Raw genomic sequence first — 114,653 nt, forward strand, 5'->3', positions numbered from 1 at the left:
CCCACGCCACCGAGGTGAAGCCGAGGCCCGCGTCGATGGTGAGCCCGCCCAGCATCGGGGTGAGCGTGATCCCGACGTTGAACGCGGAGGTGTTCAGAGCGCCTGCCATCGTCGGCGCATCGGGAGCGAGGCGGAACACCCGTGACTGCACGACCGGGTTGACGACGAATGCGGTGAATCCGAGGACGAAGACCAGGGCGATGGCCGTGCCGAGGCTCCCCGCCGTGAGGGCGAGCGCCGCGGAGACCACGGTGAGCGCTCCGACGCCTATGACCAGCGTCCGCAGCGGCCGCGCGTCGGCGGTCCGTCCCCCGAGCGACAGCCCGGCGAGCCCGCCGACCCCGTACAGGGCGAGGACCGCGGGCACCCACTGCGCGGGCAGCCCGCTCACCTCCGTCAGCAGCGGGGCGAGGTAGCTGAAGGTGACGATCGCCGCGCCGAAGGTCAGTGCGGTGACGAGGTAGGAGACCCACAGTGCCGGCCGGACCAGGCCCCTCATCTCACGCCGTACGGACAGGGGTTCGCCGCCGGTGCCGTGACCCGCGGGCAGCGCGGCCCGCAGCGAGAGCGCGCTGAGCACGGTGAGACCGGCCACGCCCCAGAACGCCGCGCGCCAGCCCGCGTGCTGGCTGAGGACCGTACCGGCCGGCACGCCCACGACGGTGGCGAGGGTGAGCCCCATGGTGACCACGGACAGCGCCTTCCCCTTGGCGCCCGGCGGGACCAGGCTCACCGCCGTCGCCGCGGCCACCGCCCAGAAACCGGCGTAGGCGAGGGCGCTCACCACACGGGTCGCGAACAGCAACCCGTATTGCGGTGCGAGCGCACCGGCCACATGCCCGGCGGCGAAGACGAGTTGGAAGGCGACCAGTGCGGTGCGGCGCGGCACCCGCAGCGTGGCCACGGCGAGTACGGGTGCGCCGAGGACCATGCCGAGGGCGAAGGCGGAAACCAGCAGGCCGGCGTCGGGGATGGAGACGCCGAGGTCGGCGGCAAGGCCGGGGAGGAGTCCGGAGAGCATGAATTCGGAGGTGCCCTGGGCAAAGATGCCCAGGCCGAGAAGGTAGATCGCACATGGCATGACAGAGGGCTCCGTTACGCGGGGCAGGAAGGTCCGGTGGTGTGGTGGATCGGTTTTGGAACGATCGGTTCAAAATGAGCCCGCAGTGCGGCCGGGCCGAAGGCGCGCTTCGGAGACGTCAGAGGGGCGGAGCGGGCGGAGCGGGCGGAGCGGGCGGAGCGGGCGGAGCGGGCGGACGGATCAAAGCGCGCAGAACAGGGGCGTGCGGAACAGGTCCGCGCGGATCAGAACGCGCTCAGCGTCGCCTCCATGACACCCTCCAGGGCGGTGCGGTCGACGCCGGACCGCGCCGAGACGCGCAGCCCCCCGATCGCGGCGATCACGAGATGGGCGAGGGTGCGGGCGTCCCTGCCGGCCGCGATATCGCCGTCGCGCTGACCGGACTCGATCACGGCACGGAGGGCTTCCAGCCGCAGGCCGTAGTCCCGCTCCAGCGAAGTGGCGACCGACGGGTCGTGGGCCGACACCTCGATGCAGGTATTGACGACCAGACAGCCGCGGCCGTCCGCGCCCTCGGCGAACTCCTCGTCGAGCACCCGCCGCAGCAGTGCGCGGACCTTCTGCAGCGCGGGCAGGTCGCCCTCCAGCAGCACGAACAACTCGTTGTTCTTGTAGTCCATATAGCGGGCCAGTGCCCGCTCGAAGAGATCGTGCTTGCTCTTGAAGGTGTTGTAGATGCTGCTGCGCCCCAGGCCCGTGGCGTCACACAGGTCCTGGGTGGAGGTCGCTTCATAACCGGAGGCCCAGAACGCCTCCATCGCGGCATCCAGCGCCCGCCCCTCGTCGAACTTTCTGGGTCGCGCCATGACCGTGACGCTAGCAGGTATTGAATCGACTGGTCCAATACTGTGCCGTCCGTATCCACTGCGCGATGGAGAGCGGTGCGGCCGTATGCCGACAGAGACGGCGGGGTAGCCGCGGCCGGCCGCCTCCGCTCCCGGTGGCGCCCGCTCCGGCACCGGTCACGAGGCGCGCGGGAAGCTGACCTCGACCCGGCGGTTCTTCTTACGGCCTGCCTCGGTGCCGTTGTCGGCGATCGGGTACTGCTCGCCGTAGCCGCGGATCTGGAAACCGACGGACGAGCCGAGGTCCTTGGCCAGCTCCTGCTGGACGGCGTTGGCCCGCTGCTTGGACAGGACCAGGCCGTGGCTCGCCGAGCCGAGATTGTCGGTGAAACCGAAGACCCGCAGGCGGGTGGCGTTCTGCTTCTTGATCTCCGCCGCGATGGTGCCGATGCGCGACAGTGCGTCCGACGACAGCTTGGCGCTGTCCTTGTCGAACAGAACCTCCGCCTGGAGCGAGAAGGTCACATTGTCGTTGGTGTCCTGGCGGCGCTCGGAGCCGTCGTCGGTCTCGACGATGGACTTGATGTTGAGGACCTTGGACGGGGCGAGCTTGGCGCCCTGGACCATCCGCAGGTCGGGGTCGTTGGGGTCGATGTGGACCGGGGGGCTGGAGTCCTCGGTCAGGCCCGGCGGATCGGCGTGGGCGGCGGGGACCGTCAGCGCCGCGGTCAGCAACAGGGCGACGGCGGCGGTGACGGCCGTACGGGGCGCTCGGCGCGCGCGGCATCCTCGGGGCAGCTGGGTCGCGGTCATCGGTGCCCGCTCAATCCGTGATCTGCACGCTGGCCGGGGGCATGGTCGGCAATTGGAAGTCGACCTGGGTCACCTTGGCCGGCGGCGCCGGGAACTGCGCGAAGATCGGACGGCTGCCCCCCGGCATCAGACCGCTGAGACCGGTCGTGCACAGGCATTCGCCGTTGGTGTCCCGCAGCACCAAATACCGTTTCTTGCCCGCCTTGTCGACGAGGGTGGCTCCGGAGATGGAGGAACGGGACCGCAGCTCGGTCTCGTTGGAACGCCAGTCGATCGCGTTGAAGGCGCGGTTGCCGTGATTGGACACCGTGCCGTTGACGGTGACGAAGCCGCCGGAGTCACGGACGACGGAGTGCAGGGTGACCACCACGCCGTCCGGCCCCTTCATCTCCCCGATCACCTTGTCGGAGTCCGCCGCCGGGCTGCCGGGGCCGCTGTCCTTGGGGGCGGTGCTACGGGCCGGGGGCTTGTCGCCGTCCGTTCCCTTCGTGCCGCCGTCGCCACCACCACAGCCGGCCACGACGAGAGCCAGGCCGACAGCGCTCGCCATGGCGACCGCTCCTCTGGCGGCCTTCGTGGTGCGCCGAATGCTCATGGGATGCGATTCCTTTGATCGTCGTCTGGTCGTCTCGGAGGTGCGTGCGCGGGGCGGAGTGCGGGGCGGGGGGCGGAGTGCGATCGGATACGGGGGTGGCCGGTCAATGGGCGAGGCGTACGGCGAAGAGGTCGGAGGCGTCGGGGAGGTGCCGGAGGTTGTCGGGGTCGAGCGTCCAGCGCTTTCCGTCGCAGGTGATGTCCAGGGGCGTGGCCTTGGGGCCGCCCTTGTCCTTGCCGCCCGTGCCGTCCTTGTCCCCCTCGTCCCCCGCGTCGCTCTTGCCGCCCGGTCCGCCCGTGCCACCCGTGTCGCCCGTGCCGTCCTTGGCGGGATCGAGGGTGCAGCGGGGCTCGACGACGGACTTCGCCTCGGCCTCCCCGTGGGTGCCTTTGGTCATCGGGATGACCGAATTGCCCACGGTGTTGCGGGTTCTGACCGCTACGGCGAAGGAGGTGGGCCAGGAGTCCGCGGTACAGCCGGAGCGGGAGCGGGTCCCGGAGCCGGTCCCCGAGGCGGTCCCGGCGCCGGAGAGGTCGGCGCCGTTGCGTCCGGCGAACCAGCCCGCGCGCTCGCAGGCCGCGTCGGACTGGACGCCGCGCCCGTTCAGCAGGTCTTTCCACACGGCCCGATTGCTCTCGTAGCTCCCGTCGCGGAGGCCGTCGAGGAAGCTCTTGGTCAGCAGATCGCGGTACTTCTGGCCGGCAGCGAGCGCGGCCGCGTCGGCGGCGGTCTGCGCACCGTTGCGGGTGGCCGCGGCCTGTCCGACGGCGAAGAAAGCGAGCGCGAGAAAGAGCAGGCCCGCGACCGCAACGATGTAGAGCGGAAAGGCCTGCCCGGCGTCGCGCCGGCGGCGTGGAGTGGTGGCCGGCACGACCGTGGCGGCAGCGACGGAGCCTAAATACCGACGACGTCGGAGATCTTGTTGGCGATGGCGTTCGCGATCTGGCTGCCGAAGTCCGTGGTCGACAGGACCAGGACGATCGCCACGACCACCGCGATGATGCCGAGGTACTCGATCGAGGTCTGTCCCCGGTCGTTCCCCAAAATACGCTTCGCCATCGTCTTCCCCTCCATGGGCGGCCGTACCGCTCTGGTCCGGCTGGTCTGTCCCCGTGGTGCCGGCGCGGTCGGCCGCGCTCACGACACGAGAAAAGTACGCTGGAACAGCGTGCCCGGAACAGCGAATGCGTGCCCAATCCTCATTTGGGATCACAGACGACGGGCACAACGGCGCATTTCGGCCACTCAGTCGCACCTCACCCACCCCCGCTCCCCCTCCGGCACCATGCCCCGTTCCCCTGCCCATGTGGACCGTGCGACCCCTCCGCGCCGTAGCGCGAGCGAAACCGTCCGCCCACCCACTGTGACACAACTCGTTGCTCTTGCGAAGGAGTTGACGAGAAGCCGACGGTGAAGCACAGCCATCCGGCCGGATGCGGGCCGCCGAAGCCGAGTGCGGGCGGCGAGACCGGCACAGCGGCCGCCCGCCCGAAGATGTGCATCCGCAAGGGCGGCCCGGGGGCATGACCGCCGTGGAAGGTGCCGACGGAGGAGACGGCACGAAGGACGGAAGGGGCCGCGCAGCGGTGAGCCGGCGTGGCCGTGCCGAGCCCGGACCGGCGGCGCCAGGTGGCCTCCGGCGGGGCCGGGGCCGGGGCCTGTGGCACGATTCACTCCCCCATCAGCGAGCCGAAGCTGGTCCCCGAGCCCAGGAAGAACCCGGCGATGAGCAGGATCATCGTGGCCGGAACCATAAAAGTGGTGACGACCATGGTGGCCTTGGGGACCGCGCGGGCGGCGCGGCGCCGGGCGTTCTGCGCGTCGGTGCGGCGCATGTCGTTGGCGATCTGGATCAGGGTCTCGACGATCGGCGAGCCGAGTTCCTCGCCCTGCTGGAGGGCGGTGACGAACTGGGCGACCTGTTCGGAGTCGTTGCGTTTGCGTAGCTCTTCGAAGGCCGCGCGGCGGCTGACGCCCATATCCATCTGCCGCAGGGTGATGCGGAGTTCATCGGCCCATGGCCCCTCGTACTTCTCCGCCACCCGGTCCAGTGCCTGACGGAAGCTCAGTCCCGCGCTGACCACGACCGCCAGCACGTCCAGAAAGTCCGGAAGGGTGCGTTCGATGGTGTCCTTGCGCTGGCGGATCGCGGCCCAGATGCCGACCTCGGTCCAGAAGAGTCCGAAGAGCACCATCAGGACGCCGAGCAGCGGCTGACCGCGTAGGAACATCACCAGCGCGCCGAAGAAGCCGAGGGCCCCGTAGACGGCACGCCGGGCGGCGTACCGGTCGACGGTCAGCCCGCCGGGATTGCCGGCCAGGTCGATCCGCCGGCGGACCCGAGCGGTGCGCTTGTCGCCCATCAGCCGCAGCACCAGCGGCGCATAGCGCATCCCGGTGCGGTCCACCGCGGAGCCGACCACGGTGGTGCGCGTCGCGCCGACCTCCAGGGACAGCGCCAGGTCGGGCGGTAGCCGGGCCTCTCGGCGGTAGAGCGCGATACCGCAGCAGATGCCGGCGACCGAGAGGGCGAAGGCCGCGGCCAGCAGAATTCCGATTCCCATTTCCTGTTCCCCTGGGGATACCGATGTCGGTGTCGATGCCGGTGTCGATGCCGGTGTCGGTGGCCGGTGACGCCTGCCGATGGACGGTGACGGTGCCGATGGCCCGTGTCGGTGCCGATGGCCGGTGCCGATGGCCGGTGCCGGTGTCTAGACGTCGACCTTGGACAGCCGGCGGATGAAGAAGAACCCGAGCCCGTAGAGGGCAAAGGCCACCACGACCGCGAGTTGGCCGAGGAAGGAGGAGGTCATCCGGTCGATGGCGCCTGGGGCGATCCGGTTCATCAGCAGCAGGGTGCCGATGCCGAGCAGCGGGACGACATAGGCGGTGACGACGACCTGGGAGAGCTGGGTGCGGACCTCGCGGCGGGTCTCCTTGCGCTCCTCCAGGGTCTTGGTGAGGTTGCGCAGCGAGCCGACGACGGTGCCGCCGGCGCGGTTGGAGAGCACCAAGGTGGTCACCAGGACGACGAGTTCGCGGGAGGGGAGGCGTTCGGCCAGCTCGCCGAGCGCCTCGTCGATGGAGTGGCCGACGGAGAGCTTGTCGGAGACCTTGGCCAGTTCCTCACCGGCCGGGGCCTCCAGCTCCTCGGCCGCCATGCCCAGCGCCGTCCGCAACGCCAGCCCGGCCTGGGTGGCGTTGGCGAGGATCCGGGAGAGCTCGGGCAGTTGGTTGATGAACTTCTCGATGCGCTTCTGGCGCTGCCAGTTGAGGAAGGCGAACGCCGCCCAGACGGCGACCAGCGCGGCGATCGGGCCGAAGAACGGGGCGAGGGCGGCCTGCGCGACCAGCCACAGCGCGAGCACCGCGCCGAGCATATAGATGAAGAATTCGCCGGGGGTGACATCCAGGCCGGTGGCGGCCAGCCGCAGTTCGAGGCGACGGCCGAAGCGGGTGCCGCGCAGGGCGCGGTCGACGGACGGGAAGCGGCGCCGGCGTCCGTCGGCCGGCAGCCTGCGCTCGTCGTCGAGCCGGTCGACGACGGCCTGCCGCTGGGCGTGCCCGGCGGCGTAGGTCCGTACGCCGGCGATCGCGAGCACCCCGCACAGCAGGGTGGCCCCGATGGCGAGCAGGGCGAGGGGGTTCCCGCCGGTCATGAGAGGGCCTTCCGGGTGGCGAGTTGAGCGTCATCGGTGGCGACGCCGAAGGCGGGCGGGGTGGGCTCGCTCGCCATGAAGAGGCGTTCGGCGACCCGTCGCGGCAGCGGGAAGTAGCGGAACCGCCCGTGCACGATGCGGTCGGCGCCCATCGGCTCGGCGTCGAAGCGGCAGACCGTCGCGATGCGGTAGTCCTCGTGGCCGCGCGAGTCGAGGAGGGCGACCTCGCTGATCCGGCGGGAGCCGTCGGCGTGCCGGGTGAGCTGGACGATGCAGTCGACGGCGCTGTTGATCTGGTCCCGCAGCGCCTCGAAGGGGATCTTGACGTCCGACATGGAGGCCAGGGTCTGCAGCCGCATCAGGGCGTCCTCGGCGCTGTTGGCGTGGACGGTGGCGAGCGAACCGTCGTGGCCGGTGGACATCGCCTGGAGCATGTCGAGGGTCTCGCCGCCGCGCACCTCGCCGACGATGATGCGGTCGGGGCGCATCCGCAGGGAGTTGCGCACCAGGTCGCGAATGGTGATCCGGCCCTTGCCCTCCACGTTGGGCGGCCGGGACTCCAGCCGGATGACATGGCTCTGCTGGAGCTGGAGTTCGGCGGCGTCCTCGACGGTGATGATCCGCTCGCCGTCCGGGATCAGTCCGGAGAGCGCGTTGAGCAGGGTGGTCTTGCCGGCACCGGTGGCACCGGAGACCACCACATTGAACTTGGCCCGCACCAGCCCCGCCAGCAGCATCAGCATCTGCTCGTCGAGCGTGCCCATGCCGATGAGTTCGGCGAGGGTGTAGGCGCGCGGGAAGCGGCGGATGGTGAGGGTGGCGCCGTTCAGCGCGAGCGGCGGGATGATGACATTGACGCGTTCGCCGGACGGCAGCCGGGCGTCGACCATCGGATTCGACTCGTCGACCCGCCGGTTGACGGTGGAGACGATCCGCTCGATGGTCTGCATCAGCTGCTCGTGCGAGGCGAAGCGGACGGGCAGCAGCTCGACCCGGCCGGCCCGCTCGACATACACCTGGTCGGGGCCGTTGACCATGATCTCGGTGATCGAGGCGTCTTCGAGCAGCGGCTCCAGCACCCCGAGGCCGAGTGCCTCGTCCACCACCCGGCGGATGAGCTGGGCGCGTTCGGCGGTGGAGAGCACCGGGCCCTCACGGCTGATGATGTGGCCCAGCACGCGTTCCAGCCGCCCGCGGCGCTCGGCCGCGGCCAGCGAGGACATCTCCGCGAGGTCGATCTCTTCGAGCAGTTTGGCGCGGTAGACGGCGACCATATTGCTGTCCTGGCGTGCCTCACCGGCCGGTTCGGGTGCGACGATCCGGGCTTTCAGGCTCATCGCGGGAGTGCTCCTTCGTAGGTGTCCATGGCTTGCCCGAGGCCCGGGGTGCCGGGTGCCGTGCGGGGCATGGTGGCGCTGCGGGAGGCGGTGCCGAAGTCCTTGACGCCGGGCAGCAGGGAGGGGATGGTGACGCGCACCGTCGCGCGGACCGTGTCGCCCCCGCCGCCGTCCACCAGGACCTCCGCGTCGCGCGCGACCCAGCCGCTCATCGCGGCCCGGCCTGCGGCCTCCGGGGCGGGCGGGTGGTCGACGCTGTCCATCGAGGCGGTACGGGCCGCGGCGCGCGCTCCCGTACCGGCCTGCTGGACGGCGAACGCCGCCAGTCCGAGCTGGACCACGGCCAGCCCGATGACCAGCAGGATCGGCAGGAAGCCGAGGAATTCGATGGACACCGTGCCCCGGTCGCGGCCGTGGCCGCGGAGCCGGGCAGGCAGACGGAGCCGGGCAGGCCGACGTACGACGCTCATCGGGGGTCCTCCTTCGCGGCACCGGCCGAGCCCTTCACCGGCCACGGGAAGCTGCCCGCGCCGGGGAAGAGCACCGGGACCTCGATCCGGACCATCGCCTTCCACACGCCCGCTTCGGGGCGGCAGGAGATGCTCGCGCCGCCCCGCCAGGAACTGGGCAGTTCGTCCTCGGCGGCGGCCTGGCAGGCGCCGGAGCCGCCGCCTTCCGTCGCCGTACCGGCCCGCGCACCCCGGTCAGCGGAGTGGGCGGCGAGCGAGAACGCGTAGCCGACCAGCACCAGCTGCCACAGCAGGGCGAGGATCAGCAGGATCAGCGGGAGCAGCCCCATGAACTCCACGGCGACCTGCCCCCGGTCGTTGCCGCCCAGTGGGCGCCGCACCGCTCAGCCCTCCTCGTACGGACCGGCCGGATCGAACGGGCCCGAGCCGCCGGCCGCCGCCGCGGAGCCCCGCCGTGCGCCGAACCGGATACCGGACCCTGCCCCCGACCCTGCCCCGGACCCCGACCCCGCCCTGGACCCCGACCCGGCCCCGGAGGCCGGCCCCGGTGCCGGACCCTGACCCGTCCCGGAACCGGGAGCCGCCCCCGGCGTTATGGCCTTGCGCCGGCGCCCCGTCAGCGTCGGGCGCGCCCGGTGGCTGCCCCGGCCCTCCCGCCGCACGGACGGTGATTCGACCAGGCCGAGCTCGCCCGCCAGCGCCCACAGCGCCTGCCGGACCGTCGACCGCCCGTCGAGATCCTGCATCCGGCCCGCGTCGACACAGGGCTGAAGCTCCTTGAAGGCGGCCGGCACATGGGTCCTGGCGACCTGGGTGCCGGTGGCCTTGGCGACCAGCGGCGGCTGGATCTCGGTGTTACGGGTGAGGCGGTTGACCACCGTCGTGGTGTCCTCCGCCTGACGGATCTGCAGCCGGTCCCACAGCCGCACCTGCCGCTTGGCCGCCCGTACGGCCACCACGTCCGGGGTGGTCACCAACAGGGCCACATCGGCGAGTTCGACGGCCGCCGCGTTGGCGGACTGCATCTGGGAGCCGCAGTCGACCAGCACCAGTTCGTAGCGGGAGCGCAGCGCGCCGATGATCTGGCGGGCCGCCCGGTCGTCGACCTCCTCACCGCGCTCCCCCTCCTCGGGCGCCAGCAGCAGCCCCAGGCCCGTGTGGTGGTCGTGCACCGCGTCCTGGAGCACCCGTACGGAGATGTCCGCGATGCCCGCCAGATCGACGATCGAGCGGCGGAACTGGACGTCCAGGTAGGAGGCCACATCGCCGGACTGCAGATCCAGGTCCACCAGCGCGACGCTCCGGCCCGCGGCCCGTGCGGCCAGCGCCAGCTGCACGGCGGTGACGGTGGTGCCGACCCCGCCCTTGGCGCCGGTCACGGTCACCAGGGTGCCGGCCGGCCCGGGGGCCGCTTCGGGGCTGCCCCCCAGGTGCACCCGTACCCCCGCCGACCACTGGGCGGCGGCCTGCACCCGGGCGGCCAACTCGTCGTAGCCGAGCGGCAGTCCGACGATGCCGCGGGCACCGGCGTCCATCGCCGCGGAGAACAGCGCGGGCCCGGCATCCGTGGTGATCAGTACGACGCCGACGGCGGGGAAGCGCAGCGCCACCTCGCGGATCAGCTCCAGCGCCGGCGTCGGACCGATCCGCTCATGGACGAGCACGACCTCGGGGAGCGCCTCGACTCCGGACGACGTGCCGGCCTCGGGCGGGGCACCGGCGAAAGACCCGCCGGCCCCCTGGGCGGCGGCGTCGGCCAGCGCGTCGATCAGCGCGGCGGAGTCGGCGACGGCGGGTGCGGGCTCGGCGTCGGGCAGCTGGTTGAGCAGTGCGGACACCGCTCGCGCGGCGTCCGGGTCGCCGATTGCCGGGAGGATACGGATGGTCACCTGAGCCTCCGGGTCACTTGTCGCCGTCGAGGGTGTAGGTCCGCTGGCCGGGCGGGACGGTGGCCTCACTGCCGGGGGCGAGCAGGGCGAGCCGTACGTGCGAGGCGAAGGACTCGGCGTACGCGACCCGTTGGGCGTCCTGGGTGTTCAGCGCGAAGGTGATCGGGACGGCGTCACCGGCCTGCCGCGCCGTGGTGGTGGTGTCGCCGGGATCCTTGGCCTCCAGCGGCGTCAGCTTGCCGACGTCGATCACCTGGGCGCCGGAGACGATGACCTTGGAGACCGGCTTGTCCTCGGGGCGCTTGCCCTCGAAGGTCGCGTAGATGTTCACCCGGGCACCGGGGTTGATCTTGCCGGCCACCCCGGTGGCCGCGTCGATCATGATGGCGATCTCCTGCTGTCCGGCCTTCAGCGCGGGCCGCTCGACGATCATGTCGTCCTGCAGCAGCGACCCCTTCTTCAACGGCGTCACCGCGATCCTGCCGCTGACCTTGTCCAGATCGGTCACGGCGGTGGGCGGCAGCCACCGCTCGGGCATCTTCACCCTCTCGAACTGCCCAGGATCCAGCGCTTTATAGGCCGCGACATCCGTCTTCAGCCGGTACGCCGTCTTTTCGGGACCGACCTTGGACTCGACGTTCTTGATCACCGACAGTACGCCGACGAACGCGCCGACCGCACAGAGAACCGACAGGAGCAGCAGGATCACTCCGCGGCGCTGGCGTGAGTTCATGGGGGAGGGACCTCGATCGGGACGGGAAGGGGACGGGCGGGGGACAGGGGGCGGGCGGTCGCCGGACGGGGGCGGCCGGCGGCGGCCGACGGGGTCGGCCGGAAGGGCTGACGGGGTCGGCCGGAGGCGGTAGGGCACGGGTGGCCGGAGGCGGTGGGGCGCGGGCGGCCCGGGGGGGGCTCAGCGCACTCGGGCCACCGTCCGCGGGGTACCGGGGGTCTCCGGCCGACCGGACGGGTCCGGGTGCCCGGCATGCTCCGGGTGGCCGGGATGTTGCGAGTGGCCCTGATACTCCGAGTGGTGCTGCTCCGAGTGGTGCTGCTCCGAGTGGCCGGTGAAATCGGGGTGACCGGGCAGGTCCCAGTGGCCGGGGGTGCGAGGGCCGTCGGACGCGTAGGGGTTGCCCGGCACCGGGCGCCCGGAGCCGTACGGATTCCTGTTCCCTGACGCGTCCGGGCAGCCCGCCGCGAGATCCGGCCCGCGGACATCCCACTGCCCCGGTTCACCGGGCCCGCCACCACCCCGTACACCCGCCGCGCCCGGCACGCCGAACACACCGGCCATACCTGCCATACCTGCCACACCTGCCACGCCTGCCACCCCGGGAGGCGGCGTTACCGGCGAGAGGCCGCGCGCGTCCCACGGTGAGGGAGGCTGACCGGCCGCCGGCTCCGAGGGAGCGGCGGACTCACCCGGCCCTCCGGAGGCAGGAGCCGGACCAGGAGCAGGAGCCGGAGCCGGAGCAGGGGCCGGACCAGGAGCAGGAGCCGGACCCGGACCAAGGGCCGGAGCGGACGCCGACGCCGACGCCTGAGGAGACGCAGGGGGCGCGGGGGCGGAGGCGGAGGCGGAAGGCAGGGCAGCGGTCGGCGAAGGAGCGGGAACAGGAGCGGAAGCGGGAGCGGGAGCGGAAGCGGGAGCGGAAGTGGGACCGGAAGCTGGAGCGGAAGCTGGAGCGGAAGCGGGACCGGAAGTGGGTGCAGGAGCCGCAGCGGCCGAGGGAGCAGGACCAGACGCCGGGCCCGAAGCCGCCGAGGGAGCGGAAGCCGACGTAGGAGCCGCAGCCGAGGCCGAGGCCGAGGTGGAAACCGAAGCCGCCGAGGGATGCGCAGCAGTAAGGGCCTGCACAGCGGCCGCCCCCTGTCCCGCCTGTCCAGCCTGTCCCGCCTGTCCCGGCCGGTGATCCGGGCCCCCTATGGCCGCCGGCCCCTGGCCCGAGCCGCCACCCCCCGCCGCCCGTTCCCGTGCCAGCGGCGCCGCGCAGAACGCACAGCGGTCGCCGAGGAGTTCCAGGCCACACCAGCCGCACTCCTCACGCCGTACGGAGGCCACCAGCCGGCGCAGGACCGACACGTCCGGTATGGCCGCCGCGAATTCGATCAGCTTCTGGGTCCCCCACCACCGGGCGGACTCGGCGGGCAGCCGGGCCTCGTACACCCCCTGCACCTGCCAGGCCGGGGCGAGCGTCCCGGTCACCCACTCGGAGGTGAGCTGGCCGCGCGCCACCGTGAGCTGGGTGGCGAACCCGGGCGCCGGCAGCCCGGCCTCGGTGCTGTGCCGGTCCACGTGAAGCAACTGTGGCCCGGGATGGGCCAGCACCGCGAAGTGCGCGCCGGGCAGCCAGGACTTCATATGGGACCGCAGATCGACCTCGATCCGGTCCAGTCCGCTGACGCTGCTCAGCAGGGCGCCGGTGTGAAGGTAGTGACTCAGCAGCCGCGCGGCGCTGGCCAGCACGCCGGGGCTGAAATCGCACAGCGACAACTGCCGCAGCTGACGGGCCAGTAACGCCACGCCCAGCGGCGGCAGGGACAGCGGCACGATGGCGATCCGGTCGCTCTCCAGGACGGCGCGCAGGGTGTGCAGCCGGCGGATGTGTTCCGGCGGGCAGGCCGAGGAGTACAGCACGATGAGGTGGCCGTGGTGCTCCAGGACGGCGCTGGTCTCCACCAAGGCGTCGTCCAGGGACTGGTGATGAGGGGCCTGGAGGACGACGGCGGCCGGGGTCTGCCGGTCGGTCGGGGGCAGCGCGAGGTCCGGGCTGGTGACTGCAATCGCGGTCGGCACGTCGCTCCCCCACTCCCTCCGGCCGCCGGGGGCCCCGGGACCGCGGATCGGCACAGCTCTGCGCCATCGGCGCCATACGCTCAGCACTTTATCCACAGAGATACGTCCCAGAGAACACGTTCTGGGCTACTCGTCATGACCATCACCCCGGAGTGAAATGGCGGATACCGGCCCAGCGGCCCTCAGCGGAACGTCTGCTTCCGCCCCCTCCCCCCATACAAAGCCAGGTCCCGCGCACCCCGTGCACGGGACCTGGCATCCGGCGTCGCGCTTCGCCTCACGTCACCTACGGATGGCCGCCGGCTTGGGCAGCGCGCATCCGGCCGCGCTCAGGTCCAGCTTGTTGCCGGCGCCGAAGCACTTCGGTATCCCGTACGTCTCCTCGGCGTAGTTGATGCCCTGGTGCACCGTGACATTGCCGTTCTCGTCAACCTCGCACGGGTTGTTGACGGTGCACTTCTCGCCGTCCTCATTGCCCGTGTTGTTGATGGCCGCGACCTTGCCGGTTGCCGTGTCGATCACCGGCGACCCGGACGTGCCGCCGATCGTCTTGCACTGCGGGGTGTAGCGGACCGAGTCCTTCCAGGTCCAGTCACCCTCCTTGAGGGTGGGCACGAACCCGTCGACGTTGCAAGAGTAGATCTTCTTCCAGTAACCGGAAACGACGCTGATCGCCGCACCCTTGACCGGGTGGTCGGTGGCCAGCTCCAGTGGCTTGATCCCGTACTTCTGCTCGATCTGCGCGTAGGTCGACGAGGTCTGGTAGAGCGTGACATCGGTGTCGGTCATCGTGGCGTAGGCGACCTTGGTGGCCCTGATCGTGCCCGCCCGGCCGGCCGACTTGTTGAGCAGGGTGAAGCTGCGGCTGGACGGCTGGTCGACGATGACCTCGCCGGGACCGGGCATACCGCTTTCCAGACAGTGGCCGTTGGACATCACCAGGGCCGGGTCGTTCGGCTGCGAGGTGGGCATCCGGACGACCGATCCGGAGCAGTTGCTCAGCGCGACCGTGCCGGCGAAGTCCGCCGCCTTGGCCTTGTGCCGCTGGGGGAGCTGCTGCGTGAGGCTCTGCTGCTTGACGTGCTGCGCCCCGTGCTGCGGCGCCGCGTGGGCCGTTCCGACGGTGCCCGCCAGGGCTGCGGCTCCCAGCACGGCCGTGGCCAGGGTGCCGACGAGAGGTCTGTTCATGTGGGGGTCCTCTCCGCTTATGTCACCGAAGCGCCCTCAGGTGCGTTCGGCTTTGTCGTGCGCATTGTTGGCGCCACCGCGGCATGAGGCAATGAATTTCCCGAAACCGATGGGCAGTTGCCGTTTTCCCCTCGAAACGCCCCGTCCGCCGACGGCCCCACATCTGGCCGTGCGACACCTTGACCCGCTCATGCCAACGCACCAAAACTGACGTCGTCGCTTCGCCTCACACCCCACAGGAGACCGCATGCGACCACGTATCCGCGGCGGACGCAGAACCGTCCTCACCGCGCTCCTCTCCCTCGCCCTCGCCGCCCCGGTCGCCGCCGCCCAGGCGCAGGACGCCCCCTCGGCCCGGTCCGCCGCCGCATCCGTGGCGAGCACCGAACTCCCCCATCAGTACGAGGTGACGGGCCTCGCCACCCCCGCCCAGCGCACCGCCCTCACCGCGACCGGCGCCACCATCGACGAGGTCCACGCCGGGAAGGTCGTCATCACGGCGGACCGCGCCCAGGCCGCCGCCGCCCGCCAACTCGGCTACTCAATCCGCAGATTGCCGGATCCCCCGGCCACCGAGCCCGCACCCCCTGCCGGCACCCGGGTCAAGGACTTCCCCGCCGGCTACACGAAGTACCACACCTACGACGAGGCCACGAAGGAGATCGACGCCCTCGTCGCCAAGTACCCGGCCCTCCTGAGCAAGCAGGTCATCGGCACCTCCCACGAGGGCCGCGCCCTCCTCGCCCTCAAGCTCAGCAAGAACGTCGCCAAGGACGAGGCGGAGCCCGAAGTCCTCTTCACCGCCCACCAGCACGCCAGGGAACACCTCACCGTCGAGATGGCCCTGTACCTCCTGAACGAGTTCACCTCGAAGTACGAGACCGACCCCCGCATCACCAAGATGCTGGACTCCCGCGAGATCTGGATCATCCCGGACCTCAACCCGGACGGCGGCGCCTACGACATCGCCTCCGGCTCGTTCCGCAGCTGGCGCAAGAACCGCCAGCCCAACGGCGGGTCCAGCAGCGTCGGCACCGACCTCAACCGCAACTGGGACTTCAAGTGGGGCTGCTGCGGCGGCTCTTCCTCCAGCCCCTCCTCCGAGACCTACCGCGGCAAGTCCGCCGCCTCCGCCCCCGAGGTCCAGGTCGTCTCGAAATTCGTCCACAGCCGGATCGTCGGCGGAAAACAGCAGATCAAGGCCGCCATCGACTTCCACACCTACAGCGAACTGGTCCTGTGGCCCTTCGGCTTCACCGACGACGACACCGGCCCCGGCATGACCCAGGACGACCACGACACCTTCGCCACCATCGGCAAGAACATGGCCGCCACCAACGGCTACACCCCCGAGCAGTCCAGCGACCTGTACATCACCGACGGCGCGATCGACGACTGGCTGTGGGGCGACCAGAAAGTGTTCGCCTACACCTTCGAGATGTACCCGTCATCCTTCGGCTCCGGCGGCTTCTACCCGAAGGACTCGGCGATTCCGAAGGAGACGTCACGGAACAGGGAGGCGGTCCTGCGACTCCTGGAGATCGCGGACTGCCCCTACCGGGCGATCGGCAAGGAAGGGCAGTACTGCAAGGCGAAGTGACCCCGACACCGGCCCACCGAAGGGCGCCCGGCCCGGTCCCGCACCGGCGCCGGGCGCTCCTTCTTCGTTCCCCTACGGGGCTGCTAGAGCAGGTGGTCGGCCTTGCCGGCCTTTATGTCACGGATGAGTGTGCGGAGCGCTTCGCGGGTGTCGGTCACGTAGGCGTGCTCGGCGCCCGCTACGGCGATGTAGGCGTTGCCGTCTTCGTCCGTGCCGAGACGAAAACACGCCGAGCCTTCGGCGCAGAACGGCTCTTCCCAGCGGATGTCTCGCATGGCGACCTCCCTAGAGCAAGTGATCCGCCTTGCCCGCCTTTATGTCACGGATGAGCGTGCGGAGAGCTTCGCGGGTGTCACTGACGTAGGCGCCCTCGGCACCCGCCACGGCGATGTAGGCGTTGCCCTGGCCGTCGGTCCCGATACGGAAGCAGTTGTTGCCTTCGCCGCAGTAAGGCTCTTCCCAGTTGATGTTGTTCATGGTGACCTTCCTAGAGTGAGCGCTCGACGTTACGGATGAAGTCACGCGAAGCCGGAACCGTCAGCGACGCGCTGTCCATATAGTGCAGATGGGCGCGGTACTTCGCGAGCTGGGCTTCAGCGTGCGTGAATGCCGGACCGTGGGCCGAGTCGAGTTGCACCGTGTCGAGTTGAGGTACGACGCCTCCGGCATACAGGAGGGCATTTCCGGCTCCCGGAAAGGCCCCCACCTCCACCGGGAGGACCCGAACAGCGACGCCCTCACGTTCCGACGCCTGACACAAGTGCTTGAGCTGATGGCGCATGACGTCGACTCCGCCGAACCTCATGCGCAGTGCCGCTTCGTGGACGAAGGCCACATAGGTAGGCGGCTCGGGCCGTTCGAAGACCTGCTGGCGCTCCATGCGGTGGGCGACGCGCAATTCGACTTCCAGCCGTGTAGGAGGGGGCAAGACAGCGGTGAAGACGGCTCGTGCGTAGTCCTCGGTCTGGAACAGTCCCGGAACGTGAACCGTTTGCATCGTGCTGATGCGAGTGGCATGCCATTCGAGCTCCGCGATGTCCAGCATCCCAGCGGCAAGCGTGCCCCGGTACCGCTCCCACCACCCTCGCTCCCTGTTCACGGCCATGTCGACCAGGGCTGCGACGTACGACTCGTCCGGGCAGGCGTAGTTGCAGGCCAGGGTGCGCACACGTTCAGGGGAGACCGGCCTGAGACCGCCCTCCATGTTGGAGATCCGCGTCCGGTCAATGCCCAACAACCCCGCGGCGTATTCGGTGGTGGCTCCGGCAGCGAGTCGCATCTTGCGCAGCTCTGCTCCAAGTCGCTGCTGGCGCACCGTCGGTGTCGTCCTGGTCGGCATGCGGCCCCTTCTCGCGCGGTGATCGGGGTCAGTCTGCCTCTGCGCGGCCACCCCAGTCCATCACACCTAGGGGTAAATACCCCCCAGCGAGGTGGACACAGTGCCCCACCCTCCCTACATTCAGTAACGCAACGTTCACGCTCCACACAGCCGGAAGCGCATCGCGCGAGCCTGCCCGCATTTCCTCCTGCCCTGGGAGGGGCGGGCCCGCGCCAGGGAGACAGGCCACCGGCTGCTGCACATCAACCACCCGTGTTCACAAGGGAGTTGTTATGCCCACAGCCATGTCCGCCTACCCGCACCCCCTGGACGTCCGTACACCCCGCGTACCGGAGAATCTGGCCTCAGCCTCACTCTTCCCGCGGCTCTCGCCAGTCCGGCCGTCGCGCGGTCCGCCGCCCGTACGATCCTGGAAGCACATGGCCTGTACGACGTGACCGCCGCCGCGACCCAGGTGACCGGTGAACTCGCCGCCTGTGCATGTCTGTTCACGCCGTCCGACAGCGTCTATCTGTCGCTGCGCTATCGCGATGACGCGCTGCGCATCTGCCTTTACGACGGGCACCCGCGCCATACCCACCGCCGTCTCGCGGCGGCCTGTGACGGCAGGCGGCGGTCTCTGCTGCTGTTGCTGGCCCGTGTGATGCACGCCTGTGACGGTGAGTGGGGGTTCGGGGAGTCGTCCGAGCCCGGGGACGGAACGCGGTTGTGGGCGGTGCTGCCGCGCGAAGGGGCACGGGCGTACGGGTGCGCGGCGTGACGTACAGGGGGCGCCGGGTGCCGGATGCCGGATTCCGGGCGCCCCCTGTACGTGACGGGCGCCCCCGTACGTGTGTGGACGGCGCGTCACGACCGGCGTCTACACGACCAGGCTCACCAGTGCCGCCACCGCGAACCCGGCGACCGAGAGCACGGACTCCAGCACGGTCCAGGACTTGAGCGTGTCCCGCTCCGAGATCCCGAAGTACTTGCTGACCATCCAGAACCCCCCGTCATTCACATGTGAAGCGAAGATCGACCCCGCCGAGATCGCCATGATGATCAGCGCCAGATGGGCCTGGGACATGCCCTGGCCCTCGACGAGGGGGACGACGATGCCGGCCGTGGTGACGATGGCGACCGTGGCCGAGCCCTGGGCGACGCGGAGGACGAGGGAGAGGAGGTAGGCGAGGACGATGACCGGGAGACCGGCGTGGTGGAAGGTGTCGGAGAGGGCGGTGGCCACCCCGCTGCCCTTGAGGACGGCGCCGAAGATACCGCCGGCGCCGACGACCAGGATGATGTTGCCGACCGGCTTGAGCGAGGCGGTGGAGACCGTCTCCAGGGACTTGCGGGACCAGCCGCGGCGGATGCCCAGCAGGTAGTACGAGAGCAACAGGGCGATCGTCAGGGCGACGAAGGGGTGCCCGAAGAACTCGATCACCGAGCGGCCGGACGAGGGAGCCATGGCGATGGAGGAGAAGGTCGCCAGGAGGATGAGGAGCAGCGGCGTGCCGATGATGGTGAGGACGGTGGCGAGGGGGACCGGCGCCTCGTCGGGCCTGACGCCGGCCGCGGCTTTCTCCGCGGTGACCGCGGCCTTGGCCTCCTCCGCCGCCTCGACCATGTCCTGGGGGACGGGGACGAAGAGCCGCTTGCCGATCCAGGCCGCGTAGCCCCAGGCGGCGAGCACCGCCGGGATGCCGCAGAGGATGCCCATGAGGATGATCCAGCCGAGGTCGACCTTGAAGAGGCCGGCGGCGGCGACCGGGCCGGGGTGCGGCGGCAGGAAGGCGTGGGTCATGGACAGGCCCGCGAGGAGCGGCATGCAGTAGAGGAGGATCGACTTGCCGGTGGGGGTCCCCCCTGCACCAAGCTTGTCGGGTGCTTGGGTGCGCTTCGCTGCCGCGTAGACGATCGGGGCGAGGACGAAGATGCCGACGTCGAAGAAGACCGGGATGCCGAAGATCAGACCGGTCAGGCCCATGGCGAGCGGTTCGCGCTTTTCGCCGAAGAGGCGGAGCAGCCGGGAGCTCAGCACCTCGGCTCCGCCGGAGACTTCGAGGATCGCGCCGAGCATGGTGCCCAGGCCGATGATGATGGCGACGTGCCCGAGGATGCCGCCCATACCGGTCTCGATCATCGAGACGGCGTCGGATTTCTGGACCGTGCCGAAGAGTTCGGTGACGGAGAGCCCGGCGGCCAGGCCCACCGCGATGGAGACCGTCAGCAGCGCGACGAACGGCTGCAGCCGGACCTTGATGATCAGGACGAGGAGCAGGGCGATGCCCAGGGCGGCGACCGTCAGAAGCCCCGCGGTGCCCGGTATCAGGGCGATCAGTCCACCGGTGTGGGGTGGTGGTGGCGGGGTGGCCGGGGCGGCGGTCGTGGCGGCGAGGTACATGGGGGAACTCCGTTGGCAGGCAGAGGATTTCCAGGTAGGGGGGACCGCGGCAGGGCGCCCCGTCGGTGCGGGGTGCCCTGCCGTGCGGCAGATGGTGCGGATGTACTAGCGGATGCACTAAAGGCACAGCGGGTGGCTCACTAAAGGCACAGGGGGCGGCTCAGCTCAGGACGGCGAGGGCGTCGATCTCGATCAGGAGCCCCTTGGGCAGTCCGACGTAGACGGTGGTGCGGGCGGCGGGGGCCTCCTTGAGGCCCTGCTCCTCGAAGTAGGCGTTGTAGATCTCGTTCATCTCGGCGAAGTGCGCCACGTCGGTGAGGTAGACGCGGATCATCATCGCGTCGTCCCAACCGGCGCCGCCCTCTTCGAGGATGGCCTGGACGTTGGCGAGGGTCTGCAGGGTCTGCTCGCGCAGGGTGGGGCCGGCCGGGGTGGGGGCCTGGCCCTCGACGGCGGGGAGGAAGCCGACCTGGCCCGCGACCTGGAGGATGTTGCCCTTCTTGACGCCGTGGGAGAACTTCGCGGGCGGGGTGGTGTGGGTGGCCGGGGTGAGTGCGGTCTTCTCGGTCATGGGATTCAGGCTTCCTGTACGGGGCCGGTGGTTACGGGACCAGTGGTTACGGGACCAGTGGTTACGGGGCCGGTGGTTACGGGACCAGTGGTTACGGGGCCAGAGTCACGGGCCCAGCGGTTACGGGGCCAGAGTCACGGCCCAGTCGTTACTGGGGAATGGCGGTTCCGGAGTACTCCCGGCTGATGGCGTCGGCGGTGCGGCGTACCAGCGGGAGCAGCGTGAGGAGTTCCTCGGCGGTGACGACGACATTCGGTGCGGAGACCGACATGGCGGCGACCAGGCGCCCGTCCGCACCTCGGATGGGGGCCGCGACGCAGTTGATGGACTCCTCGTGGCCACCGAGGTCGGTGGCCCAGCCCTGTTCGCCGACCTTGGCCAGTTCGGCCAGGAAGGCCGTGGCGTGGGGAGTCGAACGGGACGTGTAGAGGGGGTAGTCGAGCTTCTGCGCGAGGGCGCGGCGCTCGGGTTCGGGCAGGTCGGCGAGGAGCAGTTTGGCGACCGCGGCGACGGTGATCGCGACGGGCTTGCCGATCCGGGAGTACATCCGGACCGGGTAGCGGCTCTCGACCTTGTCGATGTAGAGGACCTCGTTCTCCTCGTAGACCGCGAGGTGGACGGTGTGTCCGCATTTCTCGTTGAGTTCGACGAGGTGGGGGTGGGCGATCTCGCGTACGTCGAGGTTTTCGACGGCCTGCTGGGCGAGGGCGAAGAGCCGGGCTCCGAGGCGGTAGCGCTGGTCGGACTGGCGGTAGACGAAGCCGTGTTCGTGGAGGGTGCGCAGGAGCCGGAGGGCCGTGGACTTGTGGACACCGAGCCGGTCGGCGACCTGTCCCAGGTCGGCGGGTCCCTCGGCGAGCAGCGGCAGGATGCTCAGCGCTCGGTCGACGGTCTGGCTCATGCCGGAACCTCGCTTCGCTCGGCTTCGGATGCGCTCGGCCCGCGCCCTTCGATGATGCGCTCGCTCCGCTCACTCATGCTGGTGCCTCGTTCATGCTGGTGCCTCGCTTTGCTCGTTCACCGCGTACCTACCTCCTCGTCGGCCCTGCGGCCGGAGGCGTCGGCCCTCCGTCCGGATGCTTCGACCCTGCTGCCGGATGTTTCGGCTGCGGTCCAGCCGGGGCCGAGGTGCAGTCTCCCCCAGGCCGCGTCGTCGAGGTCCGCCAGGCGGTCGGCGTGCGCGCGGCCGGGCGGGGTCGCGAGATCGCCGGGGGCGGTGAGGGCGGCGGCGGCCCACAGGTGGCCGTGGCGGATGCGGGTGCGGACGGGAAGAGCGCGAAGGGTGGCGGAGAGGAATCCGGCGGCGAAGGCGTCTCCGGCGCCGGTGGCCGCCACGAGGTCGACGTCCAGGGAGGGGACGAAGGTGGCGGTGCCGCCGGCGTCGTCATAGAGCCCGTCGGTCGCGGTGCCGCCGGCGTCGTCGCCGCGCCCGCCGGTCGCGGTGCCGGCGGCGTCGTCGCCGCGCCCGGACGTCTTGGTGGTGCGCTGGAAGACGGTGGCTCCGCCCTTGCCCTGCTTGACGACCAGGAGGTCCGGTTCCGGCAGCGCCGCGCTGATGGCCCGTGCCCCGTGCAGGCCCCATGCGTCCCGGGCCTCGTCGTCGCCCACGAAGACCAGGTCGGCGCCCCGCGCCAGTTCGAGCAGCTCCTGCGCCGGTGACCGCTCCCGCCACAGCCCCGGCCGGTAGTTGACGTCGAACGAGAGCAGCGGCCGCCCCGGGCGGCGGGCGGTCAGCTCACGCATCAGGCCGAGGCAGTCCTCGGACAGCGCCGCCGTGATGCCGGACAGGTGCAGGATCCGGCCGGAGTGGACCGCGTCCAGGTCCAGGTGCGCGGCCGTCATGGCGGAGGCGGCGGAACCGGCACGGTAGTAGGCGACCTCGTGGGTGTCGGTTGCGCGGTCGCCCGCGGTGCGGAAGTAGATGCCGGTGGGGCGCAACGGGTCGCGCCGGACGTGGGTGACATCGACGCCGCAGCCGGCGATGGCCGCCAGGAGGTGGTCGCCGAAGCCGTCGGTACCGACCCGGGAGATCCAGCGTGCGGTGTGGCCGGTGCGGGCGAGGGTGCAGGCGACGTTGGACTCGGCACCGCCGATGGCGCGGTCGAAGGAGGGTACGTCGGCGAGCCGGCCGGGCAGCTGCGGCAGGAAGGTGACCATGGACTCGCCGAGGCAGACGACGTCGACGTCCGGGACGGGCGTGCCGTCCGGGACAAGGGTGCCGCCCAGGGCAGGTGCGCCGTCCGGGACCGGGGTGCCCTCCGGAACCGGGACGCCCTCCGGAACCGGGGCGCCCTCCGGAACGGGAGTGTCGCCGGCGTTCGCGGGCCTGGTCACGATCGGTTTCGCTCCTTCGCTGTGGTGCCTGCGCGGACCGGTTTCCGGCTGTGTGGCGCACCGGGTATCGGCCGTGTACCGCACCGGGTTCCGGCCGTGTGCGGCACGGTGTGCCGACCGTTTCCCGCCGCTTCCCGCCGCGTTTCCCACCGTTGACCGGGCGATGGCTCGGATGTTAGACAGCGGTCAGCGATATGCGCAATGAGTGTTGCAGATAGTGCAACGAGGACTTTCAAGGAGGCCCCATGGCCGGTGAACGGCTCGCGCAGGGACTCAAGGAACTCGCGGACGAGCGGGTCGATCACCGCTTCAAGGCGCTCCCCCCGGACGCCGAGGGCCGGACCGTCGGCCGGCTCGCCGCCGAGCGCCGCAACCTCTTCCGCGATGGGTTCACCACCCCTGTCCTCGCCCTCTCCGCCGAGTCGGTCGCCCACAACCTGGCCCTGATGGAGACCTACGCCGCCCGGCACGGCCTGGCCTTCGCCCCGCACGGCAAGACCTGCATGGCGCCGCAGCTCTTCGCCCGCCAGCTGGAGCACGGCGCCTGGGGCATCACCGCCGCCGTCCCCCACCAGGCCCGCGTCTACCGCCACTACGGCATCCAGCGGATCTTCCTGGCGAATGAGCTCGTGGACGCGGCCGCGCTGCGCTGGCTCGCCGGTGAGCTCGCCGCCGACCCCGGCTTCCGCTTCGTGTGCTACGTCGACTCGCTGCGCGGCATCGAGCTGATGGACACCGCATTGCGCGAGGCCGGCGCCACCCGCCCCGTGGATGTCGTCGTGGAGCTCGGCGCCGGCGAGGGCGCGCGTACCGGCGTGCGGACCGAGACCGAATGCCTCGAACTCGCCGACGCCATCGCAGGCGTGGACACCCTCCGCCTGGTCGGCGTCGCCGGCTACGAGGGCGAGGTGCCCGACGCCACCCCCGAGCGGGTGTCCGCCTGGCTGCGCCGACTGGTCGCGCTGGCCGTGGCGTTCGACACGGCGGGCCGGTTCGCCGACCTCGACCAGATCGTCATCAGCGCCGGCGGCAGCGCCTGGTTCGATGCGGTGGCCGAGGTCTTCGCCGAGATCCCCGAGCTGACCGCCCCGCCCCTCAAGCTGCTGCGCTCGGGCGCCTATGTCTCGCACGACGACGGCCACTACCGCAACGTCACCCCCTTCCAGCGCATCCCGGAGGAAGGCGCCCTGCAGCCCGCCTTCCGCCTCTGGGCGCAGGTCGTCTCCCGTCCCACGCCCGAGCAGGCGTTTCTCAACGCGGGCAAGCGCGATGCGGCGTACGACCTGCATCTGCCGCAGGCCCAGGTCGTACGGTCCGGCCGGGACGGCACCCTGCGGCCGGCGGACGGCGTCACCGTCACCGGGCTGTCCGACCAGCACGCCTGGGTCCGCACCGAGCGGGCCGGCGACCTGGAGGTCGGTGACTGGGTCGGGCTGGGCCTGTCGCACCCCTGTACCTCCTTCGACAAGTGGCAGCTGATCCCTCTGGTCGAGCAGGACGGCACGGTCACCGAGTTCATCCGCACCTTCTTCTAGGAGACCTGGGGGCCAGGGATCACCGGCCCCTCCCGACCCCGGCGGCCCCCTCCCGACCCCGGCGGTGCGCGCCGATCCCCCGCGGCGCGCGCCGCCGGCCCCCCACCCCGGCACCGAGACACGCCTCAAGCAGCGAGACACGCCTCGGGCACCCGAGGCACACCTCAGGCGCCGGGACCACGCCCAGGCACCGAGAAAGGCGGTCCCACCCATGGACACCGTGCTCCGCGACGTCCGTGTCATCGACGGGTCCGGCGGTCCGTCCTACCGCGCCGATGTCGCCCTGACCGGCGGCCGGATCGCCGTGATCCACCGCGAGACGGACGGCGGCCCGCGCCCGGGCGCCGCCCGCGTGGTGGACGGCCAGGGCCTCGCCCTCTCCCCCGGCTTCATCGATATGCACGCGCACAGCGATCTCGCGCTGCTGCGTGACCCGGCGCACGAGGCGAAGGCCGCCCAGGGCGTCACCCTCGAAGTCCTCGGCCAGGACGGCCTGTCGTACGCGCCGGTCGACGACCGGACCCTCGCCGAGGTGCGCACCCAGATCACCGGCTGGAACGGCGGAGGCCCCGGGGACACCTCCGTCGACTTCACCTGGCGTACGGTCGGCGGCTACCTCGACCGCCTCGACCACGGCTTCGACGGCAACGGCATCGCCGTCAACGCCGCCTACCTCGTCCCGCAGGGCACCGTCCGGATGCTCGCCCTCGGCTGGGACGACCGCGCCGCCACCGCCGACGAGCTGACGCGGATGAAACAGCTGGTCGCCGAGGGCCTGGAGCAGGGCGCGGTGGGCCTGTCCTCCGGCCTGACCTACACCCCCGGCATGTACGCCTCCGACGCGGAACTCACCGAACTGTGCCGGGTGGTGGCCCGCTACGACGGCTACTACTGCCCGCACCACCGCTCCTACGGGGCGGGCGCCCTCCAGGCGTACGAGGAGATGGTGGCGCTCACCCGCGAGGCCGGCTGTGCGCTGCATCTGGCGCACGCCACCATGAACTTCGGCGTCAACGAGGGCCGCGCGCCCGAGCTGCTCTCGCTCCTGGACAGGGCGCTGGACACGGGCGCGGACATCACCCTCGACACCTACCCCTACACCCCCGGCTGTACGACCCTGGTCGCGATGCTGCCGAGCTGGGCGAGCGAGGGCGGTCCCGAGGCGATCCTTTCCCGCCTCCGCGACGAGGCGACGGCCGAGCGGATCCGCCGGGTCATGGAGGTGGAAGGGGCGGACGGCTGTCACGGGGTGCCCATCGACTGGGACACCATCGAGATCTCCGGTGTCGCGGACCCCGCTCTGACCGGCTATGTCGGCAAGACCCTTGCCCGCAGCGCGGCGGAGCGCGGCGAGGAGCCGTGGGTGACCGCCCGGCGTCTCCTGACCGACGACCGCCTGGGCTCGACGATCCTGCAGCACATCGGCCACGAGGAGAACGTCCGCCGGATCATGCGCCACCGGGTGCACACCGGCGGCAGCGACGGCATCCTCCAGGGCCTCAAACCGCATCCGCGCGCCTACGGGACCTTCCCCCAGTACCTCGGCAGGTACGTCCGCGAGCTGGGAGTGCTGTCCCTGGAGGAGTGCGTCGCCCATCTGACCGGCCGCCCGGCCGCCCGCCTGCGGCTGACCGACCGCGGCCTCGTCCATGAGGGCTACCGCGCCGACCTCGTCCTCTTCGACCCCGAAACGGTCGCCGCCGGCTCCACCTTCGACGCCCCGCGCACCCTGCCCACCGGCATCCCGCAGGTGCTCATCGACGGCCGGTTCGTGATCGAGGACGGCCGGCGGACGGATGTCCTGGCGGGACGGGCGGTACGGCGCACGGCGACCGGCCGGGGCTGAGACTCGGGCCGAGACGCCGCCGGGCCGGGGCTCACGCGTCGCCGGGCCGGAACAAGGTGAACGTCCGGCATCGGCAACCGAAGCCGACTCCACGGCAGTTCGTGGTTACACGGCTGCTACGGCTTCACCCGGCAGGGGTGCCCCCGACTTGTTGCCCACGATGCTCACATCCGCGATGAACAACTGAAACAGCAGCTGGCTCGGGCCGGCTTCTCTGCCCTTCTTGCTTTTGGCTCCCTGCGCGACAGCCATGCTGAACGGCTCGTTCTCTTCCGCCTTCACGCCGATATAGCCGGGCAGCGCGCCTTCGTTCGCGTTGGCGTTCTGATAGTCGCCGCCATGTGCCTTGCGGATCAATTCGCTGTTGTAGGAGGGCCCGAGGGCCATGTGCTGCGGGTGGAAGAGAAGTTCGTGCGCACCGGGCTTCAGCGTGAACTTCAGCATGACCTGATACGCCTCGCCCCCCATGTTGTGGTACGCGTCGGCCTGGGCCCGGTCGCCGAGGTGGGCACCGATGGTCATGCCTTTGTGGTCGGTCTTGAACTCCTTGGCCGAGCCGTCGCCATCCGCCACGTACTTCAGGGCGGCCGCCTGTGCGGGGCTGCCCCAGTACTCCATGATGCCCATCGCCTCTTCGAGGCTCATTGACCTGTACAGATCGAGCTTCCCGGCCGTCTCCGGCTTGCCCTGCAGCTGACGCAAGAGGTCCGGGCCGACGGTCTTGACGATTTCGTCCATCGTGCGCCCCTTCCCCGCCTTGGCCTTCTTGTTCTTCTTGGCCGCGTTGGTGAGGCTCACTTTGGCGGTGGCCGTCTCTTTGGTGGCCTTGCCGTCGGCGCCCATGATCCCCGCTTGACGTTCCCAATGCTCGGTTGTCATCACGTTTTGAGGGTTTGCCGGGTTGTCGTGGTCGTAGGCGCGCTGCACGGCGTGGAGGGCGGCGGGCACGTGGGGAGACGCCACGCGGCGTTGCAGGTTCCGGGCGGCCTGGGGGCCGGCAGCCATGGCCCGACTGGCATTCGCCTCGGCTTCGCGTTCGAAGCGGTCGGACGGGTCGGAGACCTTCAGCCCGTTGCCGTTGTCGGCGCCGGCGACGGGGCCTTGGCGCTGCTGGATGACGTGGGTGAGCTCATGGGCCAGGGTGTGCTGGTCCGCACCGCCGTCGCCGATGACGACGTGACTGCCGCTGGTGTAGGCGTGGGCACCGACTTCGGCGGCCGAGGCCTTGGCGGCGGCGTCGCTGTGGATACGGACGTCGGAGAAGTCCGCGCCCAGACGCGCTTCCATATCGGCACGGGTGACCTCGTCCAGCGGCCGGCCGGGCGTGCGCAGCACATCGTGGACGGCGGAGCGCTGCACCGCGGGCTGCGGTGCCGGCTCGTGCCGGTGGCCGCGTCCGGCGCCGTGCCGATGCTGCTCCTGGGCCCCGGGGTGGCCGGCCTGACGGAGCATCTGAACGACCGCGGCGTTACCCGCACCGGCCTGCAGACCGAGCAGGCCACGCGGCTGTGCGGGCGGGGCGGATGCGGGCTTGTGTGCCGCGGTACGGCTGCTGCCCGCCCCGGCATGTCCGACCTGCTCGTGATGGTGCACGGGAGCCCCTCTTCCGCCGCTGGTTCGTCAACCCTCTCTGGATACGTGCCGGGGATTCACCGAGGCAAGGTACGAAAGGGCAGCAGTACTGACCGGACGGGTGCCATCCGACGCCGGGTGGGCGATCGGGCGACTGGAGGAAGCGACCTTCTCGCGGAACAGCACTCGGAACCGGAAGCGACAGTCTCGCAGAACAGCACACGGGACGGGAAGCAACCGTCACGCAGAACAGCGCGCGGAACCGGTAGCAACCGTCGCGCAGAACAGCGCGCGGAACCGGAAGTGCCCCCCGTCGCCGGTCCCTTCCGCCGCCGACGGGCGGTGGAAGGGCCGGCGGACCGGGCAGTCCCCGGATCAGACCGCCGGATCAGACCGCCGGGGCCGGGTAGCTCGGGTACTCCACCCCGGAGACGTGCTGGACGACGCGGATGACCTGGCAGGAGTAGCCGAACTCGTTGTCGTACCAGAGGTAGAGGATCGCGTTGTCGCCGTCGACCTTGGTGGCGCCGGCGTCGACGATCGAGGCGTGGCGCGAGCCCATGAAGTCGCTCGACACCGCGTCGGGCGCCGTGGTGAAGTCGATCTGGCGCTTGAGCGGCGAGGTCAGCGACACGTCGCGGAGGTAGTCGAGGACCTCCTCGCGGCTGGTCTCACGGCCGAGCCGCAGGCTGAGGATCGCGATCGAGACGTCCGGCACCGGGACCCGGATCGAGCTGCCGGTGATCGGGGCCGTGAGTTCGGGCAGCGCCTTGGCCACGGCGGAGGCGGCGCCGGTCTCGGTGATCACCATGTTGAGCGGCGCCGAGCGGCCGCGACGGTCGGCCTTGTGGTAATTGTCCAGCAGGTTCTGGTCGTTGGTGAACGAGTGGACGGTCTCCACGTGGCCGCGCAGCACGCCGTACTCGTCCGCCATCGCCTTCAGCGGCGGGACGATCGCGTTGGTGGTGCAGGACGCGCAGGACAGGATCTGCTCGTCCGGCTTGATCGTGTCGTGGTTGACGCCGTGCACGATGTTGGGGACGTCGCCCTTGCCCGGCGCGGTCAGGACGACCTTGTCGATGCCGGGGCGGAGGTGCGTCGACAGGCCCTCGCGGTCGCGCCACTTGCCGGTGTTGTCGATGAGGATGGCGCTCTTGATGCCGTACGCCGTGTAGTCGACCTCCGAGGGGTCGTTGGCGTAGATCACCTTGATCTCGTTGCCGTTGGCGATGATCGTGCTGTTCGCCTCGTCAACGGTGATCGTGCCCTGGAACTGCCCGTGGATGGAGTCGCGGCGCAGCAGCGAGGCACGCTTGACGATGTCCTGCTCACCGCCCTGGCGGACGACGATGGCGCGCAGCCGCAGACCGTTGCCGGAACCGGCCTTCTCGATGAGCAGGCGGGCGACGAGGCGGCCGATGCGGCCGAACCCGTAGAGGACGACATCGCGCGGCTCGCGGCGCTCGATCTTGTCGGCACCGGTGGCACCGGCGACGGCCTCGGCGGTGAACTCCTCCACCGACAGACCGCGGTCATCGGTCCGGTACGTCTCGGCGAGCAGGGCGATGTCGATCTGGGACGGGCCGAGATCGAGCGAGGTGAGTGCCTGCAGGAACGGCAGCGTCTCGGTGACCGAGAGTTCCGCACCGGCGATCTGCCGGGCGAACCGGTGGGTCTTGAGGATGCTGACCACCGACTTGTTCACCAAGGAGCGGCTGTGCAGCAGGACTGTGACGTCCCGCTCCCGGTGCAGCTTCCCGATGATCGGGATCATCGACTCCGCGATCTCTTCGCGGTTTTTCCAGTTGGTGAACGAGTCGTCATTGACAGTCACAGGCTTATCTTTCGAGCTAGGCGGTGCTCATATGCTACCGCCCCGCTCTTTTCATCATTCAAACGGTGCCACCCGAGCGAGCTTCCGTGATCGATCCCCACCGTTGCACCCGCCCCACCAGGGCGGACAGGGCCGGGAGGGGCGGGGAGGACCACAGGAGGGGCGAGGAGGGGAGGGGGAGCGGGAGGACCGACAGGAGCGCGGCCCAAGGATCGCGTGTCACACCCCGGGGCACCTCCCTAGCGGGCGCTGCCGAGGCCGCGATCGGCGTCGGAGCCCTGGAGCATCAGGGTGGTCTCCTCGATGCGGCTGAACCGGCCGTCGGGCGCGAGGTCGGCGAACACGTAGACCTCCATGCGCACGGTGGAGCCGTCCTTCTTCGTGATGTGGGCGGTGTGCCGATCGGCGTACTTGCTGCCGCTGTACAGCTCTTCGTGCACCTCGATATACCCCCCGGCGACGAGGGTGCGCACATGGGCGAGGTGCGCAAGGAACTCGGTGCGGTCGGCCCACTGGCCATCCGTGCGCTGGCGGTACTCCGGGGCGAAGTGACGGTCGGCAGCCTCCTGCAGGGTGATGTCACCGTTGAAGAGCAGGTCGTTCAGGGCGGCCTCGATGCCGATGCCGGTCATGGGAGTTCCTTTCAGAGGAAGAGAGGTGCGTGCGTCGCGCACGCATCTCCTTCACTGTAGCAGGGGATGCGTGCGCGACGCACGCTATTCTTGTGCCATGGAGAACGCGGAGAACGAGGCGGACGAGGCGAACGTGGAGAACGAGGCGAGCGTGGAGAACGAGGTAGGACATGAGATCGCCGACGCACTGGGCCTCCTGCTCAGGCGCACCACTCGCGCGCAGCTGCACCAGCAGCTCACCGAGGGCATGGGCGAGGCGGTGGACGAATTGACGTACCCGGTACTCAGCGCGCTGGCCCGGACCGGGCCCCGCAGCGCCGCCGACCTGGCGCCCGACGCCGGAGTCGATCGCTCCGGCGTGACCCGCCGGGCCTCTCGGCTGGAGGCCGCCGGCCTGATCCGCCGTGAGCCTGACCCCACCGACCGGCGCGCGCACCTGCTCGTCCTCACCGAGCAGGGCCGCTCCGCAGTGGCAGAGCTGCGGAGACGCCTGGCCGCCCACATCATGACGAGCCTGTCCTCATGGCCGCCCGGTGAGGCCGAGACATTCGCCCACCACCTGCGCCGCTTCACGGCCGAAGGCCCGTTCGCCCAGGCCTAGACCTGGGCCTGGGTCTGGGCCTGGGTCTGGGCCTGGGTCTGGGTCTAGGCAGACCCTGGTCCCGGCGGCCGATCCGCCTCGGCCGCGCGCACGACCAGCCGCTCGATCTCGGTCCCGCTGCTCGTCAGCTGTGCGCCCAGCTCCCGTGCCACCGCCTTGCGTTCCGGGGTGACGCGGCCCGCATAGAAGATGACCGGGCCGGCGTAGCGGCCGTCGCGGCGCAGACGTGCGAGGTACTCCAGGCCCTCCCGCGGATTTCCGCCCCGGTCGATATCGGAGACGATCATCGTCGGCGGCTCGACGGCGAGGGCCGCGTCCGCGGAGCCGGAATCCTCGGCGATCCGCACCACCGCGCCCGCCGCCCTGAACGCGCTGACCAGGGAGTCGTTGTTCCGCGGGTGGTCGTCCACCCACAGGATGTGCACGCCTCGCAACAGCGCGCCGTGCACCCGGGTCGCCCCGGTCTGCGCCGTCGGCACCGCGCCGTACGCCTGTACCGGTGACTGCGCCGGGGCCGGGAGCGGCCGGAGGTACGCGGCGGCGGGCTCCGGCTGCACCGCGGCCGGGAGCGCGACCCCCGCACGCAAGCGGAGCAGCAGTTCCTCGGACCGGGGCAGCGCCACCAGGCCGTCGATCAGCGAGGTGAACTCCTGGTCGCTCACCATGTCCGGGAAATCGCTGGGCAGTTGGCGCTCCAGCCGGCTCAGCGCCTCGCCGCGGCGGTCCATGTCCTGTTCCGGCAGGTCGTGCTCCCGCAGGAAACGGGTCACCACCGGCAGCTCCGCCACGGGGACTGGGCCGGGGGCCCGCAGCAGCCGGCGCACCTGCCGGTAGGTGCGGAACTCGGCGATCACATCGCCGGTGCCGGAGCCGGCGGCCCCGGCCACCATCCGGTAGAAGTCGGGGTAGAAGTACTGCAGAAGCAACGTCCTGACCACCGCCTCGGGCGGGAAGTCGTCCCACATGGGGTTGAGTGTCGCCTCCAGCACAAAGCCGTTCACCAGACGCTTGATGCGCCGGGGGTTACGGGCCGAGCGCTCCGCGAGGAGCGTGGTCAGCCGCTCGTCCAGCAGTTGCTCGATCCCGACGGTCCGGGCGCACCGCCGGATGTACTCCCGGACGCCCTGCTGGTCCGCCACCGGGATGCGGTAACTCGTCTGAAAGATCTTTTCCATGAAGGCCGAAGCGGCGGGGGACAGATCGCGCAACAGCCCGTTGGGCGCCAGCGCCGAACGGTCGCATCCGATGACGAACTCCAGACCCGGCACGTCCAGATAGACCTTCACCGCCTCGCAGACCGCGAGCACGCTCTCCTCCGAGCAGCGGTCGAGGTCGTCGATGAAGACGACCAGCAGCCGGCGTGGCCGGAAGCCGTCGGTCTGCGACCACTCCTGCACCAGCTCGCCGATCGCACCGCGCATCTCGTTGCGTGCCTGGGAGTTGACGGACAGGGTCTTCCACAGTTCGTCGACCAGACCGGCCGCCCCCAGCGGCCCGGCGGCGACCGTCGTCACCGCCCGTACGGCCCGGAGCAGCGCGCGCCGCTCGGAGATCCGCTGCAGTGCGCGCCGCAGCACCCGCCGGTCGAACCGCATCAGCACGGACTTGATCAGTCCTTCCAGTGCATCGGCGCCCTGCGAGGTCCAGGCGTTGTACCAGACGGTGTGCACCTCGGGGGCGTGCGCCAGCTCCGCGTCGACCAACCGCATCAGGCTGCTCTTGCCCATCCCCCAGCCGGCGTCGACGGCGAGCGTGAAGGGGGTGGAGTGGCGGGAGGCGACCAGCAGACCGGCGAGCTGGCGGGCGGCGCGGCCGGCGCCGAGCAGATCCGCGCCGGGCTCGGCCACCGGTTCGTCATTGAGCAGTGCAAAGGGAGCGTGCGACGCATGCGACGTGTGTGACGCGTGTGACGTGTGTGACGCGTGTGATGCGTGTGATGCGTGTGATGCGTGCGATGAGGTCGCGGGCGGCACGGCTGAGGAAGCCGCGAGCGGGGGTAAATCCGCCGAAGTGGCCATGCGTCCGGAGCGTACCGATCCGCGCGCCTGCCCGCCGGTCACCCGTGAAATCCGTGGTGCCCACGAGTGCGGCACCGCACCGGTCGGCCCGTCCGGCCGTCCGCCCGCGTCGGCCCGACCGGCCGCCCTCCCGACCAACCTCCGCCCCTCCAGCCCCTCCAGCCCCTCCGTCGTCCACCCCTTCGCCCACCAACCTCCAGCCCTCCGCCCTCCGCCCTCCAGCCCTCCGACCGGCCACCCAGCCGCCCCTGGCCGCCCCGCTTCGGCCGCCCAGCCGACCGGCCACAGAGCGTCACTTTGCGTGCCGCACCCCACACCGTCCGCTGACCAACGTGGGGAAAAACACCGGGCGGGGGGCGTTACGCAGCCGTAAGGTGGCGGACATGCAGGTGATCCAGTCAACGAAGCTCGCCAACGTCTGCTACGAAATTCGTGGCCCGGTGCTCGAGGAGGCCATGCGGCTGGAGGCGGCGGGTCACCGCATCCTCAAGCTCAACACCGGCAACCCGGCGGCGTTCGGCTTCGAGTGCCCGCCCGAGATCCTGGAGGACATCCTCCGCTCGGTCGGTACGGCACACGGCTACGGCGACGCGAAGGGCCTGCTCTCCGCCCGTCGTGCGGTGATGCAGCACTACCAGACCAAGGGCATCGAGCTCTCGGTCGACGACATCTACCTCGGCAACGGCGTCTCCGAGCTCATTCAGATGTCGATGCAGGCGCTGCTGGACGACGGCGACGAGGTGCTGGTCCCGGCCCCGGACTACCCGCTGTGGACGGCGTCCGTATCGCTCTCCGGCGGTACGGCCGTGCACTACCGCTGTGACGAGCAGGCCGACTGGATGCCGGACCTCGCCGATATCGAGCGCAAGGTCACCGACCGCACCAAGGCCATCGTCGTCATCAACCCCAACAACCCCACGGGTGCCGTTTACGACGACGAGCTGCTGCGGGGCATCGCGGAGATCGCCCGGCGGCACAACCTGATCGTCTGCGCCGACGAGATCTACGACAAGATCCTCTACGACGGTGTCACCCACACCCCCTTCGCCTCGCTCGCCCCGGACCTGCTGACCCTGACCTTCAACGGGCTGTCGAAGTCGTACCGGGTGGCGGGCTACCGCAGCGGCTGGATGGCGGTCTGCGGCCCGAAGGCGCACGCCGCCTCGTACATCGAGGGGCTGACGATCCTCGCCAATATGCGGCTGTGCGCCAATATGCCGGCCCAGCACGCGGTCGCCACGGCCCTCGGAGGCCGTCAGTCGATCAACGAACTGGTACTGCCCGGCGGCCGACTGCTGGAGCAGCGCGATACGGCGTACGAGCTGCTGACGCAGATCCCCGGCGTCAGCTGCGTCAAGCCGAAGGGCGCGCTGTACGCCTTCCCCCGGCTGGACCCCAAGGTCTACAAGGTCAAGGACGACCGGCAGATGGTGCTCGATCTGCTGCGCGCCGAGAAGATCATGATCGTGCACGGCACGGGCTTCAACTGGCCGGAGCCGGATCACTTCCGCCTGGTCACGCTGCCCAGCAAGGACGAACTGACGGATGCCGTCACCCGGATCGGTTCCTTCCTCGACGGTTACGGACAGTGCTGAGCCGGAGCAATTTCTATACGGATCATAACTTTAGACACTGTCTAAGCTAGGATGGTCTCCTAGCCGCTTATCAGGAGGCCGTCCCATGTACGAACCGATCCGCACCAAGTCGGTCCACACCATGGCCGCCGCCCCGGAGATCCCACACCGCTCCCGCGAGGAGGAGTTGGAGATCCGGCTCGCCGGACAGCTGACCGCCCTGCTCACCGTCACCGACGAACTGCACGCCCTGGCGACACGGGACGGCGGCGCACCGGACGGTGCCGCGCCGGACGGGGCAGCGCTGGACGGTGCCGCCCTGTCCGCCGCGGCGAAGCGCATCGCCGAGCAGGTCGCGCGGCTGAGCGGCGGCCACTATCCGCGGCGCGCCGAGCCCTCCGACAGCGGCAGCCCGTCCCGGCCCGAGGCCCTGCAGCAGCGTGCCCACACCCTCGCCGGGAACGCCCTGGCGGTCGCCACCTCCCGGGGTGACACCGCGGCGATGGCCCTGGCCGCGGAGCGGATGGAGGCACACGCCGCACCGCGTCGAGACCGGGATCTCGCCACGGCCTGAGCCGCGCGCGGGACGGACGGACCGGCGCCTCTTCGGCCGCCCCCGCCCTGCCCCTCTCTCCCCGCCTCTCTCTGCCCCGACCCTGCCCCTGGCCCCGGCCCCGGCGTCACTCCACCGGCGCATCCGGACGGCCTTTCTTCGGCGGACCCGGGGGCGGGCGACCAACGGGCCGGGGCCCCGCACGCGAGGTGCGGGGCCCCGGCCGGGCGGAGTCGCGCGACGGCTGGTGCGGCGACTAGCCGAGCCGCTGGACCAGTGCGCGGTACTCGTCCCACAGCTCCTTCGGCGTGTGGTCACCGAAGGTGTTGAGGTGCTCGGGGATCAGCGCCGCCTCCTCGCGCCACACGTCCTTGTCGACGGTGAGCAGGAAGTCGAGGTCGGCGTCGTCGAGGTCCAGGCCGTTGGTGTCCAGCGCGTCCTTCGTGGGCAGCACACCGATGGGGGTCTCGACGCCCTCGGCCTTGCCGTCCAGGCGCTCGACGATCCACTTGAGCACCCGGCCGTTCTCGCCGAAGCCGGGCCAGACGAAGCGGCCCTGGTCGTCCTTGCGGAACCAGTTGACGTAGTAGATCTTCGGCAGCTTGGACTGGTCCTTGTCAGCACCGACCTTGACCCAGTGGCCCATGTAGTCGCCCATGTTGTAGCCGCAGAACGGCAGCATGGCGAACGGGTCGCGGCGCAGCTCGCCGACCTTGCCCTCGGCCGCCGCGGTCTTCTCGCTGGCGACGTTGGCGCCGAGGAAGACGCCGTGCTGCCAGGTCAGCGACTCGGTCACCAGCGGTACGGCGCTGGCGCGGCGGCCGCCGAAGAGGATCGCCGAGATCGGCACGCCCTTGGGGTCTTCCCACTCCGGCGCGATGATCGGGCACTGGCCGGCCGGGACGGTGAAGCGGGCGTTGGGGTGGGCCGCCGGGGTTGCGGACTCCGGGGTCCAGTCGTTGCCCTTCCAGTCGGTCAGGTGAGCGGGCTTCTCCTCCGTCATGCCCTCCCACCAGACGTCGCCGTCGTCGGTGAGCGCGACGTTGGTGAAGACGGAGTTGCCCCACATCGTCTTCATGGCGTTGGCGTTGGTGTGCTCGCCGGTGCCGGGCGCGACACCGAAGAATCCGGCCTCGGGGTTGATGGCGTAGAGGCGGCCGTCCTCACCGAAGCGCATCCAGGCGATGTCGTCGCCGATGGTCTCGACGGTCCAGCCGGAGATCGTGGGCTCCAGCATCGCGAGGTTGGTCTTGCCGCAGGCGGACGGGAAGGCGGCGGCGACGTACTTGGCCTCGCCCTGCGGCGGGGTGAGCTTGAGGATCAGCATGTGCTCGGCGAGCCAGCCCTCGTCACGCGCCATGACGGAGGCGATACGCAGCGCGTAGCACTTCTTGCCGAGCAGGGCGTTGCCGCCGTAGCCCGAGCCGTAGGACCAGATCTCGCGGTCCTCGGGGAAGTGCGAGATGTACTTGGTGGAGTTGCACGGCCACGGAACGTCGGCCTCACCCTCGGCCAGCGGGGCGCCGAGGGTGTGCACCGCCTTGACGAAGAAGCCGTCCTCGCCGAGCTCGTCCAGCACCGGCTGCCCCATGCGCGTCATGGTGCGCATCGAGACCGCGACGTAGGCGGAGTCGGTGATCTCCACACCGATCGCGGAGAGCGGCGAGCCGAGCGGGCCCATGCAGAACGGGACGACGTACATCGTCCGGCCCTTCATCGAGCCGCGGAAGATGGCCTGCTCACCGGCTACGCCGCTGTCTCCACCGGTAAAGATGGCCCGCATCTCGGCGGGGGCCTTCCAGTGGTTGGTCGGGCCGGCGTCCGCCTCCTTCTCGGAGCAGATGAAGGTGCGGTCCTCGACGCGCGCCACATCCGAGGGGTCGGAGGCGGCGTAGTACGAGTTGGGGCGCTTGATCGGGTCGAGCTTCTTGAACGTGCCCTTGTCGACGAGCTCCTCGCACAGACGCTCGTACTCCGCCTCCGAGCCGTCACACCAGACGACCCGGTCGGGCTGGGTGAGCGCTGCGATCTCGTCGACCCAGGAGATGAGGTCCTGGTGACGAGTCGGATGGGCAGAGGGAGCCGCGTTGTCGCGCGCCACGATCGCTCCTAGATGAGGGTGTGGACGAATTTATGCCCGTTTTGCCGGGAAATCCGCTTCTTTTGTTTGCCTGCCCCTTGGGGGCCGCGACCCGGATGCTTCGTGACCGCTCATCCGGTGCCGACCGCACTCATTTGATCATCCGACCCGGAGGGGTTTCTGTCCAGAGGGCACCTTGGTGACCGTCACCACTCCGCCACGAATCGGTAACTTACGGTCGCGTAGGTAGCATTGAGCCATGACTTCCGCGCCCGACGCCGCCGAGAGCCAGACCCCCTCCGCGCCGCCCGCGATCGCGGCGGTCGCCGCCGCGGCCGACCCCCTCAAGCCCAAACTGCGCGGCTGGCTGCATGCCGGAATGTTCCCCGCCGTCCTCCTCTCCGGGGTCATACTGACCGCCCTCGCCGACAGCCCCCGCGGCCGGCTGGCGTGCGCCATCTACACCATGACCGCCTGCCTGCTCTTCGGGGTCAGCGCCCTTTACCACCGGGGCAATTGGGGGCCGCGGGCCGACGGCGTGCTGCGCCGGCTCGACCACGCCAATATCTTCCTGATCATCGCGGGCACCTATACGCCACTGACGATGCTGCTCATGCCCGGCTCCCGCGGCCAGGCGCTACTCTGGGCGGTCTGGGCGGCCGCACTGGCCGGGATCGCCTTCCGGGTCTTCTGGGTCGGCGCTCCACGCTGGCTCTACACCCCCTGCTACATCGCCATGGGCTGGGCCGCCGTCTTCTTCCTGCCCGACTTCCTGCGCACCGGCGGGGTCGCCGTGCTGGTACTGGTCATCGTCGGCGGGCTGCTCTACAGCGCGGGCGGCGTGATCTACGGGATCAAGCGCCCCAACCCCTCACCGCGGTGGTTCGGCTTCCACGAGGTCTTCCACTCCTTCACCCTGGCGGCGTTCGTCGTGCACTACGTCGGCATCTCCCTGGTGGCCTATTCGCACGCCTGAGGCGGCGGTCCGGCCCCGAACGGCCACCCCTCCCCCACCCTCCGCGCCACGATGGCCGCGACCCTGCCGAGGTCGCGGCCATCCGCCGTCTCGGCCCCCGCTCGGAGCCAACGGAGTCAACGGAGCCTCCGGAACGGAACCGGCGGAGCGCCTGGAGCCCGCGGGACCCACAGAGCCCACGGAGCCCACTCCTGGCAATTCCCGGGCGTAATCATTCATAGGCACAGCGTGACATGCCCCACTGACAACGGGCGTTCCCGGTCGCCCAGCGGTTGCCCAGCCCTTGCCCGCGCTTGCCCAACGCTTGCCCAGCACTTGCCCAGCACTTGCCCGGCACCGGCCCAGGCGCTTGCCCAGCACTTGCTCAGGCGCTTGCTCAGGCGCTTGCTCAGCTCACGAGCGCGACCGTGGCCTCCGGGACACCTGATGCCCGACAATGCTGCGCATGGCCGTACGCACCTCTGCCACCACACCGACCGGGACGCCGCAGCCCGGGCGGCGGGAGCGGAAGAAGATCCAGACCCGGCAGGCGATCCGGCGGGCCGCCTACCGGCTCTTCGAGGAACAGGGGTACGACGCGACCCCCGTCGACCAGATCGCCGCGGCCGCGGACGTCTCCCCGAGCACGGTCTTCCGCTACTTCCCCGCCAAGGAAGACATCGTGCTCACGGACGAGTACGACGCCGTACTGGAGAACGGGATCCGGGCCCGTCCCGCGGACGAGCCGGTGATCGAGTCGGTGCGGCAGGTCGGCATCGAGGCGCTGCGCGCGATGACCGCCGATGACCGTGGCGAACTCGTCCAGCGCGTCCGGCTGATCCGCGAGGTGCCCGCCGTCCGGGGCCGCACCGCGGAGCACACCGCACGGGACGCCGCGATGCTCACCGCCGTGCTGGCGGAGCGCTCCGGCCGCCCGGCCGACGACCTGGAGCTGCGGGTGATCAGCGCCGTGATCCTGGCCGCGCTCCAAGAGGCGCTGCTGCACTGGGGCGAGAGCGGCCGGACCACCGGTCCCGAGGCCTCGGTCCACCGCGCCATGGACGTACTGGAGCGGGGGCTCACGCTCTGAGGGCCGCGTCCGGAGGCGGCGCGGCATCCAGCCGGAAGAGCGGGCCGCTGTCCGCCCCGGCGCGGACCGCGGCGCCCGGCCCGGCCTGCTTCCCCCGCTCCCCCGGCTCCGGCACCCCGGCCACCGGTTCGCCCAGGCGTGCCGCGAGGCGCGCCCGCAGGTGCGACAGCCGCTCGATACGGGCGTCCAGGTCGGCGAGCCGGCGCCGGGCCACCGCTTCCATGGCCGGACAGTTGCCGGAGTCCGGGGCCCGGGGAATGAGGTCCGGCACGCCGTCGGCCGGCATCGTGTGCAGCAGGTGCGCGAACGCCCGCACATCACCCACCGTCAGCCCCGCGTCCCGCAGTGCGCGCACCGCCTTCAGCCGGCGGATGTCCTCCGCGTCGTACACCCGGTGCCCTGACGGTGTCCTCCGGGCCGTCACCAGCCCCTGCTGCTCGTAGTAGCGCAGCGCCCGCGGCGTCATACCGGCGGCCACCGCAGCGTCCCCGATACGCATCTCCCCTCCCTCTCCGGCGCGTTCAGCCCCCATACGCCGGGTCCGGCCGGCCGCCTTCATGCCGGGGACCCGCGGCGTTCCGTACACGCTCGATCCCCGCCGCCCCGTACAGCAGCTCTTCGTCCGCACCCAAACCGCCGACGAGTTGGAGCCCGAGCGGCAGCCCGTTGGCGGCGTGACCGGCGGGCACGCTGACGGACGGCAGCCCGGCGTTGCTCCAGGGCAGGCACATGATCGAGCTGCCCGTGGTGGTGAGGCCGGCGGGCGCGGGGCCGGTGGCAGACGGGGCGATCCACAGATCGATGCCCGCCGCGGCGCGGTCCGCCGCGAGCCGGGCACGGAAGGCCTTGCGCCGTTCCCGGGCGGCTTCGTAGGCGGCGTCCCCGATGGCGTGTCCCTGCCGGATGGCCGAGGTGGTCTCCGGCCGGTAGCGGTCGCCGAAGCGCGCGAACCAGTCGGCGTGGGCCCGGGCGACCTCGTAGCGGTTCATCGTGAACAGCTGGTCCACGATCTGCTCGAAGTCGTCCATCACCGGCACGTCGTGGACGACGTACCCGGCGGCCCGCAGCAGCTCCCGCTGCTCCGCGAAGGCCCGCAGCGCCTCGTCGTCGGCGCGCTCCAGGTAGGGGCCGGTCGGCACCCCCAGCACCGGGAGCTCCGTCCGGGCCGTACCGTGCGGTGCCCGCCAGCCGTCGACCAGCACCGATGCCGCCAGCGCGACACCGGCCACATCCGTGGCGTAGCACCCCAGGGTGTCAAAGCTCGGGGCGTTGGGGATCACCCCGTCGACCGGTATGCGCCCGTAGCTCGGCTTGAAGCCGACCACTCCGCAGTAGGCGGCGGGCCGGATCATCGAGCCGACGGTCTGCGTCCCGATGGCCAGCGACACCATCCCGGCGGCGACCGCGGCCGCGGAGCCACTGCTCGAACCGCCGGGCGTATGCGCCGGGTTGTGCGGATTGCGGGTCGGCCCCGGGGCGGTCACCGCGAACTCCGCGGTGACCGTCTTGCCCGCGATCAGCGCACCGGCGGCGCACAGCCGGCCGACGACCGTGGCCTGCGGGCCGGCGAGCACCTCGGGCGGCAGCTCCGAGCCCGCGCGGGTGGGCAGTCCGTCGGCATGCACGATGTCCTTGATACCTACGGGAACGCCGTACAGGACCGGCCGGCCGTCGGCCGCACCGGGGCCGGACGCCGCCCTCCGGCGCGCCGCCTCCAGGAGCCGCGTACGCCGCCCGGCCTCGGGCACAAAGGCCCGCACCTGCGGATCGACGCCGTCGATACGGTCACACGAACGGTTCGCCGCGTCGACGGGGTCGTCCGTGCCGGCCCGTAGCGCCGCGGCCTCCTGGACAAGGGATCGCTGCCCGAGCAAGGTCGTCACGCGTGCAGGCTACAACCGGGGACCGACAACGGCGGGGCAACCGCCCCGCCGCACGACGGCCTGCTGCCGCGACCGCGCAACGGCCTGGCGCCGCGACCTCACAACTCCACGATCACCGCGCCCAGATGACGTCCCTCGGTCAGCTCGCGCAGTGCCCGCGGCGCCTGCTCGATCCCCCGCAGCCGGGCGTGCGGGAAGGTGAGGGTGCCATCGCGCAACCCCTCGCCGAACCTCTGGTTCCACTCCGGGATCAGGTCCAGGTGGTCGTACAGGGCGACGCCGCGCAGGGTGATGCTGTGGGAGAGCAGCGAGAGGGTGTCGATCCCGATGGTGGTGGGACTGCCCTCCCCGCCGAGCTGGCGGGAAAGCGCCCCGACGATGGCGATCCGGGCGCCCCGGTTGGCGAGGGCGAGGGCGGCCTGCAGCTGTTCGCCGCCGACGTTGTCGAAGACCGCGTCGATGCCTTCCGGGGCGGCCGTGCGCAGTTGCTCCGCGATGGGGCCCGCACCGCGGATCACCACCGCGTCATAACCGAACTCCTTGATCAGCCGGTCCGCCTTCTCCTGCGATCCCGTGCTGCCGATGATCCGGGCGGCGCCGCGCAGCCGGGCAATCTGGCCCGCCAGGGAGCCCACTCCGCCCGCCGCCCCGGTGACGAAGACGGTGTCGCCGGGGCGTACTTCGGCTCCGCGCACCACGCCCATCCAGGCGGTGGGGCCCTGGGAGAGGCAGGCGGCGGGGTCGGGCAGCAGGCCGGGATCGAGCCGCTGCACCTGGTCGGCGTCCATCACGGCGTATTCCCGCCAGCCGAAGTGGTGTTCCACCAGGTCGCCGGGCTTGAGGCCGGTCCCCGGGGCGGCGACCACCTCGCCGAGGGCGGACCCGTGCAGCGGTTCGCCGATCTTGTAGGAGGGCATCGGCACCACGCTGGTCTCGTCCATCAGCGTGCGCATCACGGCCGCAACACCCATCACGGTGTTGCGGACCAGCACCTGGCCGGGTCCGGGTTCCGGAACCGGCACCTCCACGATCTCGAAGAGATCATCGGTGACGGGCCCCTGCGGGCGGGCGGCCAGGCGGACTTCACGGTGCGTGCGAGGTGTCATGCCCCGAGGCTAGAACCTGACGCGCGCGTCAAGGTCAAACCGGTCGCTGGTCCTAGGACTTCGGGCCGGGCGGGCTCGGGGAAGGCTCCTGCGGAGCGTTCGGGGATGGCTCCCGCGGCGTGCCCGGGGAAGGCCCGCGGCGGGGGCCCAGGAGGGCAGGAGGTGGTGCGGGGCGCTCCGGGGACGGCGGATGTGCCGCGCGTCCCCTATGAGCCGCGCCCTCATCGCCCCTTCTCCGAAGGCCCCGCCCTCATCGCCTCGTCCCCGGGGGGAGCGGCCCCGGGGTGCCGCTACCCCCGGGCCACTACCCCCCGAGCCGTTCCGCCAGCTCCTCCGGATCCGTCGTCGGCCGCTCACAGGTGAAGTGGCGGCAGACGTAGGCGGCCGGTTTGCCGTCGACCAGGGGGCGGTCCTGGAGGAGCGGTACCTCGTCCACCCCGGGTTCGCCGAGTGCGACGGCCGCCCCCGGGGCGGTGCCGAGCAGTGCGGCGCGGTGCAGCGCGGCGGTGGCCGGATCGCCCTGCGGGCCGACGACGGCGACCTCGCGCGGACCGTCCAGCGCGGCCTCGGCGACGGCCAGCCCCCACCCGATGAAGCGCGGGGCCCGGCCGCCGAGCGCGGTGACGATGCCCAGGGCCCGCTCCGCGGCGTTTCGGTGGAGGTCGCTGCCGGTCAGCGCCGCGTACGACAGCAGGGCACCGGCCGCCGCGGTCCACCCGGATGGCGTCGCATTGTCGGTCGGGTCCTGGGGGCGGCGGATCAGGGCCTCGGCGTCGGCCGCGGTGTCGTAGAGCGCGCCGTCCTCGGTGGTGAACTGGAGCAGCACGGTGTCCAGGAAGAAGCCCGCGAACTCCACCCAGACACCCTCCCCGGTGACCGAGGCCAGGGTGAGAAAACCCTCCGCAACATCGGCGTAGTCCTCCAGGACACCGGAGTTGGCGCCGGGCACGCCGTCGCGGGAGGTGCGGTGCAGCCGGGCCTGCCAGTCCATGTGGACGCGTACCAGCAGGTCGGCGGCGTCGGTGGCGGCCTGGATCAGGTCCGGCCGGTCGAAGTAGGCGCCGGTCTCGGCGAGCGCGGCGATGGCCAGGCCGTTCCAGGAGGCGACGACCTTGTCGTCCCGGCCGGGGCGCGGCCGCTCCTCGCGCGCCGCGAGCAGCCGCTGCTTGACCGAGGCCACCCGGTCGGCGTCCACCGGGCCTTGGGCGTCCGGGAGCTGGAGGACCGAGGCGCCCTCCTCGAAGGTGCCTTCCTCGGTGACACCGAAGTGGGCGGCGGCGAACTCCGCGTCCTCCTCGCCCAGTACGGCGCGCAGCTGCTCGGGCGTCCAGACGTAGTAGGCGCCCTCGACATGCCTGCCGGTGCCCGAGCCGTCGTCGCTGTCCGCATCCAGTGCGGAGGCGAAACCGCCCTGGTCGGTGCGGAGTTCACGGACCATGAAGTCGGCGGTCTCGACGGCGATGCGACGCGCCACGTCGGAACCGGTGGACCGCCACAGATGGGCGTAGGTCCGGCACAGCAGGGCGTTGTCGTAGAGCATCTTCTCGAAGTGCGGCACGGTCCAGGTGGCGTCCACCGCATAGCGCGCGAAACCGCCGCCGAGCTGGTCGTAGATGCCACCGCGGGCCATCGCCGCGCAGGTCGCCTGCACCATTTCCAGGGCTCCTTCGGAGCCGGTGCGGGCGTGGTGGCGGAGCAGGAATTCCAGCACCATGGACGACGGGAACTTGGGCGCACCCCCGAACCCGCCGTTCGCCGTGTCGAATTCGCGGGTCAGGCCCATCAGGGCGCTGTGCAGCTCCTCGGGGCGCGGGGGCCGCCGGTCCGCGGGCAGCGACTCGGTCAGGGACCGGCCGGCCAGGTCGGCGACGATCCGGCCGGCGACCTCGCCGACCTCACCGCGCCGGTCGGTCCAGGCGCTGCGCACCCCCTCCAGGATCTGCCCGAAGGACGGCATGCCGTGGCGGGGCTCGGGCGGGAAGTACGTACCGAAGTAGAAGGGCTCGGCGTCGGGCGTGAGGAAGACGGTCATCGGCCAGCCGCCCTGGCCGGTGGCGGCCTGCACGGCCTCCATGTAGACGGCGTCGACGTCCGGGCGCTCCTCGCGGTCCACCTTGACGGCCACGAAATGCTCGTTGAGCAGGGCCGCGGTGGCCGGGTCCTCGAAACTCTCGTGCGCCATCACATGGCACCAGTGGCACGAGCTGTAGCCGACGCTGAGCAGTACCGGCACACCGCGCCGCCGCGCTTCCTCGAACGCGTCGGCCGACCACGGCCACCAGTCGACCGGGTTGTCGGCGTGCTGGAGCAGATAGGGGGAAGTCTCATGAGCCAGGCGGTTCGGCATGGGGCCATCCTCTCCCAATGAGGCACGGGGAGCCGGGAGCGGAGGGAGTTATCCACAGGCCTGCCGGAATTCACGCGGACGCGGAACACTGTGCGTACGGCGACGATCAGCGCTGGACACTGCTGGAACTGCTGGAGGGGGATGGCATGCCGGGCTCACTGGCTGTGCTGCGCGACGGCCACCGGGCGGAAGCCGAAGCGTTGTTGACCAGGGCAGTAGAGGAAGAGGTACGGCGCTCGGGCGGACGGCTCGACGGGGACACGCTGCTCGGCCGGGCGCGGGCGTCGCTGGAGGATCTGGCCGGCAGCGCGGCCGAGGAGTACACCGCGTATGTCCGGGCGCTGGACGAGGCCGCCGCCGGCCGGCCGTCGCTGTCCCGGCGGCTGGCGCGCAAGGAGCTGGCCACCCCCGCGGTGGCGACGGCCGTGGCGGCGGTGGCGGCGTTCGGCACGGACCTCGCGTACGGCACCGGCGCGGGGCCGGCGCTGGGCGTGGGGGCCGCCGTGGTGGTGGCGGGCGCGGCCGCCACGGTCCTGAAGCTGACCGCGGGCCACTGGCCGGCGGCGCACCGGGAGGCCGGGATGCGCGGCCGGCCCGGCGGTGCGCAGCAGCTGCGACTGCAGTGGCTGACGGCGCTGGAGGTACGCGGCATCCGCCCGTACCTGGACCAGCAGCGGATGCTGACGGCGGCCGCCCGCAGCGGTACGACCTCCAAGTCCGTCGCCTCGAAGAGCGGCCGCGGGCCGCAGCTGCGCGGCGCGGACCGCAGCGCCGCGGCCCGACAGCGGTCCCTGCTGGAGCACTCCTTCGCCCAACTTCCGCACCCGGACACCCCGTTCGCCGGACGAAGGGCGGAGCTGACACAGATCGCACAGTGGGTGCACGCGGCCCGCGCGAGCACCGAGACCAAGCCGACGGTGGTGATACTCCACGGCGAGCCGGGCTCGGGGCGCACGGCGTTGGCGGTGCGGGCCACGCATCAGCTGCGCGATCAGTTCCGCGGCGCCTGTGTGGTGGACCTGCACAGCGATACCCCTGGTGAGGTGCCGCTGCCGACCCGGGACGCGCTGCTGCATCTGCTCAACCGGCTGGGCGCACCCCGCGAGCAACTGCTGTTCCGCGAGCGTCCGTCCCAGGAGCAGCACGTCAAGCGGCTCACCGATCTCTACCACCAGCATCTGACGGGCCTTCCGGTGACGGTGCTGCTGGACGACGCCGCGGATCCCGAGCAGGTGCGCACCCTGGTGCCGGAGCGGTCCGACAGCCTGGTGCTGGTCACCTCCCGTGCGCCAATGGAACTGCCCGACGACATCGATGCCTGGGTGCACCACCTGCCGGTGGGAGCGCTGGACGCCGCGGGCACCGAGGAGCTGCTGCGCACCTCCACCGCGGCCGGCGAAGCGGACCGGGACGAGACGGTCCCCTACGACGCACAGGCCATCGACGAGATCTCCGAACTGTGCGCGGGCCTCCCCCTGGCGCTGCGGGTGGCGGGCTCCTCACTGGGCTCGCGCACCGCCACCGCCCTGGCCACGGACCTGGCGGCCTACGGCCCGGTGTCCCCCGTGGAGCGTGCGCTGTGGCTGCGCTACGCCGACCAGTCGGAGACCGCCCGGCGGCTGCTGCGCCGGCTGGCGCTGGTGGGCCGGGCGAGCCTGGGGGCGGCTGCCTCGGCGGCGCTGCTCGGCGTCGAGCAGGCGGAGGCGGAGCGGGAACTGACGACGCTGGCCAGGGCCGGGCTGATCGAGCATGTGCGGGGCCGGCGCTACCGCCTGCACGCCCTGGTGCACCGCTTCGCGCACGACCGGCTGATGGACGAAGAGGAGCCGGGCGAACGCGGCACGGCCCAGGAACGGCTGATCCGCGGCTATGCGGAGCTGGCCGACTCGGTCATCCGGCTGGTCGACGGCCGGACGTCCACCCGCGCCGACCGCTTCGGGTCGCACGGCTTCACCTCCCTGGACGCGGCCCTGCAGTGGCTGGACGACGAAACCAGCTTCATCACCGCCGCGCTGCGCCACGCCGACCAGGGCGTGGACCAGGCGGCGGTCTCGCATCTGCTGGGCGCCCTGGCCGACTACTGCCTGCTGCGCGGGGACCTCTACCGTCTCGGCGAGCTGAGCGAGCTGACCCGGGCCGTCGGGCAGGGGCTGCTGGTCCGCTCGGTGCAGTGGCGTACGGGTGTGGCGGCCCGGCAGCTCGGCGAGCTGGACAAGGCGCGGACCACGCTGTCGTCGGTGGTCGATCTGTACTTCGAGGCGCAGCATCCGGCCGGCGCCGCCCGTGCGCTGCGCGATCTGGGCATCACGCTTCAGCAGCAGGGCAATCTCGTGGAGGCCGCGGTCAAGCTCCGTGAGGCGCTGGAGCTGCAGTCCGGTGCGGATATGCACGGCGACCGGGCCTGGACGCTGCACGCCCTGGCGGCGGTGGAGCGGGACCGTGCGCAGCTCGCCGAGGCCCTCGCCATGCTGCGGGAGGCACTGGAGCTGCACGAGGAGAGCGAGAGCATCCACGGCCAGGCATGGGCCCACTTCCAGCTCGGACAGGTGCATCTGCGCTGGGGCGATGTACCGGCGGCGGAGAGTGCGCTGCATGCGGCGATGGGGCTCTACGGCCGTACGCACGACGAGCGCGGCGAGGCCTGGGCGATGACGCAGCTGGCGCGCGCCCGGCTGGTGGACGGCGAGCCGGGCCCCGCGGTGGACCAGCTCCGGCAGGCACTGCCGCTGCACCACCAGCACGAGGACGCGCGTGGCGAGGCCTGGACGATGTACTACCTGGGCCAGGCGCTGGAGGAGCACGGCGAGCACGACGCGGCGCTGCGGCAGCTGGAGCGGTCGCGGACGATGTTCAGCCGGATGCAGGACGGCTACGGCCTGGCCTGCGCCCGGCACCACTCCGGGCGGGTCACCCGCGATCTGCGGGCGGAGCAGACCGGCTCGCTGCGCAACAGCGGCTTCGCCCGGCAGCTGCTGCAGGACGCCCGTAAGGACTTCCAGCGGATAGGGGTGCCGCACGGGGAGGCGTGGTCCTGCCTGGAGCTGCTGATCATCGACGCCGGCAACGGCCGGGCCGCGCAGGCGCTGGAGCTTGCCGACGAGGCGGCGGGGCTGTTCGCCGGCTACGGCGACCGGCGCGGCGAGGACTGGGCACGGTTCCTGCGCTGCACGCTGCTGCCGCTCGCCTCACCTGGCGGCTGTGTGGTGGGCACGGCCGTCGCCCAGGAGGAGCTGGCGCAGCTGATCCACGAGAAGCATGCGGCCCGCGATTCCAAGCTGGAGGACTGCGCGGAGGCGTTCGCGCTGCTGCTGGACCGCGGGGTGGAGCCGGAGACGGGGTGGCAGGCATGGCGGCTCGGCATGGTGCCCAACCGCCATGCGCGCGAGGTCATGGGGGTGCCGGTCGCACCGACCGCCGCGGAGTGAGGCCCCCACGGCAGGTACGGCCGGGCCCACCGGCAGCGGAGCCCGCTGGCAGCGGAGCCCCACGGCAGCAAGACCCGCCGGCAGCGGCGCCGCGCGGAGCGCGACACGGAGGCTGCAGGCGGCGCGTGCCGGGCTCACCGCCCCGCCCGTGCTCCGGCGTCGCTCCGGTGGCGGATCGGTGGCGGATCGGTGGCGGATCGGGCCCGGCTCGCCGGCCGCTCGGGCCGACGAGCCGCCGGGCCGGTCGGCCGGCCGTGTCCATCGGCCGACCGTCGACCGCCACCCGGTCTTCACGGACCGGCCGGCCCGCCATCGGCCGGCCCGCCATCGGCCGGTCCTCAGCTGGTCTTCGGCTTGGGTGCCGGCGCGGCGGCGGAAGCGGTGGCGCCCGCCTCACCGGCCTCCGGCTGCTCCTCGAAGTCCACCTTCTTCATCTGCTTGTTCATGGACTTCATCAGCAGCCACACGGCGCCGCCGATGACCGCGAAGACGATGAAGCCGAGGACGCCGGGGGTCACCTTGTCCTTGTCGAAGCTGTCGGCAAGGGTGACGAAGTGCGTCAGGGCGAGGGTGCTGTTCGCGCTCATCATGGACTCAATTGTTGCGGATGCCCGCGAAGAGGTCGTCCTCGGGGAGGGAAGTGTCCACGAGCGACTTCGCGAGCTCGTACTCCTCCGTCGGCCAGACCTCGCGCTGGATGTCCATCGGCACCCGGAACCAACCACCGTCGGGGTCGATCTGGGTGGCGTGGGCGATCAGCGCCTTGTCACGGATCTCGAAGTAGTCGGCGCAAGGAACATATGTGGTCAGTGTGCGCTCGCGCTGCTCGAACTGCTTCCAGCGCTCCAGCCACTCGCCGTAGGGCGAATCCATGCCGCGCTCCAGCAGCGCCTCGTGCAGCGCGATGGTGCGCGGCCTGTTGAAGCCCTGGTTGTAGTAGAGCTTCTGGGGCTGCCAGGGCTCACCGGCCTCGGGGAACTTCTCCGGGTCGCCGGCCGCCTCGAAGGCCACCATCGTGATCTTGTGGGTCATGATGTGGTCCGGGTGCGGATAGCCGCCGTTCTCGTCGTAGGTCGTGATGACCTGCGGCTTGAACTCCCGGATCAGCTTGACCAGCCGCCCGGCCGCCTCGTCGACATCCTGCAGCGCGAAGCAGTCGTCGGGCAGCGGCGGCAGCGGGTCGCCCTCGGGCAGCCCGGAGTCGACAAAGCCGAGCCACTCCTGCTTGACGCCCAGGATCTCCCGAGCCTCGTCCATTTCCTTCTTCCGTACTTCGTGGATGTGCTCCTCGATGTACGGGTCTCCCTGGAGTTTGGGGTTGAGGATGGAACCTCGCTCACCGCCTGTGCAGGTGGCGACCAGCACGTCCACCCCCTCGGACACGTACTTGGCCATCGTGGCCGCACCCTTGCTCGACTCGTCGTCGGGGTGGGCGTGGACCGCCATCAATCGCAGCTGCTCAGTCAAGACTCGATCCTCAGTAAAGGGCCGGAGAAGATGCCTCCTATAGTGACCGAAGCGAGGGGGCGCTGTATTCCCTGGGGCGGGGACCCCCCGGGGGTTCGTGGCTCAGGTCCCCCCGACCAGGAGGATGGATCATGACCGCGGTGCGCGAAGGGCTCCCCGACGGACGCTACGGCCGCTCCGCGGACGAGCGTGCGGACCGTAAGCTCAAGATCATTGGTGCGGTGCTCGGTGCCGCCCTGCTGGGTGTGATCGGCTGGTCCGGCATCTCGTACATCTCGGGGCAGGACCTCAGCGCTCGCGTGATCACCTGGGACGCGGTCTCCGATCACGCCGTCAAGGTCCATCTCGAGGTCGTCAAGGGCACGGACGACAAGGGCGTGTGCACGCTCCGCTCACAGGCCGAGGACGGCTCCGAGGTCGGCCGCAAGGATGTCACCGTCGACCAGCGCTCGGCCCAGGTGGACACCGAGGTCACGGTGCGGACGACGAAGCGGGCCACCAATGCCGTGCTCGTCGGCTGCACGGCCTCGGGCAACGGCTGACCTCCCCGCGGCCTGCCGACCTCCCCGCTGCCTCTGGGCAACGGCTGGCCTGCACGGCCTGGGGCACGGCTGACCTGCACGGCAGGCACCGTGAGCGCCCGTGACCGGCGCCGGTGACCGGCCCCGGTCGCCCCACCCGGCCCACACCGCCCCCGCCCCCGCCAACCACCCACCGCACCCCGCCCACCCCCAGGGCGTGTCGCCACCGCCTCTGATCAGCGATGATGCGTTCCTGTGCGGCCGCTGTGAATTTCCTCTTCCCCGTTTTGTGCCGGAATTGTTAGGCTCGTGGTTTCGCCCACCTGTGAAGGCGCAAACCTTCCTGGTAGGGCGTTTGATTTATCCCCAGTACCGACGAGGAGCACCTGTGACCCAGACCAGCGAAAACGTCACCTGGCTTACCCAGGAGGCGTATGACCAGCTCAAGGCAGAGCTGGAGCACCTGTCTGGTCCCGCACGCGCCGAGATCACCGAGAAGATCGCGGCGGCCCGCGAGGAAGGTGACCTGAAGGAGAACGCCGGGTACCACGCGGCCAAGGAAGAGCAGGGCAAGCAGGAACTGCGTGTCCGCCAGCTCACCCAGCTGCTGCAGACCGCCAAGGTCGGCGAAGCGCCTGCCGCCACCGGCGTCGTCGCTCCCGGCATGGTCGTCACCATCGCGTTCGACGGGGACCCGGACGACACGCTGTCGTTCCTCCTGGCCTCCCGGGAGTACGCGAGCTCGGACATCGAGACCTACTCCCCCCAGTCGCCACTGGGCACCGGCGTGAACGGCAAGAAGGTCGGCGCCGAGGCGGAGTACGAGCTCCCCAACGGCAAGAAGGCGACCGTGAAGATCCTCGACGCGAAGCCGTACACCGGCTGACTCCCGAGACACCCCGCGGACGGTGAAGCGGCCCGGAGCACGATGCTCCGGGCCGCTTCGCCATGTCCGCTTCACCATGTCCGCTTCACCACGTCCACGGCACCACGTCCACGGCACCACGTCCACGGCACCAGGCCGCTCAAGCAATGACCCTCAGGCCGTGGCCGACCGGTATTTGCGGACGGCCAGGGTCCGGAAGACCGCGATGATCAGGACGGACCAGATCACCGAGGCCAGCACCGGGTGGTCCATCGGCCAGGCCCCGGTCACCGATGTGGGCACCTTGTCGATGGTGTTGCCGAACAGCTGCCGGGCGGCGGCCACCGTCGCGCTGAACGGGTTCCACTCCGCGACGTGCTGCAGGAACGCCGGCATGCCGTTGACCGGAACGAACGCATTCGAGATGAAGGTCAGCGGGAAGAGCCAGATCAGCCCGCCCGAGGTGGCCGCCTCGGGCGTCCGCACCGTCAGCCCGATGAGCGCGCCGATCCAGGAGAAGGCGTAGCCGAGCAGGAGCAGCAGCGCAAAGCCGGCCAGTACCTTGGCGAGGTTCTCGTGGGTGCGCCAGCCGATCAGCAGCGCGACGACCGCGAGCACCACCAGCGTCAGCGCGGTCTGCACGAGGTCGGCGAGGGTACGGCCGGTGAGCACCGCACCGCGGGACATCGGCAGCGACCGGAACCGGTCGATCAGGCCCTTGTGCATGTCATCGGCGATCCCCGCGCCGGCACCCGCCGTGGCAAAGGTGACGGTCTGCGCAAAGATCCCGGCCATCAGGAACTCGTGGTAGGCCTGGGCGTCGCCCACCGGGGCGCCCGGGACGTTGATGGAACCGCCGAAGACGTACGTGAACAGCACCACGAACATGATCGGCTGAATGAGGCCGAAGATCACTACTTCGGGGATCCGGATCATCCGGATCAGATTGCGCTTGGCGACGACCAGGGAGTCGCGTACCGACCGGCTGAAGCCGCCGCGCGACTGCGGGGTACGGATACGGGCGTCGCCGGCCGCTTGGGTCACCGTGCTCACTTCACGCCCTCCTTGTCGGTCGACACGCCCGCGTCCGCATCGGCCGCCCGGGCCGCCGCCCCTGCCTCGTCCGGACCGGCCGCCCCGGCATCCTCGCCGCCCTTGTCGCCCCTATCACCCTTGTCGTCCTTGTCGCCCTTCTTCTGCCGCCCCACGGCTCCCTTGCCGCCCGCGCCGTTCTCCTCCGCCGCCTCCGCGGCGTGCCCGGTCAGCGAGATGAACACATCGTCGAGGGTCGGACGGCGCAGCCCGATGTCGTCGATCTCCACCCCGCGCAAGTCCAGTTCGCGGATGACCTCGGCGAGCAGCCTGGCACCGCCCGCCACGGGGATGGTGAGCTTGCGGGTGTGCGGTTCGACCGTGCCCTCGCCCGTGCCGAAGCCGCGCAGGACCTCGTCGGCGACGGTGAGGTGCTCGGGGGCGTGCACCACGACCTCGACGCGTTCGCCGCCGGTACGCGCCTTGAGCTGGTCGGAGGTGCCGCGCGCGATGACCTTGCCGTGGTCGACGACGCAGATGTCGTGGGCGAGGCGGTCGGCCTCCTCCAGATACTGCGTGGTGAGCAGCAGGGTCGTGCCGCCCGCGACCAGTTCCTGGATGACGTCCCACAGCGCTTGGCGGTTACGGGGGTCCAGGCCGGTGGTCGGCTCGTCCATGAACATCACGGGCGGGCTGACGACCAGCGCGGCAGCCAGGTCGAGCCGGCGGCGCATACCGCCGGAGTAGGTTTTGGCGGTGCGGTCGGCGGCGTCGCCGAGATGGAAGCGTTCCAGCAGTTCGGCGGCCCGGCGCTTGGCGTCACGTCCGCTCATCTGGTAGAGCTGGCCGACCATTATCAGGTTCTCTCGGCCGGTCAAGTACTCGTCCACGGCGGCGAATTGACCGGACAGGCCTATCGAGCGCCGCACCTCGTCGGGCTGCGCGAGGACATCGATCCCGGCGACCACCGCCTTGCCGCGGTCGGGCCGGAGCAGGGTCGTCAGGACACGTACGGCAGTGGTCTTGCCGGCACCGTTGGGGCCGAGCATTCCGAGGACGGTTCCTTCGGGAACGTCGAGGTCGACGCCGTCCAGTGCCCGCACGTCGCCGAACGTCTTCACCAGACCTTCGGCGTAAATGGCGCCTGGCATATGGGGACTCCCATGACTTAGGTCAGTTCCAGGTCGAATATTACGATTAGAGGACTATGCCCGCTCTGCGGCATTCGTCCGCAACGGAACGCCACGACTGCCCGGCGCCCCGCAACCGCGACGCTACATCCGAACGCGATACATCGCGATACAAATTTCGATTTTCCGCGCACGAATGGAAGGGGAACAGGCGTTCGTCGACGCGTGTGGGGGCGCCACGCTATACCCACGGCACCCCTGCGCCCTATCCCCTTGCGGCAATCCCTTTTGCGGTATCCCGGCACCCTGTGCGGCATCTGCGTGCTCCGCCGCACCGGGAGCCATTGCTGCCGCCGCGCGCCGCGTCTTCCGCAGCGCGAGCCCGGGCCGCCACTGCGCGCCGCGTACCCCGCAAAAACGCGACCTCACCACGCAGCAGCTGCCGCGCCCTGCTCACTCCGCGATGACGTACCCCGCCTCGTGCAGCGCCGCCCGCACCTCGTCGCAGTGCGCCGGCCCCTGCGTCTCCAGATGCAGCTCCACCTCGACCTCGGTCAGCCCGAGCCGGGGATCCGTCCGCACATGGCCGACGTCGAGCACATTCGCATCGGCCTGCGACAGCACCCCGAGCAGCGTCGCCAGCGCCCCCGGCCGGTCCGTCAGCCGCAGTCGCAGCGAGAGGTAGCGGCCGCCGGCCGCCATACCGTGCCGCAGGATGCGCTGCAGCAGCAGCGGGTCGACATTGCCGCCGGAGAGCACCGCGACCACCGGCCCCTGGAAGGACTCCGGATCGGCGAGCAGCGCCGCCACCGGACTCGCCCCGGCCGGTTCCACCACCAGCTTCGCCCGCTCCAGGCAGAGCAGCAGCGCACTGGAGAGCTGCCCCTCGGTGACCGTACGGACCTCGTCCACCAGCGTCGCGACCATCCCGAAGGTCACCTCGCCGGGCCGCCCCACCTTGATGCCGTCCGCCATCGTCGAGAGTCCCTCGATCGCCACCGGACGCCCGGCCGCCAGCGACGGCGGATAGCAGGCCGCCCCCGCCGCCTGCACCCCCACCACCTTCACATCGGGCCGCAGTGCCTTGACCGCGAGCGCGACCCCCGCGGCGAGCCCGCCGCCGCCGATCCCGACGACGATGGTCCGTACCTCGGGGCACTGTTCGAGGATCTCCAGGCCGACGGTGCCCTGGCCGGCGATGATGTCGGGGTGGTCGAAGGGGTGGATGAAGACCGCGCCGGTCTCGCGCGCATGGTCCTGGGCGGCGGCCAGCGTCTCGTCCACGACCTGGCCGTGCAGCCGTACCTCGGCGCCGTATTCGCGGGTGGCCGCGACCTTCGGCAACGGGGCGCCGACCGGCATGAACACCGTCGACCGCACGCCCAGCAACGACGCCGCGAGCGCCACGCCCTGTGCGTGGTTACCGGCGCTGGCGGCCACCACACCGGCCGCCCGCTCCTGCGCCGAGAGCCCGGCGATCCGTACATAGGCGCCACGGATCTTGAAGGAGCCGGTGCGCTGGAGGTTCTCGCACTTGAGATGGACCGGCGCGCCGACCAGCCCGGACAGATAGCGGCTGCCCTCCATCGCGGTGGCCCGGGAGACGCCCGAGAGCATCTTGTGCGCCTCGCGGACGTCATCGACCGTCATAGCGGCGACCGGATCCTCGGCAAGGTGCGCGGATGCGGAGGTTCCGTGCGGCGTACGCGGCGTACGCGCCGTGTGGTCAGCCATATCGCCAGTCTTGCAGTTCGCCCCCCGTGGAGCGTTTTCTGCCCGAATGGCGATCAGGCGCGTGGCGGGAACCGCGCGGCGCGGCCCCGTACGGCCGCCGGGGGTTACGGGGCGTTATCGGAATGGACAGCCCAGGGACGCCTCATGCCGGGTCCGCGTACGCTGTCCCCCATCCATACGCACTTCCATCGAAGCGAGCTCCCGGCCATGCCCACCTCTTCGGACATGACGACCCACACCGACCCCGCTCTCCTCGACGCGCTGCAGCACCAAGTGGCCGTCTTCGCCCGCCGCGCAGAACAGAGCCGGCTCGGCGGCGTCGGGCAGGCGCGCAACTCCATGGACCGCGCCGCCTACCTGCTGCTCAACCGCCTCGACCAGGAGGGCCCGATGGGCGTCAAGGCCCTGGCCGCCGGTATGGGCATCGACTCCTCGACGGTCACCCGGCAGGTCGCCCCGCTGGTCGACTCCGGACTGGTCAGCCGTGCCACCCACCCGGAGGACGGCCGGGCCGTGGTGCTCCAGCTCTCCGAGCGCGGCAGCACCCGCCTGGAGGAGGTCCGCACGTCTCGCCGCGCGCTGATGGCGTTGGTGACGGAGCAGTGGACCGAGGAGGAGCGCACGGCGTTCACCACGCTCCTGACGCGCTTCAACGCCTCCCTTTCCGACATCACCGCGTCCTTGACGCCGGTGGGCCCGACGTCCTGACGCGACGGCCCGGCAGACGTCCTGGACCGCTTGCCCGCCTTACCGCGTGCCCGACCGCCTGCCTGCGTGCCTGACCGCGCGCCCGCCCGCCTGACCGCCCGCCCGCGGACTGCCGCACCCGTCGCACCTCTTGACCCGGCGGCCGCACTGCCGTGCCATAGGAGCCCAGGGGGCAGGTGTCCCCCAGGGGGTCGGGCGTCCGTCATCCGGGAGGCGCGGTGCGAGAGCGACGACCGGCGCAGGAGCGCCGCCAAGCCCGGGAGTTCGCGTGGTTCGTGGCGGGCGCGGCGGGCCGCCTCCTGCATACCGCCACCCTGCTGACCGGCGAGCCCGCTTCCCGACCTGCCCCGGCCGCCGAGGAGTTGCTGACCTGCGCCCTCTCGCGGACGTACGCCGTCTGGGAGCGGCTACGCGGCGACGATCCGTACGAGCACACCCGCCGGGAGATGGCCGCCCACTTCGCGCACACCGCCTGGCGGCACCGCCGGCCGCGCGGCGGACTGCTGGACCGGCTGTCCCCGCAGGAGCGCCTGGTCCTCGTCCTGCGGCTGTACGAGGGCGTGGCCGAGGAGCAGACCGCGGCCCAACTCGGGCTGCCCGCCGAGCGGGTGCACGCCCTGTGCCTGCGCGCGATCGCGGAGCTGCGCAGCCGCCGCCCCGGACCGGAACCCTCCCCGGCATGAGCCTCCCCGACCGCAAGGAGACCGAGGTACGGCGGATGCTGGCCGGGCCGCATCCGCTCGTCCCGCCCGATCTCGCCGACCGGGCCGCCGCCCGCGGCCGCCGCCTCCTGGCCCACCGCAGGCTGCTGCGCCGCCTCGGCTGGCTGTGCGCGCTGCTCGCGCTGGCGGCGCTGGTCTGGACGGCCGTGGCCGTGGAGCACGCCTGGCTGCCCCTGCCGGCCCGCACCACCCCTCCCGCGGAGGGGTGGTGAACGGCAGGGCCGCCGGCAACGGGTCCGTCAGCCCAGCGCCTGCGTGAGATCGGCCAGCAGGTCGTCGACCGACTCGATGCCGACCGAGAGGCGCACGAGGTCGTTCGGAACCTCCAGCAGCGACCCGGCCGTCGAGGCGTGCGTCATCAGCCCCGGGTGCTCGATCAGCGACTCGACACCGCCCAGCGACTCACCGAGGGTGAACAGCTTGGCACGGTTGCAGACCTCCACCGCCGCCTGCTCACCGCCCGCGACCTGGAACGACACCATGCCGCCGAAGGACCGCATCTGCTTGGCGGCGACCTCGTGGCCCTGGTGCTCGGCCAGCCCCGGGTAGTAGACGCGGGTCACCTTCGGGTGCGAGGCCAGCAGGTCCGCAATGCGTGCCGCGTTGGCGCTGTGCCGGTCCATGCGGACGGCGAGCGTCTTGATGCCGCGCATCACGAGCCAGGCGTCGAACGGTCCGGCGACCGCGCCCATCGCGTTCTGGTGGTAGGCGAGTTCCTCGCCGAGGGCGTCGTCGTTGACGACCAGGGCGCCGCCGACCACGTCCGAATGCCCGCCCATGTACTTGGTCGTGGAGTAGACCACCACGTCCGCGCCGAGGGCGAGCGGCTGCTGGAGGTAAGGGCTGGCGAAGGTGTTGTCGACGACCAGCTTGACCCCGGCGTCATGGGCGACCCCGGCCAGCGCCGCGATGTCACTGATGCCGAGCAGCGGGTTACTGGGCGTCTCCACCCAGATCGCCTTCGTACGGGGCCGCAGCGCATCGCGTACGGCCTTCGGGTCGGAGGTGTCGGCCACCGACCATTCGACGCCCCACCGCTCGACGACCTTCGAGATGAGGCGGAATGTCCCGCCGTAGGCGTCATTGGGGATGACGACGTGGTCGCCGGGGCTCAGCAGGGTGCGCAGCAGGCAGTCCTCGGCGGCGAGGCCGGAGGCGAAGGCGAGACCGCGGCGGCCGCCGTCGAGAGCCGCGAGGTTCTCCTCCAGGGCGGTACGGGTCGGATTGGCGCTGCGGCTGTACTCGTAGCCGCCGCGGAGGCCGCCCACCCCGTCCTGCTTGTACGTGGATACCTGGTAGATGGGCGGTACCACCGCGCCGGTGGCCTCGTCGGGCTCCTGACCTGCGTGGATGGCAACGGTTTCAAAATGCTGGTGGCGTGGTTCGCGCTGATCGCTCATGCCAACCGAGGGTAGTCGGCCACGCGACCGAACTTTTCGGAACTTTCCGGTTGCCTGGATAGTGAATACATACGAAAGGACCGCACGCCGGTCCCCACCGCACCACCCCACCACTCCCGGCACCCCCGGTACCCCGAACCGCCCGTCACCACTCCACCACTCCCGGCACCCCCACCACCCCCACCACCCCCACCACTCTCACCGCTCCCGGCACACCTTCGCCCCGCACCGTTACCGTTACACCGGTAGCCGTTACCGCTGCGGCTACGGCTACCGCTACCGGTAGCCGTACAGGTACAGGACACCCCACATGGACGCTCTCCTCGTTCTCTTCGCCGCGCTCGCGCTCGGCGGTTTCGTCTTCCTGCCCTGGATGCGGCGCCGGCGGGCCGTCCAGCACACCCGGCAGGGTTTGGTGGTGGCCTCCGACCCGATGGCCGGCTACGGCTTCGTGCCGCTGGACGAGCTCGACGTCCGGCTTCCCGGCCCCGACCAGGAGCTGGCCGATGCGCTGGAGGAGATGCGCCGGACACACGACTGGCGCCCGGCCGCCGCGCTGCTGAAGTCCACCGGCGACGGCTGGGAGCGGCGCTGGCAGCGGGTGCAGACGCTGGCCGGCGCCGCCGCGTTCGAGCTGGCCGCGGAGGAGGCGACGGAGCAGCAGCGGCGCGGTACGGCCCCGGGGTACGGCGACAGCGGGCGGACCGGCGGGATCTGGCTGCGCACCTGGCGGTCGGAGGCTCCCAAGGACCCCGGCGGTGCCCAGACGCACGCCCAGTTCCTGGTCGTCCAGGCCCTGCGCAACCCGGGCTCGCAGGACTTCCGCATGATCCTCGAAGAGGCCCGTACGGTCTGCCGGGAGGCGGCCCTGCTGGCGCCCGGCAGCCCGATCCCGTACATCACCGAGCTGGCCGTCGCCCGCGGCCTGGGCGACCGCCCCGCCGACTACGAAGAGCTGTGGACGAAGGTCGCCCAGCGCGCCCCGCGGCACATGGGCGCACATCTCGCCGCGCTCCCCTACTGGTCCGAGAAATGGCACGGCTCCCGCAAGGAGGCCGAAGCCTTCGCCGAGCGCGCGGCGTCCGCCGCCCCCGCCAAGACCCTCCTCCCGGCCCTCCCCCTCTTCGCGGTCTACGAGCACCTCCCCGAGGCCAACATGGTCCGCAGCCTCTACCGGAGCGCGGTCGTCGAGCGCGCGATCGAGGGCGCCCACTTCGCCCTCCGCGAGGCCCCCGCCGACCACCCCATGGCACCGCACGTCCGCCACCTGCTGGTCTGGTTCCTGGTCCGCGCCGAGCGCTACGCCGAGGCCATGGAACAGCTCCGCCTGGTCGACGGCCATGTGGGCGCCGTCCCGTGGTCGTACGGCCGCAGCCCCGCCGCCGAGTACGCCGCCTACCGAGCCCTGGCCATCGCAGGCTGGGAACAGCTGGGCGGCAACGCGGCGGGCTCTCCGCCGGCGGGGCAGTAGGGCGGCCACGCGGGTCGCGCGGAGGGCGGGCCGCGCGGACGGCGGGCCGCGCGGACGGCGGGCCACACCGTCTCTGAACTGTCAGTGGCCCCGTGCACCATCGACCACATGACACAGAGCACCGTTGACCCGCTGCACGCCCTCGCCCACACGCACCTGCCCGCCGAGATCGCCGAGCGGTGGATCGGCCTGCTGCGGCCGGGCCTGCGCCTGGAGAAGGCCACGGACTCCGGGACCGCCCCGATCGTCGGCCGACTCGGCGGCCTCCCGGAGCTGCCCGAGGGCGCGGAATGGCCCGTCTGGGAGGGCCACGGCCCGCTCGCCTTCATCGCTTCGCTCGACTGCGCCCAGCTCCCCTCGGTCGCCCTCGACATCGCCATACCGACGGACGGCACGCTGGCCTTCTTCTACTTCGACGGTCAGCTCGACGACGGCAGCGCCTTGGTCGCGCCCCATGAACCGGACACCTGGGCAGGCGCACGCGTGCTGTACATACCGGCGGACGCCCCCACCGCCGCACGCACCACGCCGGAAGGAATCCGGCCCTACCCCGAGGTGCCGTTGACGGCACGCGCGGAGACGACCGCCCCGTACACCTGGCACCCCTTGGTGCACTGGGAGTTCGCAGCGCTGCCGGACGACCACCCGCTGTGGGGCGAAGACTTCCAGGAGGCCCTGTACGACCACTCCGGGGGCACCGAACACCGCCTCGGCGGCCACGCGAACCCCGTACAGGACGCGGTGGAGTCCGAGGTCGCCCACGGCGCCCTGGGCAACCCGCCGTGGAGCGACCCCCGCATCGAGAAGGAGGCGCTTCGCTGGGTCCTGCTCGCCCAGATCGACACGGACCACGACGCCGACATGATGTGGGGCGACTGCGGCGCCCTCTACTGGCTCATACGCCCCGAGGACCTGGCCGAACGCCGCTTCGACCGCGCGATGTTCACCTGGCAGTGCGGCTGACGGAACGGTTGACGAGCGACCGGCCGACCGACCGACCGGCCGTCCGACCGCTGAGGTTGCCGGTCATCTTCAGGCCCCACCTGACGTTCTCCGGGTGGTTGACGCTGACGCCCGCGACGACGACCAATCCGTACTTGTCCTTGAGCAGGGCCTCTGGCTCGTCGGAACCACGGGACGGGATCGGGCGGTTGGTGAGCTCCACCTTCATGCCCACGATCGGGATGATCGATTCGACGGTCTTGATGGCGGTACCCCTGTCAGGGTCGCCCGGTCCCATGTAGGAGGAGACGCCCCCTTCGGGGTCCAGCACCACCCAGAGGCCGCCAATCCACGCGACCCATAGGGCATCCCGGCACTCATGCCGTCAGCCTCCATCGAGCCGAGCCCCACGCCGTCGCGGCCAGAGCTGTGCTCAGAGACGGGAGACGAAGGCCGGAAGCCGGGGGCCGGGGGCCGGGGGCCGGCAGGCAGCCTCCGCGCCCGGCGGATGGCCCCGATGAGACGCTGCGCCTCGTCTGAGCAGGAGATAAGAAAGCGCTCGTCTTCACTCATCGCTGGAAAGACAGCGGGAAAACCACTAATTGCAAGGCAATAGTCCTGAATCACCCACAAGTGGAAGGAAATGCCTCGTAACTCCCCCGACAAATAAAAAGCATCCCTCCCAGCTCGCCCCCCGAAGGGAACTCCCGCACCCCGAACACGACGCCCCACCGCCACCCCACCGCCACACTGCCCTGCCGCCCCACCGGCCAGCCGCCCTCTGGCCCGGAATACCCCTCGCTCCCCCAGCGTTTTCGCCAACGCACGTTGTCAGCCACCCACAGACCCACGCGAGCCAAGCCGCCAGCCACCGGCCCCGCCCAGCCCAGGAGCCTGACCCCATGCTCTTCTCCCGTTTCAAGACCCACCTCCCCACGCCGGACGAAGCGCTCGAAGGGCGCCCCGAGCGGGCCTTCACCGTCCCCGACCGGCACACCGTCCTCGGCAACCCGCTGCTCGGCCCGTACCCGGCCGGCCTGGAGATCGCCGACTTCGGCCTGGGCTGCTTCTGGGGCGCCGAGCGGAAGTTCTGGCAGACCGAGGGCGTCTGGACCACCCTCGTCGGCTACCAGGGCGGCCATACCCCGAACCCCACCTACGAAGAGGTCTGCAGCGGCCACACCGGCCACACCGAGGCGGTCCGCGTCGTCTTCGACCCCAAGATCGTCTCGTACGGCACCCTGCTGAAGCTCTTCTGGGAGTCCCACAACCCCACCCAGGGCTTCCGCCAGGGCAACGACGTCGGCACCCAGTACCGCTCCGCCATCTACACCCACTCCCCCGCCCAGCAGCAGGCCGCCGAAGCCTCCCGCGACGCTTACCGCAGCGTCCTCCAAAACTCCGGTTACGCCGACATCACCACCGAAATCCTCCCCGCCGAAGGCTCCCGGCCGTTCTATCCGGCAGAGGGGTACCACCAGCAGTACCTTTCAAGCAGCAAAAACCCGAACGGGTACTGCGGGATCGGGGGGACAGGGGTGAGCTGCCCGGTGGGTGTGGCTCCGGCCGGGGAATAACTCGGGTCATCACCCCAGGTAGGGGCGCTCCCGATGCTCCAGGAAGTGCCGGATACGACGCTGCTGCGTGTGGTGCATCGCGAGATCGCCAATCTCGTCAGGGTGGATGAACCGCAGCTCCGTGGACTCGTCCGAGATGGCAAGCTGCCCCCCGACGAGGCGCGCGGTGAAGCACACGTTGAACTGCCGCCGCACCTCCCCGTCCGTGTAGGCGATCACGTGACGGGGATCGGTGTACGTCCCCACCAGTCCCGTGATCTCCACATCAAGCCCGGTCTCCTCCTTGACCTCCCGGACCGCGGTACCGGGAAGAGAGTCGGTCATCTCCATGCCGCCGCCGGGCAGGGCCCAGAGGTCGTTGTCCCTGCGCCGCTGGAGCAGGATGCGGCCCTCGTCGTCGGTCACCACTGCTGAAGCGGCAACGACCAGACTGTTGGGCTCGGGGGCGTCGGCATCGTCGTAATACTCGGTACGCGACAGGGTTCACTCCTCGGGTACAGGCTTCGCCGTCCTCCAGACCGCGTCGAAGCTCTGGGCATAGGTGTCGAAGATTCCACCATCCCCGTTCCGACGCAGGTGCCACACGGGTGCTCTGTAGGCGTTCACTCCCCAGACATGGGCATTGGCCAGGAGCTGATCGTCCGCCCGGTAGATGGAGTTGTACAGCGTGGTCTCGTGGGTCCGGATCTCGATTCCGGGTACCCCGAGCAGCGGCCGGTAGTGCATGAGGGCTAGCCGGCATCGCGATTCGATGCCGTGGCCGAACCGTTCCTCCTCGCCGCGCTGCCGCACATTCGCGCTCTCCGCATCGCCCAATGCGATACGTACGGAGCACCCTTCGGCAGCGCGCTCGCGAAGAAGGTCATTCAGGCGGGGAAACCCCTCGTGCAGGAAGACCGCCGCGTAGACGAGTACGTCGATGCTCTCGCGGGCCTCCGCCAGCATGTCCGTGAACGTGGACACGGGAACGTCCGCCCTCTGGTCGTACAACGCGACCAGCTCGGAGCTGACAGCGCGGGCAGAGCGTGCTTGCCTGAGCGCCGGCCAAAGTGCATGCACGTCTTCTCCTAACGTCTCAGCCGCCAGCAGGGCCGTCGCTCGTCGAGGCGTCCGCCCCAGGTTGACCCATCGCTCTACGGACTTGGGGTCCACCTGAGCCCTCGCTGCGAGGGTGGCATGGGTCCACCCTCCGGCTGCCATGGCGGCTCGAAGCCTCTCGTTCGGCATCCGCAGTCTCTCCCTGGAAGTTGGGACGTTGCTAGGGACGTTCTACCTCCTCTGGGACGTCCCAAAATGGGTTTTGGGCGAGGTTCCCACGTCCTGGGCACCGCCGTGATCCTCCTTGCATGAGCGACAAGAAAGCCCCTGCGGTGGGCACTTTGACGCTGGACACCAGGAGCGGCCGGGTCGGCCGGGTTATGGACTTTGAGGGGCGGCAGGTACAACTGCGGCCGCCCCAAGGCGGGATCGAATGGGACGCACGGCCCGAGGATCTACGCCTGCTCGGCTCCTGTGACGACCTGAGTGCACGGGTGGCAGAGCTCAACGCTCACAGCAGGAGTGGGCTGTGACCCGGTCAGTCTTTCGCTATCTCAGATGGACCCTGGGGCCCGAGACCGCTCCGGAGGCCCCCGAGATGGTGCACGAGTTGGAGTGCATATCCTGCGACGCCGCAGCAGACCCCTCGGAAGAATTCGAGACGGCACGCGACTGGGCCTTCTCTCATACCGGCCAGCACCCCTCGCACCGCGGGTACCGCGAGACCGTCACCCGATTCTGGCGCATGACGCCAACGGACGGTGAGTGCCTGTGAGACAGCGACTATTCAGCGTGCTGATCGTGGCCTTCTGGGCGGCGATAGTCGTGCCGCTCGTTGTCGTCAGCACCTGACACCGGCTGATCCAAGACATGTGAGACCGGACCACCCCTCGCCTGGACAGCATCCGGGGTGGTCCGGTCCGGAGCCCTCGCGGACCCCAGTGCCGATGGTACTGGGGCCGCTGTCATGCCTGTTGACCGGCGGATGGACATCCCCAGGCAATCAACTACTGCTCCTGGGAGTGAAGTTCTGTGCAGCACGATCCGAAGGACCCGAACTTCGACGACGAGGCTCTGGAACCGGACGGCTGGGTGTGGGTACGCGGCGTGGACTACGTGGCCGGCTGGCGGAGCGCGGCGGACGCTGCGACGGAACTGACGGGCGCGATGGATGGGGTGGGCATCGACACGGCCAAGGTCATGTCGCCGGCATCGACAGCAAGTGATGGTTCGGGAGTCCTCCGGCTGTCGCTTCCTGTGGAGGCCGCGCTAGCCCTGGCCAACGCAGCGCGAGAAGAAGCGCTCAGGTGGCGCAAGGCTGGTGCTTAAGATTCGCGAAGCTGCCGATGCGGCTGTGCGCCGCCTTCACGATCACTGCTTTGTAAGCCTGGCGCTGAACACACTGTGGTCCTCCCAGGTCAGCAGGGCCACAGCTCTGCTTTCCCTGCCGCAGGCACCCGCACCTCCTCTGGCTCTAACTGACCGTGGCTGACTGCAGCATCTGGCACGTAACTGGCACGCCGAGACTGCCGGTCGACCGCCCCACAGGAGAGCCCCGTCGCTCGACTCCCCTGCACCGGCTCTTCATGGCCGGCGGGAACAGAGCCCACCAAGACGTGCATCCGCTGGACGGGCTGCCCGCCACCACGGCATCATTTCCAGGTCAGCCATCGAGGGGATTAGCTTATGACCGCGGAAATTTTGGGCATTCACGGAATCGGCCAACAAAGAAAGAGCCCAAACTCCCTGCAAGAAAGCTGGAAAGTTGCAGCCCAGCAAGGAATTAGCGCCTCAAATGAGAACGCAAAGCTCCGCAGTATGGAAGTCGCCTATTATGCGGCATTATTCCGGAAGGCCACTGGTCGACTAGGACGCGAGGATGAGATCGACGGTGATACGCCGCTCTTACCGGGCGAGGAAAGGTTCCTCGAGGAAGTCCTTGAGGACAACCTCATTTCCGACATGGATATTCGCGATATTCAAGCTCAGGTATTGGGGCTAGTCGCAATCCCAAGGAAAGTTTCTCGCTTCCTGGTAGCAGTCGATCGGAAATTCGGCCGTAACGCTGGGAGGTACCTCCTCTACATTCTTCGCCAAGTCTACCGATATTTGACAGATGAAAATCTTTCGAGTGCCATTCGACGGAAAGTGGCAGAGTCCACCTCCACCGCCACGAGCGTAATTCTCGGGCACTCTTTGGGGAGCGTAGTGCTCTACGACATGCTGCTTCGGGGGGACCTGTCGCTAGAAGACGGGGGTTCCCCTAAACGGCCTACTATTGTCACGTTTGGATCGCCACTGGCTTGGCCAACTGTTAGGCGAATGCTCGGACATGGGTCACAAATTCAGGATGTAGATTGTGAATGGAGCAACATTTTCGATCCCCTGGACGCCATAACTGGGGGAATAGCATTGACCGGGCCTCGCACAGTGAATATTAGCGTGGAGAATGGGCTGCGCGACCCTCATGCGGCCGTAAACTATTTGCGTCACCCGGCTGTGGGAAAGCTACTTCACTGAGTCACCTGCATGGGAGAAATCGTGTGAGCCCAAACCGCCGGAGACTCGTCACAATTGCAGTGACTGAGTACGACTACGAGAGCGAGGAATTCACAGAGTCTATCCGGGAACAGGTTTCCTCTGTGCAGAACTGGTTTGCACACGAGGCGATATCTCATGAGGAAAGATTCATTCCGACTGTGCCGAAGGCACTCGAAACCGTTCGCGACATCACCGAATTTGCGCATCAGGAGAGACTATTCGAGTGTGAACAAGAGGATGTTCTAGTCGTCTACATAACCGGACATGGTGCGCGATCAAACGCGAACCGACATTTTCTCTTGCTGCCTCAGTCGGACGACTCGAAGCTCATGTCAACAGCTTTCCCTACAGCTGATTTGGTAGGAGCCATCCTGGATTCTGAAGTTCAGCACGTACTTGTGCTTGTCGATTCATGCTATTCGGGCTCATTGGACGCCGAACTGGCGAGTCGCCTCCAAGACCTTTCATCTGATCGATTTGCAATGGACACACTGGTAGTCGTCACTAGTGGAGACTTCAGCGAACAACCACGGGTTGGCGAGTTTACTGAGGTACTCGACCTTGCCGTACAGAAGATTTGTGACGAAACTAATGGCTTCGCGGGGCCTACTATTTCCTATCGGGATTGGGAGATGGTGTTGCGCGATGTCGCCACAGATAGGCGCGACCTAATTTCGGTACGTTGGGTGTGGCCTCGCAGTCGCAGCGACGCTCCCAGCCCGTGTCTGCCTAACCCAAGGTATTGGATTAAGGGTAATTCGAACTTTGGCGTTCCTGAGGCCCGATCAGTTGGCATCGCCAACACCATTACTCCCTCCAACTACTGGATATCGCGAGCTTCAGGAACTTCCTCAGAGAACGATGCATCCTGGCATTTCACGGGTCGGCACGAGGTCCTCGCAAAGATCCAGAAGTTTCTAAGCTCGGGGGAAGGTGTATGCCTTGTAACCGGAGAAGCAGGGTCAGGCAAGTCGGCAATTATCGGATATCTAGTAGTGCACGGAAATGCACAAATCCGGAGCGAAGTTCCTCAAGATGTTCTGAACAGACTGGAATCAAACTCTTCTCCATCCGTAGATATCGCAGTGCTAGCGAGAAATAAATCTTCGGCTTCTGTTGCTGAAGAGATCCGAACTGCACTCCTGCGTATCAGCGGCCTAACGGTAGAGCACAAAACCTCTTTGAGTGAGGAAATAGAGTCTGCAAGGTCAGCACTCGGCCGGCCTGTTGTTATCGCTATCGACGGTGTCGATGAGGCTGCTGATCCCGAGTCGTTGATCGGCGATGTTTTGCATCCCCTTGTTCGTGATGCTAATCGATCCAGAAATGAAGTCCGCGTGCTGCTCGGTGTACGTAGCCCCAAAAACACGGCACTCGACGGAACACCAGTCAAGAGCGACCACCTGATCGACGAAATAGTGAAGGTGATAGACACCCCGTTCCACGACAAAGAAATTTACGAGCCGCTATCCGATGAGACGAATGCACCCACCGAGATCGAAAGAACCCCCGTCATCGTCCTGCGGACAGACGGAGATGGGAGCTACACGGAAATTGCACGCTACGTCCTTTCTTTGCTCACCGATAGAAGTCACCCCCAATCCCCCTATTTGAAGGAACCTGATTCAGCCCTCAAGGTCGCCGAAGTCATCTCTCGCCATGCGGCTCCTTCCTTTCTTAACGCTCGCCTTGCCGCTGACAGGGCGCGGAACCGATCGGTCATGCAAAATGTAGAAGATTCTGAGTGGATCAAATCCCTGCAAGACGGTACCGTCGCGCTTCTCCATTGGGATCTCGAAGAGGTGGCAGAAAACTCCGGGATCGAACTTAGCGATTTGCTCGCCGCACTGCAGGCTACGGCATTTTCCTGCGGACCTGGATTACCCTGGGCGGATGTATGGGCGACGGTTTTTCACGCCATCCGCGAAAATGCTGTAATAGATGCAGACAAAGTCATCAAACAGATTCAATCAAGTCGACTAAATGGCTATCTGGCCACCGATGTTTCGGACAATAGAATTGTCTACCGTCCTGGTCATGAGGGCATCGCAGAGAATCTAAGAAGCCTTGTAGTCGGTGAGAATAGAACGGTCCAGGAAGCCGATCTGCAAAACCATGGTAGATCGATTCATTCGAAGATCGCTGTCGCGCTCTCCAGTATCACAAGATCCACTCTCCCGTATCCCCCTCACCCGTATGTCAGACGTTACCTCGTGCAGCACGCTGCTCTGGGTGAAGTCTTGGACGATAGTCACGTCCCTCTCCCATTTCTCGAATGGGAGACAAGCCAAAGAGTCGGGAGTCTCCTGCCGTCGCTTTATCCTGTCCACGGGAACATAAACTTGTGTGCCTGGGCTCGGATTGAGCGCCACTTGGGCGGCGTAGAAGTAGCGTCACAGAGGGCCAGCCACGCATTCCATTTGACCGCATTGGGAGGGCCTCCGCCCCCCTTGGCCGGATGGCTTCACCCAAAGTGGTCCCAGTGGAAGATCGAGAGCAAAAGCCCCAGCGCTGGCAGTTCCGGAGGATGGCATGCGACATCATTTGGGAGTCTTGCGTATTTGGCGGCAGGAAACGCAGTTGAAATGCGAACTTTGAGTACAGGCATGGTTGTAGGGTCCGTACCCGCTGGGCTAGTCACAGAAATGTGTGTAACCGGCCGAGCGGGAAATCCTTTGATTGCGACCTGCTCCGCCACCTATCAGGGTAATCCAAATAGGTGTATCCGCGTCTGGGATTCTTTCAGTAAGCAAGAGGTGGAGCGTATCAGAAGCGGTCGAATCCGCCAACTGCAGGGTCTGAATGCAGATTCTCCCGCAGTAGCGGGGATCAGCAACGACTGCGGCGAAGAGGTTGTGGCCTGGGATATTGAGAGTAGGAAGGTACTGTTCCAGGTTCATGGTGTCAGAGCTGGCTCGTACTGCATCATGAGGAAGGAAAATCCCGGGGACATGCAAATTTTGATTGTGGACACACCGACGAAGAATTCAATGATGCATGTCTGGAACGCCCGGTCAGGCGTGGTCGAAAATTCATTCCACGTTGGGCCCGTCGGGACAATGATGCCGGTTAAGGATAGTGGCGGGCGATCTTTGGTTGCAACGGAAGCAAGTCCGTACGGGAACAGTGGTATTAAAATCTGGGATGTCGAATCCGGCGTGGAAGTTCGTTCGATTGAAGTTAATCCTGTGCGATCAATGTGCACGGTCCCGTCGGGGCATGGTCGCGAGTTTCTCGTTGCTGTCGGTTGGGATAACGTCTTGCGTCTAATTGATCTATGGTCTGGTCAGGAACTTGAAGAGATAGTTGCGTGTGCTCCGGTGGCAGCGGTTTCTCCAGTACAGATCAGAGAAAATTCTGCCCCAGAGGTCCTCCTCTCAGGCCCCGCTGGTTCTGCTCTTATTTCTATGGGACGAATAGGTGCCAGCCTAAGGAAGGCAACGGGGTAGGCATTGGCAGATCTCACGACATGACACCCACCACTCACCCCAGCTCCCATCCCGTCCGCCTTCGACCCACATTCCGTGGAGCGGTCGTGGTTCAGGGCGTCAAGGTGGAGCGCACCACTGTACGAACGACCTTGACGCCCTGAACCACGACCGCTCGGCTCTCCCTGGGCCGAAGGTGGTCGGGATGGGAGCCCCACGACGCTCACCACGCTCCGGGCCGGCACACGCAAACGGTGCCCCTTCCATCCCGGACTCTGAGCGCCCCCGCCGGAGGCGTCTCTCTCGGCCGCTCGAACCTCGTCGGTCCGAGCCCCACTGAGGGCTTGCCTCTGGTCTCGCGCTCGCTGCGCCGCCGCCCGGCCCGGGGCAGCCGGGGCGGAGACAGAGGCAGCCCCGGGCCGGGGGCTGCGGCGCGCGCCGCGCTTGCGCGGCGCCTTGAGTAAGTGAAGACAGTTTTCGACAGTTGGCCGGAGCATGGGCTCAGACGGCGCGGAATGTGCGGGGGCTGTCGGCGGTGATGCGGTAGGCGAGTTGGGTACGGTCGGCGCCGGCACGGAGTTCTTCGAGGATTAGTGGGCGTTGGTCGGTGCCTCGGGTGACGCGGGTGGCGTGGACGATCGGGGTCGCGTCGGGGATTTGTAGCGTGGCGCGCTCGTCGGGCAGAGGCATGGGAGCGCTGACGGTCTCGTCCCAGGTGAGTTTGTGGCCGGCTGCAGTGAGGATGGCGTAGATCTGCTCCGGCTCGGTGTCCGGGGCTTCGCCGAGCTGTTCGGCCTCGTTGGCCGCGGTGGCGAACGGGATGAGCACGCGGTGCAGTGCGCGGGTCTCGGTGTGGGGGTCGGCCAGCAGCCGGTCGACGGCGAACAGGACTTCGCCCTCGGGGAGTCCGAGGAGCGGGCCGGTGGTTGCCGTGGTCGTGGTGCGGTAGACGGTCGGCGTCTCGGCTTCGTGCCAAGCCTGGTGGCCGGTGTGGAAGGTCTTGCCGCTGCGGGTGACGGTCCGCTCGATGGTGACCGCGGGGGCGGGGACGGCTCGTACGTACCACCAGCAGTACTTGGACAAGAACCCGGCTGGGTACTGCGGAATCGGGGGGACGGGCGTCAAGCTGACCACCCCGTCCGAGACGAACTGGGGACGGTCCTGCCCGACGGGCATCGCGCCCGCCCCGGAAGTCACGGAGCAGTAGAACGCTGCCGCCAAGCCGGTCCAGGCGCGGGTAGCCGCACCGCCTCTCCCTCACTCGTTCGAGCGGGGGGAGAGGACTTGCGCCGGATACGCTGACGCACGGGATCAGCATCACGCCCATGGGAGCGGCCATGACCACCTCCGCCGCTGGGCAGCCACTCATTCCCCGGCCCCCGGCCACGGTTGCCGCACTGCGGCAGGCCATCAGTCAGATCGCGCCCGCAGCGCTGCCAGCCTTCACACGGGAGTTGGACCAAGCGGCCGACCAGTCCGGGCAGGGCTCCGATCTGGCACCGCTCCAGCGTTTCCTCGCCGAGTGGGCGACCTACGTCCACATCCAGCGTCGGCCCGACGCGGCAGCGGACCTCCACCGGTGGGAGAACGCTGCCGAATCGGGCGACGCGGCTCAGGCGCGGCAGGCCGCCTCCGAGATCGGCCGGATCCTGGACGAAGCCCACGCCGCCATCGGCCTCCCGGCCCGGTGAACACTGACCGGTGGTGGGAGTACGACCCCGACCACGACCATGTGGCGGGTGGCATCCCCCTCCGGGGCAAGACCTCGTGGACGTAGTGGTGTCACAACCCGGAGATCACCACGGAACAGCCCTCTAGAATTCTTTGCCATTCTTGTCGGCGACCTTGACCAGGATGTCCTTCTTGCCTGTGGGCCATGTGATGGCAAGGCGCGTGGCCTCGATGCCGGTGCCGGTGGTCTTTGTGTGTTCCTTGTCGCCGCCCGCGCACGTGAAGTCGAAGGTCGCCCGGCCGTCCTTGGCGACGTGATACGTGCCGGAGCAGTCGGCTTTGCCGGCCAGTACTGCCTTATTGCCGCTCTTGGCAACGGCCAGGAAGAGTGCGTCCCTGCCCTTCTTCGTGGCCCCTGCGTCCTTGGCGACCTTCTCGGGGCTCTCGGTGTCGTCCTTCAGTTGCCCTCTGTCGAAGACCGCTTTATCTGGGTTTAGGGACTTTCCATCTACGGGCGCGAATGCCCCGGGAAGGAAGCTCTTCATGTTTTCCTGTTCGTCCATCACCTCATTTCGCGGTTTCGACGAGGTCTTCTTTTCGGGCTTGCTCGATGTATCCGCTGCCTTGTCGTGGTGCGTGCCCCCGCCGCAGCCGCTCACGAGCAGCGTCGCCGCCGCTACTGTGATCGTCCCCGCCAGTCGTATCGATCGGCGCATTCGATGAACCCCCTTGTGTACTCGGCGAGTTGGCTACCCGAAGTGGTCATGAGCAAGCGGGCGGCCAACCTAACCTCGATCTTGAATGAGCGGTGCGGCAGCAAGCTGACGGACCCTCATACAAGATCGAGGTTAGCGCCTGGCTGTCGTGCAGGTTCGCTCCGGACACCGCCCCGGCCAGGGATGTCGACCGAGTGCCCCCGACACCTCAAGCGGAGAAAGCAGCCACGACGGCGGGAGCAGGGCCCGAGCACCCGCACGTGTGCACTTCAGCCATCAACCGCCATCAGCCACGCCGGCAGGCTTCTGGTCTTTGACCCGCAGGCGCCCCCGCGCAGCCCCAGCCGGCCACCTGGCGGGACCGGCCCGCAGACTGCGACGGGACCTGGACGCCGCGCCACAGGACTTCTCGGCATGATCGTGACCGCAGGGGCGGGAATAGCCAGGACGTAGCTGCCCCTGCCATGGATGCGGTTGCCTGGAAATGCATTAGACGAGACGTTTCGTCTCGTCTAATGTGAGGCCATGACGCCCCCGAAGTCCCGCAGACATGCCCATATCGCCATGTTCTCCATCGCCGCCCACGGGCACGTGAACCCAAGTCTCGAAGTGATCCGCGAGCTCGTCGCCCGTGGGCACCGTGTCACGTACGCGATCCCGCACCTTTTCGAGGAGAAGGTTGCCGAGACCGGCGCCGAGCCTGTCCTGTACCGCACCACGCTGCCCTCGCCCGACGACGACCCGTCGGCCTGGGGGACCACGCTCCTCGACAACGTCGAGCCGTTTCTGGACGACGCGATCCAGGCACTGCCGCAGCTCATCACGGCGTATCAAGGCGATGAGCCGGATCTCGTCCTGCACGACATCACCTCGTATCCCGCACGCGTCCTCGCTCGCCGCTGGGGCGTACCCGCGCTCTCCCTCTCACCGAACCTGGTCGCGTGGGAGGGGTACGAGGAGGAGGTTGCCGAGCCGATGTGGGCGGAGCCCAAGGCGACCGAGCGCGGCAGGGCGTACTACGAGAAGTTCACCAATTGGCTTGCCGAGAACGGGGTCACGCAGCACCCCGACCCGTTCGTCGGCCGCCCCGACCGCTCGATCGTGCTCATCCCGAAGGCACTGCAGCCGAACGCCGGCCGGGTCGATGAGAAGGTTCACTCGTTCGTCGGTGCCTGCCAGGGCGACCGCGCCGCGCAGGGCGACTGGGAGCGGCCCGCGGACGCCGAGCGGGTGCTGCTGGTCTCACTCGGCTCGTCCTTTACCAAGCAGCCCGCTTTCTACGGCGAGTGCGTCAAGGCGTTCGGTGATCTGCCGGGCTGGCATGTCGTGCTCCAGGTAGGCAAGCACGTCACGGCCGAAGAGCTCGGAGAGGTGCCCGGGAACGTCGAAGTGCACGACTGGGTACCGCAGTTGGCGATCCTGAAGAAGGCGGATGCCTTCATCACGCACGCCGGGGCGGGTGGCAGCCAGGAGGGGCTGGCCACCGCCACGCCCATGGTCGCCGTCCCGCAGGCCGTCGACCAGTTCGGCAATGCGGACGTCCTCCAGGAGCTCGGCGTGGCCCGCCACGTGCCGATGGACCAGGCCGATGCCGCCACCCTCCGTGCGGCGGTGCTCGCGCTCGTCGACGACCCGGGAGTGAGGCGTCGCCTCGCTTCCATCCAGCGGGAAATGGCCACCGAAGGCGGCACCCGGCGCGCGGCCGACCTCATCGAGGCCGAACTGCCCGTTGGGTAAGGGCGCCAGCAGTACGTCGGCAAGGGCCCGTCGGGGTGCTGCTGGAGCGGGGCGGGGGTCAGCCGCCCGGTGGGCGTGATTCCGGGGGCGGGGCGACTCCCGGGGTGGGGGCCAGCCGCCCGGTGGGCGTGATTCCGGGGGCGGGGGTACCTGTCCGGTGGGCGGGTTTTGGCGCCGACGGATCGTCAAGCCGATAGCGGGCGGCGACGGCATGCCCGTCGCCCCTCGGCTGCCAGGGACCACGAGTGTCTCCGCCTCGGACACCCAAGCGTCGGGGTCCGGCATCACCACAGCCCCCGCCTGCTCAAGCCCGGCCCCACCAACGGGTTTTCGTGCGCTGCCCTTCGGGGTGGCGCAGCCACTTACTCTTGACCGCCATGTACTTTGCATCGCAAAGTTAGTGGGCGGTGGGCGGCCAACCGGCGGTCCGCTTCCTCAGCGCTGCCGAAGCGCGACCACAAGGGGGCATGGTGGGAACACCGTTACTGAGCAGCGCGGGGTCCGAACCGAGGGCGGACGCGGTCGGCCTGATAGCGGCGACGGAAGGCCTGCGGGCCAGGGCCCGCGCGCAGCTGAACGGCTCGTGGGTCTCCCTTCTCGGCTTGGGCCTGCTTGCGCTGGCGGCCGCTCCGGTTGCCCGGTACGCCTTCAATTTCGGAGCCCACGGCCGCAACATCGGGTCCTATCCGGCTTTTGCCTACGCCGAGTTGACCGGCCTGTGCGTCGTCCATGAACCGGGAACCCCCTGTTTGAGGGGCGAGTTCGACGGCGCCGTGCTGCGCTTCGCAGCCTGGGGCGTGTGGTTCGCGCTCCTCCCCCTGGCCTGGTTCGTCTTCGCCCGCTGGTACCGCCTGCGTGGCGAGGCCCGGGGTATCGTCCCCCGCCGCGGCGTGTGGATCCGCACGACCGCCCTGGCCACGGCAGCGATCACGACAGCCCTGATGGCCCTGCTGTTCAGCAGGAACCAGTCGTGGGAGGCCGTACTGCTGGAGAACAGCTACACCTCCCCGTGGTACCTGGTCGGCATCGGACTTCTCGCCCTCGGGATGGCCGAACGCAGCTGGTTCGCCGCAGCCGCCGGCACCGCTCACGCCGTGCTGCTCACCGGCTACCTCGGTGCCTCCTGGGGTAGTGGATGGCTCCCCTGGCAGCACCCCGCCGACCCCGCCGACCCCGGCTGGACCGACGGACCGCAGGCCAAGGCGTGCCTGCTCGCCGCCATCCTGCTCCTCGCCGGCCTGGCCGAGTGGGCGGTGGCCCGTCGTCGAGCCGCGTCCGGCGTCGCCGACGCGGGTACGGCTGCCTCATGAGCGTCGAGGACTCGCCCTCTGCGTGCGAGGAACAAGAACGACTCCATCCGACCCGGTCACTGGACGACACCGTCCACCAGCGCGTGCGGCTCGGCGTTCTCACCATCGCCCGAGAAGCCGACCGAGTCGAGTTCAGCTTCCTGAAGAAGCAACTTGCCGTCACCGACGGAAACCTCTCGCGACACCTGAAGGTGCTGGAGGAGTCGGCTCTGATCACCGTGGAAAAGGGTTACGCCGGTCGGCGCCCCCGAACGTGGATTGCCCTCACCCGCGAAGGCGCGCAGGCACTGGACGCCGAGCTTCGCGCCCTGCGTGCACTCGTCCTTCGCCTGGAAACTCCCCGCCCCGCGCCCGGGTCACCCGACGCCTGATCAGCGCTTCCGCAGCATGAGGCGGTGGGACGGCGAGGGTGTGCAGGTGCCTTCGCCCCCGGCGGGATTCAGGGGCGGCGGCGCCAACACCTCGCCTGAATCCACCGGTCACCGTCACCTCTCCCGGTCGGCAACGGTCAACAGGGTAAGAGGCCCGAACGAAGGGCGACCGAAGGCCGGACAATCCAGTGCAGGACGCAGGAGGTGGGCGCTTCTTGGACGTCTATGAGGCTGTCACGAGTCGGCGGGCGGTGCGCGGGTTCACTGACGAACCTGTTCCGAGGGAGGTGCTTGAGCGTGTGCTTTCCGCCGCGTCCAGGTCACCGTCTGGAGCAAACCTCCAGCCGTGGCACACCTATGTGCTGAGCGGCGCCCCGTTGGCCGAGCTCAAGAGACGCACAGCCGAGCGCGTGGCCGCGGGCGCTCCCGGGGACGAGCGGGAGTACGAGATGTATCCGCCCGAACTGAAGTCCCCCTACCGCGAGCGCAGAGACTCCGCCGCCGAGCAGCGCTACGCCGCTCTTGGCATCCCACGGCAGGACAAACAGGCGCGAGACAGAGCCGTTGCCGCCAACTGGGACTGTTTCGGCGCGCCCGTTGCCCTGTTCTGCTACATCGACCGCGAGATGGGAACAGCGCAGTGGGCCGACACCGGCATGTACCTGCAGACCATCATGCTGCTGCTCCGCGCCGAAGGACTGCACAGCTGCACGCAGATGGCCTGGTCGGTGTACCGCAGGACCGTCGCAGAGGTCGTATCACCGCCAGCGGAACTCACCTTGATCTGCGGCATGTCGATCGGTTTTGCGGACACCACCACGAGATACGCCCGCAGCGGCCGAGCGCCGCTCGCCGAAACCCTCACCTTCCTCGAGGGCTAGGAGGAGCTTTCGGGGCCGTCTCCTTCCCGGGCACGGTAATGGCTCGGTGTTCGCCGTGACTCCCTGGCCCGACGGGCACGGGCACGGGCACGGGCACGGGCACGGGGCGGGGCGGGGCGGGGCGGGCAGGCAGGCAGGCAGGCAGGGAGAGGGCGTGCTCAGGCTTCTGGATGGCTGACACCAAGGGCCTCATGGCCGCAGGCGGCCGGTGAGCGTATGACCGACTGACTGGCTGACCGGCTGACCGCTGCGGCCGTGGTGGCAGGTGGCAGGTGGCAGGTGGCAGGTGGCAGGTGGCAGATCCTGGCGTTCAGATCCAGGCGGTCAGGTCCAGACGGACAGATCCAAACGGTCAGGGCGAGGATGCGATACAGGGCTCCACCGGGGCAGCGTCCCCCAGGGCGCCCCGGTGCTGGTCGCGGAAGACTCGCCGGGAGTGTGTCGTTGTCGGCGTCCGGCATTTCGCATACGTTGCCCAATGGTGCTATTCCTCGGCCAACGACGCTCTTTCCTTCCCGGTTGTTTTCAGCTGCGCGTTGAGCGCCTGAGCGCCCGAGCGCAATATGGAGTATCGCCGGATTCCCCGCTCGGGATTCCTCCGGGGAATGGCACTGGCACAACATCACGACGGAGTGAGATGGGTCTGTCTGGCATGGTCCGGCGGAGCGGTTGCGGCGCGTGGAGGGGTTTTCTCGGGTGGGCCGGCATTCTGGTCGTACCTGCGCTGCTCCTCGCGGCTTGCAGTACCTCCACGATCAACGCTGCCCTCCCGGAGGACGCCGGCGCGGAAACCGCGACGTCCTTTGCGCGGCTGGTCGATATCGGGCATGGCCGCACGATGTATCTGCAGTGCCATGGCAGTGGGTCTCCGACCGTCGTGCTCGTACCGGGGCTCGTCGCCGCCGCGGATACCTGGAGCTATGTGACCGGACCGGGCGGCGACAGAAAACCCAGCAGTTCTGCCGTATATCCCGGGGTGGGGAGGTTCACCCGGGTCTGCTCCTACGACCGCCCGGGAACGGTGCGGGAGAACGGGAAGTTCACCACCTCGACGACGGTCGCGCAGCCCACCACATCACGTGGTGATGCCGCGGACCTGCACGCACTGTTGAAGGCGGCGAAGGTGCCCGGCCCGTATGTGCTTGCGGGATGGTCGGCGGGCGGGCCGATCGTCAGGGTCTATGCCGGCGAGTACCCGCATGAGGTGTCCGGGCTCGTTCTCGTGGACGCCGAGTCGGAATTCCTGCAATCGCGGCTCACGCCGGGGCAGTTCGCCACGTTTCTGGCGCTGATCCGTAACGATGACAAGAAGCGCATCGCCCAGTGGAAAGATGTGGAAAGGCAGAACCCTGCGACCGTCTTCGGACAGGTGCGCGCCGCCCCGCCGGTGCCGAAGATCCCGGTGGTCGTGCTGACCGGGGATGAATTCGACGCCGATGCGTTTCGTGCCCGGCTGCCGGCTCATGCCCCGGCGGATTTCCCGCAGGTCTTCTGGCGGGCCCAGCGTGCCTCGCAGCGAGATCTCGCGCGGCAGTTTCCCGGTGCGCAGCACATCACCAAGACGCACAGTGACCACAACATCCAGAACAACCGGCCGCAGCTCGTCACCGATGCTGTGCGCGAGGTTGTCGAGAAGGCCCGTCGTCGGGCGGAGGGTACGCCTTCGTCTTCGTAGTCCGGGCTGGTTCGGCTTCGTGGTCCGGGCCGGTTCGCCTTCGCAGTCCGGGCCGGTTCGGCCTCGTAGTCCAGGCCGGTTCGCCTTCGCAGTTCGGGCCGGTTCGGCCTCGTAGTCCGGGCCGGTTCGGCCTCGCAGTTCGGGCCGGTTCGGCCTCGTAGTCCGGGCTGGGATGGGCTGGGATGGGCTGCTGCCGCGGTCGCCTCGGCCTGAAGTCGGGCGCCGCGGGCCCTCGGCCTAGAGTCCTGTCATGGACTGGGTGGAGCGGGTGGGGAATCTGCGGCAGTGGGCGCAGAACGGAGCGCGGGCGCCGCACAAACCGCTGCTCATGCTCTATGCATTGGGGCGGTTTCAGCGGCTGCCGCTGCAGCCGATGCGCTACTCCGAGATCGAGCACGATCTGAGCGAGTTGCTGCGGGATTACGGACCCACGCACCGGACGTCGCCCTCCTATCCGTTTCACCATCTCGTCAGTGACGGGGTGTGGGAGGTGCGTACCGACAGCGGGGACGGCAGTCCGGGGGCAGGTGTGCGGGCGCTGCGGGAAAGCGGGGCACGGGGGCAACTGGCCACCGGGCTGCGCGGCGCGCTCTCGGATGATCCGGCGCTGGTCGGGCAGCTGGCCCAACTGCTGCTGGACCGGCACTTCCCGCCGTCGGCCCACCCGGACATCGCCGCTGCCGTCGGGCTCCATCTGGAGACGGCGGACGGAATACGGCTCGCCTCCGGGCCGGTCCCGGTCCCGGGGCGCCGGCGGGCGGCCGAGCTGCGCAGGCGCGTGCTCATCGCCTACGAATACCGGTGCGCCTTCTGCGGGTTCGACGGTTCGATCGGCCGGGTGCCGGTCGGGCTGGAGGCCGCTCACGTCCAGTGGTGGGCCTTCCGCGGGCCCGATGACCTCGCCAACTGTCTGTGCCTGTGCTCACTGCACCACAAGCTGTTCGACAGAGGGGTGCTGGGCCTGGATTCCGGTCGGCGGATCACGGTCTCCCAGGAGTTCATCGGGCACAGCCGGGCGGCGGCCGAGCAAGTGCTCAGCCTCTCCGGACAGGCCGTCGTCGGGCCGCAGCGGGGCAGTGCACGGGTCGCCCCCGCCTACATCACCTGGCATACCGCGCAGGTGTTCCGTGGTGAGCCCCGGGTGCCGGAGTGCGTCTGAGTGCGTCTGAGTAGTGCTTCCGAGTGCTTCTGAGTGCTTCTGAGTGCGTCCGAATGTGGCTGAGTGCGTCTGAGTGCCGCCGGAACGGCATCGCCGGCACGGTGCCGAGGTCGTGCCGAACCGCCCCGCGGTGCGTGACGGTTCGGCGCGGTGGCAGGGCCATCAGCGGTCAGCGGGAGGCCGGAGGTGTGGCGGCGTCGGGGTGTGAGCCGTAGGCCTTCAGGAAGCGGTCGCGGAAGGTGTCCATCCGCCAGACCGGGGCCTTGTGGCCGGGGTTGAGGCTGGGGGTCCAGTGCCAGTCGGAGATGCGGTTCAGGACGTCGGGGTCGTGGGCGACGATCGCGACCGGGACGTCCCTGCTGGCGTGGTCGCCGGAGACCTTGGCGACGGGTTGGTGGTCGCCGAGGAAGACGAGCACGGTGTTCTTGTTGCCGTACTTCTCGACGTACGAGATGAGGCTGTTCAGGGAGTACTGGATGGACTTGCCGTACTCGGTGCGCACCTTGTCGGTCTGCTGCCACACGTCCACGGGGCGCTTGCCGGCCTTCTCGATGCTGTTGTAGACGGAGCCGTCGCCGACCTTGTCCCAGCCGATCGTCTTGGGGAGGGGCGCCCAGGGGTTGTGGCTGGAGGTCAGGATGATCTCGGACATCAGGGGCTTGTCGTGCGGTTTGCCGTGCTCCAGGCGCTGGAAGGCGGAGAGGCTGTACTGGTCGGGCATGGTCGACCAGCTGAACTTGGGGCCCTTGTAGCCGAGTTCCCGGGAGTCGTAGATGTGGTCGAGGCCGTAGAACTTGCCCTCGGGCCAGCTCTTGGTGACGCCGGGCATGATGCCGACGGTGCGCCAGGCGCCGGTGCGCTTGAAGGCGCCGGTGAGGGTCAGGTGATCGCCGGCGGTGACGGTGCGGTAGCGCTGCTGGTTGTCGATCCACAGGCCGGACAGGAAGGTGGAGTGGCCCAGCCAGCTGCTGCCGCCGTACGTCGCCGAGGTGAGCCAGCCGCTGCGGGCGGAGTAGCCGGCCGCCCGCAGCCGTTCGGTCCCCTTTGCGAGCGTGGCGTCGACGCCCGGTGCCATCAGCGGGTCCTGGACCGCGCTGCGGCCGTAGCTCTCTATGAAGGTGAAGATGACGTCCTTGCCGCGCAGCGCGGTCAGCAGCCGGTTTCCCGGTGTGTGGTGGTAGGGGTCGCTCGCGGCTTCCTTGGCGAACGTCCGCTCGTCCTTCAGGGTCGCGCTCACGCCGTCCATGCGGGCCTGGACGAGGTCGGAGGTGCTGCGGGAGGCGACCGGCGCACCGGCGATCTGCAGGCCGAGGGCCGAGGAGAGGACCCAGGCGGTACCGAGGACGAGGGTGGTGCCGGCCGCCCTGGTGGCGTGCCGGGCCATGAGGTTGCTGAGCCGGACGACCGCCAGTGCGGGGAGGACGAGCAGGGCGAGGACGAGGAGGACGGCCGCGATCTCGACTCCGATCGTGCCCGTCCGGCCCAGGGAGTCCTGGAGGAAGGAGGCGCCGTCGCCGAGCAGGACCCAGTCGAATACGACGTTGAACCCTCGGCCGAGCACCTCGACGAAGCCGATGTCGAGGAGGTCCAGGAGGGTCAGCAGGCCGAGTCCGACCCCCGCGAGCACCGCGGCCACCCGCCGCGCCTTCTGCGGCAGGAGGAGCAGCAGGGCGGCCCCGGCTATCCCCTCTACCGGTATGCGGACGAATTCGGCGGGTGTGAGGCGGGTGGGATCGTTCGGCAGCAGGAGGGTGACGAGCACCAGCGCGGCGGCAAGGGCGGTGGTGGTCCACGCCGCTGCCCGCGCCATGGCCGGGTGGCGGTCGCGCCAGCCGCGGCCCGGGGCGGTATCGGGGTCCGTGGAATCGACGGGGACGGCATCGCGGTCCGGGGCGGTATCGCGGTCCGGGACAGCATCGCGGTCCGTCGCCTCGCCCGGGGCGGTATCGCGGTCTGTGGGCTCGTCCGGGGCGCCCTGCTTTCCCGCTGCCGTGGCTGCGGCGTCCGGCGCGTGCTCCGGGAGGCCGTCCGGCGGCAGGTCCCCGGTCGGGGGTGCCTGCTTCTCCTGCGGCAGTTGGTGAGAGCGCGTGAAGTGCGACAACCCGAAGGTCCTTCCGTGCGAGGCCCGGTGGTGGCGCGGCGGACCGGACTCGGGAGGTCGGCGCCGTCGCTACCTGTACGGCCGGCCGGAGGCGTGCGTTCAATCGGCCGACCGTACAGCACAGGAGGACGCGGGAGGGGGCGGAAGGACGCGGGAGGAAGCGGGAGAGGCGGAAGGTCGCGGGAGGAAGTGGCGGAAGCGGGAGGAGAAGGGCACGGGAGGGGAGTGTCAGGGCCGGGCCGTCCCCCCGGTCGGCCCGGCCTCCCTGTCCCCCCTGTGCCCCCTGGCGGCGCCGGTCTGTGGCACCGGCCGGCGGCGCCGGTCTGTGGACGGTAGCCGTCAGACCGCAACCGGCCGTTCCGTGCCCGCCGGATCGGCGACCGCATGACGGATGCGGCGGCGCTTTGTCACGAGGACTGCGGTCCGGGTGAGAACCATGCCAAGCGACATGAAGACGAAGGCATTTGCATAGACGTCGGGGCCGCTGAGCTGGTTTTCGATGCTGAAGCGGATCAGACCTTCGGCAAACCAGTGCTCGGCACCGTAGGCGAAAAGAACGCGGGCGGCGGAGAGGACGATCCAGACGAGGGCGTAACCGAATCCGCCGGTGGTGTAGATCTGGCCGTCACTGCCGCGGTGCGCGGGGAGCAGTACGCCGGCGATCAGGCCGCAGATCACGCCCAGGCCAAGGCCGATGAGCTGAAACGAGGGAGCATTCCCGGACGTCGGAAGGGAGTGCACAAAGAGCGCAATGATGATGGCGACCGCTATCACGGAGCGCAGCATGCGCATGTTGGTGACCCGGCGGCGGCCCAGGTCGGTCGCCAGGATGATGGTGAGGATGGTGGCACTGGCGATGAGTGCAGTGGCGAACTGACTCAGGTGATCCATGGAAATACGGGCCTTTCTGCGGTGCTGCGGATTCTCTTGCCCAGCGGGTGTGCTGCGGTTCGGCGAGTTCTTCTAATGTGCCTTGGAGCCGCTTTGGAGCCGCTTTGGAGCCACTTTGGAGCCGCTTTGGAGCTGCTTCGGAGTTCTCTTGTTCCTGCAGTTCGGAGGGTTCCCCTTCCGGGAATGCCGATGGTTTGTGGATTCCTTTGCACGGGGTCTTCTGTGAGGTCCGCGAGGGGGGCGTCAACGACGTTATGGGGAGGGGAGGTTGAGGGAGGACAACCGACCGGTGGATTCGGCTGTCCACCGGTCGGTGGACAGCCGGCACCGGGGAGGAGGGTGATAGGACTGGGCGCGCGGCCGCACCCGCTCCCGGGTGCGGGACGCTCCTATCCAGGGGGACACGGTGGTATCCAGGGGGACACGGTGACGGCTGAGGCGCGGCGCGCGCCCGAGGCGCGGGTGCGCTGGTTCGGGCTGTGGGACAGCTACTTCGTGGTCTGCTACCTGGTCACCACGGGGCTGGTGTTCACCTCCGGGGCCTCCGCTGCCTCGGGGGCCTCCGGGGTCCCGCAGGGCGGTCGGGTGGTCGCCATCGCCGCGCTGACGCTGATCGTGCCCTGGTATGCGGGCATCGGGCGGCCGTTGATGCTGCGCCATGAGAGCGATCGGCGGAACGTCGTCTTCACCGTCGGGCTCTTTGTGCTGTTCGGGGTCGCCACCGCCGTCGATCTGATGAGCTCGTTCGCCCTGTTCGCCCTCATCCCGATGCTGATGATGAGTCTGGCGACCAGGCCGGCGCTGGTGGTCGGCGTTTTCGGCAATCTCGCCCCCGTGACGATGCTGTGGCTGCGCGGCGGCGCCGAGGGACCGGCCGTGCTGTTCATGCTGCTGGCATCGCTGCTCGGGATCGCCCTGTCGGTACTCCTCGGCCTGTGGATCAAGCGGGTGGTACGGCAGAACAAAGAGCACGCGGAACTGATCGAAGAGCTGCGGCAGAACCGCGAGCAGGTCGCCCGCCTGTCGCACCAGGCCGGGATCTTTGCCGAACGCGAGCGGCTGGCACGGGAGATCCATGACACCCTCGCGCAGAGCCTGACCAGCATCATCAGCCTGGTGCAGGCAGCGGATTCGGAGGTGGAGGGCGCCCCCACCATCGCCCGGAAGCACCTCGCGCTGGTCGGGCGGGTGGCCAAGGAGAGCCTGGTCGAGGCGCGCGCCTTCGTGGCCGACCGGACGCCCGCGTCCTTGCAGGAGAGCTCCTTGGCGCAGGCGTTGCGGCGGCAGGCGGACGGGCTGACCGCGGCAAGCGGGCTGCTGGTGCGGTTCGCCGTCGAGGGCGACGAGCGGTCGCTGCCGATGGCGGTCAATGTCGTACTGCTGCGTGCCGCGCAGGAGGCCGGGGCGAATGTGCGCAAGCACGCCGATGCCCGCTCGGTGGAGTTGGTGCTCCGGTACGGCGCGGGGCAGGTCGTGCTCCGCGTCGCCGATGACGGCAAGGGGTTCGATGCGGGAGCGGCAGTGAGGGCGGGAGCGGCCGGGAGGGCGGGAGCGGCCGGGAGGGAGCCGGAGCACGGTGCGGCAGGGCAAGGCCAGGGGGACGGCGGGGGCTTCGGGCTGCGGGGCATGGCGGCGCGGGTGGCGCAGACCGGTGGGGTGCTGAGCGTGGTGAGCGAACCGGGGGTGGGCACCACCGTGGAGGTGACGGTGCCCTTGGAGGAGACCGTGGACGGGACAGCGGCACCGGCGACGGGGCGGCACGAAGACCACCAGGAGCACCAGGAGCACTGGGGGCACCAGGAGCACCGGGAGCACTGGGAGCACCAGGCGCACCGGGAGCCCCGAGAGCACGAAGAACAACGAGAAGAGCAAGGGGCGGCGGGGCGTTGGGCGAAGGCGGCGGATGATGAGCGTTGAGGACACGGTCGCGGTGCGGGTGCTGCTCGCCGACGATCATCCCGTCGTACGCGAGGGCCTGTGCGCGATCCTGGAGTCCGACCCGGGCGTCGAGGTGGTGGGGCAGGCGGGCTCCGGCGAGGAAGCCGTGACGCTGGCGACCCGGCTGTTGCCGGACGTCGTGCTGCTCGATCTGCGGATGGGCGGGATGGACGGGGTTGCCGCCACGGGGCACATCCTGCGGCAGGCGCCGCGCAGCAAGGTGGTCATCGTCACGACCTACGAGGACGACTCCGACATCCTGCGGGCCGTGGAGGCGGGCGCGGCCGGCTATCTCCTCAAGGGCAGTTCCCGGGCCGAGCTGATCGAGGCCGTCCACGGTGCGGCGCGCGGGGCGACCGTGCTGACCCCGTCGCTGGCCACCAAGCTGTTCCGGGCGCGGACGGTGGAGCCGCCGCCGCTGTCCGCCCGGGAGTGCGAGGTACTGCGGCTGGTCAGCCAGGGACTGACCAATGCCGACATCGGCCGGGAGCTGTTCATCGGGGAGGCCACGGTGAAGACCCATCTCCTGCGTGCGTTCAAGAAGCTGGAGGTGTCGGACCGCACAGCGGCCGTGATCACGGCTCTGGAGCGTGGGTTGCTGACTTAGCGGGGGGCGGCGTGAGGCATCCGTGGCGGGGGGGCGGGTTGCTGTCATATCGGGTGCACGGACGTCCGTGGCAGGTGCGCGGGTCGTCCGTGGCAGGTGCGCGAATCGTCCGTAGCAGGCGCGCGGCTCACGCCCGTAGCAGGCGCGCGGCTCACGCCCGTAGCAGGCGCGCGGCTCACGCCCGTAGCAGGCGCGCGGCTCACGCCCGTAGCAGGTGCGCGGGGTCCTCACCGAGGGACGAGGCGGAGCGGAGCAGGGCCCACCGCCGTCACCCGCGCCGCGGGCTCACCCCGCCCCCTCGCCCAGTCGTGCCCGGTCCGCTGCCGCTCTGCCCTGGTGCCAGCCGTCCGCGTCGCGTATGCCGCGGAGGCGGACCGGGGCGGTGTCGGGGAAGAGGGCGCCGGTGGTCTCCTCCACGGCGAGTGCGCGGGCGGCGAGGACCGGGAGGAGGTCAGGGGCCGCTTCGGCGGACCCGGCGGCGACGGTGGCGGCGGCCGTGGCGGCGGCGGTGGCCGCCCCGAGCCGGTCGCGGATGCGGTCGGCGTAGGCGACGAGGAAGGTCTGACGGAAGTCCCGGGTGCGGCGGGAGCGGCCGCGGGCGGTGGGGGTTCCGCCCCGTTCCTTGGGGGCTCGGTCCTGCTCCCGCCCCTGCTCCTTGAGAGCTCGATGGTGGTCGTCGCCCGCGCGGTGCATCGCGGCGGTGGCCTGGAGCAGCAGCGAGGTGTAGAGCATCTCGGCCGCCTCCAGGTCGGGCGCAAAGCCGACGAGGGTGGAGAAGCCGACGTCGGCGGCCCAGACGGCCTGGCAGCGGTTGGCGGCCGCCACCGCGTCGAGCAGCAGCGCCTTGGCCTGTTCGTACGGGCCCTCGATGCCGATACGGACCGCGGAGGGACCGCCGGTCTGCCCGCCCGGCGCGGCGGCGCTGTCGAGCAGCGCCTCGTCGATGCTGTGCCGGGCCATCAGCTCCTGCGCCTTGGCGGACAGCGCCTCCGCCTCCTCGGCGTAGTCGGTCGCCTCGGCCTTGGCGAGCAGCCCGCGGATCCGGCCGAGGGCACGTGAGGCGGCGGCACCGGCGGGGCCGTTTCCCCGGGCGGCCTGCGACGGGGCCGGGAGCGGGGTGATGCGGGGCAGCCGGGCGAGCGCGCGCAGCGCCGCCAGTACGTCGTACGCGGTCGCGAAGCGGGAGGCGCGGCGGCGCTGGGCCAGTGCGTCGAGGTAGCCGGTGTCGGAGGCCCACCAGACCTCGGCACCGAGCTGCCGCAGCTGCTCGGCCCAGCGCGTGTCCCGGACGGACCGTGCCGCCGGGGGCCGGGCCGCGTCGGCCGCGACGGCGTCGACGACCACGGCCACCAGGGTGGCGTCGGATGCCTCACGCCGGACGATCCGTTCCAGGTCGGCGGGCTGCCAGCCGCCCGCCCAGCACTGCCGCACGCCCGCCACGGCGGCGGCGACCACCGCCGCGCTCACCGCCTCCCAGCCGGCCTCGGCCGCCGCCAGCATCGAGGCGCCCGCCTCGATGGCGTCCTCGGCCTGCGCACCGTCCGGCGCGTAGCGGACGCTGCCGAGCACCTGCCCGACCAGTTCACCGGCCGCGGCCGCCGGCGACGGCCCGCCTCGCGTCTTGCTTCCGCGTCCCGTGCTTCCGCGTCCTGTGCTTCCGCGCTCACTCACCCGCTCGCTCACCCGCTCACTGTACGGAGGGCTCCTCTCGCCCCGCGTCCCGGTGGTTTGGGGCTCGCGGTCCGGTAGCGGTCGGCGGCGGGCCCGTACACAGCCCACGACGCCCGGTGACGCCTTGATCGGGCGCCACCGGGCGTCGGTCTTGCATGTAGGCCCGCGGCCATACGGCGCCATACGCCGTCATGTGCGGTCAGCCGTCATATGCGGTCAGCCGTCATACGCGGTCACACATGGCATCCATGCGGTGTGCTGCCGTGACCCGCTGCATCGCTGCACCGGCACCGCGCTACTGCACCGGCACCGGCACTGCACTACTGCACCGGCACCGCACTACCGGTCACCCACTGCGACCAGTCCATGTTCCAGCCGTTCAGGCCGTTGTCCGGCTTGATGGTCTGGTCAGGGGAATTGACGACGTCCACCACATCGCCGATCTGCGAGTTGTTGAAGAACCAGGCGCCGGCCGTCTTCGCGTCCTTGGCGCCCTTGGCGTCCTCCAGGCCGATGCAGCCGTGGCTGGTGTTGGCCTTGCCGAAGACACCCTTGCCCCAGTAGTTGCCGTGGATGAAGGTGCCGGAGTCCGACAGGCGCTGGGCGTGCGGGACATCGGGGATGTCGTATTCGCCCTTGCCGTCCTTCTTCTTGAAGCCGACGGTCGAGCCGTCCATCCGGGTCTGCTCGAACCGCTCGGAGATGACCATCTGGCCGTTGTAGGTCCCATGGTCGTCACTGCCGGCCGAGATCGGGATGGACCGGATGAGCTCGCCGTCCCGCACCACGTACATCACGTGTTCCGCGGTATCGACGGTGCTGACCTGCGAGTGACCGACATTGAAGCTGACGGTCTTGTTCTGGATGCCCTTGACGCCCGGCGACGCCTCGACACCGTCGAGACCCAGCTTCAGGGTGACCTTGGAGTGTGCCTTCCAGTACTCCTGGGGGCGGAAGTCCAGCCGCTTGTCACCGAACCAGTGGCCGACGATCTGCTGGTTGCTGCTCGATGCGACCTTGATCGCGGACTGGACGGCCGCCTTGTTCTTGACCGGCTTGTCGAAGTTGATCGACACCGGCATACCGACACCGACGGTCGAGCCGTTCTCCGGCGTGAAGTTCCCGACGAAGCTGTTCTCGGGGGCGACGGTGGTGAAACTGGAGTTCTCCACCGCCGTGCGCCCGTGGGAGTCCTCCGCATGCGCGGTGACCTTGTACTTCGTCGAGCGGTCCAGGGGTTTGTTCGGCTTCCAGGAGGTGCCGTCGGCGGAGAGGGTTCCGTCGACCTTCTGCTTGGACTCGACCGAGGTCATGGTGACGTCGGTGAGCTTTCCGGCACTGACCGTGACCTTGGCGTCACTATTGACGCCCGCGCCGGTCGCACCGTCCTCCGGCAGGATCTTGATCTTGGCCTGGGAGGCATCCTTCGCGGCCGCCTCGTCCACCTGCTGGGTGTTCTCGTGCCGGGTGCCGTCAGCACCGCCGTCGCCTTGGTCAGCTGCTGTGCTGCCGCCACACGCCGCAAGCGTGAGTACGCCCCCGAGCAGCGTGGCGCTGGCTATGAGCCCCTTCCGGCGCTGGCTGTCCGTCATCACACGCATCTCCATTACTACCGATTTCGCATCATTCCCCGAGCGAGCTGCCAACTGAACGCAGGCATATCCGGACGCAGGCATTCCTGCCGACGTCATAGGAACGCCTTTTCCGTTTCGCCCGTTCCATGCCTCCACGAAGTGTGGGGAAGGCCACTTATGCCCTTACATCGGTCACAGGGCACACACGGACCGAAGTCGGACCTGCCGGACTCGCCGCACCGGCCACGTCGTGGGCCCCCGTACGGCGCACAGCCGCACGGGGGCCCTGGTTGTTCGGGCGGGACGAGGCGCGGCGGTCAGCCCTCCCCGTCCGCGTCGTCCGCCAGATCCCACTCCGCCGCGTTCCACTCGGCGTCCGGGTCGTAGTCGGTCAGCTCCTCACTGCTCCACGAGGCCTGGGCCAGTTCGGTGCCCGGCACCGAGGAGACGAGATCGAACGGGTCGATCAGGTGGGCCAGCGCCTCCGCCGGATCCTCCTTGACCGTCTCCAGGGACTGTCTGCGCTCCTCGTCGGGCAGCGACGGGTCGCCGCTGATGTGATCGAGGGCCGCGCCGGTCAGCTGCGGGGCGTCGGCGACCTCCATGATCAGTTCCACATGAAGGCGCACAAAACGTGATGTCTCACCATTGCTCATAGCACGGAGGTTAGGCATGGACGGGTCCTGACTTCCCCGCGACCCGCGGCGGTCACTAACATCTGAGCTCAACGGCCAATTCGCCGAACCCACAAGGGGGATCGCTTCCGTGACCGCACGACGTCCACTGCTGACCGCCGCAGCCGCGGGATCGGTACTGTTCGCCCTGTGGTTCGTCCCCTCCGCCAATGCGAGCGCGGGGCATGACGGAGCGACAGATTCCGGCCTGCGGGTGGCATCCACCGCGGCCGGTCCCGGCCTGGCCGACCGGCTGAGCGGCGGGACAGCGGACCCCGGCAGCGGCTCCACGACGACCACCCCGCACCACGGCGGCACGGGCACGGGCACGCACAGCGGAACGGGCACGCGCAGCGGAACGGGCAGGGTCTCCGGCACCGACGGTGACGGCGACCCGACCGGCGCCCGGCCGCGCCTCCTCGCCGACACCGGCAGCCCGGACACCACGCCGTACGTGATCGGCGGCGCCGCCTGTCTCGCGCTCGGCGCCGGGCTGGTCAGCTACTCCGTCCGCCGCACCCGCGACGACGCCGGCTGAGACACCAGGCCGGCTGAGGCACCAAGCCGGCTGAGGCACCAAGACATCCAAGACGCCGTCCAAGACGCCGTCCCAGACGACGATGCCCGAGGGAGACAACCCCTGGGGCGGGCGCCCCGCCGCCTGCCGTTACGCCAGCTCGCCGGTGACCGATTCCACGGCCGCCACCAGCTTCCCGGCCCGCACGAACGCATACGCGCCCTCCAGGTCCGGCGCCAGGAAACGGTCCTCGCCCGGGCCCTGGATGCCGGCCCCGCGCACCGCGTCGAGCACGGCACGGGTGGCGGGGGCGGGCGTCAGCCCCTCACGCATCTCGACGGCGCGGGTCGCCGCATAGAGCTCGACGGCGATGATCCGGGTCAGGTTGTCGACCGCGGTACGCAGCTTGCGCGCCGCCGACCAGCCCATCGAGACATGGTCCTCCTGCATGGCGGAGGACGGGATGGAGTCCACCGAGGCGGGCGCGGCCAGTCGCTTCAGCTCGCTGACCAGCGCGGCCTGGGTGTACTGGGCGATCATCAGCCCGGAGTCGACGCCCGGGTCCCCGGCCAGGAAGGCGGGCAGCCCGTGCGAACGGTTCTTGTCCAGCAGCCGGTCCGTGCGACGCTCGGCGATCGAGCCGAGGTCGGCCGCGGCGATGGCCAGGAAGTCCAGGACGTAGGCGACCGGAGCGCCGTGGAAGTTGCCGTTGGACTCGACCCGGCCGTCCGGCAGCACCACCGGGTTGTCGACGGCCGCGGCCAGCTCGCGGTCGGCGACCAGCCGGGCGTGGTCGAGGGTGTCCCGGCCGGCGCCGGCGACCTGCGGGGCACAGCGGATGGAGTAGGCGTCCTGGACGCGCGGGGCATCGTCCTGGTGGTGACCGGTGAAGCCCGAACCGGCCAGCACCTTGGACATGTTGCCCGCGGAGGCGGCCTGCCCGGGGTGCGGGCGGATGGCGTGCAGCTCGGGCGCGAGGACCTTGTCCGTGCCGAGCAGCGCCTCCAGGGAGAGGGCCGCGGTGATGTCCGCCGAGGTGAACAGCCGGGCGAGGTCGGCGCAGGCCATCAGGAGCATGCCGAGCATGCCGTCGGTGCCGTTGAGGAGGGCCAGGCCCTCCTTCTCGCGCAGTTCGACGGGCTCGATGCCGTGCGCGGCCAGCAGCTCGCCGGCCGGCCGGACGACGCCGTCGGGGCCCTCCGCGTCGCCCTCACCCATCAGCGTCAGCGCACAGTGCGACAGCGGCGCCAGGTCACCCGAGCAGCCGAGCGAGCCGTATTCGTGCACGACGGGCGTGATGCCGGCGTTGAGTATGGCGGCCATCGTCTCGACGACGAGCGGGCGGACGCCGGTGTGCCCGGAGGCGAGCGTCTTCAGCCGCAGGAACATCAGCGCGCGGACGACCTCACGCTCGACCCGCGGGCCCATGCCGGCCGCGTGCGAGCGCACGATGTTGCGCTGGAGCTGCACGCGCAGCTCGGGGCTGATGTGCCGTACGGCGAGGGCCCCGAAGCCGGTGGAGACGCCGTAGACGGGTTCGGGCTTGGCGGCGAGTTCGTCGATGAAGGCGCGGGAGGTGGCGACGGCCGCGAGGGCCTCCTCGGCCAGCTCGATCCGGGCCGCGCCGCGGGCCACCGCGATGACGTCCTGTGCGGTCGTGCCGGACGTTCCCAGCACCACAGTGTGCATATCCATATTCAGGCACCCTAGAGACTGAATCGTCGGATGTCACCACCGGATTTTGGGATCACCCCTTACGGGGCGTAGGCGAGGAACCCGGGGTCTGCGCAACGAGGTGGCGCCTCACCTCCGGAAGCGGCGGCGCTCCGGCCCCGACCGCCGGTCCGGGGCGTCCGCGAGCCGGACGACCGGGTCGTCCTTGCCGCCGTGCCGCCCGGCGACCACCGGCTCACCCGAGCGCGCCGCCTTGGCCTTGTACTGCGCGGCGTCCGCGAGCCGGAAGAGCCGGCGGGCACTGCGCACCGGCCCGATCGGATCGCCGGTCGAGGCGACGCCGACCGCGACCCCTTCGCCGAGATCCAACTCCCCCGCCCGGTCGCACAGTTCACCGGCCACCTTGACCACCTCGTCGGCCGGCGGGCCCACCGCGAGCAGGCAGAACTCATCGCCGCCGAGCCGGGCGGCCAGCATGCCCGGCAGCATCGCCCCGCAGAGGGACAGCACCGAGCCGAAGCGCTCCAGCAGCCGGTCCCCGACCGCATGGCCGCGCGAGTCGTTCACCCGCTTCAGCCCGTTGAGGTCACACACCACCAGGCTGACCACCACCTCGTTCCTGCGGTGCAGCTCCAGCGCCTCGTCCAGCCGCATATCGACGGCACGACGGTTGGCGAGGCCGGTCAGGGAGTCCGTGAAGGCCAGCCGGCGGACCTCCGCCAGCCGCTCGGTCTGGGCGATCCCGGCGGCCGTCACCGCGGCGAGCACACTCACGAAATCGGCGTCCGGCCGGCCGAAGACCGGCTCGCCCACCCGCCGCGCGACATACAGCTCACCCCACGCCCGGCCGTGCAGCACGATCGGCGCGACCACACAGCAGCCCCGGCCGCGGCGGCGCAGCGCGGCCACCCGCTGCGGGTTGGCGCCCCCGTCCCCGTCCCCGCCTCCGCCCCCGTTCCGGCGCTGCGCCGCGGCTGCGGACACCGGGCCGTCGTGCGGCTCCTCGGCGGTCTCCACCCAGGCACTGGGCTCGCCGCCCCCCGCCCACTGCTCGTGCAGAAAACCGACGATCTCCGGGAATTCATGGACCGGGTAGCTCTCGTCGTCGGGGAACTCCTCTTCCCCCTCGGCGAGTTCGCCGACGTTGACCAGCACCCGCAGCTTGCCCAGCTCGCGCTCCCACTTCGAGATCGCCGCGAAGGATCCCCCCAGGGCCTGGCGCACCCCCTGCGCCGCGGCGTGCGCCGAGTCGCGCGGTGTATGCGCGGCCGCCATCGCCTGCGCCAGCTCCACCACGGCCCGCAGCCTCGCATCGCCCTCGCCCGTCACCGGATCCTCGCATTCCGTCACCGTGAGCACGCTCTGTATTACAGCGTAGGAATGTTTAACCCCTTTCGCCCCTTTCCGTAGGTGATTGACACCTAGGCGTTATTCGCGTCGCCATGGGCGCCGCCAAGCGCTTGGTTCCTCGGGTCGTTCCTGGTCGGGGGCCGGGGGCGGGAACCGGGCCGGGCGGACGGGGAGATGAGCGCCGGGGGTTACGGGGAAAACGGGGCCGGGGCGTGGGGTGCTTACGGTGCGTCACCGTGGGGCGGGCGGGCCGGGGCCACAGGAGGGGTGCGGTCCGGCGTCGGCACCGTCCCGCCCACCCGGCTCACCCTGGACCCCGGCTCACCCCCCGGGGCAATTCCCGGGTCACTCCCCGGGCCACTCCGGATCGCGCTTTTCGTTGAAGGCCGCCACACCCTCCGCCCGGTCCCCGGAGAAGGCCACACTGCGCCAGGCACCGTCCTCCAGCTCCAGGCCGGCCCGCAGGTCGAGCCCGTGCCCGAGGCGCATGGCGCGCTTGGCGGCACGCAGCCCGACCGGCGAGTGACGGGCGATCGTGGCCGCCAGCTCCAGCGCCCCGGCCCGGTCCTGCCCGTCCGCCACCAGCCGGTCGACCAGGCCCAGCTGCGCGGCCTCGGCCGCCCGCACCCGCCGCGCGGTGAAGACCAGCTCGGCCGCCCGCGCCGCGCCCACCCGGCGCGGCAGCAGCTGCGTGCCCCCGCCACCGGGGATGACACCCACCGACACCTCCGGCAGTCCCACCTCCGCCGTACCGTCCGCAACGATCAGATCGCAGGCGAGCGCCAGCTCGAAGCCGCCGCCGAGCGCAAACCCGTGCACGGCGGCGATGGTGGGCATCGGCAGTTCCAGTACGCCGGTGTACGCGGCGCGGGTGTGCGGACGCTGGCGCATCAGGTCCGCGTCGGTGAAGGAGTTGCGCTCCTTGAGGTCCGCGCCCACGCAGAACGCCCGCTCGTGGGTGGAGCTGAGGACCACCGCCCGTACGGAGCGGTCCGCGGCCAGCTCGGCGCAGGCCTGCGCCAGGCTGTCGGCCATGGCCGTCGAGACGGCGTTCATGGCCTTCGGGCGGTCCATGATCAGCTCCGCCACGAAGCCGTGGCGCTCGACGGCCACCCAGCCGTCCGCGCCGAATTGTTGCCGTTGCCCCTGCCGTTCCATGCAACCCTCCCTGTTAACGGGCGTTGACCTGACGTGGGGATCATGCCAGGTGGGCGGCCGGGGGGACAGGGATGGGGACAGGTCCCCTGGGGCTGGGGCCGAGGCTGGGGCTGGGGCTGGGCTGGGGTTGGTGCTGGGGTTGGTGCTGGGGCCGAGGCTGGGGCCGAGGCTGGGGCTGGGGCTGGGGCCGAGGCTGGGGCTGGGGCTGGGGCTGGGGTCGAGGCTGGGGCTCAGTCGCCGGTGCCCTGACCGGCGCGGCGGCTCAGCAGCCACGGCTCGACCACACCCAGGCCTCGCACCGGTCGCTGCCACATCGGCTGGAGCCCGAAGCGGTACGACGGCGGCGGGGCGCCGGTGCCCTCCGCGGCCGCCTTCTCCGCGGCCGCGGCGTCGGCCTCGGAGACCGGCGCGTCACCGATACGGCCCAGCTCCTCGGCGAACGCCTCGTCCACCAGCACGGTGTCCTTCGGCGCTATTGAAGTGAGGCGGCTGGCGAGGTTGACCGTCGTGCCGAAGACATCGCCCATCCGGGTCGTGACCGTGCCGAAGGCGATGCCGACCCGCAGCTCCGGCATCGTCTCGTCATTGGTCATCGTCTCGATCAGCCGCAGCCCGATCTCCGCGGCGATACCGGCATCGTCGGCGGAGAAGAGGACCTCGTCGCCGAGGGTCTTGATGAGCCGGCCGCCGTGCGCGGCCACCAGGTCGGAACAGGTCGTCTCGAACGCCTCCACCAGCTCGCCCAGTTCCTCCTCCTCCAGGCGGCGGGTCAGACGGGTGAAACCGACCAGGTCGGCGAAGCCGACGGCGAGCCGGCGGTCGACCATCTCCGCGTCGTCCTGGGCCCGGACGACGCGGCCGGTGGCGGCGGCGAGCTGGCGCCGCCAGACGTAGACGAGGAACTCCTCCAGCTCGGGGAGCAGCAGCTCGACCAGCGGGTAGGTGATCTCCGTCCGGGTCAGGCCGGAGTCCTGCGGCTCGGTGAGGCCCTCCAGGAAGGAGTCGATCTGCCAGTCGGCGAGGCGGGCGGTGGTCTGGCCCGTGGAACGGGCGACCTGGATGGCCATGGCCTCGCTCAGCAGCCCGGCCTCGACGAGACCGGACAGCCGGCGCAGGGCCAGCACATCTGCCTCGGTGAGGGCCTTGACCTGGCCGATGTCGGCGAAGCCCATGGCCCGCCAGAAGCGGGCCGCGAGATCCATGGAGACACCGGCGCCGCGGGCCGCCTGGAACGGTGTGTAGCGGCGGTCGGCACCGAGGATGAGCTGTTCGAGGCGGACGGCGATGTTGTTCTCGTCGCCGTTGTCGGTGGCCTCGCTCCTGCCGGTGGCGTTCTCGCCCCAGCCCTGTGCGGGATCGTCGACGGGGACGTCGCGCACGGCGTCGTCGTCGGTGGTGTCCCTGTCGCGCGAGGCGGCGCCCGAGTCGTCGGCGGTCACCGGCCGCTCCCTGTCCGATCCCTGCGCACTGCCCTTCCGATCACTGCTCGCCGGTGGTCCGCTCCCTGGCGGACCGCCTCAACGATACGGCAGGTGTGCTCTGGCTCACTCTCACATGTTGGCTATGGACAAGGAAGTGGTGGGGGTGGGTCGGCGCGGCGGGGGGGGCGGCGGCGGGCGCGAGGTGGGGTGGGCGGCGGGCGGGCGCGAGGTGGGGACTGGTCTGGGCCGGGCCGGGCTGGGCTGGGCTGGGCCGGGCTGGGCTGGGCTGAGCTGGGCTGGGCTGGGCCGAGCGTGTCTGCCAATCGGCCGGTGGGGGCCGGCGTCGTGCGGACCCGCCGTGGGTGGGGGGCCGGAGGGGACGCCCCGTACCCCGTCCTCGGCGCGGGCGGCCCTGGTACGTGGAATCGGCACCCCGTTGTTCGCTCCGGTCCTGCGGGCGGGGCACGGGGCATCCCCTCCGGCCTACGACGTCGGCGGCCGTCCCGCCATACCCGTTGCCGTCACGGACATGGGCCTTGGCAAGCGACCCGCCCAACCCCGGCGGCGACCCTCCCGCCGCACCCGCTGCCGTCACGGACATGGGCCTTGCCAAGCGACCCGCCCAACCCCGGCGGCGACCCTCCCGCCATACCCGCTGCCGTCACGGACAAGCGCGTCGGCGGGCGACCCGCCCAACCCCGTCGGCGACCCTCCCGCCATACCCGCTGCCGTCACGGACATGGGCCTCGGCAAGCGACCCGCCCAACCCCGGCGGCGACCCTCCCGCCGCACCCGCTGCCGTCACGGACATGCGCGTCGGCGGGCGACCCGCTCAACCCCGTCGGCGGCCGGCCCGCCGTACCCAGGCGACCCGCTCAACCCCGTCTGCGGCCGTCCCGCCGTACCCGCTGCCGTCACGGACATGGGCCTCGGCAAGCGACCCGCCCAACCCCGTCGGTGGCCGGCCCGCCATACCCAGGCGGCCCGCTCAACCCCGTCTGCGGCCGTCCTGCCGTACCCGTTGCCGTTACGGACACGGCATCGGCGGCCCTCCCGTCGTGTGGCTGCCGTCGCGGATACGGGCAACCCCGTCGGCTGCTACGCCTCCGTTGCCGGGCGCAAGTGGACGATGTCCCCGGCCCCGACCGGCTGCTGTACGCCATCGGCGGTGGCCAGTACCAGGCGGCCGTCGGTGTCGATGGCCACTGCCTCGCCGGTGATTTCGGTGTCGCCGGGGAGTTCGGCGCGTACGGAGCGGCCGAGGGTGGCGCAGCCTGCGGCGTAGGCCTCGTGGAGGCCGCTGGTGGCGGGGTCGCCGTCGGCGGCCTGCCAGTCGGTGTACCAGTGCTCCAGGGAGCGGAGTACGGCGCGCAGCAGCGGGTCGCGGTCGGTGGTACTGGCGCCTGCCAGTACCAGCGAGCCCGCGGCGGGCACCGGGAGTTCGGCGGCGGTGAGGGAGACGTTGAGGCCGATGCCGATGACGACACCGGGGCCGGCGCGTTCGGCGAGGATGCCACCCACCTTGCGTTCCGTGAGGGTTCCCCCTGGACGCAGGGCGTCGGAGTCCTCGGAAGTTACCAGCAGGTCGTTGGGCCACTTGAGGGCCGTGTCGACGCCGGCCGTCCGGGAGAGGGCGGCGGCCGTGGCCACTCCGGCGAGCAGGGGGAGCCAGCCCCAGCGCGCCACGGGGACGCGGGGGGTGAGGTAGACGGAGAAGAAGAGGCCGGAGCGCGGGGGCGCCGACCAGGTGCGGTCGAGGCGGCCGCGACCGGCCGACTGCTCCTCGGCGATGAGGACGGCGCCCGCTGCCTCGCCTTGTGCCGCGCGGGCCGCCAGGTCGGTGTTGGTGGAGCCGGTGGCGGAGACGACGTCCAGGGCGGTCCAGAGCGAGTCGGGCCGTACGAGGGCGCGGCGCAGCGCCGTGGCGTTCAGCGGAGGGCGGCCCAGATCGCTCCAGCGACCGGCATCTTTGTCCCGGTTTTCCGGTGGTTGAGACGTCATGGGACCAGCCTAGGTGTGGTCAACGACGCAGTGCCGCTGAGCAGTCCCGCCGATACGCTACGGATCGGTAGCCAATCCGTACCACCCTCAGTACGAGCACCAGTCCAGGACGAGCAGGAGCCGCATCCCGATGTCCGAGCCGGAAGCAAACATCCACACCACCGCGGGCAAACTGGCGGACCTGCAGCGGCGGGTCGAAGAGGCCACGCATGCCGGTTCCGCCCGTGCAGTGGAAAAGCAGCATGCGAAAGGGAAGCTGACGGCGCGTGAGCGCATCGATCTGCTGCTGGACGAGGGCTCGTTCGTCGAGCTGGACGAGTTCGCGCGGCACCGGTCGACCAACTTCGGGCTGGACCAGACGCGCCCCTACGGCGACGGTGTGGTGTCCGGCTACGGCACGGTCGACGGCCGCCCGGTGGCCGTCTTCTCCCAGGACTTCACGGTCTTCGGCGGGGCGCTGGGCGAGGTCTTCGGCGAGAAGATCGTCAAGGTGATGGACTTCGCGCTCAAGACCGGCTGCCCGGTCATCGGCATCAACGACTCCGGTGGCGCGCGCATCCAGGAAGGCGTGGCCTCGCTGGGCATGTACGGCGAGATCTTCCGCCGCAATACCCATGCCTCCGGCGTGATCCCGCAGATCAGCCTGATCGTCGGCCCGTGTGCGGGCGGTGCGGTCTACTCCCCCGCCATCACCGACTTCACGGTCATGGTGGACCAGACCTCGCACATGTTCATCACCGGTCCCGACGTCATCAAGACGGTGACGGGTGAGGATGTCGGCTTCGAGGAGCTGGGCGGCGCCCGTACGCACAACACCACCTCCGGCGTGGCGCACCACATGGCGGGTGACGAGAAGGACGCCATCGAGTACGTCAAGGGGCTGCTGTCCTACCTGCCGTCCAACAACCTCTCCGAGCCGCCCGCCTTCCCGGAGGAAGCGGATCTGGAGACCTCGGACACCGACCGCGAGCTGGACGTCCTGATCCCGGATTCGGCCAATCAGCCGTACGACATGCATACCGCGATCGAGCATGTCCTGGACGACCACGAGTTCCTGGAGACCCAGGCGCTGTTCGCGCCGAACATCCTGACCGGCTTCGGGCGGGTCGAGGGCCATGCGGTCGGTGTGGTTGCCAACCAGCCGATGCAGTTCGCGGGCATCTTGGACATCAAGGCCTCGGAGAAGGCCGCGCGGTTCGTGCGGACCTGCGACGCGTTCAACGTCCCGGTGATCACCTTCGTGGACGTGCCCGGCTTCCTGCCCGGCACCGACCAGGAGTGGGACGGGATCATCCGGCGCGGCGCCAAGCTGATCTATGCGTACGCGGAGGCGACGGTCCCGCTGATCACGGTCATCACGCGCAAGGCGTTCGGTGGCGCGTATGACGTCATGGGCTCCAAGCACCTGGGGGCGGACCTCAACCTGGCCTGGCCGACCGCGCAGATCGCCGTCATGGGCGCCCAGGGCGCGGTCAACATCCTGCACCGCCGCACGCTGGCCGCGATCGAGGACCCGGCCGCGCAGGACGAGCGGCGCCAGGAGCTGATCCAGGAGTACGAGGACGCCCTGCTCAACCCGTATGTCGCGGCCGAGCGCGGCTATATCGACGCGGTGATCATGCCGTCCGAGACGCGCCGGCACATCGTCCGCGGGCTGCGCACGCTGCGCAACAAGCGCGAGGCGCTGCCGCCGAAGAAGCACGGCAATATTCCGCTCTGACCGGCAGAACCAGACCCGGCAGAACCAGTACCAGCGAAGGAGGGCCGTTTCGATGATCAGGGTCGTACGGGGCAATCCCACACCCGAGGAGCTGGCCGCCGCACTGGCGGTGGTGCAGGTCCGCGCGGCGGCTGCCGCTTCCGTCGCGTCCGAGGGACCCGATCGCGGCACCGAGTGGTCCGATCCCGCGTCCACGGTTCCGGCGCGGGCGCGGATGCCGCACCCGGGCCCGCGGGCCTGGCGGACGAGCTACTGGCCGCATTGACCGGCTGACATGGTGCGATGCCCGGCCGGGTCAGGTCGGTGCATAGTGCATTGACTAGTCCATTGCGCCCGTGGCGCCTGAGTACGCGTACTCAGGCGCCACGGGCGCATCGGGCCCAGGATCGGTACATGCTGTGGTCAGATCCGCCCGATGAACCTCCTGAGGAGCTGCGCGACGTGCAGGCCAAGCTCCGCCGGATGGGCATCGTGCTGGCCGTGGCCGCGGTGGTGCTGATGGTCCTGATCTCGGGGAGGTAGCCGTTCCCGTCCGCGGGGAGGTAACCCTCACAGCTCCCGCCCGCAACCATCACCGCCGAAATGGCCTCTTTCTCTCTCGACAGTGCAATTCGGGCGGCCGACCGCGGGGCGGCGGCGTCCGGCCGGGAGTGGGAGAGCGATGAACAGGCCGCTGAGGCATATAGCCGTCTTCTGCGGGGCGCTGGTGCTGGCCCTGCTGGCCCGCGTGACATGGGTCCAGTTCGTCCAGGCCGACGAACTCGCCAACGATCCCCACAACCGGCGCGTCAAGATCGAGGCGTTCTCCTACCCGCGCGGCAACATCATCGTCGGCGGCAAGCCGATCACCGGCTCGGTGGCGACCTCCGGTGACTTCAAGTACAAGCGGACGTACAAGGACGGCCCGATGTACGCGCCGGTCACCGGCTTCGCCTCGCAGGCCATGGGCACGTCCTTCCTGGAGGGCATCTACAACAAGGTGCTCAGCGGCAAGGACGACCGGCTGGCCTTCAATCGCGCCCAGGACATCCTGACCGGCAAGAAGCCGCGCGGCGGCGATGTCGTCACCACCATCGACCCCAAGGCACAGAAGGCCGCGTACAAGGGGCTGACCGACCTCAACGCCAAGGGTGCGGTGGTCGCCCTCGACCCGCGCGACGGCCGGGTCCTCGCGCTCGCCTCCACCCCCTCGTACGACCCGTCGGTGTTCACCGGCATCTCCAACGCCGAGGGCCGGAAGTTCAAGGCGATGGACGCCGACAAGAGCAAGCCGCTGAGCAACCGGGCGCTGCGGGAGACCTTTGCCCCCGGCTCCACCTTCAAGATCCTCACCGCGGCGGCGGCTCTGGAGAACGGTGTGGTGTCGGACATCGACGCCCCGTCGAATGCGGCCGCTCCGTACCAGCTCCCGCAGAGCTCGACGAAGATCGGCAACGATGTCCCGGGCGCGCCCTGCGACAAGGCCTCGCTGAAGACGGGCATGCAGTGGTCGTGCAACAACGTCTTCCTCGACACCGCGCTGAAGGTCGGCAAGGACAAGATGCGCGAGACCGCGGAGAAGTTCGGCTTCAACTCCGACGTCTACGACAAGGAGCTCGGGGACCTGCTGGCCAGCAAGAGCCTCTACCCGGACAAGCTCGACAAGCCGCAGACCGCGCTGACCGGTATGGGCCAGGGCAGCCTCACCAGCACACCGATGCAGATGGCGATGGTGGCCGCGGGCCTCGCCAATGACGGCAAGGTGATGATGCCGCACATCGTCGACGAGCTGCGCGGCCCCGACCTGTCGACGATCGAGAAGATCAAGCCGAAGCTGAAGTCCCAGGCCGTCTCCGCCGACACCGCGAAGAAGGTGCAGCAGATGATGGAGTACACGGTCAGCGACGGCACCGCCTCGAAGGCCAAGATCGACGGCGTGACGGTCGGCGGCAAGACCGGCACCGCCCAGCACGGCGCGAACGTCAACGACGAGCGCCCCTACGCCTGGTTCGTCTCCTACGCCAAGCAGAGTGACGGCTCCTCCCCGGTCGCGGTCGCCGTCTTCGTCGACCCCAAGGACATGGACATCCCCCGGTCGGAGATCGCCGGCGGCAAGCTGGGCGGGCCGATCGCGAAGTCCGTGATGGAAGCCGTGCTGAACAAGTAGTCCGGGCGCCCCGGCGGCCAAGTGGTCCGGGCGCCCCGGCGGCGCCTGCGGCTCCGTACGATGGCGGACATGACCGAAGAGCCCTGCCCCCGCCGTCTCGTCCTCGCCTCCCAGTCCCCCGCCCGGCTGGCCCTGCTGCGCCAGGCGGGGCTGGCGCCCGAGGTCGTCGTCAGCGGCGTCGACGAGGATGCGCTCACCGCCGCCACGCCCGGTGAACTGGCCCGCATACTGGCCGAGGCGAAGGCCGACGCCGTCGCCGCCCGCCCGGAGACCGCCGGTGCACTGGTCGTCGGCTGCGATTCGGTCCTGGAGCTGGACGGGCGGGCGCTCGGCAAGCCCGCCGATGCCGAGGACGCCACCGCCCGCTGGAAGTCCATGCGCGGCCGCTCCGGCATCCTGCAGACGGGCCACTGCGTCATCGACACGGCGGCGGACGGCCGTCGGGTCTCCGCCACCGCCTCGACCACGGTCCGCTTCGGCGAGCCCAGCGACGACGAGATCGCCGCCTACGTCGAGAGCGGCGAGCCGCTGTTCGTCGCGGGCGCCTTCACCCTCGACGGCCGCTCCGCCCCCTTCATCGACGGCATCGACGGCGACCCCGGCAATGTCATCGGGCTCTCGCTGCCGCTGCTGCGCCGGCTGCTGGCCGATCTGGACGTGGCGATCACGGATCTGTGGACCTGAGCGTCGCCGGCTCGGCGCCGGGGCGGGTCGGCGGGCAGGTCGGGCAGGCGGGTCGACGGGCGTGCCGGGCAGGCGGGTCGGGCCGGCGCATGACGCATCGATGTCGCCGGATGGGGAATCGATGGATCCGATACGGCCCGGTCGACCGGGCCGGTCCGGTCCCTGTCCTGTGAGGAGTCCGCGCCATGCCCAAGATCCTGATCATCGCCGGTGACGCCACCGAGGACCTGGAGTTCTTCTACCCCTACCAGCGGATGCTGGAGGAGGGGTACGAGACGCAGGTCGCGGCCCCGTCGCGGAAGAAGCTGCGGTTCGTGGTGCATGACTTCGTCGACGACTTCGACACCTACATCGAGCGCGAGGGCCACTCCTGGCCGTCCGACCTCGCCCTGTCCGAGGTCGACCCGGAGGAGTACGCCGCGCTGGTCCTCCCGGGCGGCCGGGCACCGGAGTACCTGCGCAACGACTCCGACTACCGCCGCGTGGTCACCCACTTCTTCGACGAGGACAAGCCCGTCGCCCATATCTGTCACGCGGCCATCACCCTGGCTCCCCTCGGCGTCCTCAAGGGCCGCCGTACCGCCGCCTACCCCGCCTGCGCGCCGGATGTGGCGATGGGCGGCGGGATCTTCGTCGACGGCCCGGCGGTCGTCGACGGCAAGGTCGTCTCGGCGCGTGCGTGGAACGACCAGCCGGAGTGGATGCGGGCGTTCATGGAGGTACTGCGGGAGCATGCGCCGGTGAAGGGCTGAGCGGCCCGCCGCAGTCCGGCCGACCGGGCACCGGCGCCGGCCCCGGCCGGACTGCGGCCCTGGGCCCGTCCTCGGCACCGGCTGCGGAGCACCGGGCCCCGGCACACCGCGCGCTCAGGGCACCGGCAGCGCATACAGCGACGTGCCGTGGAGGATGAACACCCGATTGCCGTCCGCCACCAGCCAGGAACGCTCGGCCGCGGGGAGCTTGTACGTCAGGACGGGGACGCCGGTCGACAGATCCACGGCGAACACCTTGTACCAGGGGGCGCCCTCGATGGACCAGAGGGCACGTCCGTGGATGAGCACCGGGAGGCCGCGGACCGACGTTCCGTTCCCGCCCTGGATCTCGCTGCCGTCGCTGGTCTTCCTGATGCTGGGCCACTCGTCGTGCGCGGCGCAGACGGTGTGGTCGTCGAAGACCGTCGCCGGGCCCCAGTCCTCGTGCTTGTCCCAGGGGTCCCGCTTGTCGATCGCCCACAGCTTCTTGCCGTCGCGGATCCGGCGGGCGGTGAGCGTCGTGCCGTTGAGGTAGACGGTGGTGCCGTGGACCGCCGGGCGGACCAGCCGGTCCCACTGGTCCCGCAGTTCCCACACCTGGTGGCCGTCGGCCGTATCGACGGCGAAGACATTGCCGTCGCTCGTGCCCAGGATCAGCCGGCCATGGGCGACGACGCCCGGCGGCTCGACCTTGGTGCCGTAACCGGCGGCGATCTTCGCCGTCCAGCGGATCGTGGCGTCGGAGCAGCGGACGGCGCGGAGCCGGTGGTCCTTCGTCAGGACGTAGACGGTCTCGTCGTCGGCGGCCAGCAGGACGCTCGCCTCGGCGTCGACGGTCCAGCGGGGCTCGCCCGTCGAGGCGATGAAGGTGCGGAGCGTGCCCTTGGTGTCGGCGGCGGCGATCAGCCGGTCGGAGAGGGAGAGGTAGCGGCTGGTCGCGCTGACGCCGCGGACGGCCCAACGGCGTTTGCCGTCCACGACGTTGTGGGCGGCGATCCCGCCGCCGCGTGCGCCGAAGACGATGACGTCCCTTACGGGCAGGGGCGCGGGCGTGTCGTCGGCGAGGACGTCTACCGGACCCCACAGCGGCTTCACCTCACCGCCGCTGAGGTAGTCGCCGTTGTCGGCGTCGAGCACATGCGCCACCGGGGTCCTGGCGGCGGGCGGAAAGGCGAAGAGGTCGGGCTTCGCGGCCGGTGGCCGTGGCTCACGGGGCCACCAGGCGGCCGCGGCACCGCCGCCGGCGGCCAGGACCACACCGCCCGCCGCCAGGCCCGTGAGCAGCCGGCGCCGGGGCACCGGACGGCCGGAGCCGCCGTCGGGCAGGGTCGCTGCGGTCAGTGCGTGGATGCCGCTCTCCCGCTCCTTGATCGCCTGCTGCACCGGGCCGCGCCGCCAGGCCCGTTCGGCGCCGCGCGGTGGCGCGAAGGCGGCGGCGACCCGGGCGGGGCCGGGCCGGGCAGCCGGGTCCTTGGCGAGGCAGGGGGCGATGAGGTGCCGCAGGGCTTCCGGGACACCGGTCAGGTCCGGGTCGTCGTGGACGACCTTGTACTGAAGGGCGGCGATATGGGAGGCGTCGTAGGCGCGATGCCCACTGGCCGCGTACACCAGGACCGCGCCCAGGGAGAAGACATCGGCAGAGGAGGCCACGCGCCGGCCCAGGACCTGTTCGGGGGCGCCGTAGCCGGGGGTGACCGGGACCTGGCCGGTGGAGGTGAGGGTGAGGCCGTGCTCGGGGCGGGCGATGCCGAAGTCGATGACGCGGGGGCCGGCCGACGTCAGGACGATGTTCGGGGGCTTGAGGTCGCGGTGGATCAGTCCGGTGGCGTGAATGTCCGCCAGGGTGTGCGCGATCGACGCGGCGAGGGCGCGTACGGCCGGTTCGTCGAAGGGGCCGTACGCCTCGACCGCCTCGTCGAGGGTCGGTCCGGCCAGGAACTCGGTGGCGATCCACGGGCGGCCGCCCTCGGTCTGCGCCCCCAGGACACCGGCCACGCCCTTGCTCGTCACGGCCTGCGCCGCCTGTGCCTCGCGGACGAAGCGCCGGGCGAGGTGGGGATCGTCGGCGAGTTCGGGCCGCAGCACCTTGACCGCGGCGACGGTGCCTTCGGCGTCCTGGCCGGCGTAGACCTTGCCCATACCGCCTTCGCCGAGCACACCGAGCAGACGGTAGGGGCCGAGGCGGAGGGGGTCGCCGGTGCCGAGGGGTTTCATGGGCGGTGTCCTTCAGGCGAGTTCAGGCGAGTTGAGGCAGGCTCAGGCGAGTTCGAACAGGTTCAGCAAGATCAGGCGCGTGGTGGCGCGTGGTGGCGTGCTCAGCGAAGGGGGAAGCCGGCGAGGAAGTCGGGGCCGGACGCGATGACCATCCGGCTCTTCTCGTGGGCGGTGAACCGGGTCCCGCTGGTCTTGTAGAGCTGCTCGGTGGTGTGCGAGGTGAGGCCGACGGCCCGGAGGAGCTTGTCGGTGTGGCTGTAGGTGTAGGCGTACTCGGAGCCGATCACCGGATGGACGACGTGGTCCGCCCGCGGGCCCTCCTCGCTCTTCTCCGCCCACCGCGGCTTTCCGCTTCCGGTGCCGAACGCGACCAGGCCGAGGCCCTTCTCCACCGTGTACAGCACACCGCCCTTGAGGACCGGCGGTCCGTAGGTCTTCCCGGGGCGGGTGGCGGCCGTGTCCCACGCCTGTCCGCCGTCGCTCAGCCGCAGCGCCCGCAACGGTCCGTAGCCCAGGTAGAGATGCTTGTCGTCGGCCGTGAGCGGATCCCGTACGAGCCGCCGGTCGGCGCCCTTCCACGGCTTGTCCCAGACCACCTTCCCGGTACGGGTGTCGCGGGCCGCGATCCGGACCGCGCCGTCGTTCATCTGCTGCAGGACCACCAGGAGGCTGCCGACGACCTTGGCGGACAGGAAGTGGTTCTCGTTGCTCTTGGCGGAACGGAACGGCAGCGGGTCGGTCCACTTCCGGCTCCCCGTGCTGAGGTTCACCGCCATCACGGACCAGGGAAGCTGCCGCTCGTACCGCTTGACCTTCCCGTGTGAGATCGCCAGGTAGGCCGTGTCGTCGGCGACGGCCAGCAACCGGCTGATGAGGCCGTTGTCCTGGGCGTCCGACACCGGGGCGAGGCGCTTGCCGGACTTGCCCGTGCGGAGGTCCACGCGGGCGAGGAACCACGAGACGGACTGCAGAGACCCCTGCGCATCACGGTGCTCGTCCCTCGCGATCCGGTAGACGCGGGTACCGTCCGAGGCGACCTGCCAGGAGTCATCCGCATACAGCGAGAACGTCCACCGGGAGTCGCCGGACGTCGCGTCCACACCGCGCGCCCCGGCATTGGCCACCAGGACGACCTGGTCACCGGCGAGCAGGGGCACTTCGGGGTTCTGGTCGTCATTCGGACCGCCGAACTGCTTCTGCCACACCGAGTCCAGCTGTTTCTTCTTCACCGCGCTGACGCTCGGCCCCGGCTTCGGCTCGGTGTACCCGGGCCCGGTGCCGGGCCCCGGTGCCGGCCCGCTCGCGCCCAGCCAGGTCCACACCCCCGCCCCGGCCCCCGCGACGCCGAGCACCGACCCCGCGCCCGCCATCAGCAGCCCCCGGCGGGACAGGCGGCGGGCGGCGGGGGCGTCGGCGGACGGCACGGTCGCCGGCTGGTCGGGCGGTGCGGGCAGCCGCTGCGGGACCACCTGCCAGACCTCGCTCGCCCGCCGCCCGATCTCCGCGAGCACCGCATCCGGCAGTTGGTCGGCGAACTCCCCTGTACCGTCGTGCAGTTGGGAGGACAGCTCGGCGGTCGTCGGACGCTCGGCGGCATCCTTGGCCAGGCAGCGGGACAGCACCGGGACCAGGGCAGCGGGCACACCGGTGAGGTCCGGCTCGGCGTAGCGCACCCGGTAGAGGAGGTCCGCCGGCTGCCCGTTGCCGAACGGGCCGCGGCCGGTGGCCGCGAAGACCAGGACCCCGGCGAGTGCGAAGACGTCTCCGGCCGGGGCGTGTTCCTGTCCGGTGGCCTGCTCCGGCGACATGAAGGCCGGGGTGCCGACCGCGGCGCCGGCGTGGGTCAGCCGGTCATCGCCGAGGGCCCGGGCGATACCGAAGTCGATGACCTTCGGGCCGTGCGCCGTGACCATGATGTTGGACGGCTTGAGGTCACGGTGGACGACATCCGAGTGATGCAGTTGACCGAGCGCCCCGCACAGCGCCGCCCCGAGGGCGCGGACCGTCGCCTCGGGCAGCGGACCGGCCTGCTCCACCGCCTCGTCGAGCGGCGGGCCGAGTACGTACTCGGTGGCCATCCACGGGGTTTCGGCGAGCGGGTCGGCGTCGACGACCTGGGCACCGTACCGGCCGCCGATGACCCGGGCGGCATCCGCCTCCAGCCGGAAGCGGGTACGGAATGCGGTTTCCGTGGCGATCCGGGCGTGCATCGTCTTGAGCGCCAGGGTCCGGCCGCCCGGCGAGCGGGCCAGGTAGACGGTGCCCATGCCGCCGCTGCCCAGCCGGGCCATGAGGCGGTACGGACCAAGGCCGGGCGGGTCGTCGTGGGCGAGGGGGAAGGGCATGGCGGGCGTCAGTCCTGGTGTGCGGCGGGCGGAAGCGGGAGGGTCGCGGCGAGCACGTCGGCCGACTGGCGGGCGAGGGCCGCGATGAGCCGGCCGGGCAGCCAGCCGGGGCCGAGCGTGGCGGCGGCGCGGCCCGCGGGGTGCCCGGCGGCGTCGAGCACGGTGGCGGGCGGCGGGGGGCCGGCGGCGGCCGCAGCTCCGGGTACGGGTGCCCGCGCGCCGTCCCCGGCGAGCGGGCTGAGCGCGTCCAGCACCTCGGCGGGGCGCGGCCGGGACGCCGGGTCCCGGGAGAGACAGCCCGTGATGACGGTCCGCAGGGCGGCCGGCAGCTCTTCCCGCTCCGGCACGGTGTACCCGGTGGCGGCGTAGGCGAGGGTCGCGCCGAGTGCGTAGACATCGCCCATCGGATGCGGCCGCCCGCCGCCGGCCTGCTCCGGCGGCAGGCTCCCCGACTCCAGGCCCGGCAGCCCGGAGCGCGGCGTCCCGTCCTCGGCCGCGGCGCGTACCGCCCCGAAGCAGGTGAGCCGGGGCCCGTCGGCGGCCAGCAGCACGGCGGCGGGCGACACACCGGCATGGGCCAGGCCCTGCCCGTGCCCGACGATCAGGGTCTCCACCAGGGCCGCGCCGAGCGCCCGTACGGTGCGCTCGGGCAGCGGCCCGCCGTACAGGGCGAGCGCGGCGGGCAGCGGAATCGCGGGGAGGTAGGGGCGGGCGTGCCAGGGCGTGTCACCGGGCGCGGAGAGTTCGGCGGCCGGTGCGGCCCACGGCCCGAGCAGATAGCGCGAGGCCTCCGCCTCGGCGAGGAACCGCCCGGGGTCGGCCCCCGGCAGCGGGACGCCGATCAGCACCGTACGGTCCCCGTCCGCGCTCCGCCCGATGTACCGCTGCTCCGGTACGGGTGCCCCGGACCGCTCGTCATCCAGCGGGCGGAGCACCACATACGGACCGATCAGGCCCCGGTCCCCGGCTCTCGCCCGGCCCGCTCCACCCGCAACTGGCGCATACATGCGCACCATCCCCCGTCCGACGACACCGCGCGAGAGCCTACCCGGGCGTGTCGCGCGGCCCCGGACGGCCTCGATCCGGACCGCTGCGGCCGGAGTTCGGGCCTGCTCGGCCGGTGTGGCCCGGGACGGTCAGGCGGACGAGGGAGCCGCGGGCGATGCCCCATTCGGGGTGTTCGGAGTGTTCGGGGTGTTCGGGGTGTTCGCACCGCTCTCCGGGGCCCCGCGCTCATCGCCCGGACGCCCCTCCCCGTACGCCACCAGGGTCAGCACCAGCAGCGCCAGCACGACCGTCATCGCGAGGAAGGCGACCCAGCCGACCAGGCCGACGGCGAAGGCGCCCAGCACGCCGTGCACCACCGCGCAGCTGATGAGGGCGATACGGGTGAAGCCGGCGGGGGCCCGGTCGCGCACCGCGGTGCGGAGCAGGACGCCGGCGCAGAACAGCAGATAGAGGCCGAAGACGCCGCCGGCGACCCACGAGCCGGTGGACATCGCGCGGGGCTGCAGCCCGGCCAGGGACATCTGCTGCCTGTCCACGACGATGCTCAGAATCCAGTTGAGCAGCACGATCCCGAACGCCTCCAGGACCAGTACCACCGCCGCGGCCAAGGCCACCGGCCGTCGTGCCACCACCACGTCCACCCACTTCCGCCATGTGCCGAGCCGATGCGCCCCGCGGACGCCTGGCGCCCTGATGCCGCCGATGCCGCTGACACTCCTGTTACCGCGGGGTACAGGACATCGCGCACGCTACAGGGGGGTCCCCCCTCCTGGGGAAGAGCTCTGCGGAAGGTAAAAGCTGGGCAAGGGTTGTGCGCGGGCGGACGCCGACGACGGCGACCGGAAGGGTGACGGCACGCCGACGTACCGAGCCGCCCGCAAAGTTTCCTTCGCCCATTCGTAGGGACTCCACAAAGAATTGACGATCCGCTGGACGCCCGCGGCGCGAGACCTAAGCCACACCGGGACGCGACTCGGAGCCCAGGAATACGGGCCTACCCTGGGATACCAGGGGACTTAGGTTCCTCACTGGCGCCCCGAGCACACTCCGTGTGGGCAAGCTCACCCCAGGGAACGGGTCGGCACGCGGTGTCGCCAGTCCCTAAAATCGCCGCATCCATTTGTTACGGCGAAGCGCCAAGGAAGGACCCATCGTGCGCAAGGTGCTCATCGCCAACCGTGGCGAAATCGCTGTTCGCGTTGCCCGTGCATGCCGGGACGCGGGGATCGGCAGCGTAGCCGTCTACGCCGACCCCGACCGGGACGCCCTGCACGTCCGCGCGGCAGACGAGGCGTACGCCTTGGGCGGTGACACTCCTGCCACCAGTTACCTGGACATCGCCAAGGTCCTGGCTGCCGCCGCCGATTCGGGTGCGGACGCCATCCACCCGGGATACGGCTTCCTGTCGGAGAACGCCGAGTTCGCGCAGGCCGTCCTGGACGCGGGGCTGACGTGGATCGGGCCGCCCCCGCAGGCCATCCGCGACCTCGGTGACAAGGTCGCGGCCCGGCACATCGCCCAGCGGGCCGGTGCCCCGCTGGTCGCCGGCACCCCCGACCCGGTCTCCGGTTCGGACGAGGTCGTGGCCTTCGCCAAGGAGCACGGTCTGCCGATCGCGATCAAGGCGGCCTTCGGTGGCGGCGGCCGTGGTCTGAAGGTCGCCCGCACCCTCGAAGAGGTCCCGGAGCTGTATGACTCCGCGGTGCGCGAGGCGGTCGCCGCGTTCGGCCGCGGCGAGTGCTTCGTCGAGCGGTACCTGGACCGCCCGCGGCACGTCGAGACCCAGTGCCTGGCCGACAAGCACGGCAACGTCGTCGTGGTCTCGACCCGTGACTGCTCGCTGCAGCGCCGCCACCAGAAGCTGGTGGAGGAGGCCCCGGCCCCGTTCCTGACCAAGAAGCAGAACACCGAGCTGTACCGCGCCTCCAAGGCCATCCTCAAGGAGGCCGGCTACGAGGGCGCCGGCACCTGTGAATTCCTCGTCGGCCAGGACGGCACGATCTCCTTCCTGGAGGTCAACACCCGTCTCCAGGTCGAGCACCCGGTCACCGAAGAGGTCACCGGCCTCGACCTGGTCCGCGAGATGTTCCGGATCGCCGACGGCGAGGAGCTCGGCTACGACGACCCGGCGGTGCGCGGCCACTCCTTCGAGTTCCGCATCAACGGCGAGGACCCGGGCCGGGGCTTCCTGCCGGCCCCCGGCACCGTCACCACCTTCGCGGCCCCGTCCGGTCCGGGCGTGCGCCTGGATGCGGGCGTGGAGTCCGGTTCCGTCATCGGTCCGGCCTGGGACTCCCTCCTCGCCAAGCTGATCGTCACCGGCGCCACCCGCGCGCAGGCCCTGCAGCGCGCCGCGCGTGCGCTGGCGGAGTTCACCGTCGAGGGGATGGCCACCGCCATCCCCTTCCACCGCACGGTCGTCACGGACCCGGCGTTCGCCCCCGAACTCACCGGCTCCAAGGACCCGTTCACGGTCCACACCCGCTGGATCGAGACCGAGTTCGTCAACGAGATCCCCCCGTTCGCCGCACCGGGCGCGGACGAGGCCGAGACCGACTCCCGCGAGACGGTCGTCGTCGAGGTCGGCGGCAAGCGCCTGGAGGTCTCGCTGCCGTCCTCGCTGGGCATGCCGCTGGCCCGGGCCGCGGTCGCCGGCGGTGCCAAGCCCAAGCGCAAGGCCGCCAAGAAGTCCGGCAGCGCCGCCTCCGGCGACGCGCTCGCCTCCCCGATGCAGGGCACCATCGTGAAGGTGGCCGTCGAGGAGGGCCAGCAGGTCACCGAGGGCGAGCTGGTCGTCGTCCTGGAGGCCATGAAGATGGAGCAGCCGCTCAACGCGCACCGCTCCGGCACCATCAAGGGCCTGACCGCCGAGGTCGGCGCCGCTCTCACGTCCGGCGCCGTGATCTGCGAGATCAAGGACTGACGCGACGGCATCCCGTCAGCGCACGAGGGGCTCCCGGCACCGGCCGGGGCCCCTCGCGTCCGTTCCCACCCGGCTACGAGTTGCCCACCACGTCCTCCGGGAAGCTCAGCGACCGGCTCATCCACTCCAGTGCGGCGGGCAGTTCACGCCGCCAGGTGGCGAAGTTGTGGCTGCCGTGGGCGAGGACGATCGAGTCCGCCTTCATCGGGGGCTTGACCGCGGCGAGGAAGGCCCGGGCCGCCGGGTAGTTCTTCTCGCCGGTGCGGCTCGTGCCCACCAGGACGTCCACCTGGGGAGCGGGCAGATGCCGCAGCCGCCACATCAGGTCGTGCTCCTGGCGGCTGCGGACCCGGCCCGGGCCCTCGCCGAAGAGGTTGCCGGTCGTGGGATCGTTGCTGACCTTGTAGTCGGGCGAGAGGGCGGCCGCCGAGGTGTACGTACGGTCGTGCCGCATGGCGAGCTGGAGGGCACAGCTGCCGCCCGAGGAGTAACCCATGACGCCCCAGCCGCCGGGGTCGTGGCCGACGCGGTAGCGGGACTTCAGCGCCTCCGGCACATCGCGGGCGAAGAAGGTCTCGGCCTGCGGGCCGCCCGGCACATCGACGCACTGGGTGTCGCGCGGCGGCGCGATGGTGGGCCGCAGCATCACGATGACGGTCGGCTGCATCCGGCCTTCCCGGATCAGCCGGCCGGCGGTCTGCGGCAGCCGCAGGTGCTGGCCCAGCAGGAAGGTGCCGCCCGGATAGCCGCTGAGCGCGACGACGACGGGGAACCGCTGGCGGGCGTACTGGGGCTGGAAGTACTGCGGCGGCAGGTAGACGTACGCCGGGTCCACCGCCCGGGTCCGCTTGCCGACGATCCGTACCGACTCGACCTTGCCCACCAGGGACGGCTCCCCCTTCGGCAGACCGTGCACCTTGTCCAGCCCGTCCGCCCCCGAGGCCTGCACCAGGCCCTTCGACGGGTCGCCGGCGGGCCCGGCCGTTCCCGCATCGCCCCATTTGCCGACGGCGGCCGGCGCATCGTCGTACAGCCCGAGCAGCTCGTGCCAGGAGCCGTAGAACTGGAAGTTGGCATTCACGGCCAGGCCGAGCGCCGCCACGATGGCCAGCTGCGTCCCGGCGATCACCCCCAGCCGCCCCAGCAGCGCCCGCGGCCCGCGCCCGGCGAACCGCGGCCACAGCCAGAGCGTGAGCCCCACACAGACCACGGCGACCGCGGCCACGGCATAGAACAGCGATCGGCTGGTCAGTCCCATGACTCTTCCCCAGGTGTTCCGCGCCGCGCTCCGCTTCCCCGGCGGTCCGTCACGGCGTATTCCAGAGCCTCCGGAAGGCCCCGGAAGAACTCGTTGCGCCTGGTTTGATGACTACGCGCGGCGGGGCGTTGCGGCCCCCCTGCGGAGTTCGACCGCGCGACCCCCGGGGTACGCCGGGGCTTCATCGGGCCTCTTCTGCACGTCCACCCAGTGGGCGGGCGGGCCGGTTCAAGGAAGCCTGCGGGGCCGCTCCGCCCATCACGTGCACACGGCACCGAGTCACCCCCCGAGCGCACAATGGCATCCTGGACCCACCGGGCCGCAACCGGCCCGGTCGAGGGAGGACGGCGATGGCGACCGAGACGGCAGGGCAGCGGCAGTCGGCGCGGGGTCCGGTGGCGACCGGACCGGCGCGGACACCGGACGTGCGCCCCATGCGGGCCGATGCACGCCGCAACTACGAGCGGCTGCTGACCGAGGCCCGTACGGCCTTCACCGAGCACGGCACGGACACCTCGCTGGAGGACATCGCGCGCCGCGCCGGTGTCGGCATCGGCACCCTCTACCGCCACTTCCCCAACCGGACCGCCCTGATGGGCGCGGTCTTCCAGGGCGAGGTGGACGCCCTGCTGACGCACGCCAGAGAGCTCGCCGACGCACCGCAACCGTGCGCCGCGCTGGTCGAATGGCTGCGCGCGATCATCACCCACGCCAGCACCTACCGCGGGCTGTCGCGCGCGCTGATGACGGCATCGGCGGACGACAGCTCGGGGATGGCGCGGTGCAGCGTGCCGATGCGGGAGGCCGGCGATGCGCTGCTGACCCGCGCCCAGCAGGCCGGGGCGGTACGCCCCGATGTGAGCATCAGCGATCTGATGCAGCTGACCAACGGCATCGCACTGGCCGTCGAGGAATCCCCGGACGACCCCCAGCTCGCCGACCGGCTGCTGACCCTCACCCTGAGCGGGCTGAAGGGCGAGCGGAACCGCTAGAGGGAGACACTCCCTGGTTGGCCTCTAGGAGTTGGCCGCTGGGGGTGTGACGACGCCCCGTCGGAACCGGTAGGGCCGGTCCGGAGGCCTCCCTGACGAGAGGCCGCCTGCGGCCGTCCCGTCCGGAGGCCGCGGAGCGTCTACGGAGCCCCGCGATCGGCCCTGGCGCCGGGGCGGCGCGCCCGTTCGGCGCGCCTCCGGCTCCTGTGGTCAGCGCCGCCGCGGGGCCAGATCGGCGACCCGGCCGCCCGAGGCCTCGGACAGGGGTGTGGCCGACCGGAGCTGTGGTCCGCCGCCCCCGCCGCCCGGCGCATGGCTGCGCCGCTGGCCCGGCAGCGGGACGTCCCGCCGGGGGCCTCTTCGGTCCCCGGCACCTCCGTCCGTCCCGGGCTGCCCCGGCCCGCGGCCCGCGGCCGGGCCGCCGGCGACGGCGATCTGCACGCCCTGGTCGGCCAGCGCCTGCAGCTCCGTTGCGGCGCGGTCGTCGTGGCCCGGTGGCTCGTCCGTGACGAGTCGCGTGATCACGTCCGTCGGCACGGTCTGGAACATCGTGTCGGACCCGAGCTTGGTGTGGTCGGCGAGCACCACCACCTCCCCGGCCGCCTGCACCAGCGCCCGGTCGACGCTGGCGGAGAGCATGTTGGAGGTGGACAGACCGCGCTCGGCGGTCAGACCACTGCCCGACAGGAAGGCGCGGGACACCCGCAGGCCCTGGAGGGACTGCTCGGCACCGCTGCCGACCAGCGCATAGTTGGAGCCGCGTAGGGTGCCGCCGGTCATCACGACCTCGACGCGGTTGGCATGGGCCAACGCCTGGGCGACCAGCAGAGAGTTGGTGACGACGGTCAGACCGGGGACCCGGGCGAGCCGGCGGGCCAGCTCCTGGGTGGTCGTTCCGGCGCCGACGACAATGGCCTCGCCCTCTTCGACGAAGCCGGCCGCGAGATCGGCGATGGCCGTTTTCTCCGCGGTCGCTAGATGGGATTTCTGTGGGAATCCGGATTCGCGAGTAAAGCCTCCCGGCAGGACCGCACCGCCGTGTCGGCGGTCGAGCAGTCCTTCTGCCTCCAGCGCCCGCACGTCCCGCCGTACGGTTACTTCGGAGGTCTGGACGACGCGGGCGAGCTCCCGGAGCGATACGGCTCCATTGGCGCGCACCATTTCAAGGATCAATTGGCGACGTTCTGCAGCGAACACGAAACTGACAGTAACGCCAACGACCGTCTGTTTTCAGCAGGTTGCACCAATTAACGGAAGTTCTACGCACCGCGGAGCGTGACGTGGTATGCGGTGTGCATATGTCGCGCGGATGTCGAACGGCCGCCCGGTGCGACCCGCTTGGCGCCTGGTCAGCCGCCGTGCACGGCCACTGCGACGACGGTCCGGCGGGCCGGACCGGCCGCCGGGCCGCGGCAGGGACATTTCATCCCCAGTGCTCAGCGGTGGCACAAAGATTTCAATCGCCCGACCGCTGTCGTCCGTTTATCGCCTCATTGCCGGCGACTCACCGGCTACTCGCCGGCCGTCTTGCGGATGTGCAGCTGACGGGCGACCTCGGCGATCGAACCGGACAGCGAGGGGTAGACCGTGAACGTATTGGCGATCTGCTCGACGGTCAGATTGTTGTCGACCGCGATCGAGATGGGGTGGATCAGCTCACTGGCGCGCGGGGAGACGACCACACCGCCGACGACGATGCCGGTACCGGGGCGGCAGAACAGCTTCACGAAGCCGTCGCGGATGCCCTGCATCTTGGCGCGCGGGTTGCGCAGCAGCGGGAGCTTCACGACGCGGGCGTCGATCCTGCCGCTGTCGACGTCGGCCTGGGAGTAGCCGACGGTGGCGATCTCCGGGTCGGTGAAGACGTTCGCGGAGACGGTCTTGAGGTTCAGCGGCGTGACCGCGTCGCCGAGGAAGTGGTACATCGCGATCCGGCCCTGCATCGCGGCGACGGACGCCAGCGCGAAGATGCCGGTGCAGTCACCGGCCGCGTACACCCCCGGGGCGGTGGTGCGGGAGACCTTGTCGGTCCAGACGTGGCCGGACTCCTTGAGCTTCACGCCGGCCGCTTCCAGGCCGATGCCCTCGGTGTTGGGGATGGAGCCGACCGCCATCAGGCAGTGCGTACCGGAGATCGTGCGGCCGTCGGCCAGGGTGACCTCGACGCGGTCGCCGACCCGTTTGGCGGACTGGGCCCGGGAGCGCGACATGACGTTCATGCCGCGGCGGCGGAAGACGTCCTCCAGGACGGCGGCCGCGTCCGGGTCCTCGCCCGGCAGCACGCGGTCACGGGAGGAGACGAGGGTGACGCGGGAGCCGAGCGCCTGGTAGGCGCCGGCGAACTCGGCACCGGTGACACCGGAGCCGACCACGATCAGCTCTTCGGGCAGTTCGTCGAGGTCGTAGACCTGCGTCCAGTTCAGGATCCGCTCGCCGTCGGGGAGCGCGTCGGGGATCTCGCGGGGGTGCGCGCCGGTGGCGATCAGCACCGCGTCCGCGATCAGGCCCTCGGTCGTGCCGTCGGCGGCGGTGACCGTCACCTTGCGGGAGCCGTCCGGCGCCTGCCCCGGCTCCAGCCGGCCGCGACCGCGCATGACCCGGCCGCCGGCCCGGGTCACGGAGGCGGTGATGTCGTGCGACTGGGCGAGCGCGAGGCGCTTGACCCGTCGGTTGACCTTGCCGAGGTCGACGCCGACGACCCGGGCGGGCCGGTCGATGTGCGGCGTGTCGTCTTCGACGATGATGCCGAGCTCTTCGTACGACGAATCGAAGGTGGTCATCACCTCGGCCGTGGCGATAAGAGTCTTCGACGGCACGCAGTCGGTCAGCACCGACGCCCCGCCCAGACCGTCGCAGTCGACGACGGTCACCTCCGCGCCGAGAGAGGCGGCCACCAGGGCCGCTTCGTATCCGCCGGGTCCGCCACCGATGATCACGATCCGAGTCACGTACTCCATTGTCCCGCACACCCGTACGCCGCTCTCCCCCGGGGGGCGGGCCGGAGTCCTTCACGGGCAGCCGGGGCGCGCCCGGCCAGGCCTCT

Annotated in this window: 99 protein-coding genes and 1 pseudogene (1 of these 100 cut by a window edge); 41 read left to right on the top strand and 59 right to left on the bottom strand. The window is 70.2% G+C overall.

The window, feature by feature from the left end:
- From ACF088_RS03470 to ACF088_RS03540, 15 genes are all read right to left on the bottom strand, one after another.
- Positions 1-1,081 carry the 5' portion of a Cmx/CmrA family chloramphenicol efflux MFS transporter gene (locus ACF088_RS03470; RefSeq protein WP_392373683.1) on the bottom strand. It extends 119 nt beyond the left edge of the window, so only the first 1,081 of its 1,200 coding nucleotides appear in the window; its start codon is at positions 1,079-1,081; its stop codon lies off the left edge, out of view.
- A 224-nt stretch (positions 1,082-1,305) separates the two neighbouring features.
- Positions 1,306-1,887 (bottom strand): TetR/AcrR family transcriptional regulator, encoded by a 582-nt coding sequence (locus ACF088_RS03475; protein ID WP_392373684.1) that lies wholly within the window; start codon positions 1,885-1,887, stop codon positions 1,306-1,308.
- Positions 1,888-2,043: 156 nt separating this feature from the next.
- Positions 2,044-2,679 carry an OmpA family protein gene (locus ACF088_RS03480; protein ID WP_392373685.1) on the bottom strand — a complete coding sequence of 212 codons (636 nt, stop codon included), beginning with the start codon at positions 2,677-2,679 and terminating at the stop codon, positions 2,044-2,046.
- A gap of 10 nt (positions 2,680-2,689) precedes the next feature.
- Positions 2,690-3,274, bottom strand: coding sequence for a hypothetical protein (locus ACF088_RS03485; RefSeq protein ID WP_392373686.1), 585 nt, complete (start codon positions 3,272-3,274; stop codon positions 2,690-2,692).
- 103 nt (positions 3,275-3,377) lie between these two features.
- The gene (locus ACF088_RS03490) at positions 3,378-4,145 is read right to left on the bottom strand and encodes a pilus assembly protein TadG-related protein (RefSeq protein ID WP_392373687.1); all 768 of its coding nucleotides are present in this window, start codon (positions 4,143-4,145) and stop codon (positions 3,378-3,380) included.
- A gap of 23 nt (positions 4,146-4,168) precedes the next feature.
- Positions 4,169-4,333 carry a membrane protein gene (locus tag ACF088_RS03495; RefSeq protein ID WP_018089307.1) on the bottom strand — a complete coding sequence of 55 codons (165 nt, stop codon included), beginning with the start codon at positions 4,331-4,333 and terminating at the stop codon, positions 4,169-4,171.
- 611 nt (positions 4,334-4,944) lie between these two features.
- The gene (locus ACF088_RS03500; RefSeq protein ID WP_392373688.1) at positions 4,945-5,838 is read right to left on the bottom strand and encodes a DUF5936 domain-containing protein; all 894 of its coding nucleotides are present in this window, start codon (positions 5,836-5,838) and stop codon (positions 4,945-4,947) included.
- A gap of 147 nt (positions 5,839-5,985) precedes the next feature.
- Positions 5,986-6,933 carry a type II secretion system F family protein gene (locus tag ACF088_RS03505; RefSeq protein WP_392373689.1) on the bottom strand — a complete coding sequence of 316 codons (948 nt, stop codon included), beginning with the start codon at positions 6,931-6,933 and terminating at the stop codon, positions 5,986-5,988.
- A complete protein-coding gene (locus ACF088_RS03510) occupies positions 6,930-8,270 on the bottom strand; it encodes a CpaF family protein (protein WP_392373690.1) in 1,341 nt (446 codons plus the stop codon). The genes ACF088_RS03505 and ACF088_RS03510 overlap by 4 nt, the downstream gene beginning before the upstream one ends.
- The gene (locus tag ACF088_RS03515; RefSeq protein ID WP_392373691.1) at positions 8,267-8,740 is read right to left on the bottom strand and encodes a TadE/TadG family type IV pilus assembly protein; all 474 of its coding nucleotides are present in this window, start codon (positions 8,738-8,740) and stop codon (positions 8,267-8,269) included. Before ACF088_RS03515 ends, ACF088_RS03510 begins: the two co-directional genes overlap by 4 nt.
- Positions 8,737-9,120 carry a TadE/TadG family type IV pilus assembly protein gene (locus ACF088_RS03520; protein ID WP_392373692.1) on the bottom strand — a complete coding sequence of 128 codons (384 nt, stop codon included), beginning with the start codon at positions 9,118-9,120 and terminating at the stop codon, positions 8,737-8,739. The genes ACF088_RS03515 and ACF088_RS03520 overlap by 4 nt, the downstream gene beginning before the upstream one ends.
- A gap of 3 nt (positions 9,121-9,123) precedes the next feature.
- Entirely contained in the window at positions 9,124-10,629 is a 1,506-nt protein-coding gene (locus ACF088_RS03525) for a CpaE family protein (protein WP_392373693.1), read from the bottom strand.
- A 13-nt stretch (positions 10,630-10,642) separates the two neighbouring features.
- Positions 10,643-11,362 carry a Flp pilus assembly protein CpaB gene (gene cpaB, locus ACF088_RS03530; protein ID WP_392373694.1) on the bottom strand — a complete coding sequence of 240 codons (720 nt, stop codon included), beginning with the start codon at positions 11,360-11,362 and terminating at the stop codon, positions 10,643-10,645.
- A 180-nt stretch (positions 11,363-11,542) separates the two neighbouring features.
- Entirely contained in the window at positions 11,543-13,429 is a 1,887-nt protein-coding gene (locus ACF088_RS03535) for a hypothetical protein (protein ID WP_392373695.1), read from the bottom strand.
- Positions 13,430-13,711: 282 nt separating this feature from the next.
- Entirely contained in the window at positions 13,712-14,617 is a 906-nt protein-coding gene (locus ACF088_RS03540; protein WP_392373696.1) for a serine protease, read from the bottom strand.
- Between the two features lie 247 nt (positions 14,618-14,864).
- Between ACF088_RS03540 and ACF088_RS03545 the strand changes: the two genes are divergently transcribed.
- Positions 14,865-16,217, top strand: coding sequence for a M14 family metallopeptidase (locus ACF088_RS03545; RefSeq protein ID WP_392373697.1), 1,353 nt, complete (start codon positions 14,865-14,867; stop codon positions 16,215-16,217).
- 83 nt (positions 16,218-16,300) lie between these two features.
- On the opposite strand, the gene ACF088_RS03550 is transcribed toward ACF088_RS03545, so the two are convergent.
- From ACF088_RS03550 to ACF088_RS03560, 3 genes are read right to left on the bottom strand one after another with little or no spacing between them, the layout of a single operon-like run.
- A complete protein-coding gene (locus ACF088_RS03550) occupies positions 16,301-16,492 on the bottom strand; it encodes a hypothetical protein (protein WP_392373698.1) in 192 nt (63 codons plus the stop codon).
- 10 nt (positions 16,493-16,502) lie between these two features.
- Complete coding sequence (locus ACF088_RS03555; protein WP_392373699.1) at positions 16,503-16,694, bottom strand: hypothetical protein; 192 nt, start codon at positions 16,692-16,694, stop codon at positions 16,503-16,505.
- A 10-nt stretch (positions 16,695-16,704) separates the two neighbouring features.
- A complete protein-coding gene (locus ACF088_RS03560; protein WP_392373700.1) occupies positions 16,705-17,556 on the bottom strand; it encodes a helix-turn-helix domain-containing protein in 852 nt (283 codons plus the stop codon).
- 433 nt (positions 17,557-17,989) lie between these two features.
- Here ACF088_RS03560 and ACF088_RS03565 point away from each other — a divergent pair, with 433 nt between their 5' ends.
- Positions 17,990-18,316 carry a hypothetical protein gene (locus tag ACF088_RS03565; RefSeq protein WP_392373701.1) on the top strand — a complete coding sequence of 109 codons (327 nt, stop codon included), beginning with the start codon at positions 17,990-17,992 and terminating at the stop codon, positions 18,314-18,316.
- Positions 18,317-18,415: 99 nt separating this feature from the next.
- Here ACF088_RS03565 and ACF088_RS03570 read toward each other — a convergent pair whose 3' ends face one another.
- From ACF088_RS03570 to ACF088_RS03585, 4 genes are all read right to left on the bottom strand, one after another.
- On the bottom strand, positions 18,416-19,939 hold the full coding sequence (locus ACF088_RS03570; protein WP_392373702.1) for a GntP family permease: 1,524 nt from the start codon (positions 19,937-19,939) through the stop codon (positions 18,416-18,418).
- Positions 19,940-20,099: 160 nt separating this feature from the next.
- Entirely contained in the window at positions 20,100-20,510 is a 411-nt protein-coding gene (locus ACF088_RS03575; RefSeq protein ID WP_392373703.1) for a RidA family protein, read from the bottom strand.
- A 148-nt stretch (positions 20,511-20,658) separates the two neighbouring features.
- A complete protein-coding gene (locus ACF088_RS03580) occupies positions 20,659-21,411 on the bottom strand; it encodes an IclR family transcriptional regulator (protein ID WP_392373704.1) in 753 nt (250 codons plus the stop codon).
- A 116-nt stretch (positions 21,412-21,527) separates the two neighbouring features.
- Positions 21,528-22,667, bottom strand: a complete 1,140-nt coding sequence (locus ACF088_RS03585; RefSeq protein WP_392373986.1) for a sugar kinase — start codon at positions 22,665-22,667, stop codon at positions 21,528-21,530.
- 422 nt (positions 22,668-23,089) lie between these two features.
- On the opposite strand from ACF088_RS03585, the gene ACF088_RS03590 reads away from it, so the two are divergent.
- Entirely contained in the window at positions 23,090-24,379 is a 1,290-nt protein-coding gene (locus ACF088_RS03590) for an amino acid deaminase (RefSeq protein ID WP_392373705.1), read from the top strand.
- A gap of 211 nt (positions 24,380-24,590) precedes the next feature.
- A complete protein-coding gene (locus ACF088_RS03595; protein WP_392373706.1) occupies positions 24,591-26,225 on the top strand; it encodes an amidohydrolase family protein in 1,635 nt (544 codons plus the stop codon).
- A gap of 105 nt (positions 26,226-26,330) precedes the next feature.
- Here ACF088_RS03595 and ACF088_RS03600 read toward each other — a convergent pair whose 3' ends face one another.
- The 3 genes from ACF088_RS03600 to ACF088_RS03610 form a co-directional block, all read right to left on the bottom strand.
- Entirely contained in the window at positions 26,331-27,677 is a 1,347-nt protein-coding gene (locus ACF088_RS03600; protein ID WP_392373987.1) for a DUF4157 domain-containing protein, read from the bottom strand.
- A 508-nt stretch (positions 27,678-28,185) separates the two neighbouring features.
- Positions 28,186-29,631 (bottom strand): glyceraldehyde-3-phosphate dehydrogenase, encoded by a 1,446-nt coding sequence (locus ACF088_RS03605; RefSeq protein WP_392373707.1) that lies wholly within the window; start codon positions 29,629-29,631, stop codon positions 28,186-28,188.
- A gap of 239 nt (positions 29,632-29,870) precedes the next feature.
- Complete coding sequence (locus tag ACF088_RS03610) at positions 29,871-30,263, bottom strand: nuclear transport factor 2 family protein (protein WP_392373708.1); 393 nt, start codon at positions 30,261-30,263, stop codon at positions 29,871-29,873.
- A gap of 151 nt (positions 30,264-30,414) precedes the next feature.
- Between ACF088_RS03610 and ACF088_RS03615 the strand changes: the two genes are divergently transcribed.
- On the top strand, positions 30,415-30,864 hold the full coding sequence (locus ACF088_RS03615) for a MarR family winged helix-turn-helix transcriptional regulator (RefSeq protein ID WP_392373988.1): 450 nt from the start codon (positions 30,415-30,417) through the stop codon (positions 30,862-30,864).
- A 44-nt stretch (positions 30,865-30,908) separates the two neighbouring features.
- On the opposite strand, the gene ACF088_RS03620 is transcribed toward ACF088_RS03615, so the two are convergent.
- Positions 30,909-32,711 carry a P-loop NTPase fold protein gene (locus ACF088_RS03620; RefSeq protein WP_392373709.1) on the bottom strand — a complete coding sequence of 601 codons (1,803 nt, stop codon included), beginning with the start codon at positions 32,709-32,711 and terminating at the stop codon, positions 30,909-30,911.
- Between the two features lie 554 nt (positions 32,712-33,265).
- Here ACF088_RS03620 and ACF088_RS03625 point away from each other — a divergent pair.
- Together ACF088_RS03625 and ACF088_RS03630 are read left to right on the top strand one after the other, a co-directional pair.
- The gene (locus ACF088_RS03625; protein ID WP_392373710.1) at positions 33,266-34,477 is read left to right on the top strand and encodes a pyridoxal phosphate-dependent aminotransferase; all 1,212 of its coding nucleotides are present in this window, start codon (positions 33,266-33,268) and stop codon (positions 34,475-34,477) included.
- Positions 34,478-34,562: 85 nt separating this feature from the next.
- Entirely contained in the window at positions 34,563-35,030 is a 468-nt protein-coding gene (locus ACF088_RS03630; protein ID WP_392373711.1) for a hypothetical protein, read from the top strand.
- A gap of 235 nt (positions 35,031-35,265) precedes the next feature.
- Here ACF088_RS03630 and ACF088_RS03635 read toward each other — a convergent pair whose 3' ends face one another.
- On the bottom strand, positions 35,266-37,110 hold the full coding sequence (locus ACF088_RS03635) for a phosphoenolpyruvate carboxykinase (GTP) (RefSeq protein WP_392373712.1): 1,845 nt from the start codon (positions 37,108-37,110) through the stop codon (positions 35,266-35,268).
- Positions 37,111-37,348: 238 nt separating this feature from the next.
- Here ACF088_RS03635 and ACF088_RS03640 point away from each other — a divergent pair, with 238 nt between their 5' ends.
- Complete coding sequence (locus tag ACF088_RS03640; RefSeq protein ID WP_392373713.1) at positions 37,349-38,065, top strand: hemolysin III family protein; 717 nt, start codon at positions 37,349-37,351, stop codon at positions 38,063-38,065.
- A gap of 436 nt (positions 38,066-38,501) precedes the next feature.
- Positions 38,502-39,134: a TetR/AcrR family transcriptional regulator gene (locus ACF088_RS03645; RefSeq protein ID WP_392373714.1), complete on the top strand. Its 633-nt coding sequence runs from the start codon at positions 38,502-38,504 to the stop codon at positions 39,132-39,134.
- Here the strand turns inward: ACF088_RS03645 and ACF088_RS03650 are convergent.
- The 4 genes from ACF088_RS03650 to ACF088_RS03665 form a co-directional block, all read right to left on the bottom strand.
- Positions 39,124-39,633 carry a MerR family transcriptional regulator gene (locus tag ACF088_RS03650; protein ID WP_392373715.1) on the bottom strand — a complete coding sequence of 170 codons (510 nt, stop codon included), beginning with the start codon at positions 39,631-39,633 and terminating at the stop codon, positions 39,124-39,126. The two genes, ACF088_RS03645 and ACF088_RS03650, sit on opposite strands and share 11 nt — an antisense overlap.
- 22 nt (positions 39,634-39,655) lie before the next feature.
- Positions 39,656-41,017 carry an amidase gene (locus ACF088_RS03655; RefSeq protein WP_392373716.1) on the bottom strand — a complete coding sequence of 454 codons (1,362 nt, stop codon included), beginning with the start codon at positions 41,015-41,017 and terminating at the stop codon, positions 39,656-39,658.
- Between the two features lie 98 nt (positions 41,018-41,115).
- Complete coding sequence (locus tag ACF088_RS03660) at positions 41,116-42,123, bottom strand: zinc-binding dehydrogenase (RefSeq protein ID WP_392373717.1); 1,008 nt, start codon at positions 42,121-42,123, stop codon at positions 41,116-41,118.
- A gap of 304 nt (positions 42,124-42,427) precedes the next feature.
- Positions 42,428-44,470, bottom strand: a complete 2,043-nt coding sequence (locus ACF088_RS03665) for a thioredoxin domain-containing protein (protein ID WP_392373718.1) — start codon at positions 44,468-44,470, stop codon at positions 42,428-42,430.
- Positions 44,471-44,616: 146 nt separating this feature from the next.
- On the opposite strand from ACF088_RS03665, the gene ACF088_RS03670 reads away from it, so the two are divergent.
- Complete coding sequence (locus ACF088_RS03670; protein ID WP_392373989.1) at positions 44,617-47,895, top strand: tetratricopeptide repeat protein; 3,279 nt, start codon at positions 44,617-44,619, stop codon at positions 47,893-47,895.
- A 338-nt stretch (positions 47,896-48,233) separates the two neighbouring features.
- On the opposite strand, the gene ACF088_RS03675 is transcribed toward ACF088_RS03670, so the two are convergent.
- Positions 48,234-48,485 (bottom strand): hypothetical protein, encoded by a 252-nt coding sequence (locus tag ACF088_RS03675; RefSeq protein ID WP_392373719.1) that lies wholly within the window; start codon positions 48,483-48,485, stop codon positions 48,234-48,236.
- 4 nt (positions 48,486-48,489) lie between these two features.
- Positions 48,490-49,362 (bottom strand): mycothiol conjugate amidase Mca, encoded by an 873-nt coding sequence (mca, locus tag ACF088_RS03680; protein ID WP_392373720.1) that lies wholly within the window; start codon positions 49,360-49,362, stop codon positions 48,490-48,492.
- Between the two features lie 131 nt (positions 49,363-49,493).
- On the opposite strand from mca, the gene ACF088_RS03685 reads away from it, so the two are divergent.
- Positions 49,494-49,904, top strand: coding sequence for a DUF4307 domain-containing protein (locus tag ACF088_RS03685; RefSeq protein ID WP_392373721.1), 411 nt, complete (start codon positions 49,494-49,496; stop codon positions 49,902-49,904).
- A gap of 367 nt (positions 49,905-50,271) precedes the next feature.
- Complete coding sequence (gene greA, locus ACF088_RS03690) at positions 50,272-50,769, top strand: transcription elongation factor GreA (protein WP_159470667.1); 498 nt, start codon at positions 50,272-50,274, stop codon at positions 50,767-50,769.
- 153 nt (positions 50,770-50,922) lie between these two features.
- On the opposite strand, the gene ACF088_RS03695 is transcribed toward greA, so the two are convergent.
- The 3 genes from ACF088_RS03695 to ilvA all read right to left on the bottom strand — a co-directional run bounded on the left by ACF088_RS03695 (position 50,923) and on the right by ilvA (position 54,560).
- Positions 50,923-51,801, bottom strand: coding sequence for an ABC transporter permease (locus ACF088_RS03695; RefSeq protein WP_392373722.1), 879 nt, complete (start codon positions 51,799-51,801; stop codon positions 50,923-50,925).
- A complete protein-coding gene (locus ACF088_RS03700) occupies positions 51,798-52,931 on the bottom strand; it encodes an ATP-binding cassette domain-containing protein (RefSeq protein WP_392373723.1) in 1,134 nt (377 codons plus the stop codon). The genes ACF088_RS03695 and ACF088_RS03700 overlap by 4 nt, the downstream gene beginning before the upstream one ends.
- 432 nt (positions 52,932-53,363) lie before the next feature.
- On the bottom strand, positions 53,364-54,560 hold the full coding sequence (gene ilvA, locus ACF088_RS03705) for a threonine ammonia-lyase (protein WP_392373990.1): 1,197 nt from the start codon (positions 54,558-54,560) through the stop codon (positions 53,364-53,366).
- Between the two features lie 291 nt (positions 54,561-54,851).
- Here ilvA and ACF088_RS03710 point away from each other — a divergent pair, with 291 nt between their 5' ends.
- The 3 genes from ACF088_RS03710 (at position 54,852) to ACF088_RS03720 (ending at position 56,286) form a co-directional block, all read left to right on the top strand.
- The gene (locus tag ACF088_RS03710; RefSeq protein WP_392373724.1) at positions 54,852-55,352 is read left to right on the top strand and encodes a MarR family winged helix-turn-helix transcriptional regulator; all 501 of its coding nucleotides are present in this window, start codon (positions 54,852-54,854) and stop codon (positions 55,350-55,352) included.
- A 218-nt stretch (positions 55,353-55,570) separates the two neighbouring features.
- On the top strand, positions 55,571-56,035 hold the full coding sequence (locus tag ACF088_RS03715; RefSeq protein WP_392373725.1) for a sigma factor-like helix-turn-helix DNA-binding protein: 465 nt from the start codon (positions 55,571-55,573) through the stop codon (positions 56,033-56,035).
- Positions 56,032-56,286: a hypothetical protein gene (locus ACF088_RS03720; RefSeq protein WP_392373726.1), complete on the top strand. Its 255-nt coding sequence runs from the start codon at positions 56,032-56,034 to the stop codon at positions 56,284-56,286. Before ACF088_RS03715 ends, ACF088_RS03720 begins: the two co-directional genes overlap by 4 nt.
- A gap of 27 nt (positions 56,287-56,313) precedes the next feature.
- Here ACF088_RS03720 and ACF088_RS03725 read toward each other — a convergent pair whose 3' ends face one another.
- Positions 56,314-57,474: a cystathionine gamma-synthase gene (locus ACF088_RS03725; protein WP_392373727.1), complete on the bottom strand. Its 1,161-nt coding sequence runs from the start codon at positions 57,472-57,474 to the stop codon at positions 56,314-56,316.
- Positions 57,475-57,784: 310 nt separating this feature from the next.
- Between ACF088_RS03725 and ACF088_RS03730 the strand changes: the two genes are divergently transcribed.
- Positions 57,785-58,945 carry a hypothetical protein gene (locus ACF088_RS03730; RefSeq protein ID WP_392373728.1) on the top strand — a complete coding sequence of 387 codons (1,161 nt, stop codon included), beginning with the start codon at positions 57,785-57,787 and terminating at the stop codon, positions 58,943-58,945.
- Positions 58,946-59,053: 108 nt separating this feature from the next.
- On the top strand, positions 59,054-59,908 hold the full coding sequence (locus tag ACF088_RS03735) for a YwqG family protein (protein WP_392373729.1): 855 nt from the start codon (positions 59,054-59,056) through the stop codon (positions 59,906-59,908).
- Here the strand turns inward: ACF088_RS03735 and ACF088_RS03740 are convergent.
- Positions 59,889-60,218 (bottom strand): hypothetical protein, encoded by a 330-nt coding sequence (locus tag ACF088_RS03740; protein ID WP_392373730.1) that lies wholly within the window; start codon positions 60,216-60,218, stop codon positions 59,889-59,891. The genes ACF088_RS03735 and ACF088_RS03740 overlap by 20 nt on opposite strands.
- A gap of 571 nt (positions 60,219-60,789) precedes the next feature.
- On the opposite strand from ACF088_RS03740, the gene msrA reads away from it, so the two are divergent.
- Positions 60,790-61,464, top strand: coding sequence for a peptide-methionine (S)-S-oxide reductase MsrA (msrA, locus tag ACF088_RS03745; RefSeq protein ID WP_392373731.1), 675 nt, complete (start codon positions 60,790-60,792; stop codon positions 61,462-61,464).
- A gap of 9 nt (positions 61,465-61,473) precedes the next feature.
- Here msrA and ACF088_RS03750 read toward each other — a convergent pair whose 3' ends face one another.
- Together ACF088_RS03750 and ACF088_RS03755 are read right to left on the bottom strand one after the other, a co-directional pair.
- Entirely contained in the window at positions 61,474-61,944 is a 471-nt protein-coding gene (locus ACF088_RS03750; protein WP_392373991.1) for an NUDIX domain-containing protein, read from the bottom strand.
- A 3-nt stretch (positions 61,945-61,947) separates the two neighbouring features.
- A complete protein-coding gene (locus ACF088_RS03755; protein WP_392373732.1) occupies positions 61,948-62,691 on the bottom strand; it encodes an XRE family transcriptional regulator in 744 nt (247 codons plus the stop codon).
- A 119-nt stretch (positions 62,692-62,810) separates the two neighbouring features.
- Here ACF088_RS03755 and ACF088_RS03760 point away from each other — a divergent pair, with 119 nt between their 5' ends.
- The 4 genes from ACF088_RS03760 to ACF088_RS03775 all read left to right on the top strand — a co-directional run bounded on the left by ACF088_RS03760 (position 62,811) and on the right by ACF088_RS03775 (position 68,492).
- Positions 62,811-63,035: a hypothetical protein gene (locus ACF088_RS03760; protein WP_392373733.1), complete on the top strand. Its 225-nt coding sequence runs from the start codon at positions 62,811-62,813 to the stop codon at positions 63,033-63,035.
- 499 nt (positions 63,036-63,534) lie between these two features.
- Entirely contained in the window at positions 63,535-63,831 is a 297-nt protein-coding gene (locus ACF088_RS03765; RefSeq protein ID WP_392373734.1) for a hypothetical protein, read from the top strand.
- Between the two features lie 357 nt (positions 63,832-64,188).
- Positions 64,189-65,022, top strand: coding sequence for a hypothetical protein (locus ACF088_RS03770; RefSeq protein ID WP_392373735.1), 834 nt, complete (start codon positions 64,189-64,191; stop codon positions 65,020-65,022).
- A gap of 59 nt (positions 65,023-65,081) precedes the next feature.
- Positions 65,082-68,492, top strand: a complete 3,411-nt coding sequence (locus tag ACF088_RS03775; RefSeq protein WP_392373736.1) for an AAA family ATPase — start codon at positions 65,082-65,084, stop codon at positions 68,490-68,492.
- Between the two features lie 480 nt (positions 68,493-68,972).
- On the opposite strand, the gene ACF088_RS03780 is transcribed toward ACF088_RS03775, so the two are convergent.
- Complete coding sequence (locus tag ACF088_RS03780) at positions 68,973-69,596, bottom strand: UTRA domain-containing protein (RefSeq protein WP_392373737.1); 624 nt, start codon at positions 69,594-69,596, stop codon at positions 68,973-68,975.
- Here ACF088_RS03780 and ACF088_RS03785 point away from each other — a divergent pair.
- Positions 69,523-69,678, top strand: a pseudogene (locus tag ACF088_RS03785) (peptide-methionine (S)-S-oxide reductase); the annotation flags it as partial. The gene ACF088_RS03780 and the pseudogene ACF088_RS03785 overlap by 74 nt on opposite strands.
- A gap of 130 nt (positions 69,679-69,808) precedes the next feature.
- Positions 69,809-70,162: a DUF6247 family protein gene (locus ACF088_RS03790; RefSeq protein ID WP_392373738.1), complete on the top strand. Its 354-nt coding sequence runs from the start codon at positions 69,809-69,811 to the stop codon at positions 70,160-70,162.
- 123 nt (positions 70,163-70,285) lie between these two features.
- Here ACF088_RS03790 and ACF088_RS03795 read toward each other — a convergent pair whose 3' ends face one another.
- Positions 70,286-70,858 carry a hypothetical protein gene (locus ACF088_RS03795; protein ID WP_392373739.1) on the bottom strand — a complete coding sequence of 191 codons (573 nt, stop codon included), beginning with the start codon at positions 70,856-70,858 and terminating at the stop codon, positions 70,286-70,288.
- Between the two features lie 525 nt (positions 70,859-71,383).
- On the opposite strand from ACF088_RS03795, the gene mgt reads away from it, so the two are divergent.
- The 6 genes from mgt to ACF088_RS03825 all read left to right on the top strand — a co-directional run bounded on the left by mgt (position 71,384) and on the right by ACF088_RS03825 (position 77,991).
- A complete protein-coding gene (mgt, locus tag ACF088_RS03800; protein ID WP_392373740.1) occupies positions 71,384-72,595 on the top strand; it encodes a macrolide-inactivating glycosyltransferase in 1,212 nt (403 codons plus the stop codon).
- Between the two features lie 470 nt (positions 72,596-73,065).
- Complete coding sequence (locus ACF088_RS03805) at positions 73,066-73,905, top strand: hypothetical protein (RefSeq protein ID WP_392373741.1); 840 nt, start codon at positions 73,066-73,068, stop codon at positions 73,903-73,905.
- A complete protein-coding gene (locus ACF088_RS03810) occupies positions 73,902-74,276 on the top strand; it encodes a winged helix-turn-helix domain-containing protein (protein ID WP_392373742.1) in 375 nt (124 codons plus the stop codon). Before ACF088_RS03805 ends, ACF088_RS03810 begins: the two co-directional genes overlap by 4 nt.
- A 215-nt stretch (positions 74,277-74,491) precedes the next feature.
- Complete coding sequence (locus ACF088_RS03815) at positions 74,492-75,157, top strand: nitroreductase (protein ID WP_392373743.1); 666 nt, start codon at positions 74,492-74,494, stop codon at positions 75,155-75,157.
- Positions 75,158-75,794: 637 nt separating this feature from the next.
- Complete coding sequence (locus tag ACF088_RS03820; protein WP_392373744.1) at positions 75,795-76,832, top strand: alpha/beta fold hydrolase; 1,038 nt, start codon at positions 75,795-75,797, stop codon at positions 76,830-76,832.
- Positions 76,833-77,082: 250 nt separating this feature from the next.
- Entirely contained in the window at positions 77,083-77,991 is a 909-nt protein-coding gene (locus tag ACF088_RS03825) for a phosphorothioated DNA-binding restriction endonuclease (RefSeq protein ID WP_392373745.1), read from the top strand.
- A gap of 169 nt (positions 77,992-78,160) precedes the next feature.
- On the opposite strand, the gene ACF088_RS03830 is transcribed toward ACF088_RS03825, so the two are convergent.
- Both ACF088_RS03830 and ACF088_RS03835 read right to left on the bottom strand, forming a co-directional pair.
- A complete protein-coding gene (locus tag ACF088_RS03830; protein WP_392373746.1) occupies positions 78,161-80,092 on the bottom strand; it encodes a sulfatase in 1,932 nt (643 codons plus the stop codon).
- A gap of 339 nt (positions 80,093-80,431) precedes the next feature.
- On the bottom strand, positions 80,432-80,983 hold the full coding sequence (locus tag ACF088_RS03835; protein WP_392373747.1) for a hypothetical protein: 552 nt from the start codon (positions 80,981-80,983) through the stop codon (positions 80,432-80,434).
- 426 nt (positions 80,984-81,409) lie between these two features.
- On the opposite strand from ACF088_RS03835, the gene ACF088_RS03840 reads away from it, so the two are divergent.
- Together ACF088_RS03840 and ACF088_RS03845 are read left to right on the top strand one after the other, a co-directional pair.
- Positions 81,410-82,900, top strand: coding sequence for a sensor histidine kinase (locus tag ACF088_RS03840; protein ID WP_392373748.1), 1,491 nt, complete (start codon positions 81,410-81,412; stop codon positions 82,898-82,900).
- A complete protein-coding gene (locus ACF088_RS03845; RefSeq protein ID WP_392373749.1) occupies positions 82,890-83,528 on the top strand; it encodes a response regulator in 639 nt (212 codons plus the stop codon). The genes ACF088_RS03840 and ACF088_RS03845 overlap by 11 nt, the downstream gene beginning before the upstream one ends.
- A 285-nt stretch (positions 83,529-83,813) precedes the next feature.
- On the opposite strand, the gene ACF088_RS03850 is transcribed toward ACF088_RS03845, so the two are convergent.
- From ACF088_RS03850 to ACF088_RS03860, 3 genes are all read right to left on the bottom strand, one after another.
- Positions 83,814-85,097 (bottom strand): DUF2786 domain-containing protein, encoded by a 1,284-nt coding sequence (locus ACF088_RS03850; protein WP_392373992.1) that lies wholly within the window; start codon positions 85,095-85,097, stop codon positions 83,814-83,816.
- Positions 85,098-85,519: 422 nt separating this feature from the next.
- Positions 85,520-86,791, bottom strand: a complete 1,272-nt coding sequence (locus tag ACF088_RS03855) for an Ig-like domain-containing protein (RefSeq protein WP_392373750.1) — start codon at positions 86,789-86,791, stop codon at positions 85,520-85,522.
- A gap of 299 nt (positions 86,792-87,090) precedes the next feature.
- Positions 87,091-87,429, bottom strand: coding sequence for a hypothetical protein (locus ACF088_RS03860; protein ID WP_392373751.1), 339 nt, complete (start codon positions 87,427-87,429; stop codon positions 87,091-87,093).
- Between the two features lie 109 nt (positions 87,430-87,538).
- On the opposite strand from ACF088_RS03860, the gene ACF088_RS03865 reads away from it, so the two are divergent.
- Positions 87,539-87,985 carry a hypothetical protein gene (locus ACF088_RS03865; RefSeq protein WP_392373752.1) on the top strand — a complete coding sequence of 149 codons (447 nt, stop codon included), beginning with the start codon at positions 87,539-87,541 and terminating at the stop codon, positions 87,983-87,985.
- A 129-nt stretch (positions 87,986-88,114) separates the two neighbouring features.
- Here ACF088_RS03865 and hutH read toward each other — a convergent pair whose 3' ends face one another.
- The 5 genes from hutH to ACF088_RS03890 form a co-directional block, all read right to left on the bottom strand.
- The gene (gene hutH / locus ACF088_RS03870; protein WP_392373753.1) at positions 88,115-89,659 is read right to left on the bottom strand and encodes a histidine ammonia-lyase; all 1,545 of its coding nucleotides are present in this window, start codon (positions 89,657-89,659) and stop codon (positions 88,115-88,117) included.
- Between the two features lie 108 nt (positions 89,660-89,767).
- On the bottom strand, positions 89,768-90,913 hold the full coding sequence (locus ACF088_RS03875; RefSeq protein WP_392373993.1) for a diguanylate cyclase domain-containing protein: 1,146 nt from the start codon (positions 90,911-90,913) through the stop codon (positions 89,768-89,770).
- Between the two features lie 420 nt (positions 90,914-91,333).
- Positions 91,334-92,146, bottom strand: a complete 813-nt coding sequence (locus ACF088_RS03880) for an enoyl-CoA hydratase/isomerase family protein (protein WP_392373754.1) — start codon at positions 92,144-92,146, stop codon at positions 91,334-91,336.
- A 230-nt stretch (positions 92,147-92,376) separates the two neighbouring features.
- A complete protein-coding gene (locus ACF088_RS03885) occupies positions 92,377-93,585 on the bottom strand; it encodes an adenylate/guanylate cyclase domain-containing protein (protein ID WP_392373755.1) in 1,209 nt (402 codons plus the stop codon).
- A 1,080-nt stretch (positions 93,586-94,665) separates the two neighbouring features.
- Positions 94,666-95,568: a biotin--[acetyl-CoA-carboxylase] ligase gene (locus ACF088_RS03890; RefSeq protein ID WP_392373756.1), complete on the bottom strand. Its 903-nt coding sequence runs from the start codon at positions 95,566-95,568 to the stop codon at positions 94,666-94,668.
- 130 nt (positions 95,569-95,698) lie between these two features.
- Here ACF088_RS03890 and ACF088_RS03895 point away from each other — a divergent pair, with 130 nt between their 5' ends.
- The 6 genes from ACF088_RS03895 (at position 95,699) to ACF088_RS03920 (ending at position 100,870) form a co-directional block, all read left to right on the top strand.
- The gene (locus ACF088_RS03895) at positions 95,699-97,288 is read left to right on the top strand and encodes an acyl-CoA carboxylase subunit beta (protein WP_392373757.1); all 1,590 of its coding nucleotides are present in this window, start codon (positions 95,699-95,701) and stop codon (positions 97,286-97,288) included.
- Between the two features lie 52 nt (positions 97,289-97,340).
- Positions 97,341-97,553: an acyl-CoA carboxylase epsilon subunit gene (locus ACF088_RS03900; protein WP_392373758.1), complete on the top strand. Its 213-nt coding sequence runs from the start codon at positions 97,341-97,343 to the stop codon at positions 97,551-97,553.
- Between the two features lie 128 nt (positions 97,554-97,681).
- A complete protein-coding gene (mmpB, locus tag ACF088_RS03905; protein WP_392373759.1) occupies positions 97,682-97,810 on the top strand; it encodes a morphogenic membrane protein MmpB in 129 nt (42 codons plus the stop codon).
- Positions 97,811-97,949: 139 nt separating this feature from the next.
- Positions 97,950-99,434: a peptidoglycan D,D-transpeptidase FtsI family protein gene (locus ACF088_RS03910; protein WP_392373760.1), complete on the top strand. Its 1,485-nt coding sequence runs from the start codon at positions 97,950-97,952 to the stop codon at positions 99,432-99,434.
- Between the two features lie 69 nt (positions 99,435-99,503).
- Positions 99,504-100,118: a nucleoside triphosphate pyrophosphatase gene (locus tag ACF088_RS03915; RefSeq protein WP_392373761.1), complete on the top strand. Its 615-nt coding sequence runs from the start codon at positions 99,504-99,506 to the stop codon at positions 100,116-100,118.
- Between the two features lie 185 nt (positions 100,119-100,303).
- Positions 100,304-100,870 (top strand): DJ-1/PfpI family protein, encoded by a 567-nt coding sequence (locus ACF088_RS03920; protein ID WP_392373762.1) that lies wholly within the window; start codon positions 100,304-100,306, stop codon positions 100,868-100,870.
- A 114-nt stretch (positions 100,871-100,984) separates the two neighbouring features.
- Here ACF088_RS03920 and ACF088_RS03925 read toward each other — a convergent pair whose 3' ends face one another.
- From ACF088_RS03925 to ACF088_RS03940, 4 genes are all read right to left on the bottom strand, one after another.
- Entirely contained in the window at positions 100,985-103,084 is a 2,100-nt protein-coding gene (locus tag ACF088_RS03925; RefSeq protein WP_392373763.1) for a PQQ-binding-like beta-propeller repeat protein, read from the bottom strand.
- 101 nt (positions 103,085-103,185) lie between these two features.
- Positions 103,186-105,429, bottom strand: a complete 2,244-nt coding sequence (locus tag ACF088_RS03930; RefSeq protein ID WP_392373764.1) for a protein kinase — start codon at positions 105,427-105,429, stop codon at positions 103,186-103,188.
- An 8-nt stretch (positions 105,430-105,437) separates the two neighbouring features.
- Positions 105,438-106,436 carry a serine/threonine protein kinase gene (locus ACF088_RS03935; protein WP_392373765.1) on the bottom strand — a complete coding sequence of 333 codons (999 nt, stop codon included), beginning with the start codon at positions 106,434-106,436 and terminating at the stop codon, positions 105,438-105,440.
- A gap of 129 nt (positions 106,437-106,565) precedes the next feature.
- Positions 106,566-107,066: a hypothetical protein gene (locus ACF088_RS03940; protein WP_392373766.1), complete on the bottom strand. Its 501-nt coding sequence runs from the start codon at positions 107,064-107,066 to the stop codon at positions 106,566-106,568.
- A 524-nt stretch (positions 107,067-107,590) separates the two neighbouring features.
- Between ACF088_RS03940 and ACF088_RS03945 the strand changes: the two genes are divergently transcribed.
- On the top strand, positions 107,591-109,360 hold the full coding sequence (locus tag ACF088_RS03945) for an acetyl/propionyl/methylcrotonyl-CoA carboxylase subunit alpha (protein ID WP_392373767.1): 1,770 nt from the start codon (positions 107,591-107,593) through the stop codon (positions 109,358-109,360).
- Positions 109,361-109,433: 73 nt separating this feature from the next.
- Here ACF088_RS03945 and ACF088_RS03950 read toward each other — a convergent pair whose 3' ends face one another.
- Entirely contained in the window at positions 109,434-110,618 is a 1,185-nt protein-coding gene (locus tag ACF088_RS03950; RefSeq protein ID WP_392373768.1) for an alpha/beta hydrolase, read from the bottom strand.
- Positions 110,619-110,968: 350 nt separating this feature from the next.
- Here ACF088_RS03950 and ACF088_RS03955 point away from each other — a divergent pair, with 350 nt between their 5' ends.
- Complete coding sequence (locus ACF088_RS03955) at positions 110,969-111,610, top strand: TetR/AcrR family transcriptional regulator (protein WP_392373769.1); 642 nt, start codon at positions 110,969-110,971, stop codon at positions 111,608-111,610.
- A 210-nt stretch (positions 111,611-111,820) separates the two neighbouring features.
- Here ACF088_RS03955 and ACF088_RS03960 read toward each other — a convergent pair whose 3' ends face one another.
- Positions 111,821-112,807: a DeoR/GlpR family DNA-binding transcription regulator gene (locus ACF088_RS03960; RefSeq protein WP_392373770.1), complete on the bottom strand. Its 987-nt coding sequence runs from the start codon at positions 112,805-112,807 to the stop codon at positions 111,821-111,823.
- Between the two features lie 314 nt (positions 112,808-113,121).
- Entirely contained in the window at positions 113,122-114,567 is a 1,446-nt protein-coding gene (locus ACF088_RS03965) for an NAD(P)H-quinone dehydrogenase (protein WP_392373771.1), read from the bottom strand.
- Positions 114,568-114,653 lie beyond the last annotated feature (86 nt).

The organism is Streptomyces sp. NPDC015125, assembly GCF_043080045.1.
In the GTDB taxonomy this organism is placed as follows: domain Bacteria; phylum Actinomycetota; class Actinomycetes; order Streptomycetales; family Streptomycetaceae; genus Streptomyces.

Bases quoted from the DNA above. Each gene is read 5' to 3' on its own strand.
- ACF088_RS03810 (WP_392373742.1), top strand. From the start codon at position 73,902: ATGAGCGTCGAGGACTCGCCCTCTGCGTGCGAGGAACAAGAACGACTC.
- ACF088_RS03485 (WP_392373686.1), bottom strand. From the start codon at position 3,274: ATGAGCATTCGGCGCACCACGAAGGCCGCCAGAGGAGCGGTCGCCATG.
- ACF088_RS03755 (WP_392373732.1), bottom strand. From the start codon at position 62,691: ATGCCGAACGAGAGGCTTCGAGCCGCCATGGCAGCCGGAGGGTGGACC.
- ACF088_RS03920 (WP_392373762.1), top strand. From the start codon at position 100,304: ATGCCCAAGATCCTGATCATCGCCGGTGACGCCACCGAGGACCTGGAG.
- ACF088_RS03505 (WP_392373689.1), bottom strand. From the start codon at position 6,933: ATGACCGGCGGGAACCCCCTCGCCCTGCTCGCCATCGGGGCCACCCTG.
- ACF088_RS03895 (WP_392373757.1), top strand. From the start codon at position 95,699: ATGTCCGAGCCGGAAGCAAACATCCACACCACCGCGGGCAAACTGGCG.
- ACF088_RS03650 (WP_392373715.1), bottom strand. From the start codon at position 39,633: ATGCGTATCGGGGACGCTGCGGTGGCCGCCGGTATGACGCCGCGGGCG.
- ACF088_RS03610 (WP_392373708.1), bottom strand. From the start codon at position 30,263: ATGACCGGCATCGGCATCGAGGCCGCCCTGAACGACCTGCTCTTCAAC.
- ACF088_RS03560 (WP_392373700.1), bottom strand. From the start codon at position 17,556: ATGCCGACCAGGACGACACCGACGGTGCGCCAGCAGCGACTTGGAGCA.
- ACF088_RS03480 (WP_392373685.1), bottom strand. From the start codon at position 2,679: ATGACCGCGACCCAGCTGCCCCGAGGATGCCGCGCGCGCCGAGCGCCC.
- ACF088_RS03925 (WP_392373763.1), bottom strand. From the start codon at position 103,084: ATGAAACCCCTCGGCACCGGCGACCCCCTCCGCCTCGGCCCCTACCGT.
- ACF088_RS03500 (WP_392373688.1), bottom strand. From the start codon at position 5,838: ATGGGAATCGGAATTCTGCTGGCCGCGGCCTTCGCCCTCTCGGTCGCC.
- ACF088_RS03860 (WP_392373751.1), bottom strand. From the start codon at position 87,429: ATGAGCAATGGTGAGACATCACGTTTTGTGCGCCTTCATGTGGAACTG.
- ACF088_RS03545 (WP_392373697.1), top strand. From the start codon at position 14,865: ATGCGACCACGTATCCGCGGCGGACGCAGAACCGTCCTCACCGCGCTC.
- ACF088_RS03915 (WP_392373761.1), top strand. From the start codon at position 99,504: ATGACCGAAGAGCCCTGCCCCCGCCGTCTCGTCCTCGCCTCCCAGTCC.
- ACF088_RS03640 (WP_392373713.1), top strand. From the start codon at position 37,349: ATGACTTCCGCGCCCGACGCCGCCGAGAGCCAGACCCCCTCCGCGCCG.
- ACF088_RS03625 (WP_392373710.1), top strand. From the start codon at position 33,266: ATGCAGGTGATCCAGTCAACGAAGCTCGCCAACGTCTGCTACGAAATT.
- ACF088_RS03710 (WP_392373724.1), top strand. From the start codon at position 54,852: ATGCCCACCTCTTCGGACATGACGACCCACACCGACCCCGCTCTCCTC.
- ACF088_RS03630 (WP_392373711.1), top strand. From the start codon at position 34,563: ATGTACGAACCGATCCGCACCAAGTCGGTCCACACCATGGCCGCCGCC.
- ACF088_RS03955 (WP_392373769.1), top strand. From the start codon at position 110,969: ATGGCGACCGAGACGGCAGGGCAGCGGCAGTCGGCGCGGGGTCCGGTG.
- ACF088_RS03495 (WP_018089307.1), bottom strand. From the start codon at position 4,333: ATGGCGAAGCGTATTTTGGGGAACGACCGGGGACAGACCTCGATCGAG.
- ACF088_RS03770 (WP_392373735.1), top strand. From the start codon at position 64,189: ATGACCGCGGAAATTTTGGGCATTCACGGAATCGGCCAACAAAGAAAG.
- ACF088_RS03855 (WP_392373750.1), bottom strand. From the start codon at position 86,791: ATGACGGACAGCCAGCGCCGGAAGGGGCTCATAGCCAGCGCCACGCTG.
- ACF088_RS03735 (WP_392373729.1), top strand. From the start codon at position 59,054: ATGACACAGAGCACCGTTGACCCGCTGCACGCCCTCGCCCACACGCAC.
- ACF088_RS03900 (WP_392373758.1), top strand. From the start codon at position 97,341: ATGATCAGGGTCGTACGGGGCAATCCCACACCCGAGGAGCTGGCCGCC.
- ACF088_RS03475 (WP_392373684.1), bottom strand. From the start codon at position 1,887: ATGGCGCGACCCAGAAAGTTCGACGAGGGGCGGGCGCTGGATGCCGCG.
- ACF088_RS03965 (WP_392373771.1), bottom strand. From the start codon at position 114,567: ATGGAGTACGTGACTCGGATCGTGATCATCGGTGGCGGACCCGGCGGA.
- mmpB (WP_392373759.1), top strand. From the start codon at position 97,682: ATGCTGTGGTCAGATCCGCCCGATGAACCTCCTGAGGAGCTGCGCGAC.
- ACF088_RS03660 (WP_392373717.1), bottom strand. From the start codon at position 42,123: ATGACACCTCGCACGCACCGTGAAGTCCGCCTGGCCGCCCGCCCGCAG.
- ACF088_RS03670 (WP_392373989.1), top strand. From the start codon at position 44,617: ATGCCGGGCTCACTGGCTGTGCTGCGCGACGGCCACCGGGCGGAAGCC.
- ACF088_RS03700 (WP_392373723.1), bottom strand. From the start codon at position 52,931: ATGCCAGGCGCCATTTACGCCGAAGGTCTGGTGAAGACGTTCGGCGAC.
- ACF088_RS03510 (WP_392373690.1), bottom strand. From the start codon at position 8,270: ATGAGCCTGAAAGCCCGGATCGTCGCACCCGAACCGGCCGGTGAGGCA.
- ACF088_RS03550 (WP_392373698.1), bottom strand. From the start codon at position 16,492: ATGCGAGACATCCGCTGGGAAGAGCCGTTCTGCGCCGAAGGCTCGGCG.
- ACF088_RS03790 (WP_392373738.1), top strand. From the start codon at position 69,809: ATGACCACCTCCGCCGCTGGGCAGCCACTCATTCCCCGGCCCCCGGCC.
- ACF088_RS03675 (WP_392373719.1), bottom strand. From the start codon at position 48,485: ATGATGAGCGCGAACAGCACCCTCGCCCTGACGCACTTCGTCACCCTT.
- ACF088_RS03760 (WP_392373733.1), top strand. From the start codon at position 62,811: ATGAGCGACAAGAAAGCCCCTGCGGTGGGCACTTTGACGCTGGACACC.
- ACF088_RS03595 (WP_392373706.1), top strand. From the start codon at position 24,591: ATGGACACCGTGCTCCGCGACGTCCGTGTCATCGACGGGTCCGGCGGT.
- ACF088_RS03820 (WP_392373744.1), top strand. From the start codon at position 75,795: ATGGGTCTGTCTGGCATGGTCCGGCGGAGCGGTTGCGGCGCGTGGAGG.
- ACF088_RS03950 (WP_392373768.1), bottom strand. From the start codon at position 110,618: ATGGGACTGACCAGCCGATCGCTGTTCTATGCCGTGGCCGCGGTCGCC.
- ACF088_RS03730 (WP_392373728.1), top strand. From the start codon at position 57,785: ATGGACGCTCTCCTCGTTCTCTTCGCCGCGCTCGCGCTCGGCGGTTTC.
- ACF088_RS03555 (WP_392373699.1), bottom strand. From the start codon at position 16,694: ATGAACAACATCAACTGGGAAGAGCCTTACTGCGGCGAAGGCAACAAC.
- ACF088_RS03935 (WP_392373765.1), bottom strand. From the start codon at position 106,436: ATGTATGCGCCAGTTGCGGGTGGAGCGGGCCGGGCGAGAGCCGGGGAC.
- ACF088_RS03930 (WP_392373764.1), bottom strand. From the start codon at position 105,429: ATGCCCTTCCCCCTCGCCCACGACGACCCGCCCGGCCTTGGTCCGTAC.
- ACF088_RS03580 (WP_392373704.1), bottom strand. From the start codon at position 21,411: ATGAGCCAGACCGTCGACCGAGCGCTGAGCATCCTGCCGCTGCTCGCC.
- ACF088_RS03890 (WP_392373756.1), bottom strand. From the start codon at position 95,568: ATGACGTCTCAACCACCGGAAAACCGGGACAAAGATGCCGGTCGCTGG.
- ACF088_RS03585 (WP_392373986.1), bottom strand. From the start codon at position 22,667: ATGGTCACCTTCCTGCCGCAGCTGCCCGGCCGGCTCGCCGACGTACCC.
- ACF088_RS03575 (WP_392373703.1), bottom strand. From the start codon at position 20,510: ATGACCGAGAAGACCGCACTCACCCCGGCCACCCACACCACCCCGCCC.
- mgt (WP_392373740.1), top strand. From the start codon at position 71,384: ATGACGCCCCCGAAGTCCCGCAGACATGCCCATATCGCCATGTTCTCC.
- ACF088_RS03910 (WP_392373760.1), top strand. From the start codon at position 97,950: ATGAACAGGCCGCTGAGGCATATAGCCGTCTTCTGCGGGGCGCTGGTG.
- ACF088_RS03845 (WP_392373749.1), top strand. From the start codon at position 82,890: ATGAGCGTTGAGGACACGGTCGCGGTGCGGGTGCTGCTCGCCGACGAT.
- ACF088_RS03725 (WP_392373727.1), bottom strand. From the start codon at position 57,474: ATGAGCGATCAGCGCGAACCACGCCACCAGCATTTTGAAACCGTTGCC.
- ACF088_RS03835 (WP_392373747.1), bottom strand. From the start codon at position 80,983: ATGGATCACCTGAGTCAGTTCGCCACTGCACTCATCGCCAGTGCCACC.
- ACF088_RS03590 (WP_392373705.1), top strand. From the start codon at position 23,090: ATGGCCGGTGAACGGCTCGCGCAGGGACTCAAGGAACTCGCGGACGAG.
- ilvA (WP_392373990.1), bottom strand. From the start codon at position 54,560: ATGACGGTCGATGACGTCCGCGAGGCGCACAAGATGCTCTCGGGCGTC.
- ACF088_RS03570 (WP_392373702.1), bottom strand. From the start codon at position 19,939: ATGTACCTCGCCGCCACGACCGCCGCCCCGGCCACCCCGCCACCACCA.
- msrA (WP_392373731.1), top strand. From the start codon at position 60,790: ATGCTCTTCTCCCGTTTCAAGACCCACCTCCCCACGCCGGACGAAGCG.
- ACF088_RS03795 (WP_392373739.1), bottom strand. From the start codon at position 70,858: ATGCGCCGATCGATACGACTGGCGGGGACGATCACAGTAGCGGCGGCG.
- ACF088_RS03880 (WP_392373754.1), bottom strand. From the start codon at position 92,146: ATGGAACGGCAGGGGCAACGGCAACAATTCGGCGCGGACGGCTGGGTG.
- ACF088_RS03600 (WP_392373987.1), bottom strand. From the start codon at position 27,677: ATGCTCCGTCAGGCCGGCCACCCCGGGGCCCAGGAGCAGCATCGGCAC.
- ACF088_RS03540 (WP_392373696.1), bottom strand. From the start codon at position 14,617: ATGAACAGACCTCTCGTCGGCACCCTGGCCACGGCCGTGCTGGGAGCC.
- ACF088_RS03875 (WP_392373993.1), bottom strand. From the start codon at position 90,913: ATGGCGGCCGCGCATACACCGCGCGACTCGGCGCACGCCGCGGCGCAG.
- ACF088_RS03515 (WP_392373691.1), bottom strand. From the start codon at position 8,740: ATGAGCGTCGTACGTCGGCCTGCCCGGCTCCGTCTGCCTGCCCGGCTC.
- cpaB (WP_392373694.1), bottom strand. From the start codon at position 11,362: ATGAACTCACGCCAGCGCCGCGGAGTGATCCTGCTGCTCCTGTCGGTT.
- ACF088_RS03645 (WP_392373714.1), top strand. From the start codon at position 38,502: ATGCTGCGCATGGCCGTACGCACCTCTGCCACCACACCGACCGGGACG.
- ACF088_RS03665 (WP_392373718.1), bottom strand. From the start codon at position 44,470: ATGCCGAACCGCCTGGCTCATGAGACTTCCCCCTATCTGCTCCAGCAC.
- ACF088_RS03720 (WP_392373726.1), top strand. From the start codon at position 56,032: ATGAGCCTCCCCGACCGCAAGGAGACCGAGGTACGGCGGATGCTGGCC.
- hutH (WP_392373753.1), bottom strand. From the start codon at position 89,659: ATGGATATGCACACTGTGGTGCTGGGAACGTCCGGCACGACCGCACAG.
- ACF088_RS03685 (WP_392373721.1), top strand. From the start codon at position 49,494: ATGACCGCGGTGCGCGAAGGGCTCCCCGACGGACGCTACGGCCGCTCC.
- ACF088_RS03825 (WP_392373745.1), top strand. From the start codon at position 77,083: ATGGACTGGGTGGAGCGGGTGGGGAATCTGCGGCAGTGGGCGCAGAAC.